114 protein-coding genes and 1 pseudogene (2 of these 115 running past the window's edge) are annotated in these 112,452 nt (G+C 67.9%); 54 read left to right on the top strand and 61 right to left on the bottom strand.

What is annotated here, in order from left to right; genetic code table 11:
* On the bottom strand, positions 1-135 hold the 5' portion of the coding sequence (gene xseA, locus IBX18_RS27595) for an exodeoxyribonuclease VII large subunit (protein WP_194836389.1). Its footprint begins 1,206 nt before the window's first position; only the first 135 of its 1,341 coding nucleotides appear in the window; its start codon is at positions 133-135; the stop codon falls past the left edge of the window.
* A 76-nt stretch (positions 136-211) separates the two neighbouring features.
* A complete protein-coding gene (locus tag IBX18_RS27590; protein WP_194836388.1) occupies positions 212-889 on the bottom strand; it encodes a lipid droplet-associated protein in 678 nt (225 codons plus the stop codon).
* Between the two features lie 163 nt (positions 890-1,052).
* Between IBX18_RS27590 and IBX18_RS27585 the strand changes: the two genes are divergently transcribed.
* Positions 1,053-2,063, top strand: coding sequence for a 4-hydroxy-3-methylbut-2-enyl diphosphate reductase (locus IBX18_RS27585; protein WP_194836387.1), 1,011 nt, complete (start codon positions 1,053-1,055; stop codon positions 2,061-2,063).
* Between the two features lie 133 nt (positions 2,064-2,196).
* On the opposite strand, the gene IBX18_RS27580 is transcribed toward IBX18_RS27585, so the two are convergent.
* Complete coding sequence (locus IBX18_RS27580) at positions 2,197-2,883, bottom strand: hypothetical protein (RefSeq protein ID WP_194836386.1); 687 nt, start codon at positions 2,881-2,883, stop codon at positions 2,197-2,199.
* A gap of 453 nt (positions 2,884-3,336) precedes the next feature.
* Here IBX18_RS27580 and IBX18_RS27575 point away from each other — a divergent pair, with 453 nt between their 5' ends.
* On the top strand, positions 3,337-4,284 hold the full coding sequence (locus IBX18_RS27575; protein ID WP_194836385.1) for an aminoglycoside phosphotransferase family protein: 948 nt from the start codon (positions 3,337-3,339) through the stop codon (positions 4,282-4,284).
* 10 nt (positions 4,285-4,294) lie between these two features.
* On the opposite strand, the gene IBX18_RS27570 is transcribed toward IBX18_RS27575, so the two are convergent.
* Positions 4,295-5,173: a DUF6542 domain-containing protein gene (locus tag IBX18_RS27570; protein ID WP_194836384.1), complete on the bottom strand. Its 879-nt coding sequence runs from the start codon at positions 5,171-5,173 to the stop codon at positions 4,295-4,297.
* Between the two features lie 57 nt (positions 5,174-5,230).
* On the bottom strand, positions 5,231-6,388 hold the full coding sequence (locus IBX18_RS27565; protein ID WP_135233203.1) for a DNA recombination protein RmuC: 1,158 nt from the start codon (positions 6,386-6,388) through the stop codon (positions 5,231-5,233).
* A gap of 392 nt (positions 6,389-6,780) precedes the next feature.
* On the opposite strand from IBX18_RS27565, the gene IBX18_RS27560 reads away from it, so the two are divergent.
* A complete protein-coding gene (locus IBX18_RS27560) occupies positions 6,781-7,959 on the top strand; it encodes an exonuclease SbcCD subunit D (protein ID WP_194836383.1) in 1,179 nt (392 codons plus the stop codon).
* An 88-nt stretch (positions 7,960-8,047) separates the two neighbouring features.
* Positions 8,048-11,443 carry an AAA family ATPase gene (locus tag IBX18_RS27555; protein ID WP_194836382.1) on the top strand — a complete coding sequence of 1,132 codons (3,396 nt, stop codon included), beginning with the start codon at positions 8,048-8,050 and terminating at the stop codon, positions 11,441-11,443.
* A 20-nt stretch (positions 11,444-11,463) separates the two neighbouring features.
* Here IBX18_RS27555 and IBX18_RS27550 read toward each other — a convergent pair whose 3' ends face one another.
* From IBX18_RS27550 to IBX18_RS27535, 4 genes are all read right to left on the bottom strand, one after another.
* A complete protein-coding gene (locus tag IBX18_RS27550; protein ID WP_194836381.1) occupies positions 11,464-12,036 on the bottom strand; it encodes a methylated-DNA--[protein]-cysteine S-methyltransferase in 573 nt (190 codons plus the stop codon).
* Positions 12,033-13,646, bottom strand: a complete 1,614-nt coding sequence (locus IBX18_RS27545) for a DNA-3-methyladenine glycosylase 2 family protein (protein WP_373889235.1) — start codon at positions 13,644-13,646, stop codon at positions 12,033-12,035. Before IBX18_RS27545 ends, IBX18_RS27550 begins: the two co-directional genes overlap by 4 nt.
* Positions 13,647-13,816: 170 nt before the next feature.
* Positions 13,817-13,996 (bottom strand): YbdD/YjiX family protein, encoded by a 180-nt coding sequence (locus IBX18_RS27540; protein ID WP_194836379.1) that lies wholly within the window; start codon positions 13,994-13,996, stop codon positions 13,817-13,819.
* An 80-nt stretch (positions 13,997-14,076) separates the two neighbouring features.
* Positions 14,077-16,371, bottom strand: a complete 2,295-nt coding sequence (locus IBX18_RS27535; protein WP_194836378.1) for a carbon starvation CstA family protein — start codon at positions 16,369-16,371, stop codon at positions 14,077-14,079.
* A 370-nt stretch (positions 16,372-16,741) separates the two neighbouring features.
* Between IBX18_RS27535 and IBX18_RS27530 the strand changes: the two genes are divergently transcribed.
* The 3 genes from IBX18_RS27530 to IBX18_RS27520 all read left to right on the top strand — a co-directional run bounded on the left by IBX18_RS27530 (position 16,742) and on the right by IBX18_RS27520 (position 19,814).
* On the top strand, positions 16,742-18,025 hold the full coding sequence (locus IBX18_RS27530; protein WP_306796445.1) for a sugar ABC transporter substrate-binding protein: 1,284 nt from the start codon (positions 16,742-16,744) through the stop codon (positions 18,023-18,025).
* Positions 18,026-18,093: 68 nt separating this feature from the next.
* Positions 18,094-18,969 (top strand): carbohydrate ABC transporter permease, encoded by an 876-nt coding sequence (locus tag IBX18_RS27525; RefSeq protein WP_194836522.1) that lies wholly within the window; start codon positions 18,094-18,096, stop codon positions 18,967-18,969.
* Between the two features lie 32 nt (positions 18,970-19,001).
* Entirely contained in the window at positions 19,002-19,814 is an 813-nt protein-coding gene (locus IBX18_RS27520; RefSeq protein ID WP_194836521.1) for a carbohydrate ABC transporter permease, read from the top strand.
* A 96-nt stretch (positions 19,815-19,910) separates the two neighbouring features.
* Here the strand turns inward: IBX18_RS27520 and IBX18_RS27515 are convergent, their stop codons facing one another.
* Both IBX18_RS27515 and IBX18_RS27510 read right to left on the bottom strand, forming a co-directional pair.
* Positions 19,911-20,333, bottom strand: a complete 423-nt coding sequence (locus IBX18_RS27515; RefSeq protein ID WP_194836376.1) for a VOC family protein — start codon at positions 20,331-20,333, stop codon at positions 19,911-19,913.
* Positions 20,334-20,337: 4 nt separating this feature from the next.
* Positions 20,338-21,180: a helix-turn-helix domain-containing protein gene (locus tag IBX18_RS27510; protein WP_194836375.1), complete on the bottom strand. Its 843-nt coding sequence runs from the start codon at positions 21,178-21,180 to the stop codon at positions 20,338-20,340.
* A 162-nt stretch (positions 21,181-21,342) separates the two neighbouring features.
* Between IBX18_RS27510 and IBX18_RS27505 the strand changes: the two genes are divergently transcribed.
* Positions 21,343-22,266 carry a zinc-binding dehydrogenase gene (locus IBX18_RS27505; protein WP_194836374.1) on the top strand — a complete coding sequence of 308 codons (924 nt, stop codon included), beginning with the start codon at positions 21,343-21,345 and terminating at the stop codon, positions 22,264-22,266.
* Between the two features lie 151 nt (positions 22,267-22,417).
* On the top strand, positions 22,418-23,497 hold the full coding sequence (gene ychF / locus IBX18_RS27500) for a redox-regulated ATPase YchF (protein WP_194836373.1): 1,080 nt from the start codon (positions 22,418-22,420) through the stop codon (positions 23,495-23,497).
* A 102-nt stretch (positions 23,498-23,599) separates the two neighbouring features.
* Here the strand turns inward: ychF and IBX18_RS27495 are convergent, their stop codons facing one another.
* A complete protein-coding gene (locus IBX18_RS27495; protein WP_194836372.1) occupies positions 23,600-24,421 on the bottom strand; it encodes a hypothetical protein in 822 nt (273 codons plus the stop codon).
* Positions 24,414-25,397: a type IV toxin-antitoxin system AbiEi family antitoxin gene (locus IBX18_RS27490; RefSeq protein WP_194836371.1), complete on the bottom strand. Its 984-nt coding sequence runs from the start codon at positions 25,395-25,397 to the stop codon at positions 24,414-24,416. The genes IBX18_RS27495 and IBX18_RS27490 overlap by 8 nt, the downstream gene beginning before the upstream one ends.
* 331 nt (positions 25,398-25,728) lie before the next feature.
* On the opposite strand from IBX18_RS27490, the gene IBX18_RS27485 reads away from it, so the two are divergent.
* Positions 25,729-26,169: a hypothetical protein gene (locus tag IBX18_RS27485; protein ID WP_194836370.1), complete on the top strand. Its 441-nt coding sequence runs from the start codon at positions 25,729-25,731 to the stop codon at positions 26,167-26,169.
* 45 nt (positions 26,170-26,214) lie between these two features.
* Here the strand turns inward: IBX18_RS27485 and IBX18_RS27480 are convergent, their stop codons facing one another.
* Both IBX18_RS27480 and IBX18_RS27475 read right to left on the bottom strand, forming a co-directional pair.
* A complete protein-coding gene (locus IBX18_RS27480; RefSeq protein ID WP_194836369.1) occupies positions 26,215-26,598 on the bottom strand; it encodes a VOC family protein in 384 nt (127 codons plus the stop codon).
* Between the two features lie 40 nt (positions 26,599-26,638).
* Positions 26,639-27,037, bottom strand: a complete 399-nt coding sequence (locus IBX18_RS27475; RefSeq protein WP_194836368.1) for a VOC family protein — start codon at positions 27,035-27,037, stop codon at positions 26,639-26,641.
* A 231-nt stretch (positions 27,038-27,268) separates the two neighbouring features.
* Between IBX18_RS27475 and IBX18_RS27470 the strand changes: the two genes are divergently transcribed.
* The gene (locus IBX18_RS27470) at positions 27,269-27,850 is read left to right on the top strand and encodes a TetR/AcrR family transcriptional regulator (RefSeq protein WP_194836367.1); all 582 of its coding nucleotides are present in this window, start codon (positions 27,269-27,271) and stop codon (positions 27,848-27,850) included.
* Between the two features lie 109 nt (positions 27,851-27,959).
* Positions 27,960-28,535: an NADPH-dependent FMN reductase gene (locus tag IBX18_RS27465; RefSeq protein WP_194836366.1), complete on the top strand. Its 576-nt coding sequence runs from the start codon at positions 27,960-27,962 to the stop codon at positions 28,533-28,535.
* Here IBX18_RS27465 and IBX18_RS27460 read toward each other — a convergent pair whose 3' ends face one another.
* From IBX18_RS27460 to IBX18_RS27440, 5 genes are all read right to left on the bottom strand, one after another.
* Positions 28,536-29,282, bottom strand: coding sequence for a hypothetical protein (locus tag IBX18_RS27460; protein ID WP_194836365.1), 747 nt, complete (start codon positions 29,280-29,282; stop codon positions 28,536-28,538). It abuts the gene before it with no gap.
* A complete protein-coding gene (locus IBX18_RS27455) occupies positions 29,279-29,590 on the bottom strand; it encodes a type II toxin-antitoxin system prevent-host-death family antitoxin (protein ID WP_194836364.1) in 312 nt (103 codons plus the stop codon). Before IBX18_RS27455 ends, IBX18_RS27460 begins: the two co-directional genes overlap by 4 nt.
* Positions 29,591-29,640: 50 nt before the next feature.
* Complete coding sequence (locus tag IBX18_RS43190; RefSeq protein WP_194836363.1) at positions 29,641-31,500, bottom strand: lipase family protein; 1,860 nt, start codon at positions 31,498-31,500, stop codon at positions 29,641-29,643.
* Positions 31,501-31,681: 181 nt separating this feature from the next.
* Positions 31,682-31,936 carry a hypothetical protein gene (locus IBX18_RS27445; protein ID WP_194836362.1) on the bottom strand — a complete coding sequence of 85 codons (255 nt, stop codon included), beginning with the start codon at positions 31,934-31,936 and terminating at the stop codon, positions 31,682-31,684.
* A 144-nt stretch (positions 31,937-32,080) separates the two neighbouring features.
* Positions 32,081-32,983, bottom strand: coding sequence for a DMT family transporter (locus IBX18_RS27440; protein ID WP_194836361.1), 903 nt, complete (start codon positions 32,981-32,983; stop codon positions 32,081-32,083).
* 64 nt (positions 32,984-33,047) lie between these two features.
* On the opposite strand from IBX18_RS27440, the gene IBX18_RS27435 reads away from it, so the two are divergent.
* On the top strand, positions 33,048-33,878 hold the full coding sequence (locus IBX18_RS27435; RefSeq protein ID WP_306796444.1) for an AraC family transcriptional regulator: 831 nt from the start codon (positions 33,048-33,050) through the stop codon (positions 33,876-33,878).
* Between the two features lie 47 nt (positions 33,879-33,925).
* On the opposite strand, the gene IBX18_RS27430 is transcribed toward IBX18_RS27435, so the two are convergent.
* On the bottom strand, positions 33,926-34,408 hold the full coding sequence (locus IBX18_RS27430; protein ID WP_135233185.1) for a MarR family winged helix-turn-helix transcriptional regulator: 483 nt from the start codon (positions 34,406-34,408) through the stop codon (positions 33,926-33,928).
* 75 nt (positions 34,409-34,483) lie between these two features.
* On the opposite strand from IBX18_RS27430, the gene IBX18_RS27425 reads away from it, so the two are divergent.
* On the top strand, positions 34,484-35,941 hold the full coding sequence (locus IBX18_RS27425) for an MFS transporter (protein ID WP_194836360.1): 1,458 nt from the start codon (positions 34,484-34,486) through the stop codon (positions 35,939-35,941).
* Between the two features lie 65 nt (positions 35,942-36,006).
* Here the strand turns inward: IBX18_RS27425 and IBX18_RS27420 are convergent, their stop codons facing one another.
* A complete protein-coding gene (locus tag IBX18_RS27420; protein WP_194836359.1) occupies positions 36,007-36,981 on the bottom strand; it encodes a YafY family protein in 975 nt (324 codons plus the stop codon).
* Between the two features lie 92 nt (positions 36,982-37,073).
* Between IBX18_RS27420 and IBX18_RS27415 the strand changes: the two genes are divergently transcribed.
* Positions 37,074-37,721, top strand: coding sequence for a TIGR03086 family metal-binding protein (locus IBX18_RS27415; RefSeq protein WP_194836358.1), 648 nt, complete (start codon positions 37,074-37,076; stop codon positions 37,719-37,721).
* Between the two features lie 114 nt (positions 37,722-37,835).
* On the opposite strand, the gene IBX18_RS27410 is transcribed toward IBX18_RS27415, so the two are convergent.
* The 6 genes from IBX18_RS27410 to IBX18_RS27385 all read right to left on the bottom strand — a co-directional run bounded on the left by IBX18_RS27410 (position 37,836) and on the right by IBX18_RS27385 (position 42,180).
* Entirely contained in the window at positions 37,836-38,810 is a 975-nt protein-coding gene (locus IBX18_RS27410; protein ID WP_194836357.1) for a glycine betaine ABC transporter substrate-binding protein, read from the bottom strand.
* On the bottom strand, positions 38,807-39,589 hold the full coding sequence (locus IBX18_RS27405; RefSeq protein ID WP_194836356.1) for an ABC transporter permease: 783 nt from the start codon (positions 39,587-39,589) through the stop codon (positions 38,807-38,809). Before IBX18_RS27405 ends, IBX18_RS27410 begins: the two co-directional genes overlap by 4 nt.
* A complete protein-coding gene (locus IBX18_RS27400; RefSeq protein WP_194836355.1) occupies positions 39,586-40,785 on the bottom strand; it encodes an ABC transporter ATP-binding protein in 1,200 nt (399 codons plus the stop codon). The genes IBX18_RS27405 and IBX18_RS27400 overlap by 4 nt, the downstream gene beginning before the upstream one ends.
* Positions 40,778-41,428, bottom strand: coding sequence for an ABC transporter permease (locus tag IBX18_RS27395; RefSeq protein ID WP_147137337.1), 651 nt, complete (start codon positions 41,426-41,428; stop codon positions 40,778-40,780). The genes IBX18_RS27400 and IBX18_RS27395 overlap by 8 nt, the downstream gene beginning before the upstream one ends.
* Positions 41,429-41,533: 105 nt before the next feature.
* Positions 41,534-41,926 carry a type II toxin-antitoxin system VapC family toxin gene (locus tag IBX18_RS27390; protein WP_194836354.1) on the bottom strand — a complete coding sequence of 131 codons (393 nt, stop codon included), beginning with the start codon at positions 41,924-41,926 and terminating at the stop codon, positions 41,534-41,536.
* Positions 41,923-42,180, bottom strand: a complete 258-nt coding sequence (locus IBX18_RS27385) for a type II toxin-antitoxin system VapB family antitoxin (RefSeq protein ID WP_167768843.1) — start codon at positions 42,178-42,180, stop codon at positions 41,923-41,925. Before IBX18_RS27385 ends, IBX18_RS27390 begins: the two co-directional genes overlap by 4 nt.
* Positions 42,181-42,340: 160 nt before the next feature.
* Here IBX18_RS27385 and IBX18_RS27380 point away from each other — a divergent pair, with 160 nt between their 5' ends.
* The 3 genes from IBX18_RS27380 (at position 42,341) to IBX18_RS27370 (ending at position 45,429) form a co-directional block, all read left to right on the top strand.
* On the top strand, positions 42,341-42,994 hold the full coding sequence (locus IBX18_RS27380; protein ID WP_194836353.1) for a CHAP domain-containing protein: 654 nt from the start codon (positions 42,341-42,343) through the stop codon (positions 42,992-42,994).
* A 211-nt stretch (positions 42,995-43,205) separates the two neighbouring features.
* Entirely contained in the window at positions 43,206-44,429 is a 1,224-nt protein-coding gene (locus IBX18_RS27375; protein WP_306796443.1) for a hypothetical protein, read from the top strand.
* A gap of 289 nt (positions 44,430-44,718) precedes the next feature.
* Positions 44,719-45,429, top strand: a complete 711-nt coding sequence (locus tag IBX18_RS27370; protein WP_194836352.1) for a DUF1906 domain-containing protein — start codon at positions 44,719-44,721, stop codon at positions 45,427-45,429.
* A gap of 10 nt (positions 45,430-45,439) precedes the next feature.
* Here the strand turns inward: IBX18_RS27370 and IBX18_RS27365 are convergent, their stop codons facing one another.
* Positions 45,440-45,799 carry a hypothetical protein gene (locus tag IBX18_RS27365; RefSeq protein WP_194836351.1) on the bottom strand — a complete coding sequence of 120 codons (360 nt, stop codon included), beginning with the start codon at positions 45,797-45,799 and terminating at the stop codon, positions 45,440-45,442.
* Positions 45,800-45,917: 118 nt separating this feature from the next.
* A complete protein-coding gene (locus IBX18_RS27360; RefSeq protein WP_107659136.1) occupies positions 45,918-46,703 on the bottom strand; it encodes a hypothetical protein in 786 nt (261 codons plus the stop codon).
* Between the two features lie 340 nt (positions 46,704-47,043).
* Between IBX18_RS27360 and IBX18_RS27355 the strand changes: the two genes are divergently transcribed.
* Positions 47,044-48,270, top strand: coding sequence for a mannosyltransferase (locus tag IBX18_RS27355; RefSeq protein ID WP_228541802.1), 1,227 nt, complete (start codon positions 47,044-47,046; stop codon positions 48,268-48,270).
* A 5-nt stretch (positions 48,271-48,275) separates the two neighbouring features.
* On the opposite strand, the gene IBX18_RS27350 is transcribed toward IBX18_RS27355, so the two are convergent.
* Together IBX18_RS27350 and IBX18_RS27345 are read right to left on the bottom strand one after the other, a co-directional pair.
* Positions 48,276-48,572, bottom strand: a complete 297-nt coding sequence (locus IBX18_RS27350) for a 4a-hydroxytetrahydrobiopterin dehydratase (RefSeq protein WP_194836349.1) — start codon at positions 48,570-48,572, stop codon at positions 48,276-48,278.
* Positions 48,573-48,668: 96 nt separating this feature from the next.
* On the bottom strand, positions 48,669-48,845 hold the full coding sequence (locus IBX18_RS27345; protein ID WP_167768842.1) for a hypothetical protein: 177 nt from the start codon (positions 48,843-48,845) through the stop codon (positions 48,669-48,671).
* Positions 48,846-48,998: 153 nt separating this feature from the next.
* Here IBX18_RS27345 and typA point away from each other — a divergent pair, with 153 nt between their 5' ends.
* The 6 genes from typA to IBX18_RS27315 all read left to right on the top strand — a co-directional run bounded on the left by typA (position 48,999) and on the right by IBX18_RS27315 (position 55,846).
* Positions 48,999-50,897: a translational GTPase TypA gene (gene typA / locus IBX18_RS27340; RefSeq protein ID WP_194836348.1), complete on the top strand. Its 1,899-nt coding sequence runs from the start codon at positions 48,999-49,001 to the stop codon at positions 50,895-50,897.
* Between the two features lie 11 nt (positions 50,898-50,908).
* Positions 50,909-52,696, top strand: coding sequence for an ABC transporter family substrate-binding protein (locus IBX18_RS27335; RefSeq protein ID WP_306796442.1), 1,788 nt, complete (start codon positions 50,909-50,911; stop codon positions 52,694-52,696).
* Positions 52,693-53,568, top strand: a complete 876-nt coding sequence (mshB, locus tag IBX18_RS27330; protein WP_194836519.1) for an N-acetyl-1-D-myo-inositol-2-amino-2-deoxy-alpha-D-glucopyranoside deacetylase — start codon at positions 52,693-52,695, stop codon at positions 53,566-53,568. Before IBX18_RS27335 ends, mshB begins: the two co-directional genes overlap by 4 nt.
* A gap of 179 nt (positions 53,569-53,747) precedes the next feature.
* Positions 53,748-55,217, top strand: coding sequence for an amino acid permease (locus IBX18_RS27325; protein ID WP_147137464.1), 1,470 nt, complete (start codon positions 53,748-53,750; stop codon positions 55,215-55,217).
* A gap of 45 nt (positions 55,218-55,262) precedes the next feature.
* A complete protein-coding gene (locus IBX18_RS27320; RefSeq protein ID WP_167768841.1) occupies positions 55,263-55,421 on the top strand; it encodes a hypothetical protein in 159 nt (52 codons plus the stop codon).
* A gap of 26 nt (positions 55,422-55,447) precedes the next feature.
* Positions 55,448-55,846 carry a hypothetical protein gene (locus tag IBX18_RS27315; protein WP_306796441.1) on the top strand — a complete coding sequence of 133 codons (399 nt, stop codon included), beginning with the start codon at positions 55,448-55,450 and terminating at the stop codon, positions 55,844-55,846.
* Here IBX18_RS27315 and IBX18_RS27310 read toward each other — a convergent pair.
* Both IBX18_RS27310 and IBX18_RS27305 read right to left on the bottom strand, forming a co-directional pair.
* Positions 55,843-57,351 carry a PH domain-containing protein gene (locus tag IBX18_RS27310; protein ID WP_194836518.1) on the bottom strand — a complete coding sequence of 503 codons (1,509 nt, stop codon included), beginning with the start codon at positions 57,349-57,351 and terminating at the stop codon, positions 55,843-55,845. The genes IBX18_RS27315 and IBX18_RS27310 overlap by 4 nt on opposite strands.
* A 59-nt stretch (positions 57,352-57,410) precedes the next feature.
* Complete coding sequence (locus IBX18_RS27305; RefSeq protein ID WP_194836346.1) at positions 57,411-57,908, bottom strand: PH domain-containing protein; 498 nt, start codon at positions 57,906-57,908, stop codon at positions 57,411-57,413.
* 350 nt (positions 57,909-58,258) lie between these two features.
* Between IBX18_RS27305 and IBX18_RS27300 the strand changes: the two genes are divergently transcribed.
* The 5 genes from IBX18_RS27300 (at position 58,259) to IBX18_RS27280 (ending at position 65,113) form a co-directional block, all read left to right on the top strand.
* Positions 58,259-60,847, top strand: a complete 2,589-nt coding sequence (locus tag IBX18_RS27300; RefSeq protein WP_194836345.1) for a bifunctional FO biosynthesis protein CofGH — start codon at positions 58,259-58,261, stop codon at positions 60,845-60,847.
* Positions 60,848-60,997: 150 nt separating this feature from the next.
* Positions 60,998-61,321, top strand: coding sequence for a ferredoxin (gene fdxA / locus IBX18_RS27295; protein ID WP_107659126.1), 324 nt, complete (start codon positions 60,998-61,000; stop codon positions 61,319-61,321).
* A 7-nt stretch (positions 61,322-61,328) separates the two neighbouring features.
* Positions 61,329-62,438, top strand: a complete 1,110-nt coding sequence (gene dapC / locus IBX18_RS27290; RefSeq protein ID WP_194836344.1) for a succinyldiaminopimelate transaminase — start codon at positions 61,329-61,331, stop codon at positions 62,436-62,438.
* Positions 62,439-62,516: 78 nt separating this feature from the next.
* The gene (pruA, locus tag IBX18_RS27285) at positions 62,517-64,151 is read left to right on the top strand and encodes an L-glutamate gamma-semialdehyde dehydrogenase (RefSeq protein ID WP_194836343.1); all 1,635 of its coding nucleotides are present in this window, start codon (positions 62,517-62,519) and stop codon (positions 64,149-64,151) included.
* A gap of 5 nt (positions 64,152-64,156) precedes the next feature.
* Positions 64,157-65,113: a proline dehydrogenase family protein gene (locus tag IBX18_RS27280; RefSeq protein WP_194836517.1), complete on the top strand. Its 957-nt coding sequence runs from the start codon at positions 64,157-64,159 to the stop codon at positions 65,111-65,113.
* A 13-nt stretch (positions 65,114-65,126) separates the two neighbouring features.
* Here IBX18_RS27280 and IBX18_RS27275 read toward each other — a convergent pair whose 3' ends face one another.
* Positions 65,127-65,996, bottom strand: a complete 870-nt coding sequence (locus IBX18_RS27275) for an oxygenase MpaB family protein (protein WP_194836342.1) — start codon at positions 65,994-65,996, stop codon at positions 65,127-65,129.
* 156 nt (positions 65,997-66,152) lie between these two features.
* On the opposite strand from IBX18_RS27275, the gene IBX18_RS27270 reads away from it, so the two are divergent.
* Complete coding sequence (locus IBX18_RS27270) at positions 66,153-66,785, top strand: TetR/AcrR family transcriptional regulator (protein WP_194836341.1); 633 nt, start codon at positions 66,153-66,155, stop codon at positions 66,783-66,785.
* A 40-nt stretch (positions 66,786-66,825) separates the two neighbouring features.
* Here IBX18_RS27270 and IBX18_RS27265 read toward each other — a convergent pair whose 3' ends face one another.
* On the bottom strand, positions 66,826-67,536 hold the full coding sequence (locus IBX18_RS27265; RefSeq protein WP_194836340.1) for a hypothetical protein: 711 nt from the start codon (positions 67,534-67,536) through the stop codon (positions 66,826-66,828).
* A 117-nt stretch (positions 67,537-67,653) separates the two neighbouring features.
* Complete coding sequence (locus tag IBX18_RS27260; RefSeq protein ID WP_194836339.1) at positions 67,654-68,508, bottom strand: oxygenase MpaB family protein; 855 nt, start codon at positions 68,506-68,508, stop codon at positions 67,654-67,656.
* A 145-nt stretch (positions 68,509-68,653) separates the two neighbouring features.
* Between IBX18_RS27260 and IBX18_RS27255 the strand changes: the two genes are divergently transcribed.
* Complete coding sequence (locus tag IBX18_RS27255; RefSeq protein WP_194836338.1) at positions 68,654-70,081, top strand: acyl-CoA synthetase; 1,428 nt, start codon at positions 68,654-68,656, stop codon at positions 70,079-70,081.
* 14 nt (positions 70,082-70,095) lie between these two features.
* On the opposite strand, the gene dapD is transcribed toward IBX18_RS27255, so the two are convergent.
* Positions 70,096-71,043, bottom strand: a complete 948-nt coding sequence (dapD, locus tag IBX18_RS27250) for a 2,3,4,5-tetrahydropyridine-2,6-dicarboxylate N-succinyltransferase (RefSeq protein WP_194836337.1) — start codon at positions 71,041-71,043, stop codon at positions 70,096-70,098.
* Between the two features lie 135 nt (positions 71,044-71,178).
* Between dapD and dapE the strand changes: the two genes are divergently transcribed.
* The 9 genes from dapE (at position 71,179) to IBX18_RS27205 (ending at position 81,542) form a co-directional block, all read left to right on the top strand.
* Positions 71,179-72,285 carry a succinyl-diaminopimelate desuccinylase gene (dapE, locus tag IBX18_RS27245; RefSeq protein ID WP_147137393.1) on the top strand — a complete coding sequence of 369 codons (1,107 nt, stop codon included), beginning with the start codon at positions 71,179-71,181 and terminating at the stop codon, positions 72,283-72,285.
* A 247-nt stretch (positions 72,286-72,532) separates the two neighbouring features.
* Positions 72,533-73,342, top strand: coding sequence for a TIGR00730 family Rossman fold protein (locus IBX18_RS27240; RefSeq protein ID WP_194836336.1), 810 nt, complete (start codon positions 72,533-72,535; stop codon positions 73,340-73,342).
* Entirely contained in the window at positions 73,336-73,905 is a 570-nt protein-coding gene (locus IBX18_RS27235) for a TIGR00730 family Rossman fold protein (RefSeq protein ID WP_194836335.1), read from the top strand. Before IBX18_RS27240 ends, IBX18_RS27235 begins: the two co-directional genes overlap by 7 nt.
* 15 nt (positions 73,906-73,920) lie before the next feature.
* The gene (locus tag IBX18_RS27230; RefSeq protein WP_306796440.1) at positions 73,921-75,678 is read left to right on the top strand and encodes a long-chain-acyl-CoA synthetase; all 1,758 of its coding nucleotides are present in this window, start codon (positions 73,921-73,923) and stop codon (positions 75,676-75,678) included.
* A gap of 50 nt (positions 75,679-75,728) precedes the next feature.
* On the top strand, positions 75,729-76,613 hold the full coding sequence (gene folP / locus IBX18_RS27225; RefSeq protein ID WP_194836334.1) for a dihydropteroate synthase: 885 nt from the start codon (positions 75,729-75,731) through the stop codon (positions 76,611-76,613).
* Positions 76,610-77,548, top strand: coding sequence for a glucosyl-3-phosphoglycerate synthase (locus IBX18_RS27220; protein WP_186818664.1), 939 nt, complete (start codon positions 76,610-76,612; stop codon positions 77,546-77,548). The genes folP and IBX18_RS27220 overlap by 4 nt, the downstream gene beginning before the upstream one ends.
* Before the next feature lie 213 nt (positions 77,549-77,761).
* A complete protein-coding gene (locus IBX18_RS27215; RefSeq protein WP_370465380.1) occupies positions 77,762-78,295 on the top strand; it encodes a (2Fe-2S)-binding protein in 534 nt (177 codons plus the stop codon).
* Positions 78,292-79,302: a xanthine dehydrogenase family protein subunit M gene (locus IBX18_RS27210; protein WP_194836333.1), complete on the top strand. Its 1,011-nt coding sequence runs from the start codon at positions 78,292-78,294 to the stop codon at positions 79,300-79,302. Before IBX18_RS27215 ends, IBX18_RS27210 begins: the two co-directional genes overlap by 4 nt.
* Positions 79,299-81,542 (top strand): xanthine dehydrogenase family protein molybdopterin-binding subunit, encoded by a 2,244-nt coding sequence (locus tag IBX18_RS27205; RefSeq protein ID WP_194836332.1) that lies wholly within the window; start codon positions 79,299-79,301, stop codon positions 81,540-81,542. The genes IBX18_RS27210 and IBX18_RS27205 overlap by 4 nt, the downstream gene beginning before the upstream one ends.
* A gap of 175 nt (positions 81,543-81,717) precedes the next feature.
* On the opposite strand, the gene IBX18_RS27200 is transcribed toward IBX18_RS27205, so the two are convergent.
* From IBX18_RS27200 to sigE, 8 genes are all read right to left on the bottom strand, one after another.
* Positions 81,718-82,794, bottom strand: coding sequence for an XdhC family protein (locus IBX18_RS27200; RefSeq protein ID WP_194836331.1), 1,077 nt, complete (start codon positions 82,792-82,794; stop codon positions 81,718-81,720).
* Between the two features lie 90 nt (positions 82,795-82,884).
* Complete coding sequence (locus IBX18_RS27195; protein ID WP_194836330.1) at positions 82,885-83,106, bottom strand: hypothetical protein; 222 nt, start codon at positions 83,104-83,106, stop codon at positions 82,885-82,887.
* 22 nt (positions 83,107-83,128) lie between these two features.
* Positions 83,129-83,701 carry a hypothetical protein gene (locus IBX18_RS27190; RefSeq protein ID WP_194836329.1) on the bottom strand — a complete coding sequence of 191 codons (573 nt, stop codon included), beginning with the start codon at positions 83,699-83,701 and terminating at the stop codon, positions 83,129-83,131.
* A 148-nt stretch (positions 83,702-83,849) separates the two neighbouring features.
* A complete protein-coding gene (locus tag IBX18_RS27185) occupies positions 83,850-84,707 on the bottom strand; it encodes a hypothetical protein (protein WP_135233149.1) in 858 nt (285 codons plus the stop codon).
* A gap of 142 nt (positions 84,708-84,849) precedes the next feature.
* Positions 84,850-85,266, bottom strand: a complete 417-nt coding sequence (gene tatB, locus IBX18_RS27180; RefSeq protein ID WP_107659109.1) for a Sec-independent protein translocase protein TatB — start codon at positions 85,264-85,266, stop codon at positions 84,850-84,852.
* A gap of 33 nt (positions 85,267-85,299) precedes the next feature.
* Positions 85,300-86,832 (bottom strand): S1C family serine protease, encoded by a 1,533-nt coding sequence (locus tag IBX18_RS27175; RefSeq protein ID WP_194836328.1) that lies wholly within the window; start codon positions 86,830-86,832, stop codon positions 85,300-85,302.
* Positions 86,833-86,842: 10 nt separating this feature from the next.
* Positions 86,843-87,232, bottom strand: coding sequence for a zf-HC2 domain-containing protein (locus IBX18_RS27170; RefSeq protein WP_194836327.1), 390 nt, complete (start codon positions 87,230-87,232; stop codon positions 86,843-86,845).
* A gap of 63 nt (positions 87,233-87,295) precedes the next feature.
* Positions 87,296-87,952 carry an RNA polymerase sigma factor SigE gene (sigE, locus tag IBX18_RS27165; RefSeq protein WP_135233145.1) on the bottom strand — a complete coding sequence of 219 codons (657 nt, stop codon included), beginning with the start codon at positions 87,950-87,952 and terminating at the stop codon, positions 87,296-87,298.
* 296 nt (positions 87,953-88,248) lie between these two features.
* Between sigE and IBX18_RS27160 the strand changes: the two genes are divergently transcribed.
* The 3 genes from IBX18_RS27160 (at position 88,249) to IBX18_RS27150 (ending at position 89,818) form a co-directional block, all read left to right on the top strand.
* A complete protein-coding gene (locus tag IBX18_RS27160) occupies positions 88,249-88,881 on the top strand; it encodes an O-methyltransferase (protein WP_373889234.1) in 633 nt (210 codons plus the stop codon).
* 107 nt (positions 88,882-88,988) lie between these two features.
* Positions 88,989-89,216, top strand: a complete 228-nt coding sequence (locus IBX18_RS27155) for a hypothetical protein (RefSeq protein ID WP_194836326.1) — start codon at positions 88,989-88,991, stop codon at positions 89,214-89,216.
* A gap of 383 nt (positions 89,217-89,599) precedes the next feature.
* Complete coding sequence (locus IBX18_RS27150) at positions 89,600-89,818, top strand: hypothetical protein (protein WP_194836530.1); 219 nt, start codon at positions 89,600-89,602, stop codon at positions 89,816-89,818.
* Here IBX18_RS27150 and IBX18_RS27145 read toward each other — a convergent pair.
* Genes IBX18_RS27145 through glgC form a run of 3 tightly spaced genes read right to left on the bottom strand, consistent with a single transcriptional unit; the run spans position 89,796 to position 92,740 of the window.
* Positions 89,796-90,971, bottom strand: coding sequence for a DUF6545 domain-containing protein (locus tag IBX18_RS27145; RefSeq protein WP_194836325.1), 1,176 nt, complete (start codon positions 90,969-90,971; stop codon positions 89,796-89,798). The two genes, IBX18_RS27150 and IBX18_RS27145, sit on opposite strands and share 23 nt — an antisense overlap.
* A 9-nt stretch (positions 90,972-90,980) precedes the next feature.
* Entirely contained in the window at positions 90,981-91,481 is a 501-nt protein-coding gene (locus tag IBX18_RS27140) for a hypothetical protein (protein WP_194836324.1), read from the bottom strand.
* Positions 91,482-91,525: 44 nt separating this feature from the next.
* On the bottom strand, positions 91,526-92,740 hold the full coding sequence (gene glgC / locus IBX18_RS27135) for a glucose-1-phosphate adenylyltransferase (RefSeq protein WP_107659100.1): 1,215 nt from the start codon (positions 92,738-92,740) through the stop codon (positions 91,526-91,528).
* Between the two features lie 138 nt (positions 92,741-92,878).
* On the opposite strand from glgC, the gene glgA reads away from it, so the two are divergent.
* Positions 92,879-94,036, top strand: a complete 1,158-nt coding sequence (gene glgA, locus IBX18_RS27130) for a glycogen synthase (protein WP_194836514.1) — start codon at positions 92,879-92,881, stop codon at positions 94,034-94,036.
* Between the two features lie 206 nt (positions 94,037-94,242).
* On the opposite strand, the gene IBX18_RS27125 is transcribed toward glgA, so the two are convergent.
* The 9 genes from IBX18_RS27125 to IBX18_RS27085 all read right to left on the bottom strand — a co-directional run bounded on the left by IBX18_RS27125 (position 94,243) and on the right by IBX18_RS27085 (position 102,009).
* On the bottom strand, positions 94,243-95,094 hold the full coding sequence (locus IBX18_RS27125) for a putative RNA methyltransferase (protein WP_306796439.1): 852 nt from the start codon (positions 95,092-95,094) through the stop codon (positions 94,243-94,245).
* On the bottom strand, positions 95,081-95,248 hold the full coding sequence (locus IBX18_RS27120) for a DUF3117 domain-containing protein (protein ID WP_011211259.1): 168 nt from the start codon (positions 95,246-95,248) through the stop codon (positions 95,081-95,083). The genes IBX18_RS27125 and IBX18_RS27120 overlap by 14 nt, the downstream gene beginning before the upstream one ends.
* Positions 95,249-95,389: 141 nt before the next feature.
* Entirely contained in the window at positions 95,390-96,001 is a 612-nt protein-coding gene (locus tag IBX18_RS27115; protein ID WP_194836322.1) for a DNA-3-methyladenine glycosylase I, read from the bottom strand.
* A complete protein-coding gene (locus tag IBX18_RS27110; protein WP_194836321.1) occupies positions 95,998-96,318 on the bottom strand; it encodes a DivIVA domain-containing protein in 321 nt (106 codons plus the stop codon). The genes IBX18_RS27115 and IBX18_RS27110 overlap by 4 nt, the downstream gene beginning before the upstream one ends.
* 189 nt (positions 96,319-96,507) lie before the next feature.
* Complete coding sequence (locus IBX18_RS27105) at positions 96,508-97,644, bottom strand: Mrp/NBP35 family ATP-binding protein (RefSeq protein WP_194836320.1); 1,137 nt, start codon at positions 97,642-97,644, stop codon at positions 96,508-96,510.
* A 19-nt stretch (positions 97,645-97,663) separates the two neighbouring features.
* A complete protein-coding gene (locus IBX18_RS27100; protein WP_194836319.1) occupies positions 97,664-98,527 on the bottom strand; it encodes a lytic murein transglycosylase in 864 nt (287 codons plus the stop codon).
* A gap of 112 nt (positions 98,528-98,639) precedes the next feature.
* Positions 98,640-99,818 (bottom strand): lytic murein transglycosylase, encoded by a 1,179-nt coding sequence (locus tag IBX18_RS27095; protein WP_306796438.1) that lies wholly within the window; start codon positions 99,816-99,818, stop codon positions 98,640-98,642.
* 351 nt (positions 99,819-100,169) lie between these two features.
* Positions 100,170-100,730 (bottom strand): DUF1003 domain-containing protein, encoded by a 561-nt coding sequence (locus IBX18_RS27090; RefSeq protein WP_194836317.1) that lies wholly within the window; start codon positions 100,728-100,730, stop codon positions 100,170-100,172.
* Positions 100,723-102,009 (bottom strand): magnesium transporter MgtE N-terminal domain-containing protein, encoded by a 1,287-nt coding sequence (locus IBX18_RS27085; RefSeq protein WP_147140679.1) that lies wholly within the window; start codon positions 102,007-102,009, stop codon positions 100,723-100,725. Before IBX18_RS27085 ends, IBX18_RS27090 begins: the two co-directional genes overlap by 8 nt.
* 57 nt (positions 102,010-102,066) lie before the next feature.
* Here IBX18_RS27085 and IBX18_RS27080 point away from each other — a divergent pair, with 57 nt between their 5' ends.
* Genes IBX18_RS27080 through IBX18_RS27070 form a run of 3 tightly spaced genes read left to right on the top strand, consistent with a single transcriptional unit; the run spans position 102,067 to position 104,118 of the window.
* Complete coding sequence (locus IBX18_RS27080; RefSeq protein ID WP_306796437.1) at positions 102,067-103,029, top strand: CoA ester lyase; 963 nt, start codon at positions 102,067-102,069, stop codon at positions 103,027-103,029.
* Positions 103,030-103,041: 12 nt separating this feature from the next.
* Positions 103,042-103,533, top strand: coding sequence for a general stress protein (locus tag IBX18_RS27075; RefSeq protein ID WP_107659091.1), 492 nt, complete (start codon positions 103,042-103,044; stop codon positions 103,531-103,533).
* A gap of 3 nt (positions 103,534-103,536) precedes the next feature.
* Complete coding sequence (locus IBX18_RS27070) at positions 103,537-104,118, top strand: suppressor of fused domain protein (protein ID WP_194836316.1); 582 nt, start codon at positions 103,537-103,539, stop codon at positions 104,116-104,118.
* Positions 104,119-104,125: 7 nt separating this feature from the next.
* On the opposite strand, the gene IBX18_RS27065 is transcribed toward IBX18_RS27070, so the two are convergent.
* Positions 104,126-105,184: a magnesium and cobalt transport protein CorA gene (locus tag IBX18_RS27065; protein ID WP_194836315.1), complete on the bottom strand. Its 1,059-nt coding sequence runs from the start codon at positions 105,182-105,184 to the stop codon at positions 104,126-104,128.
* 146 nt (positions 105,185-105,330) lie between these two features.
* Here IBX18_RS27065 and IBX18_RS27060 point away from each other — a divergent pair, with 146 nt between their 5' ends.
* The 4 genes and pseudogenes from IBX18_RS27060 to IBX18_RS27045 all read left to right on the top strand — a co-directional run bounded on the left by IBX18_RS27060 (position 105,331) and on the right by IBX18_RS27045 (position 110,123).
* Positions 105,331-106,185 (top strand): PHP domain-containing protein, encoded by an 855-nt coding sequence (locus IBX18_RS27060; RefSeq protein ID WP_194836314.1) that lies wholly within the window; start codon positions 105,331-105,333, stop codon positions 106,183-106,185.
* 50 nt (positions 106,186-106,235) lie between these two features.
* Positions 106,236-106,448 (top strand): hypothetical protein, encoded by a 213-nt coding sequence (locus tag IBX18_RS27055; RefSeq protein WP_228541798.1) that lies wholly within the window; start codon positions 106,236-106,238, stop codon positions 106,446-106,448.
* Between the two features lie 107 nt (positions 106,449-106,555).
* Positions 106,556-108,064: pseudogene (locus IBX18_RS27050) on the top strand (FAD-binding protein); the annotation flags it as partial.
* Between the two features lie 862 nt (positions 108,065-108,926).
* Positions 108,927-110,123, top strand: a complete 1,197-nt coding sequence (locus IBX18_RS27045; RefSeq protein ID WP_373889233.1) for an NADP-dependent malic enzyme — start codon at positions 108,927-108,929, stop codon at positions 110,121-110,123.
* Positions 110,124-110,127: 4 nt separating this feature from the next.
* On the opposite strand, the gene IBX18_RS27040 is transcribed toward IBX18_RS27045, so the two are convergent.
* On the bottom strand, positions 110,128-110,349 hold the full coding sequence (locus IBX18_RS27040; protein ID WP_194836312.1) for a hypothetical protein: 222 nt from the start codon (positions 110,347-110,349) through the stop codon (positions 110,128-110,130).
* Between the two features lie 41 nt (positions 110,350-110,390).
* On the bottom strand, positions 110,391-111,278 hold the full coding sequence (locus IBX18_RS27035) for a glycine betaine ABC transporter substrate-binding protein (RefSeq protein ID WP_194836311.1): 888 nt from the start codon (positions 111,276-111,278) through the stop codon (positions 110,391-110,393).
* A 196-nt stretch (positions 111,279-111,474) separates the two neighbouring features.
* Between IBX18_RS27035 and IBX18_RS27030 the strand changes: the two genes are divergently transcribed.
* Positions 111,475-112,407, top strand: coding sequence for an ABC transporter substrate-binding protein (locus tag IBX18_RS27030; RefSeq protein ID WP_194836511.1), 933 nt, complete (start codon positions 111,475-111,477; stop codon positions 112,405-112,407).
* A gap of 10 nt (positions 112,408-112,417) precedes the next feature.
* On the top strand, positions 112,418-112,452 hold the beginning of the coding sequence (locus IBX18_RS27025; RefSeq protein ID WP_194836310.1) for an ABC transporter ATP-binding protein. The gene runs 1,129 nt beyond the window's last position; 35 of the gene's 1,164 nt are visible here — the first part of the coding sequence; it begins with the start codon at positions 112,418-112,420; the stop codon falls past the right edge of the window.

Below are 112,452 nucleotides of genomic sequence, written 5' to 3'. Positions count from 1 at the left end.
CTGCGCGACCTTGATCGCGACGGAGCGCACCGGGTACGGCTGCTCGGCGGAGTTGGCGGGCGCGGCGGAACTCGCGGGCGCGGCGGGGGCCGGTGCGGGCGGTTGGCCGGTGCGCTCCGGTTGACCGGGGGTCACCCGGCCAACCGTCGACGAAGGTGTGCGTGGCACCCGAGGCCGGGCGGCCCGAGGAGGCTTCCGCGCATGGTTTCGGTCACTGCGCCTGCACGGTGGCGATCCGATTCGTCAGCATGGTCACGAACGGCGCCCGGTTGCGGGTCTGCTGCTCGTAATCCAGCAGCGCGGTGAGGTCTTCGACGGTCAGCATGCGCAGGCGGGCACGCAGCTGAGCCAGGGTCATGCCGCCGTAGTCGTAGCGGGTGGCTACCTCCGGCACGCTGATCTCCGGCGCGGGGTCGGCCGCGGGGACGATCTCGAGTTTTGTTTCCGTTACCGGCTCAGCGGTTTCCGGCTCGTCGGCGCTCGATACCGAGGTGCTGTGGCCGTTGCCCTCGGCGGCGCGGGCGGCGGCTTCGGCGGGCAGTGTCTCGCGAGCCGGGTAGGTGGCAGGCTCGGGCTCGTCGGTGGCGTACAGGTCGAAGCGGCTGGTGCGCGTCGTGCTGCCGCTGTGGGCCGGCTCCGGGTCGAGGTCCTCGTCGAAGGTGGCCCACTCCGGCTGTTCCTCCGGAGAATTGGCCAGTCGATCGAAGACCGCGTCGCCCTTGAGCGCGAGGCTCGTCACGAACTGCTGGACGTGCATCGTCGTCTGCAGCAGCTGGCTGATGGCGGTGATCGGTAAATTCATTGCGGCCGTGGGTAGCCGACGAGTTTCCTCAACGGCGTAAACGGCGGCCCCGGCGGCTACCCGGGCCAGGAACGGTGGTCGAAACATGGTCCTAGCCTGCCCGAAATGGTGTGCTATGCAAAGGTCGGGGCTCACGAGAGTGATTCTGGCGTATGTCACGGCGCGTACGGACCGCGCCTCGCCGCACGGTAGCGACTTCGGCGTACTGCCCGGACGGCGGATAGTCGGTCGGCGCACGTAAGCTGTCGGCATGTCCTCGGCCATACCCTTGAACGTCGGAATCACCCGCTCAGCGGGTGCCGGAACCGTCGATCCCGTCGGCGGCAAGCGGGTGCTGCTCGCCGAGCCGCGGGGGTACTGCGCCGGCGTGGACCGAGCGGTGGAAACCGTCGAGAAGACGCTCGAGAAGCACGGTGCGCCGATCTACGTGCGCAAGGAGATCGTGCACAACCGCCACGTCGTAGAAACGCTGCGTGAGCAGGGCGTCATCTTCGTCGACGAGACCGACGAGGTGCCCGAGAACTCGGTGGTCGTGTTCTCCGCACACGGTGTCTCGCCCGCGGTGCACACCTCGGCCGCCGCCCGCAACCTGCACACCATCGACGCGACCTGCCCGCTGGTGACGAAGGTGCACCAGGAGGCCAAGCGGTTCGCCCGCGACGACTACGACATCCTGCTGATCGGCCACGAGGGCCACGAGGAAGTCGAGGGCACGGCGGGCGAGGCGCCCGACCACGTGCAGCTGGTGGACGGCCCCGGCTCGGTGGACAAGGTCACCGTTCGCGACGAGTCGAAGGTGATTTGGCTCTCACAGACCACGCTGAGCGTCGACGAGACGATGGAGACGGTGCAGCGGCTGCGCGAGCGCTTCCCCGCCCTGCAGGATCCGCCCAGCGACGACATCTGCTACGCCACCCAGAACCGTCAGGTCGCGGTGAAGGCGATGGCGCCGGAATGCGATCTGGTGATCGTCGTCGGCTCGCGCAACTCCTCGAACTCGGTGCGCCTGGTCGAGGTCGCGCTCAATGCCGGTGCCAAAGCTTCGTACCTGGTCGACTACGCCCGCGAGGTGGACCCCGCGTGGCTCACCGACGTCCGCACCGTCGGCATCACCTCGGGCGCTTCGGTGCCGGAGATCCTGGTCCGCGGTGTGCTGGACATGCTGGAAGAGCACGGCTACGCCGATGTTCAGCCGGTGACCACGGCGAACGAGACCTTGGTCTTCTCGCTGCCGCGCGAGCTGCGCACCACTCGGCGCTGAGCTGCGCCTAGCCGTCGGCGTTGAGCTGCGCCGAACCATCTGGTGTTGAGCTGGGTGTGGATCGCGTTTGTGGGTGACCAGGCCAACCGGGCCGCCCACCGAAACACAGTGGGCGGCTTGGTCGTCGATGCACTCAGCAGGAGAAGTACGGCTTCAACCGTGCCGGGACTCCCTCGCTCTCGGCCTGCGCCCAGCACTTGTCGTGGGGGAAGACCAGATACGTGCTCCAGCGGTCCGGGACGCTGTACACGATTCGCTGGGTATCGCCGGGCGAATCCCAGGAGATGACCGCCCAATTCCCGTCGCATTCACGCACCGATGGCATCCCCGTAGGGATTCCACCTTGCTTGGCCAGGTCGCGTGCGATGGTTTCGGCCGAGCATGGATCGGGCGCGGAGTCGTAGAAACGCAATTCCGCGTTGGCTACCTGGCCTTCTCGCGCGATGGAGAGGCTCGGCCATTCCCCGGTTGCCGGGGAGGTTCCGGGCGGAGCGGTCATGCCGACGATGTAGCAGCCGACCGGCGCGGTGAAGACCGCTTCACCGGCATAGTCCGTAGTGCTTTCCCGGACGGATGCCTCCCGGGCGTGCTGCGGAATTCCCGGAATGGTGGGATCGCAGGGCACCATCTGGCGGATATAGACCGGCACGCGGGGTACGCGGTTGCCGGACGTTGTGACGGTGGTGATGATGATGGTGCCGTTGCCCTGCGGCGGCGGATTGTTCGCCGGCGGCGCTGCGGCCAAGGTCCCCTCGCCCGGTGGCGTACTTGTCGCCGCGGAATTGGCCTTGGGCGGACCGGTCGTGCCGGGAGCGGCCATGCTGGGGATGGTCTTGCCGGGGACATTCGGGCCAGGGACGGTGGTGCCGGCGACCGTAGAGCTGGGAGGATTTGCCGCGGTTGTCGGCTCCGAATCACCCCCGCCGCCACAGGCGGCGACAGTAACCGCTGCCGCAACGAGGACAATCGCTCGCTGAATTAACTTGCGCACGTGCATAACCCCTAACCGTCGGGTCGGTTTCGCCCCGACGCACCCTCATCGCCGCCGGACTTCGCGGAGTTACACAGGTGTCGTTGTTCGGAGAACAGTTCAGTGCTGACGAGCGGATTCCGCTGCGGCTGAACGGGACTGCGGATCGTCGGCGTGTCTCGAAATCCTCGGCAGTACGGTTCTGTCAGCCGTACCCGTCTTCAGCACGGGGGCAAGCCGCTCCGGGCGCGCGGCACGATAAATATGTCGCGCCGCGGCCGCCCGGCCTGACACCATCGCCGCATGCCAGCAGCCATGACATCCGACCAGCTCGCCGCCCGCACCACCCGAGCGGTTGCCGCGGCGGTCGACGCGGGCCGTGACCTCGGGCTGACCGTGACCGACCCGAAGGTCCTGCACGACGCGTTCTCCGTGGTCGTGCACCTCGCCCCGTCACCCGTGGTGGTCCGGGTACCCACCGTCCTGCTCTCGGCCGACCTCGACCCGCAAACGACACGCCAGCGCTCGGAGCTCGAAGTGGTGGCGTGGCTCGCGGAACAGGGCATCCCGGTGATTCCGCCGAGCCCGCTCGTGCCACGGGAACCCGTGCGGCGCAACGGTTTCTCGATGACGTTCTGGCAGTTCGTCGAGGTGGACGCGAGCGTCGAGCCCGACTACGTGCACCACTGCGGCCTGATCGCGGACCTGCACGCCGCGCTGCGCGGTTACCCGGGCGAGCTGCCGTTCCTGTCCTCGGCGGAACCGGCGGTGGTCACGGAGAGCCTGGCCGCCCTCGCGCAGAGTCCCGACCTCATCGACGCCGCAGATCTCGATCGTGCGCAGCGGGAATGGGAGATCCTGGAGCCGATCATCCGGTCGCGTGCGGCGTTCGAGGCGGAGTTCCCCGGCGTCGACCTCCAGCCGATCCACGGGGACGCGCCCGCGGTCAATGTCGTGCATACCTCGGACGGGTTGTTGTATGCCGACTTCGAGCTGACCACGCTCGGCCCGGTCGAATGGGATCTGGCGTTTCTCGGCCCCGAATGCGAGGCCGCGTACAACGCCGCGGCGGAGCGCCGCGGCCTGCGTCCGCTGGACGAACGCCTGATGCGTTTCATCAACGCCGTAGGCATGGCCAGAACGCTGGCCTGCCTCGCGGTGGTGCCGCAGCTGCCCATGCTCTCGGAGGCTTTGACACCGTCCATCGAGTACTGGCGGTCGATGCCGTTCGCAGGCGGACTGAGTAACTGAGCGCCTGCGGCTACAGGTTCTCGGGCCTGCGGCGGTCGGTGCGGCTCGAATCCCGTTCGCGGTAGCGGACGTTGGGCTGGGGGTGCGGCGGCGGCAGATCGCCCCGGCGGCGCGGCGGATTGCCGCGCGGCGGTTCGTTGTCCGTGCGCGGTGGCGCCGCGGCGGGGCGGGCGCCGGTGCGCGGGGCGGGGCGCCCCTCGCGGGGCCGGGCGGGCGCGGCGACCCGCGGCGGCGCGTCGGCCACGGAGGGTGCGGGCCGACGGGACGGCCGCGGGGTCTTCTCCTCGAGGTCATGCTCTAGGTCGTCCGCTTCGTCCTTGGGGCGGCGGGTGCGGCGGCGGGCCGACTCGGCCAGGCCCGCGGCGCCGGTCCGGCCGGAGCGCGGGCGCTTGGTGGCGGTCCGGCCCCAGCTTTCGCCGCGCCGCGATTCCGTCGCGCGCTCGCCGGGCTCGCCGCGGCGCTGCATCATGATGCGCGCCCCGCCGATCAGCAGTACCAGGGCGGTGGCGAGGAACATCGTGGGGAAGCGCTCCACCAGCGGGACCGCCAGCTTCAGCAGGATTTCGGTGATCGAGCTCATCGCGACGCCGGTCAGCTGCTTGTAGGCGAGCGGGACGGCGACGAACAACAGCAACGGCGGCAGCACCATGGTGGTGAACAGGCCGCGATAGCGGACCGTCAGCACGGCTGCCAGACAACCGACGATGTACAGCGCGGCGAAGGTACCGGTCAGATCGGTACTGTCGCCGTTCGCATCGATCAAGAAACCCAGAAACGTGCAGGCAACCGCGATCAGGACCGCCGCACCCACCGGGAGACCCGGAACGGTCGGCAGTATCGAGCGTTGCGGCGCGGGCACCCGGGTTCGCACACGTTGGGAAGCAGCCACATTGTGAACACTAACCGGCGCCGCGCCGGAGGGCGTTATGGCACGGCGGTTATCCGGCTAATCAGCGGCGTCGGCGAAGCCCACCGCGCGTGGCCAGGAATCCACCCGCTGGATTGCCGGCACCTCCTCTTCCGCAATTTCCAGGTCGTGCAGTTTGCGTGCGGTGACCATGACCCGCGATTCCACCGATGCCACGGTGTAGTTGAAAGCGTCCACGGCCTTACCGAGTTGCGCGCCGAGCCGGTCCAGATGCCGACCGGTCATGCCGAGCCGGGCGTACAACTCCTTGCCCAATTGCTGAACGGTTGCCATATCCCGGGACAGTGCTTCTTGCCGCCAGCTGAACGCGACCGTGCGCAGCAAGGCGATCAAAGTGGTCGGCGTCGCGAGGATCACGTTCCGGCCGAACGCGTACTCCAGCAAGCCGGAGTCGGTGGTCAACGCGGCGTCCAGGAACGGATCGCCGGGCACGAACAGCACGACGAACTCCGGCGCCGGATCGAAAGCGGCCCAGTACGCCTTGTCGGCCAGCTGGTCGATATGTCCGCGTAGGTGTTTCGCGTGCCTGGTGAGATGCTCGGCCCTGATGTCCGGATCATCGACCGTGCTGGCGTCGAGATAGGCACTGAACGGGACCTTGGCGTCGACCACGATGTGCCTGCCGCCCGCCAGGTTCACCACCAGGTCGGGCCGGACGTTGCCGGTCCGGTCGCCCGCGCCGTTGCCGCGGGCCGCGCGGGTCACCTGGGTGTCGAAGTCGACGTGCCTGGTCATGCCGGCGAGTTCGACCACGCGCTCCAATTGGATCTCGCCCCATCGCCCGCGCACCTGCGGCGCCCGCAGCGCGGCGACCAGCTGGCTGGTCTGGCTGGTCAGTTGCAGCGAGGTGCGCTGCATGCCCGCCACCTGCTCCCGCAGACCCGAATACGCGTTGATCCGATGGTGCTCGACCTGCTGGATGTGCTGGTTCAGCGCGCCGACCGCTTCGCGCAGCGGGTCGACCATGGCACCGATCGCGTGCGAATGCCTGCGCGCCGCATCCTCGTTCGCCGCGGTGAGCGACTGCCGCAGCAGCCGCTCGTTGTCGGTGGCCGCGGCCAGTCTTGCCTCCGCCGCAGTTGCCCGATGCCCGGCGCGCGCGGCATGGCCGAGCCAGCCGAGCCCGACTCCAGCGGCGAATACCAGCATCAGTGCGACAAGCATCGGTGCGGTCATAACGCCGATAGTGCCGCACGCCACCGACAAGTGCCGCCGGTTGGCAATTACGCAGCGCCGTGTCGGCAAACGAGGTGGTCAAGCCGTACATACGGCGCGCTCGGTCATGACGCGGCAAACGAATTCGTGACCTACCTCGCTTCGCGGCTGCTGGTCGTGCGCTGCCCGCGACACGCCGCCGCGTGGAATGACCACGAAAACCGTGCTCCCGGTGGAACTCTGAGTCGGCCGCCAGGGTGACCCGGATCGGTTCCAGCAGGTCTGCGTGCACAGCGGGATAGCCACGGAGTGCCGGAAGAATCACCGCTGACACGCCGGAGAAACGGGCGGCTATCCGACACGGCGGCCACGGCAATTGAATTGTGTCGGTGCGGTGGCCTACGGTTTCGCGGATGCGGATGCTGCACACCTCGGACTGGCACATCGGGCGCACGTTCCACGGGGTCGATCTGCTTGCCGACCAGGCACGTTCACTGGCCGCGATCGCGGAGCTGGTGGCCGAGGAGTCGGTCGAGGTGGTGGTGCTGCCCGGCGACGTGTACGACCGGTCCATTCCGAGTGCCGACGCGATCGCGGTGTGCAACCGCGGATTCGAGGCCATCCGTGCGGCGGGTGCCCGGATCGTCGCCACCTCGGGCAACCATGATTCGCCCGCGCGGCTCGGCGCGGGTGCCAGCTTCGCCGCGGCGGGCGGGCTGTATCTGCGCACCACCGTCGCCGATGCCGACCGCCCGGTACTGCTCGACGACGAGCACGGTCCCGTCGCGTTCTACGGCATTCCGTACCTGGAGCCCGACATCACCCGCGCGGAACTCGATGTGCCGCAGGCGCGTTCGCACGCGGAGATCCTCGACGCGGCCATGCGCCGGATCCGCGCGGATATCGCGCAGCGCGACGGCACGCGCACGGTGGTGCTCGCGCACGCCTTCGTCGTCGGTGGCGAGGCGACCGGATCGGAGCGCTCCATCTCGGTCGGCGGCGTGGAGACGGTGCCCATGTCCGCCTTCGACGGCATCGACTATGTCGCGCTCGGCCACCTGCATTCCCCGCAGACGCTGTCGGAGTCCGTGCGCTATTGCGGCTCCCCGCTGCCGTATTCGTTTGCGGAGAGCTCACATTGCAAGGCGGTGTGGATCATCGAGCTCGATGCCGCCGGGTTGCACTCGGTCGAACGGCGCGACCTGCCCCTGGTCCGCGGCCTGAGCAAACTCACCGGAACGCTCGACGAGTTGCTCACCGACACGAACCACGCGGCCGCCGAGGAGCACTACGTCTCCGCGGTGCTCACCGACTCCACCCGCCCGGTCGACGCGATGCGCAAGCTGCGCGAACGCTTCCCGCACGCGGTGCACGTCGAGTGGGTGCGTCCCGAAGGCAACCCGGAATTGCGCTACCGTGAGCGGGTGCACGGCCGCCGCGACACCGAAGTAGCGCAGAGCTTCCTCACCGACGTCCGCGGCGAGCCGAGCGCCGGCGAAATGGCCTGGCTGGAACGGGCGCTCGCGGCCGCCGTCGCGGAGCCGGATCGGGCGCTGACGGCCGCCGACTCGGCAGCGGAACTCTCGGCGTGAGGGCGCGGCTCGCCGCTCGCCCCGCGCTACCGAGCGGTCCGCGCACGGGTCGCCCCAGCACGCTGGCCGACCGCGGTGGTGCCACCGAATGAGGCTGCACCGGCTGGAGATGACCGCGTTCGGCCCGTTCGCCGAGACCACGGTCGTCGACTTCGACGCGCTCGGGGCCGACGGACTCTTCCTGCTGCACGGGCAGACCGGCGCGGGGAAGACCACCGTGCTCGACGCGATCGCCTTCGCGCTCTACGGCCGGGTCCCCGGCGCCCGCGGCGAAAGCAAACGCCTGCACTCCGACCATGCACCGGATCAGACACCGCCGCAGGTGATCCTGGAGGCCACCCTCGGTGGCCGGCGAGTGCGGCTGACCCGTATCCCCGAGTTCGAACGCCCGAAGCTGCGTGGCACCGGCATGCGCACCGACCCCGCCAAGGCGACGCTGGCCTGGTTGGACGGGCGCGGCGAGAACCTTTCCCGGATACCGGATATCGGCGACGAGATCATCCGGCTGCTCGGTATGAGTGCCGACCAGTTCTTCCAGGTGGTGCTGCTGCCACAGGGTGATTTCGCGCGATTCCTGCGGGCGGACAACGAAGATCGCGAGAAGCTGCTCGAAAAGCTCTTCGACACCGAGCGATTCGGCAGCGCCGAACAGTGGCTCGCGGACAAGCGCCGTGCCTCCGCCGCCGACCTGGATGCGCGCAAGCAAGGTATCGATCGGTTGATCGCGCAGCTCGGCGTCGCGGGTGGCACGAGCGCGGCCGAGACGCTCGGCCCGCTGGAGGCCGTCGGCTGGTCGCAGGACCTGCTTGCCACGGCGCGCACCGATCTGACCACCGCGGCCGCGGCAGCCGAACGCTGCCAACTGGAGTCGGCGCGGGTGCGGGGGCTCGCCGAAGAGCAGCGCCGCCTGCACGAGCTACGGCGTCGAATGTCCATCGCCCGTAAGCAACTCGACGACTACGCCGCTGCGGCGGATCAGCGCGCCGCCCTGCAAGCCGAACTCGAACTGGCCCGGCGTGCCGAGCCGGTCGCCGCGGCCATCGACGAGGCACGCGACGCCGTCATGGCGATGCGCCGCCGAGCGGCCGAGGCGCTCAGCGCCAGTGGGCAATTGGCAGCACGGCTGCTCGAACCCGGTGCCGCCGATCTCGGTGGCGCGGAACTGGTCGAGTACGCGAGTGTGGGCGCGAGTGTGGGCGCCGATCGGTCGACCCGCGCGAATCACCATGGCGCCGGGGCGGATCGGGTAGGGGAGGCCGAGTCTGCGATCGCCCCCGGCCAGGCCGTCATCAAGGACGACGCCGACATCGATGGCGCGATTCGCCGGTGGAGCGGGCAGATCGGCGCACTGGACGAGGTGCGCATCGACGTGACGACGGCCGATCGGCTCACGAGGGAGCTGGCGGGGCTGCGCGACGAAGATGCGGCCCTCAATACCCAGGTGACCAAACTGACCAGGCTGCGCGAGCAGCTCCCCGGCTCCCTCGCCACCCTCGAGGCGCGCCTGCGCGAGGCGACCACTGCGGCCGCGACACTGCCGACCTTGACCGCCGAATGCGAGCGGCTACAGACGGCCGCCGCCGCTGCGGTCGAACTCGCTTCTCGCAAAACAGCTCTGGATCACGCACGGGTCGAGTTCGAGTCGGCCCGTGCCGCGCACAACGACGCCAAGGAGCGCGTCCTCGACCTGCGCGAACGCAGGCTGGCAGGCATGGCGGCCGAATTGGCGGCCGGGCTGACCGACGGTCTGCCCTGCACGGTGTGTGGCTCCGCCGATCACCCAGCGCCCGCTCGCCCCACCGCGGGCGCCGTAGCCAAGGAGGCCGAGGAGGCCGCGGTCGCGGCCGAACGTGCCGCCGAGGACGCCCGGGATCGAGTCTTCGCCCGGATCACCGTCTTGGAGCGGGAGATCGAGGCGCTCACTGCCCGTGGCGGCGACGTCGACCGCGTGGAACTCGCTGCCGCTCTGCGCGCGGCCACCGACCGCTACGAGGACACCGCCGAGCTGGCTGCCCTCGCCGACGGCCTGACCGCGGAACTCGCCCGCTTGCGCACCGACGAGTCCCGCCTGCACGACGAACTCCGCGAATCCGATTCGCGCCGCAGCACCGTCGCCGCGAACGTCGTCACCGTGACAACCCGTCTCACCGAACTCAACGACCGCCTCCGCGCCGCCGCGGGCGCGGACGAAACCATCGACCGCCGCTACGCCCGCCTCACCACCCTCGTCGCCGACGCCACCGCCCTGCGTGAGGCACGCGCCGACGCCGCCGCAGCCCGCGAGCAGGTTGCGGTGATCGCCGACCGTGTCGAAAACTTGTCCCGTGCAGCCGGTTTCGTACCCGAGCAGGAGACTGCGGCTCAACCCGCCTGCGCTGCTGGGGCCGGCGCTGCCGGGGACAACGTAGTTGGGGCAGGCGGTGCAGCCGCAGACGCTGTAGTGGGCGGCGGTGCTGGGGCCGGCGGTGCCGGTAACAACGTAGCTGGGGTAGGGGGTGCAGCCGCTGCTGAGGCTGACGTCGCAGGGGGTACCGCTGTGGGCGCCGACGATGATGCGCATAGTGCCGTTGTTGGCCAGGGTGTTTCGGCTGCGGCCCAACGAGATGAGGTAGCGCGTCTGACCGCGTACGCGCGAGTGGTCAACGCGGCCAGCCGGACTCCGCAACGGCAGTCCGGCATCGAAGCGGAACTGACCGCCGCCGACCGTGCCCGAGCGCACGCGGAAGCCGTTCTCGCGGAACCGGAAATCCGAGCGGCAGCATCGATCGAACCCGGCGACCTGACCGAGCTCGAAGCCGCCGTCGCGGCCGCACAGACCCAGTTGAACGCCGCCGTCGCCGGGCACGCCGAGGCGAGCAGGCGAGTCGCCCTGCTCGAAGATCTAGGCGGACAGCTGTGGGCGGCGGTGGATCGGATCGCGCCGCTACAGCGCACGCACGACGAGCTGGCCGGACTGGCCGAGGTGGTGGCCGGTCGCGGCGAGAACAATCGCCGGATGTCGCTGCGCTCTTACGTTCTCGCCGCCCGGCTGGAAGAAGTGGCGCAGGCCGGTTCGCTGCGCCTGCGCCGAATGTCGGGTGGCCGTTACGAATTCGTGCACACCGACAAGGCAGGCCCGCGCGGCCGACGCGGCGGTCTCGGCCTGGACATCCGGGACGACTACACCGGCGCCATCCGCCCCGCCAAAACCCTCTCCGGCGGCGAAACCTTCATGGCGTCATTGTCTTTGGCGCTCGGCCTCGCCGACACCGTCGCCGCCGAATCCGGCGGCCTGGTGCTGGACACCCTCTTCATCGACGAGGGCTTCGGCGGACTCGACGCCGACACCCTGGACGCGGTGATGGGCGTCCTCGACGAACTCCGCGCGGGCGGCCGCGTGGTCGGCGTGGTCAGCCATGTCGACGAGATGCGCCAGCGCATCCCCAGCCGCCTGCATGTACGCCGCGGCCGCAACGGATCCCGGCTCGAGGCAACCGTCGCCTGACCGCGCTCTCGTGGCGCGCCTCAGGTCGTGGCGAACAGCGCAGACTCCGACTCACCCTCGTGATCGAGCAGCCAGCGCTTGATCGGCAGCCCCCAACGGAACCCGCCGAGCGCACCGCCGATGCGGAAGATGCGGTGGCACGGGATGAACAAGGCGGCCGCGTTGCGCGCGCAGGCGTTGGCCGCGGCACGGGTGGCGTCGGGGCGACCGGAGATGGCGGCGTATTCGGTGTAGGTGATGGGTGCGCCGGCCGGAACCTTGCGCAGGACTTCCCAAGCGTGCAGCAGGAATTCGCCGGAGTGCTGGCGGACCGGGACGCTGTCGATCGCGGTGAGATCGCCCGCGTGATAGTCGGTGATGATTCGGGTGAGCTCGCCGAGCGAATCGCGTCGGCGCAGTTCGGCCGGGCGCAAGGTCGGGTGGATCAGGCTGCACAGGTTCTCCGCGTCGGCGGTCCACCCGGCGGCCAGCACGATGCCGTCGGTGTCGACGAGGGCGGTGAACGGCCCGATGGGCGTGTCCGTGGTCGCGAAATCCGCAGTGCTGGTACCGATGTGGCGCGGGGTGGAGCGAACAACGGTGGGGGCGTTCATGCTTCGGCACTCGCTTTCGAGGAGGTGGACTTGGCGGCCTTGGATCGGTCGGCGCGATCGGTCAGCGCCGCCTTCCACAGGTGCATGGAGAGGTAGGACCGCCACGGCGCCCAGCGCGCGGTGTCGGTGAGGTCGATGCCGAGCACCGCGGCACCCTGGCGGACCACCAGGTCGGTGTTCAGCAGTACGTCCGGGTCGGCGAGCAGGCGCATGGTCACGTAGTCGGCGGTCCACGGTCCCACCCCGTCCAGTGCGAGCAGGTCGCGGCGTAGATCCGCGGAGGTACGGCCCTGATGCAACGCCAGGTCGCCACTGGCCAGTGCCTCGGCCGCCCCGATGATCGAGCGGATGCGCCGGGTGGGCCCGGTGAGTACCTCGGCGCCGCGCTCGGCGATCACCGCCGGCGTGGGGAACAGCAGCGGGATCGGGCCTTCGACGCGCTCGCCGAGTGCCTCGACCAGCCGTGCCGTGTGCGTGGCCGCCGCCGACACCGAGATCTGCTGCCCGATCATGGTGCGCAGCAACAGTTCCGGCCCGTCGAGGCAACCCGGTACCCGGATGCCGGGGGAGAAGACCGGCCGACGCACAGCGACCGAGTCGAGCGCGGTATCGGCGTCCGGTGGTGAGCCCGCGCCCGCGTCCGGCAACCGAGTGGTGTCCGAGTCGGCCAGTTCCGGCGCCGAAACCCGCTGTCCCGGAGCGACACCCAGCGCCTCGTCGATGCCGATCGGGTCGGCGTCGAGGTCGAGCAGGTGCCGCAGCCGGGCGACCGTCGGCGCCAGGTCGCGCATGTCGTGCAGGGCCAACTCGGCGCGCACGTGGTCGCGCTGGAAGCTGAGCCGCGTCGTCGCATGGCCGTGCGGAGTACGCAGGTTCCGGGTGTAGACGCGGTTCTCCCACAGCTCCATGCCCGGTGCCACATGCGACGACAGAAACCACTCCAGCCAGGCCTTATCCAGTGGCTCACGGTAGGGCAGCCGGAGGCTGAGCGTCCCGTTGACGGCGGGCACGGGGCGACCGTTCGAGCCCGACTTCACCCGGTGCGCCTCGGCCCGCATGGTGGTCGGACTGACCGCGAACACCTCGCGGACCGTGTCGTTGAACTGGCGGATACTGGCGAACCCGGCCGCGAACGCGATGTCCGACATGGGCATTGCCGTCGTCTGGATCAGCAGCCGCGCGGTATGCGCCCGGTGCGCGCGGGCCAGCGCCAGCGGGCCCGCACCGAGCTCGGTGGTCAAGACCCGGGTCAGCTGCCGCTGCGAATAGCCGAGCGTGGCGGCCAGCGCGGGCACGCCGCCGCGTTCGATCACGCCGTCGCCGATGAGGCGCATGGCGCGCGCGGCGAGGTCTGCGCGGGTGTTCCAGAGCGGGGAGCCGGGGGCAGCGTCCGGCAGGCAACGGCGGCAGGCTCGGTAGCCCGCCTGTTGTGCGGCCGCCGCGGTCGGTAGGAACGATACGTTTGCCCGTTTCGGGGTAATCGCCGGACACGAAGGGCGGCAATAGATTCCGGTGGTCCGCACCGCGGTGAAGAACTGCCCGTCGAAGCGGGAGTCCTTGGTCGATACCGCGCGATAGCACAGGTCGAAATCAAATGCCGTGATCGTCACGCCAACCACAATGTCAGCTGAGCACAGCCTCCGCTAGCGGGAATCTGCCATCACCCCTCCGGTGGGCCTGATCGGCCCCCGAACGCGGGCGGGCCGAGCCGCGCGTACGCGGCTCGGCCCGTCGGTCGGCGGGGCAGAGCGGCACCCTCATCGCACCGCCCTGCCGTGCCTCAACAGCAGCGGTTCGTCGGATTGTTGTCCGCGTCCGCGTGCCGTGTCCGCCAGTACTCGCGTTCCGTCGGCACCTCGCAACCGGGATGGTTGCGGGCCAGATGGTCCACATACCGCCGGTAGTCCTGGCCGCCGAGAATCGAGTCGAAATACCAGACAACCCTGCGAAGCGCTGTCACGCAAGCGTTTCCAGCGTCGCGCAGGCGCCGCGGCACGGTCGATCGAGTCGACCGGCCGTCCCGCGCGGCGTCCTGCACCGTCAATGCGTCGCTTTCGTGTGCGCGGCGCCGGGTGCGCGGACCTGTCCTGATTCGATCAGGGCGTCCCATTCCCGTTGCACCTCCTTCTCGGCAGGGGTCGCGAAGAAGGCCTTCGGCGCGAAGATCTTCGACGGTTCGTCCTCGGACTCGCTGCTCGGCCCGCCGCCCGCGCGCCAGGCCCGCACACAGACCAGCACACCGACGATGGCCACGACCAGCACCAGCACCGCGAAGATGATCGACAGGGTGCCCTGGATGAAGGTGTTGCGTACCACCTTCTCCATGTCTTCGACCGTCTTGGCGGGGGCCAAGATCTTCCCGGCGTCCAGCGCGTTGCTGTAGTTGCTGTGCTGCTTCCAGTAGCCGATCTTCGGGTCGGCGGAGAAGATCTTCTGCCAGGACGCGGTCATCGTCACCGTCAGATCCCAGAACAGCGGCACCGCGGGGATCCAGGCCCACTTGATCAGGCCCTTCTTGATCACGATGGTGAGCACCACGGTCAGCGCGATCGCGGCGAGCAGCTGGTTGGAGATGCCGAACAGCGGATACAGCGTGTAGATGCCGCCGAGCGGATCGGTGACACCCATCAGCAGCACCGAACCCCACGCGGCGACCACGATCGCCGAGCAGAGCCACGCACCCGGCCGCCAGGACGGATCCTTGAACTTGCGGGCAGGCCCACCGAAGTTGCCGAGCGAGTCCGACAGCATGAACCGCGCGACCCGGGTGCCCGCGTCGATCGTGGTGAGGATGAACAGCGCCTCGAACATGATCGCGAAGTGATACCAGAACGCCTTGAGCCCGGTGCCGCCGAGGAATCGGTGCAGCACCTCGGACATGCCGACGGCGAGCGTGGGCGCGCCACCGGTGCGCGAGACGATACTGGTCTCGCCGACGTCGGAGGCCGCCTTGTTCAGGTCGGCCGCGGTGATCGGATCTCCCGCCAGCCCAAGGCTATTGGTGTAGGCCGCCGCCTTCTCCGCGGTGCCGCCGGTGAGGCCCGCGCTCGCGTTCATCGCGAAGTACAGGTGCTGGTCGATGATGCTCGCGGTGATGATCGCCATCACCGCGACGAACGACTCCATCAGCATGCCGCCGTAGCCGATCATCCTGGCGTGCGACTGCTTCTCCAGCAGCTTCGGCGTGGTGCCGGAGGAGACCAGCGAGTGGAATCCGGACAGCGCGCCGCAGGCGATGGTGATGAACAGGAATGGGAACAGGCTGCCCGCGAAGGACGGGCCGTTTCCGGAGAACGCGAACTCCGAGACGGCAGGCGCCTTCAACACGGGCATGGTGACCAGGACGCCGACCGCCAGCAGGACGATGGTGCCGATCTTCATGAAGGTCGACAGGTAGTCGCGCGGGGCGAGCAGCAGCCACACCGGCAGCACCGATGCGATGAAGCCGTAGAGGATCAGGCCCCACGCGATGGTGGTACCCGACAGCGTGAACCAGTCCTGGCCCCAGCCGGATCCGGCGACCCAGTTGCCGGAGATGATGGCCAGCATCAGCAGCACGAACCCGATGAGGGAGACCTCGCCGACCGCGCCGGGGCGCAGGAAGCGCAGGTACACGCCCATGAACAGGGCGATCGGGATGGTCATCGCGATGGAGAACACGCCCCACGGGCTGCCGCCGTGCAGCACCCCGTCCGGGCCCGGTGTCGCGGCCAGCGCGTTCACCACGACGATGCCGAGCACCGCGAGCAGGATCATCATGATCACCAGCACGGCGATGATCGCGGCCACGCCGCCGACCGCGCCGAGCTCGTCGCGGGCCATTTGCCCGAGACTGCGTCCCCGGCGGCGGGTCGAGGCCCACAGCACCAGGTAGTCCTGCACCGCGCCGGCGAACACGACGCCGATCACGATCCAGATCGTGCCGGGCAGGTAGCCCATCTGGGCGGCGAGGACGGGGCCGACGAGCGGGCCCGCGCCGGCGATGGCGGCGAAGTGGTGCCCGAACAGCACCCGCCGGTCCATCGGCATGTAGTCCTTGCCGTTTTCCAGGATCTCGGCCGGAGTGGCCTGGTCGTCGCGTGGTTTGACGATCTTGTATTCGATGAGCCTGGAATAGAACTGGTAGGCGAGCACGTAGGTGCTCACCGCCGCGACCACGATCCAGACCGCGTTGACGGACTCGCCGCGGGCGATGGCGATGATGGCCCAGGCGATCGCGCCGATTATCGCGATTCCGGCGAAAATTCCCTTTTTAACAGGCGTGATAGGCGAACGGTCCACGACACCCACGGGAGGTAGGTCGGGATCTGTCCGGAGGTATTCGATGGTCGCCATGCGAACTACTCTCCCGTGATATCGAGCTGGACTTGCTGAAACGTTCACAACGTAGCTGAACTGAAGCGGCTATGAGCCGGACTTAGTGAAGTCTGAACATTGCGACGCGGATCGAGCCGCCGCGACGACTCGTGCTGTGGGTTTCTACGAGCCGGGCTCGATCCGGGTACGCGGCGGGTACGGGTGGCCCGCGGGGGCGTCAGCTGCCCGTCGGCCGATGTTCACGATCTCCGGGTGTTCGCGCGTGCGCGTGGGCGTGTTCCCTCGCACGGCGATGTTGCCATCCGTATGCTGCCATGCTGGCTCCGGCATTCGCCGATCGGTCCGTTCTCTGCCGAGGTTCACGTATCCACCGCCGTGGAGGAGCAACGTGTCACCGGTTCGTCGTCGCACATTTCTCGGCTCGGCGCTGGCCGCACCGCTGCTGGCCGCGACCGGCTGTGGGTCCGCCGACGACGCGCTGACCTTCTTCTTCCAAGCCAGGCCGGAAGAGGCGCGGGTGCGGCTGGCGATCATCCAGGAATTCCAGAAGCGGCACCCGGACATCAGGATTCGCACCATCATGTCCGGGCCGGACCCGCAGCAGCAGCTGCTCACCTACTGTGCGGGCGGTAAATGCCCCGACGTCGTGATGGCGTGGGAACTGCTCTACGCCGGGCTCGCCGAGCGTGGTGTGCTGCTCGATCTGCGGACACTGCTGGACCGGGAGCCCGAGTATGCCGAAAGGTTGCGCGCGGACAGCTATCCGGCGCTGTACGACACGTTCACCTACGCCGGTGGGCAGTACGCCTTACCCGAGCAGTGGTCCGGGGTGTTCCTCTATTACAACCGGGAGCTGTTCGACGCGGCCGGGCTGACGCCGCCCACGCGCTGGCGGGGCGCGTGGTCGTTCGACGAGTTCCTCGACGCCGCGCGCACACTCACGCGACACCGGCAGTGGGGTTTCGCGGATGCCTGGGTGCCGTACTACTCGGCGGCCTGCTTCGGCATGAACAACGGTGCGGAGTGGTTCACGCCGTCGGTGGCGCCGACCAGAGCGAACCTCGGGGATCCTCGGTTCGCCGCGGGGTTCCAGTTCTACGCCGACCTCGCGGTGCGGCATCGGGTGGCGCCGAAAGTGGCTGACCAGCTGTCGGTTTCGGCACCGGATCTGTTCCGCTCCGGTCGGGCGGCGATGGTGCTCGGCGGGCATTGGCTGTATTCCGAATTCGCAGGGCAGGAGGGGCTTTCGATCGATGTGACCGTGCTGCCGGTCGGGCCGCAGGGCGGGCCGGGTGCGATCACCGATGTCGGCAGCACCGGGTTGGCCATCGCGGCGGGCAGTCCGCGCATCGAACAGGCTTGGGAGTTCGTCAAATTCGCGACCGGGCCGGTGGGGCAGGCCATCATCGCCGCCTCCGGATTGTTCGTGCCGGTGCTGAAGTCGGCGATGAACTCGCCGGGTTTCGCGGCCGCGCATCGGGAGATCCGCAACCTCGCCGTCTTCACCGAGGGGCCGGACAACTCCCGCCCGTTGCCGGTGACGCCCGCCTGGGGCAAGGTCTCCGCGCTCTTGGAGCGTGGTAGCAACCGTGTCCTGCGCGGTGCCGCCACCGCCGACTCTCTCGATGGCCGGTTCACCGCCGACCTCGATGCTCTGCTGGACGCTCCGTGAGTGGCACATGGTTGCGGCGAATCGCGAGAAGGGCTCACCATGGTGTGCCACTCACCCCGCGCGGGACGCTGGCGCGCAAGCGCGAGCGGGCGGGGTGGGCTTTCGTGGCGCCGAACGTGGGGGCGGTGGCGGTGTTCCTGCTGTTTCCGCTGGGGTTTTCGCTGTATCTGAGTTTTCATTCGTGGGACCTGTTCCGGCCGATGCGGTTCGTCGGGGTGGCGAACTATCAGCGGTTGTTCGGGGCGGATCCGTTGTTCTTGATCGCCTTGCGCAACAGTGCGGTGTTCACCGTGCTCACACTGGTGCCGACGGTGCTGTTCGGGTTGGCGATCGCGGCGGCGTTGAACCGGAAGTTGGCCGGTATCGGGATGTTTCGGACGATGGCCTTTCTGCCGCTGGTCGCGTCGACGGTGGCGATGGCGGTGGTGTGGCGGTTCATCTTCACCGAGGACGGGGTGCTGAATATCGGGCTCGGGTGGGTCGGGTTGGGGCCGGTGCCGTGGTTGACCGATCCGGATCTGGCGCTGGTTTCGCTGAGTGTGGTCACCGTGTGGAAGGGCGTGCCGTTCGCGACGGTCATTCTGCTGGCCGCGCTGCAAGGGGTGCCGGAGCCGCTGTACGAGGCGGCGAAGATCGATGGAGCTGGTGCGCTGCGGCGGTTTTCGGCGATCACGCTGCCGTTGATTCGTGGGCCGCTGTCGTTCGTCTTCGTGATCACCGTGATCAACTCGGTGCAGGCGTTCGATCAGGTGTACGCGCTCACCGGTAGTAACGGTGGGCCGGAAACGGGGACGTATCTGCTGGGGATCATGCTGTTCCAGAATGCCTTCGGGTTCTATGAGGTGGGGTACGCGTCGGCATTGGCGTGGGTGATCTTCGCGATTTTGCTGGTACTTACCTTGGCGCAGTTGCGGTTTGCCCGGCGGGGCGCGGTGGACCTGTGAGGGGCACCGGGGACCCGAGGGTCCTGCGGCGGATGGTTCGTGGTGCGGGCATCTACGCGGTGTTGATCGGCATCGCGTGGTGTGCGTTGGCGCCGGTGCTGTGGGCGTTGTCCGGGTCGTTGAAGCGGGATGGGGAGATCGTCGAGCCGATGCTGCTGCCGGCGGACCCGCAGTGGTCCAACTACCGGACGGTGTTCGAGTTGCTGCCGCTCGGGCGGATGCTGGTCAATACCGCGGTGTATGCGGTGTGTGTCACCGCGGGCCAGGTGTTCTTCTGCTCGCTGGCCGGATATGCATTCGCGCGCTTGCGGTTTCGCGGCCGCGAGGTGCTGTTCGTCGCCTACCTCGGCACGCTCATGGTGCCGTTGACCGTCACGGTGATCCCGCAATTTCTGGTGATGCGTGCGTTCGGCTGGGTGGATACGCCGTGGGCGATGATCGTGCCCGGGCTGTTCGGCAGCGCCTTCGGTACCTATCTGATGCGGCAGTTCTTCGCCACGCTGCCAATCGAATTGGAGGAAGCCGCGATCCTCGACGGCTGCTCCACCTGGCAGGTCTACTGGCGAGTGCTGTTGCCGCACACCCGTCCTGCCCTGATGGTGCTCGGGGTGCTCACCTGGATCACCGTCTGGAACGACTTCCTGTGGCCGCTGGTCATGATTCAGCGCAATGAGATTGCCACCGCCACACTTGGATTGGTGCGGCTGCAAGGGCAGTATCACACGCAGTGGCCGATCCTCATGGCCGCCTCGATGGTCATTCTGTTGCCGCTGCTGGTGGTGTACGGGATCGGGCAACGCGCGTTCATTCGCGGCATGGCCATGTCCGGGCTCGGTGGTCGATGAAATTGCCTATGGCCCAGCGGTATTGAATGCCGCCGGACCATGGGCCCCCAGGTGAACTTACGCTGTGCTCCCGGCTGTCCGCCGCTGTGTTCCGGGCTATTCGCCCCAGTAGGTGCCGAAGCTCCAGAGGTTGCCCTCGGGGTCGCGGACGGTGAAGCCGCGCGAACCATAGTCTTCGTCGCGCAGGCCGCGCAGCACCTCGGCCCCGGCGGCGGTGGCGCGCTCGAACAGCGCGTCCGGGTCCTCGCAGACGACGTAGGTCGAGTCGTTGCCCGGCACGCGCTTGCCGAACTCGCTCTCGTCCTTGCACGCGGAGCCGAACATCACGCCACCGCCGAGCGGCCAGCGCAGTTCGGCGTGCTCGACGATCGACGGGTCGTCGTCCCTGGTGTACATCGCGGTCTGCACGAAGCCGAAGGCTTCGACGAGGAAGGTGGACATGGCCCGGGCGTCGCGGAAGGTCAAGGTGGGCCACACGGCGGTGCGGGTGGTGGTTTCGGTAGATGCTGGATTTGTCATGCGCTCAGCGTCGTCCGGCGGACCGGTCGGTGTCTTGGACGGATGGAATCTCCTCGCGCAACCAGTTCGTCGGACTGGTGCCGGCCAGCTCGGCGAAGTCGCGATTCAGGTGGGCCTGGTCGTAGTAACCGCAGCTGGCCGCCACCTGCGCGATGGTGATGTAGGACGGGGTGCGCTCGAGCATCCGCCGCGCCCGTTCGAAGCGGGTGATGCGGGCCGCGAGTTTCGGGCTCAAGCCGAACTCGTCGTTGAATCGGCGCGCGAGATGCTGTCTGCTCCAACCGATCTCCTCGGCCAGCGCGCCGACGGTCAGTACCCCGCCGGACCCGACGACCGACCGCCACGCCCACGCCAGCTCGGGTGCGACCACGCGATCGGGGTAGGCGAGGCGGGTCAGGATCCGATCGACGGTGGCGAAACGCTCCGGCCAGCCGAGCGGTTCCTGCAACCGTTCCCACAGCTCACGACCCACCGGACCGACCACGTCGGCGCATTCCACCGAGGTATCCCAGAGTGCGGCGGCGGGCATACCGAACAGCGCGCGGCTGCCGAGCGGGGTCAGCGCGATCGAGACACCCTCCTGGTAGCCCTCGTGCGCGATGAGCGCCGAGCTCGCCTGCAACCCACTCACCGAACAGAGGTAGTCCTGCGGTGACTGGCTCGGATCCGTCTGCGCGACTACGTCGATGGACGCGCCGATGCTGACGATGAACGTCATATGCGCCGACGGCAGGCCGCGATGCAGCCCCGCCCCGTACCCCACCATGCGGTAGCCCATGTAGTGATCGATGAACGGCGCGAGCATGGGCGCCGGTCGCGCCGTCACCATCTCGGTGCTCGGCTCCATGCAGGTCACGGTACGCCGCGCGGGAGGTTGTGCAAGGTGGGTCGGACGACTCCGGGGGTGGGTTGCCGGCCCGTGAGATGGAGCACTCGGTGCCGAAATCGAGTAGGAGCGCACAGCGAGGCCTGGTTAACGTTGCGTCTTCTCACGAGCTTGGAGGTGTACATGCGGCGGGTCCAGTACGAGCACAGCGGTGGTCCTGAGGTGCTCGAGGTCGTGTCGGCCGAGGTGCCGACGCCGGGGCCCGGCGAACTGCTGGTCCGGGTCGAGGCGATCGGGGTGACCCTGCCGGTGGTGCGGAAGGTGCGCGAACAGCGCGAGCCGATCGCGCTGGGTGGTGAGGTCGCGGGTGAGGTGGTCGCCGTCGGTGACGGCGTCACCGGGTACGCGCCCGGGTATCGGGTGACCGGGCTGGTGTTCGGGCACGGATACGCCGATTACGCGCTGCTCGCGGTGGCGATGGCGACGCCGATTCCCGACGGGGCATCCGCCGTCGACGCGGTCGCCCTGGTGCGCAGTGGTTTGGTCGCGCTCGGGGCGCTCGAAGCGGCGAGCCCCAAGGAAGGGGAGTCGGCGCTCGTCACGGCGGCGGCCAGTGGTGTCGGGCATCTCGCGGTGCAGCTCGCGCGGGTACGCGGAGCGGCGCGGGTGGTCGGTGCGGTGTCGGATCGGGCCAAGGCGGAGTTCGTGCTCGGGCTCGGTGCGGACGAGGTGATCGAGTACGGACAGGAGTCGTGGGGTGAGCCGGTCGACTACGCGCTGGATGCGGTCGGGGGTGAACTGCTCGGGCCTGCCGTCGCGGCGGTCGCACCCGGCGGGCGTCTGGTCGCCTACAGCTCCGGCGGCGGCACGATCGAGGCATACGACCTGTTGGTCGGTGCCAAGTCGGTGATCGGGTTCCAGATTGCTCGGATCGCGAAGGGGCAGCCGGATCTGTTCGACCATTGGCGGCAGGAGCTGTGGCAGTACGTCGCGTCGGGGCAGCTTCGGCCCGCGGTGCACGCGGAATTCGCGCTCGACGAGGCGGCTGAGGCGCACCGGGTGATCGAGGCGCGCGCCAACCTCGGCAAGGTTGTCCTCATCCCCTGAACCCGGCGCGTCGGGTCGGTCTCACCGGGCAGCTACACCACGCCTGTGAAAGGTGTGGATGGTCGGTGAGAGCGGTCGAGCGCCGCGGGGGTTTCTGCTGAGGACGGGCGCGGGGTGGGGGATCGGGGCTGCGGCGTAGACTCTCGTCCTCGTGAGTCTCACTCTTGGAATCGTCGGTCTGCCCAACGTCGGAAAGTCGACGCTTTTCAATGCGCTGACCAAGAACGACGTGCTGGCCGCGAACTACCCGTTCGCGACCATCGAGCCGAACGTCGGCGTGGTCCCGCTGCCCGACCCGCGGCTGAACACCCTGGCCGAGATCTTCGGTTCCGAGCGCATCGTGCCCGCCGTCGTGTCGTTCGTCGACATCGCGGGCATCGTGAAGGGCGCCTCCGAGGGTGCCGGTCTCGGCAACAAGTTCCTCGCCAACATCCGCGAGGCCGACGCCATCTGCCAGGTGGTACGCGTGTTCGCCGACGACGACGTGGTGCACGTGGACGGCCGGGTCGATCCCGCCGCCGACATCGAGGTGATCGAGACCGAGCTCATCCTCGCCGACCTGCAGACCCTGGAGAAGGCGGTCGTGCGGTTGGAGAAGGAAGCCAAGATCAAGAAGGACCGCAAGCCGGTCGCCGAGGCCGCCAAAGCCGCGCAGGAACTCCTGAACAACGGCACCACCCTGTTCGCCGCAGGCAACAAGGTGGATACCGAACTGCTCAAAGAACTTTCGCTGCTCACCACCAAGCCCTTCCTCTACGTCTTCAACGCCGACGAGTCCGTGCTCACCGACGAAGCGAAGGTGGCCGAGCTCAAAGCCTCTGTCGCACCGGCGGATGCGGTCTTCCTCGACGCCAAGGTCGAGGCCGAACTCCTCGAACTCGATGACGAATCCGCCCTCGAACTCCTCGAATCCATCGGCCAGAACGAACCCGGCCTGCACGCCCTAGCCCGGGCCGGCTTCCACACCCTCGGCCTGCAGACCTACCTCACCGCAGGCCCGAAAGAGTCCCGCGCCTGGACAATCCACCAGGGCGACACCGCCCCCAAAGCCGCAGGCGTCATCCACACCGACTTCGAACGCGGTTTCATCAAAGCCGAAGTAGTTGCCTTCACCGACCTCGTCGAAGCCGGATCCATGGCTGCCGCCAAGTCGGCCGGTAAGGTCCGGATGGAAGGCAAGGACTACGTCATGCACGACGGCGACGTAGTCGAATTCCGCTTCAACGTGTAGCTGCGGCTGTTCGATATCCTGCGGTGTTCAATCCAGTTGAACACTGTCGTGGATTGAACGTACGCCGGACACTGCATCGGCCGTACTACCTCCCCGATGTCTTCACGCTGCCAGGAATGTGGTCAAGGCTGCTATCGCTCGGTGTGCCGCAGCACGGTCGGGATTGGTCTTCGACCGTTGCCGAGCGAAGTATTGAGCGAGCAGCTCGAGATCTGTACTAGCCCATGCCGTTGCGAGCTCAGCTACTCGGACAGAGCCAAGTACGCCAGCTATCTCCTCACCGAGCAGATAGAGCGAGGCCACATCAGTGTCTACTTCAGCCTTGATCAGCAAATCTGTACGTGGCCCGAAGAGCAAGGCTCGAACATCATCGTCCTGCTGATACCAGGCAGCTGCGGCCGCGATGTCGCCCGAGTCCTTGTACTCGCCATTGACGGATCGGTCGCACCACGCCTTCAACTTCAGCGCGGTGTAACCCGCCGGCGCTGGAATTCGTACGCGATGACCGCTCCGTAGCCGTAACTCGATCGAGTGGGCAAAGACTTCCTGGAAGCCGAAGACATCGAGGGTCTTCGTTCTGCCAGGTAAGGGGGTGGTGCCAGCCGGATCTTCGATGTCGCCGAACGGCACGACGTCGACTGCGATTCCAGCGACCGCATAACGGACATCGGTGGTGCCGGACCGGGGTAGTGCCGAGACGATCCGTTGATACTCCGGGTGTCCTTTGACTGCAATAGCAATATCTACGTCATTCGTAGACCGCAGGACGTCGGTACGACCGAATCCCGTATGCAGTAAGTCGCGGGAATGTGCACCGATGACCATAATTGATGCGTCGTTTGCGGCGGTACCTGAGACCAGTGCAGTCACCACACGGTCTATCAGATCTAACGACGGCGCGTCGATGCGTCGTGGGTCAAACAAGTTGTTCTCGTCGCAGAGTCCTCGCGACCTCGGCTTGTCGTGGCTCCTTGACGGCAAGGAGATCCGCATATATCAGCAGCGGCGGAGCTGACGATCTGGCGAAGACATCTCGTCTCTCGGACGGTACTGCCCAGGGTGGTTCGTTCCAGAACTGGTGCCGGATCTCGATATTTGGGTCGGTGGACTGCTGCCAGCCGTGACTGACTGCATCCATGAGATCGAATTTCTTAGTGTAGATCGTGAGCGTCTGTGGTTTCCGGATGAGCTCCACCGCTGACTCGCCACTCACGAGAGCTCCAAGCCTCGTAGACCAATTCTCGATATCGCCCTTAAAGGAATTACGCCGGATTTTCGGCAGGAGCGTTCCTCGGAATGCCGCGGTCCAGAGATCGAGTAGCTCCTCGCGTCGGTGCAGCCTTTTCCCCACCAGATAGTCGGACTCCTTCATGATCTCGAGCGTCGATTGTGTGATCCCCACCGACGTTCCGGCAGCCTCGGCAATCCTGCGAACCGGCATGTCTGCGAAATCTGGCCACGCCAGCAACACAAAGAGAACTTGCATTCGCCTAGCACTGAATAGGTTGGCATCCGCAGGCCGGTGACTCTGCTCCATGTTCGGGTTCCGACGGCCGCGAACGTCTACGAGCACCGGGCCGAAGTTCAGATTGGTATTTCCTGCATAGTCGATGTAGTCGATGTGTGCAGCTCGGAGTGCTTCAGCAGTGCGACTGTTGATGTGGGGGCTGGTCACCAGCAGCCGTTGGGCGCTGTCTTGCTGGTCCAGTCGTGATAGCCCGGAGAGAGTCGCGTGCGACAGCCAGGCCATCCGATATGTCATGTCGAAGTTGCGGCGGCTTACGCTGACGATCGCGGTTTGGTCCGCCGTCCAGTGCAACACGGAGAACTCGATCGAGAACTCCGACAAAGCCCGGGCCACGGAGTGTTCGATGTCACAGTGTAGCGTTCGGTCGGCCATGATGTTCAGTTTAATTGAACATCATGAAATATTGAACACTGCCACGCCGGTTGTCCGCCGGGTTGGGTGATGGTGAACGGGCCGATGAGACCCCTCGCTGTATGGTCAACGCTTACTGCGATGCGGACGGATGATGTACACACGTTGTTCGGCTCGTGACTCGGTCAGGGTCGGCCTCGACGTTTCGGTGTTCGTTGCCGTCGAGAGACGAGTCGCGTTCAGTCATAGCGTTCTCCACGGTTCATGGGTAGTCGTGGATGGTTCACGGGTGGCTCGCCCTACGACGAAGGGGCCTGTATGCCTGGGACTCGAAGCTGTTTGCGGAGGCGGTATGAACGACCAAGCAAGGGTCGCTGTGGTTATCGCGTTGATCGAGCTTGTGCGTAGTGCCGATGTTCGCGATCGGGCTGATGCTGGCCATGGGCTGGCTGCATTTGCTGAAATGCCTGAGGCGCGAGCGGTGTTGGCTTCGCTTGTATTGGATGCCGATGATACGTTCGTTACCGTTGTGACGGCGGAAGCCCTGCTGCGCCGGAAAGATGTTGTGGGACTTGGGGTGGTCGCTGCCTCGTTCGCCGGCGCGGATGGCACGCAGTCCGAATGGATCGGGACGGCGTTGAACGATGTGTACGGCGTGTTTGCCGACGAACGAGACGCTGCGGTACGGATCTGCTCGACGTTGTCCCGCGACCCGGATGCCCAAATCAGGCGTGGGGCAATCGATCTGATCACCCTGCTGAACCGGATCGATCCGATTCTTCGTCCCGTATAACGGTGGTTGCTTAGGCGATGCAGGGTCGGCGAGGGTAGAGCGAGTTCACCACTCGCGTTCTTGGGATACGCCGATGATGTAGCCGTCGGGGTCTTGGAAGTAGAACAGTTTCATGCCGTGTTCGGTGTGTTCTTTGATGACGTTGACGAGGGGGCGGATTTTGGTGGTGTAAGCCTCGTGGTCTTTGACGGAGAGGTAGAACATGCCGAAGGCTCCGGTGGGGAAGTTTTGGAGTTGGGGGAGCCATTGGCGGAGGTTGTCTGCGTTGTAGACCATGAAGGCGAAGTTGCCTTGCCAGGTGAGCATGCGGATGTCGTCTTCGGGGTTGTCACTGCCGGGGGCGGCTTCGAAGCCGAGGCTTTCGTAGAAGGTGACGGACGCGGTGGTGTCTGCGACGCCTAAGCAGGAGGCTACTCCGGTGGCTTTCATGGGGAACTCCTTCTGTCGGTTGGGGTTTCGTGTAGTCGTGTCAGGCGCCGGTCCATGGCTGGCTGATGCAGAAAGGTTGACCGGGGGGGTCGAGTAGGACGGTCCAGTTTTCGCCGCCGGGCTGGTGGTCGGGTTTGGTTGCGCCTAGGGCGAGGAGTCGTTGCTCGGCTGTTGCGACGTCGGGGAAGATGAGGTCTAGGTGGAAGGGGAGTTCGTCGGCGGGCCAGTTCGGGGCGGTGAACTTTGCGCCGGTGTAGAAGACGTAGGTGGTGGTGCCGTCGGTAATCATGAAGGCAGTGGGGACGCCGTTTTCGTCGGGGAATTCTTGGGTGAGTTGCCAGCCCAGTGCCGCTGCGTAGAACTCGGCGAGGGCTCGGCCGTCGTCGGCCCAGAACGCGTAGGAGGAGACCGTGCCCGTGGGTGGGGCGGTGTTCTTCATGGCTGTTCACCATCGCTTTCCGTGCGTCGCTGAGTTGTGCGGAAGGGCTGGTTGCGAACGGCGGCATCATCAGGGTGCTCGTGCCGCTGGGCGAATGTCGAGCAAATCGCATTGAGTACATTTGTACCTTAAGAGGCGGCAGTGCGACAGTGGGTTGTGACGCGTCTCGCATTGGGTACATATGTACCCTGAGAGGCATCTACCCGCGGAAACAGCTCTGATGGAGGCGCAGTGGCCGACGAACCAGCCGTCGAGGCCAAACCTGTCCGGCGGCGGCGGTTCGATCCGAACCGCCGTCGCCGCATTGCGGAAGCCGCGATCCAAGTCATCGGCGAACGCGGTGTTGAGGGTCTCACGCACCGGGCCGTCGCCGAGGCGGCGGATGTTCCGATCGCGGGCACCACGTACCACTACAGGGACAAGGAAGACCTGCTCCAAGCGGCGCTGGAAATCTGCGTGGCCGACTATGCCGCGATCATGGCGGCCATCCCGTCGAGCCATCCCGGCCTGACGATCGCCGATGTCATCGACCAGACGGCGGACGCGCTCGTTGGATGCTTCACCACCGAACGCACCATTACGACTGTTCAGCTCGAGCTATACGTCGCGGCTATTCGACGCCCCTCGCTGCGGCCGATCGCCGACCGCTTCGTCGGAGCGACTCGAACGATGTATGCCCATTACACCGATCAGCTCACCGCCACCCTGCTTGCCGATACGGCGCAGGGAATTACGTTGCGCGGCATGGCAAGTGCGGTGCCGCCAACTCGAGACCAGATCCGCGACTTGCTCCTGCGCTGCCTGCCTCGGTAGTCAGCTGAAACCCCGGGTGAGGGAGGGCGCCGATGCGCCGACTTGACCTGAACCATTGTTGAAGTTCGATGCTTGCAGTCGTCACCTGCACACGTCGAAAGGAATTGTCATGACGGAGAATCCGGTTCAGCTCGCAGTGATCGTGGGAAGCACCCGGCCGGGGCGCTTCGGTCCCACGGTCGCCAACTGGTTCGTCGAACATGCCGAACCACGTGCCGACATCGCGATCGATCTCATCGATTTGGCGGAAGACGAACTGCCCCAACCTGCGTCAGACACCACAGCCGCTCGCGTGTCGCAGCCTGTCGGTGCCCGACTGGCTGCCGCCGACGGGTTCGTCATCGTGACGCCCGAGTACAACCACAGCTACCCGGCACCCCTCAAGAGCGCGATCGATGATCACTACACCCAGTGGCAGGCCAAGCCGATCGGATTCGTCTGCTACGGAGGCGTTTCCGGTGGCCTGCGTGCCGTCGAACACCTCCGCCACGTGTTCGCCGAACTCCATGCCGTCACCGTCCGCGACACCGTGAGTTTCCACGGCGCCGCCCAAGTCTTCGACACGACAGGCAAACCCACGGACCCGAAGCCGGCGGCCGCGGCTGCCGATCAACTCCTCGACCAGCTCGTCTGGTGGGGAGCTGCCCTCCGTTCGGCCCGCACCGAACGCCCCTACGTGGCCTGATCAGCGTGTGGCGCGGTGCGGGCCCGGGTGATCCTTGCGGCGGATGCAGGCGACACCGGCGCGGGGAAGCACTGCGCCACAGCGTGGTTCACCGCGCTCGCCGACGATCCGGCTCAGGTCGCCGGCATCCACGCCGGCGCGGGCGCGCGCCAAGGCAGCGCGAAGAGCGGATTCGGGATCGGGCCCGTCCGGACCCCACCCTTGCGACATTGCCGCATTGATCTCGTCTCTCGACATCACCCGGGCGATGGTCTCGTCGAGCAATCCGGCGGCGACGACGGTGCGGATGAGGCCCTCCGGTGCTGATTCAGGCCGGTAGTCCCAGCCGTCCAGGCCGATATCTTCGGCAAGCACGTCGAGCAGAACGAGCGCTTGCCACAGTTCGGTGACTTCATCGAGAGTCAGCTGTCCGCACTGGATCAGCGCATTCGCCATGTCATAGGCGGCGTCTGCCCTGCGTGGACCCGCGCAGAGCACCTCGATGACGCCGACGCCATCGACAATCCTGCTGGCGAATACGACGCGGTGCTGTTTGCCGAGTACGTCGAGGGTGTTCCAGCCGGCCAATCGATCGCCGGTGCCGCGGTTGCTCAAAGGGTGGGAGCCTGCTGGATTACCGCACAGCGTAAGCAGATCGACCAGGACGGATTCGCACTCGGCGGATGGCAGATCCTCGAGATATTCGACGAACGCGTCGGAGAACTCGAACTCCGCCTGACCGCCGGGGAACGATTCGCCTTTCCTCACCGATTCGCGACACGCTCGGCCGCGAGGGCCCGCACCCTGGACTCGTCGACGCCGAGCCGGACGCACACCTCTGCGAGGTTGAACTTCCGGCTCCGCTTCGATGCGAGGTCGGCTGCGGCATCAAGGATTGCGAGTTGAGCCTCGCGAATCTTGCGCATGTCCTCGTCGATCCGGTCGGCCGAATCGACAACGGCCACTGGTCGGCCGTGGCTGGTCAGCACAATGCGCTGTTCTTCGCTCGCTGCGACCAACCCGGACACGCCTTTGCGAGAAGCGGTGGTGATGGGCACTCGAACGGACGACGTCATACTGCAAAACTACCTAGAAATAGGTAGAAATGCAATGCGCTGTAGGTCTGCTAGTGCCCGGTGCTGGTGAAGGTGGGGGGTAGGGGTTGGCCGCAGTTGTTGGGGGTGGGGGTGTTGGTGAGGTGGTCGGCGAACCATTGGATGACGCGGGGGGCGACGGCTTTTTCGTTGGCGCTGTCGTGGCCGACGCCGGGGTTCCACTGGGTGGTCACGGGGGTGCCTGCGGTGCAGTAGCGGTTTACGAGGGCGGCGGTGAATTTCGGGGGGACGAGGGTGTCGTCGAGGCCTTGGGCCAGGTAGACGGGGATGCCGGGGGGCATGTCGGGGGCGCGGTTCTCCTCGAAGGCGCGGCGCCAGGCGGGGTCGGCGAGTGGGTCGCCGTTGAAGTAGTCGCCCATGCCGGGGACGACGGTGAGGCGGGCGAACAGTGCCGCGAAAGGTGTTGCGGCGCAACCGGCTGCCGCCATTTCTTGGTTGCGCGCGGCGGCCTGCGGGGTGAGGAGTGCGTTGGGGTCGAGGTGGGGGTAGGCCTTGGCGTACTGGGTGGTGAGGAAGGGGGTGACGGCCCAGCCATTGAGAAGTTGGGGTGGACTTTCGCGGAGGATGCCTGCGATATCGGAGGCGGGAGCGGTGGCGGCGTCGGCGACGAGGTGGAGTTCGGGGGCGTAGGTGGGTGCTTGGGCGGCCGCGGCCAGGGAGATGAGGCCGCCCTGCGAGACGCCGTAGATCAGCATGTCGGTGCCCGCGTGCGCGTCGGGGAGGTTGCGGGCGGCGCGGGCGGCGTTCACGGTGTCGCGGCCCTGGTCGGTGGCGACGAGATAGTGCTCGCCGTCGCCGGTGCCCGCGGCGCCGGCGTAGTCGCTGGCGGCGACCACCCAGCCGCGGCCGAGCGCGTCGTTCAGCCAGGGCATCGACGAGGCGATCTGCGATTGTCTGCTCGGTGCGCATTCGGCGCCGAGGCTGACGGTGCCGTGCGCGAAGTTCAGGATGGGGCGATCGGTGCCGTCGGTGAGTGGTGTCCAGACCATGCCGGAGGACACCGTCGGGGTGCCGTTCCGGTCCTGCGACCAATAGAGGATGCGCTGGCCGTGTCCGTTCACGCCGGGTAGCGACATCGGGGCCGAACGGATCACGGTGCCCGGCGGGCCGGGTGAAATGCCTTGCGGCACTTGATAGAACGCGTCCAGTCGAGTTTGCTCCGCGTCCTGTCGGGCAGCTTGAGTGACGACCGTTCCGTACCAGCCGACCGCCACCGCGAGCACGATCAGCTGCACGCTCACCGCGGCCGGCCGCCACCAGCGCAGTGTGCTCGCGCGGGGCAGTGGAGCAGTCAGTCGGACACCGCGGACCACCATCGCCGCGCCGGTGATCAACAGCGTGATGATGGTCCACGCGGTGAAATCCAAGCCGGTACGAAACGGGAGCGTCGCGAGGATGACGCCGGCGAGCACCTGCCAGCCCGCAAACGCCGCGGAGGCGACGAGCACATCATCGCGGCGCGCACCGGCCGCCAGCCCGCAGACGCCGAGCCCGATCCAGCACGCCCCAACCCAGATCAACGAGGTCGACACGGACATGGTCAGCGCGGCGATACCGAGCGCACCGAACCCGATGGCGACCAGCGCCTCGACGCCCAGCAATCGTTCAGCGCGCGCGTATCTGGCGGACTCATAGTCCGGCACCTGATTGTCGGCCCGCGCCCACCAGCACCGCACGGCCGCTGACCCGCCGAGCGCCAGCATCGCGACCGCGACCACAACCCGTCCCTCGATGAGCGAGACACCGAAGGGCGAGTACAGCAGTACACCCGCCACGATCACAGCCAGCCCAGGCAGCCACCACGCGATCCCGCGTACCTCCCAGGTCCGGGCTTTGCCGGTCACCACTCCGTCTCGCTGACGCTCGCTCACGGCTGCGCCTCGCTGACGCTCGGCTCCGCCGTGCGCGAGGGCGCACTGTGCCTGTGGTTCACTCGCTGACGCTCGCTCACACCGCGGCCTCCGTCCTTCGGTTACGCGGCAAAAAGCTGGATGCCGACAACTCTACGGACGGCTGAGGAACGGTCGATGTGATCTTCGTCGGCCCGTGGCATCAGCGGTCTCGCCACCGCCGTCGCGCCCATTTTCGCGCCGCCGGGCTGACGGCGAGAACCGGGAGGAACAGTACGAATCCGACCAATGCGACCGGAATCAGCAGGTAGATGAACAATTCGCCGAGGACTTGGACGATGGTGGGTATCGCGAAGGGGACGGCCAGCGCGGCTAGCCCGATCGCTACCGGGTAGGCCCCACCGGAGGCTGCGCCGATCGCCGCGATGGCGAATCCGGCCGCGAGGACGAGCCCCAACAGGGCGACGAGGTAGTTGTCCCACCATGCGTGTTGTTTCGTGTGAATCGAAGCGCCTCCCGAGACGTCGGGTCCGACCCAGCCGCCGAGCCTAGCGCGGTGTCGCCGCGGGGATCGGCAAAGGCACGGAACACATTGTGCTGGTCAGGAACTCAGCGCGACAGGCTGGACGGGCGGTGGTGTCGCTTCGCGCGGCGTTTCCTTGCGTGTGTTCAGCCACGCGCCGACGAACAGCAGCGCCGCCCCGACCCCCTGCACCGGCGCGATCGTTTCACCGAGAACGACCCAGGCGCAAGCCAATCCGAACGCGGGCACCAGGAACATGGCGGTCGCGGCGGTGGCCGGCCCGACCTGCCCGACGGCGCGGTAATAGAGGACATACGCCAGCGCCGTCGGCAACACCCCGAGATACGCCTGGTTGAGCCAGAATTCGAGACCGAGCTCGGACCACGCGACGTCCGGCAGCGTCGGTGCGGCGAGCAGTCCGAGCGCCACCGTGCCCGCTGCGGACGCATAAACGGTGACGGTCGGGGCGGCGAGCCGAGTCAGAATCGGCGCACCGAGCATGGTGTAGCAGGCCCAACAGGCGGCGGCGGCCAGGAAGGCGAGATCGCCGAGCAGCCGGTGCCCGCCGGATGACGGGATGCCGACGAAGAAGACGACACCGCCGGTCACCGCGGCGGCAAGACCGAGTGCTCGTGCACCGGACGGGCGCGTACGCGAGCGCACAGCCAGGACGAGAACGGTGATGACCGGCGCGGTCATCGGCACGATCACGCTGCCATCGGCTGCGGGCGCGAGAGAAAGCCCGAGGAAGAACAGAACGTTGTAGCCGAAGACGCCGATCAGGCCGAGCCCGGCGACGCGGGTCGCCTCGCTTGAGGGCAGCCGAGGCAGCCGCAGCACGATCACGAGCACCACGGTGCCCACCAAGAACCGCAGGAACCCGGCGACCTCGTGCGGCACGTCGTGCACCGCCAGCTTCGAGGAGGCGAACGCGCTGCCCCACAACGCCATGACCAGCACAAGCAAGAGTCGAATACGCACGCTTGCGATCCTGGTTCCGAGACCGGTGCGCGGTATTGAACGCTGGTGCGGCGACAATGGTTCGGTGGCCGAGCAGGAGTGGGTGACGTACCGGCGGATGGCGCACCGCCCGGTCGAGGTGATGCACGCGCACTTCGAGCGGCACGTCTACCACTTGCACAGCCATGAGACGTATTCGTTCGGGCTCACCGAGTTCGGCGCGCAGAGCTTCGATTGCCGCGGTGCGTCGCGGGTGAGCGCGGCGGGCATGGTGATGGCGTTCAACCCGGACGAGCCGCACGACGGTCACAGCACCACTGAGCTCGGTTTCACCTACTCGATCGTGCACATCGGCACCGAGCTGATCACCGACCTGCTGTCCGATCAGACCGGGCGCCCCACCGGCCTACCGCTTTTCGCCGACCCTGTCCTGCCCGACCCGTTGTTGTCATCCGCGCTACATCGCCTGTGCGCCAGCCTGATCCACCCTGCCACCGAGCTGGCCGCGGACGAAGCGCTGGCCGCGTCGGTCGCCGCCATGGTGCGCCGCGGTGCCCGCCGCCCCCTGGTGAACTCGTCGGCCACTCTGCACGGCGGCGCGAGCGCCGACATCGCCCGCCGCGTCCGCGCCATCCTCGACGACCGCTACCTCGACCCACTCTCCATGGACGACCTCGCCGAAGCCAGCGGCTGCAGCCGTTTCGCCCTCTACCGCGCCTTCCGCACCAACTACGGCCTGTCCCCGAGCGATTACCAACGCCTGCTCCGCCTCCGCGCCGCCCGCCGCCTGATCGCCGCAGGCCACCCCGTCGCTCGAGCCGCCACCGAATCCGGCTTCGCCGACCAAGCCCACCTCACCCGCTGGTTCCGCCGCTGCTACGGCATCACCCCCGGCATCTACGCCACCGCCGCTTGAATCGCGAAACCGATTCGCGCCCTGGCGTTCCCACGTAACCGGATCGACTACCGGACCTCGGGTGGCCGCGGCCACGGGTTGTCTTCGATGTGTTCGACGGACTGATTGAACCGGGCGATCAGCCTGCTCAACTGGTCGACGTCGGTGTCGTCCCAGTCGGCGACGACCGTACCGATGCCTTCGCGGCTCTGCCGCCGGTCGGCGGCGAGTACCTCGAGGCCTTTACTGCTGGCTTGGATTTTGCGGGCGATGCCACCGTCGGGGTCGGGGACGCGGTCGACCAGGCCTTGCTTGAGCATGGCGGCGACCTGGCGGTTGATGGTGGAGATGTCGAGTTGGAAGGCTTCGGACAGCTCGCGCAGGCTCAGGGCGGTGTCGAATTCCAGCCTGGTGAGGATGAGGAAGGCCGAGCGGTCGAGCTGGAAGCCGGGGCGGCGGAGTAGCGACGCGGGGAAGTGCCGGGCGAGCAGGGTCAGCTCGAAGACCAGGCGGGTGAGGGCCGCGTTGTCGGCGGGACCGGATTCGGACATGGGGCTCACTATGTCGTGTTCGTCACGACGATATCAAATTGTGCACGATACACATCGTGTGTAGCGTGCACATTCGTGACTGTTGCTGCCGACGCGTCTTCGACCGCCTCCGATACCGATGACCGACGGCGTCCGGCGCCTGCCGTCCTCATCGCGACCCTCGGTATGGTCGGTGTCGTCGTCTCGCTGATGCAGACGCTGGTCATCCCGATCATTCCGACGTTGCCCGACCTGCTGAACACTTCGGCGTCCAACGCCTCCTGGGTGGTCACCGCGACCCTGCTCGCCGGTGCGGTGGCGACGCCGATCAGCGGTCGCCTCGGCGACATGTTCGGCAAGCGACGGGTGCTGTTCGCCAACCTGCTCTCGCTGGTCGCCGGTTCGGTGGTCTGCGCGACCTTCTCCGCACTGGTTCCCGAGATCGTCGGGCGCTCGCTGCAGGGTGCCGCGGTCGGCGCGATCCCGCTGGGCATCAGCATCATGCGCGACGAACTGCCCGCCGAGAAGGTGGGTTCGGCGATGGCGATCATGAGCGCGACGCTCGGCGTCGGCGGTGCCCTCGGCCTGCCGCTGGCCGCGGTGATCGCGCAGAACGCGGACTGGCACATGCTCTTCTGGACCGCGGCGGGCCTCGGCCTGGTCTGTGCCGTGCTGGTTTTCGTGTTCGTGCCGGAGTCGCCGGTGCGTACCCCGTCCCGGTTCGATTTCGGTGGCGCACTGGGCCTTTCGATCGCACTGCTGGCGTTGCTGATTCCGATCACCAAGGGTGCGGACTGGGGCTGGGGCAGCCCGACGACGCTGATCCTGTTCGCGGTGTCGCTGGTGGTGTTCCTCGGCTGGGGCTGGTACGAGCTGCGCCAGGGTGCGCCGCTGGTCGACCTGCGGGTCTCGGCGCGGCCGCGGGTGCTGTTCACCAACGTGGCCTCGATCGCGGTCGGCTTCGCGCTGTACGGCATGTCGCTGACCTTCCCGCAGCTGCTGATGGCCCCTGAGCAGACCGGCTACGGCTTCGGTCTGAGCATGGTCAACGCCGGATTGGCGCTGGCGCCAACCGGTTTCGTGATGATCCTGCTCTCGCCGGTGTCGGCGAAGCTGTCCGCCGCCCGTGGTCCGAAGATCACGCTGGCGCTCGGCTCCGCGGTGATCGCGGCGGGCTACCTGTGCGCCGTGGTGCTGATGAACAGCGTCTGGGAGATCATGCTGGCGTCGATGATCGTCGCCGCGGGCGTCGGCCTCGCCTACGCCGCGATGCCTGCGCTGATCATGGGTGCGGTGCCGATCACCGAGACCGCGGCGGCCAACGGACTCAACTCGCTCATGCGCTCCGTGGGTACGTCCACCTCGTCGGCGGTGATGAGCGTCGTGCTCGCGCACATGACCATGCAGCTCGGCGTGCACGTGTTCCCGTCCCGCGACGGATTCCACACCACCTTCCTCATCGCCACCGCGGCTGCCGTGGTCGCGATCGTGCTGACCACGCTGATCCCGATGCGCAAGGCGCCGGATGCGGCGGCGACGGTGGGCCACGCCTGACCCGAACAGAATTGGGGTCGGCCCGAGTTCGCTCGGGTCGGCTCGTCTGTTTCAGGGGCCCGTGATCAGTCGTCCAGACTTACGGCCTCGGTGTAGCGGCGCGCCAACGTGCGGATGTGCGCGACCAACTCGGGCGGACCTTCGACGCGGAAGTCCATCATCAGCATGCTGAGGTAGATGGCGATGGTTTCCAGTGCGTCGGCACCGGTCACCAGCACGCAGGTGTCGGCGTCGACGGCTTCCACGACACCGACGGCGGGATTGATTCGGGCAATGACTGTTTCGGCAGGGGCCAGGACGGTGACCCGCGCGTGCACCTTCCATGCCGTGCTCGCGATGTGCCGCATGACGAAGGCGACCAGGTCGTCGTCGGGCAGCGTGCGGGCGGCGAAGCGGCGGCTGCCCGGGCGCGCCTGCTGGATCCTGGCGACGGGAACCGCAGTCCAGGAATGGGTTTCGAGATGGTAGGCGACCAGGTACCAGCGGCGCTGCCAATTGATGAGTCGATAAGGTTCGACTTCCTCCTGGTGCACCGGGTCGATCTGCTCGATCGAAACCGTTGCCCCGTCACGGATAGCACCGGCCAGCGTGGTCAGGACCGCAGCCGGGACCGGGGCATCCGGTTCCCTGGAGCCGGTGGTGGCCGGGCCGATAGCGGTGGCCTCGCGCAGCGCGGTCACCTTGCGCTGCAAGCGTTTCGGCAGGATCTGGTCCAGTTTGGCGAGGGCGCGGGTGACGTTGTCGCTGATATCCGCGATCCCGGTGGCGCCGTCCTCGGCCAGTCCGACGGCGACCGCGACGGCCACCGCCTCGTCGTCGTCCAGCAGGAGCGGCGGCATGGTGGACCCGCGACCGAGCCGGTAACCGCCGATCGCACCACGTTGCGCCTGCACGGGATAGCCGAGTTCGCGCAGGCGCTGGATGTCGTTGCGCAGCGTGCGATCGGTGATGTCCAGCCGCTCGGCCAGTTCCCGGCCGGTGTGGGCGCGGTCTTGTAAAAGCGCCAGCAAACGCAGCACGCGCACTGTGGTCGGCGTCACATCAAGCCTCCGGAAATTTAGGAACGATATCAGCCTAATGGACTCATAAGCTCATGTCAGAAGCAAGGAACACCCACTCGAAAGGCTCCGACATGAACGCCACCAGCACCGCCATCGCCACCCTGACCCCCGTCTGGCGCGACGTGATCGCCGAGTCCTACCGCGCCCTGGCAACCGTGGTCGCCGGCGTCCGCGACGACCAGTGGCAGCTGCCGACCCCGTGCTCGGAGTGGAATGTGACGCAGGTGGTGCAGCACGCCGCGGGCGATCAGCTCGCCTACGCCGCGGCCCTCGGCATCGGCGGTGGCCCGTCCGAGAACCCCTTCGAGCCGTCCGGCCACATCGACGGCGCACCGGCCGCGCTGGTCGCCGACGCGATCGCGCAGACCGCCGCCGCCTGGGCCACCGTCACCGACGGCACCGAATCCGTGCCGACACCGCTGCCGCACGGCGCCCTCGCCACGCCGGTCGCCGCCGTGATGGGCGCACTGGACGCCGCGGTGCACGCCTGGGACATCGCGATCGCCACCGGCCAGCCGTCGCCGCTGACCGACGAACTGGCCGGCTACCTGCTCACCGCCGCGCGCACCGGGCACCCCGCACCCGGCAGTGGCGAGGAGGCGGAAATCGTTGAGCCGCTGCGTCAGTGGGGCGCCTACGCCGCGATCGTCGACGGTAAGTCCGAGGACACCGCGGTCGAGGAACTGCTGCGCTACCTCGGTCGTGACCCGCAGGCCTGAGGCACCCGTCAACGCTAGAAACGCACACCCTTTGATCTCCCGCACATCGAATCGCATGCGATTTCAGGTGCGGGAAATCAAAGGGTGTGCGGCCGTTGGTAGGACGTGCCGATGTCACCGAGCGGTGACGAACCCCTGCGCGACCATCCAGTCGCGGGCCACCTCGGCCGGCTCCCGGCCTTCCACATCGACCTGACGATTCAGCTCGGTGATCTCCTCGTTGGTGAGGCGCTCGGAGATCGGCTCCAGAACAGTGGCGACCTGGGGGTGCGCATCGGCGAAGGACTTCCGCATCACCAGTGCCGCATTGTATTTCGGGAAGAAACCTTGATCATCTTGCAACAGCACGAGATTCAGCGCGGGGATGCGGCCGTCGGTCGCGGCGACCGAGCCGAACCGGCACTGTTTGGCATCGGCGGTGGCCTGATACACCACGGCGTCCTGCACGATCTGCTTACGAACCTTGCCCGCGTCGATGTTGTATTTACGAGCCAGGCCGGGGAACCCGTCTTGGCGCACATTGAATTCGGTGCCGACACAGGTGGCCGCGGCCGCAGGGTCTTTCGCGATCAACGCGGCGTAGTCCGACAGTGTCCGGACGCCGGTCTCCTCGGCGGTACGCGAGCTGGTCACCAGCGCATAGGTGTTGTTCATCGGCGCCATCGCGGTCCACACCATGCCGTGCGCGGCGAGGTCGGCCTCGCGTACCGCCTCGAACTGGCCGACCTCGTCCGGGATCGGCGTCTCCTTGCCGAGGTAATTGATCCAGCCGGTGCCGGTGTAGTCGTAGGCGACATCGATCTGACCGTGCAGCTGGGCATCGCGAAGACTGTTGGAGCCCTGGATGTTCGTCAGGTCGCGCACCTCGGCACCCGCCGCCGACATGGCGAATTCGATGAGGTAGCCGAGGATGTTCTGCTCGGTGAAGTCCTTGGACCCCACGATGATTCGGGCGCCTTCGAGTTCGGGCACCGGACCGATGCTGCCCGGCCCGACCCGAAGGGGCACTGCGCCACCGGATTCCAGTCCGCAGCCCGCGACCAGCAGCAGCCCGGCCGTCACCGCCAGGCCACGCCACCACCGGTTCACTTCAGCCCCCTCGGTCCGAGGAACTGCTCGGCGAGCGCGCCGAGCCAATCGACCAGCAGGGCGAGCGCGACCGCGAGGACAGCGCCGACCACCAGCGTGACGTTGTCGCGCAGCTTGTAGCCGGTGTCGATGAGGATGCCGAGACCACCGGCGCTGACCAGGAAGGACAGGGTCGCGGTGCCGACCGCCAGCACCAGCGAGGTGCGCAGGCCGGCCAGGATGTAGGGCACCGCGAGCGGGAACTCGATGCGGCGCAACACCGTTACCGCCGACATGCCCTGTCCGCGCCCGGCGTCGGTGAGGGTCTGATCGACCTGCTGATAGCCGAGGATGGTGTTGCGCAGCACCGGAAGCAACGAATAGAACGCGATCGGCGCGACACCGATCCAGAAGCCGGTGGTGCGGGTGGCGAGATAGCACAGCACGATGAGCCCGACGGCCGGTGCGGCCGCGCCGATATTGGCGATACCGACGAAAACCGGTGCCAGACGGCGGTAACCGGGCCGGGTGAGCAGGGTGCCGAGCGGTACGGCGACCACGACGACGATCAAGACGACGGTCGCCGAGATCACCACGTGCTGCCAGGTGACGGTCATGATGTTGCGGGCATTGAGACTGGCCTGCTGGGTGGTGGTCAGGTCCCGGGCGAAGGCCCACACCAGCACGCCCGCGGTGAGCAGCAGCACGACCACCGGTTGGATGAGCAGCCGGATGCGTTCGGCCCGGCGCTGGGCGGCGGGCGCGGACGTCGCGGGTGGTGTGCCCGTGGCCGCCGTCACGGCGCCGCCCCCGGTGCGGGGCGGCCGGAGCCGTGCTCGGCGCGCATCGCCGACAGGTGCGCGACCAGCGTGTCGATGGTGATCAGCCCGACGTACTCGCCGCGCTTGCCGGTGACCACCGCGTTCGCCGTCTGATCGGCGAGCAAGGCCTCCAGCGCGTCCTGCAGGGTCGACCGCAGCGACAGCGGCTCGCCGATCGGGGATCCGGTGTCGCGCAACGAGTTCGCGTGCGCCAGGTGCTCGGATGATACCCACCGCAGCGGTCGGCGGTGCTTGTCGAGCACCAGCGCCCACGGCCAGTCCTGCCCGGCCAGCGCGGTCCGCAACGCCTCGACCGGCTCGTCCTCCGTGGCGGTCGGGCATTGCCCCAGTTCGACGTCGCTCACCCGGGTGAGGGTGAGCTGTTTGAGTGACGCGTCCGCGCCGACGAAGCCGGCGACCGTCTCGTCCGCGGGGTCGGCGAGAATCGCCGCCGGAGTGTCGTACTGCAGGATCCGGGACTGGTTGCCCAGCACCGCGATTCGGTCACCGAGCTTGACCGCCTCGGTGAAATCGTGGGTGACGAAGACGATGGTCTTGCCCAATTCGCCTTGCAGCCGCAGCAATTCGTCTTGCAGCAGGCCGCGGGTGATCGGATCGACCGCGCCGAACGGCTCGTCCATCAGCAGCACCGGCGGGTCGGCGGCGAGCGCGCGGGCGACGCCGACGCGTTGCTGCTGGCCGCCCGACAGCTGCCGGGGGTAACGGTCGCGATAGGTGTCGGGGTCCAGGCCCACCAGATCCAGCATCTCGTCGGTGCGGGCGGCGATCTTCTTGCGGTCCCAGCCGATCAGGCCGGGCACCGTCGCGACATTCTTGGCGACCGTCATGTGCGGGAACAAGCCGGCCTGCTGGATCGAGTAGCCGATGCCGCGGCGCAACTGGTCGGGGTTCATCGACGCGGCATCGCGCCCGCCGATGGTGATGGTGCCGGAGGTGGGCTCGATCAGCCGGTTGATCATCCGCATGGTGGTGGTCTTGCCGCAGCCGGAAGGCCCGACGAGCACGACGATTTCGCCCGCCGGGATGGTCATCGACACCTGGTCGACGGCCGGATCGCGCTGGCCGGGATAGTGTTTGGTGACGCTGTCGAGGACGATCTCCTCGCCGGACACCGCCGATTCGATGGCGCCGGAACGGGTTTCGGTGTCAGTCACGGATTCCCCTCGAGGTGGTGAGACGCCCGATCAGGACGTAGATCCCGTCCAGTACGAGCGCGAGGACAACGATCAGCACCGTGCCGACCAGGGCCTGTGGCACCGCGTTCGGGCTACCGAGGCGGGCGAGGCCGGAGAAGATCAGGTTGCCGAGTCCCGGGCCCTTGGCGTACGCGGCGATGGCCAGAATGCCCATGATCAACTGGGTGCTGACCCGCATGCCCGCCAAGACGGCGGGCCAAGCGAGGGGGAGTTCGATGGCAGTCAGTATTCGCAGCCGGTTCATGCCGACGCCGCGGGCCGCGTCGGTGACCGCGGGATCCACCGAGGACAGGCCGATGATGGTGTTGCGCAGGATCGGCAGGAGGGCATAGAGCACCAGCGCGGTGATCGTCGGGGCGACACCGAGGCCGAGTATCGGGATCAGCAGGCCGAGCAGTGCGAACGACGGCACGGTGAGGATGGCGCTTGCCACGGCAGTCGCGATCGAGGAGCCGAGCGGGCTGCGGTGCACCAGGATGCCGATCAGCACCGCGACGATCGTCGCGAGCAGCACCGACTGCACCACCGCCGACACATGCAGATAGGAGTCGATGAGCAGCTGATGCCGCCGGTGTACTACGAAGGTCCACAGCGTGTCCAGGGTCGTACCTCCCCGTCGCCCGGTGTCCTGGGAGGGTAGCGCGGATTCGGTTCGCCCGGACGGTATTCCGGACGGCGGCGCGCCGCCCGGAATCTAGCTCCGTGGTCAGACCGCGGATCGGATATCGGTATGGCCGAAGTCGTTGCCCTTGTACAGCAGCGGCTTCTTGGTGACGGTGGCGAGTGCGTAGGCGAAGCAGTCGCCGAGGTTGAGTTGTGCTTTGTGTCCGCTGCCCTTGCCGAAATCGCGATACGCGGCACGTGCGATAGCGGCCTGCTCCAGCGAGACGGGAGCGAGATCGATGTCGCCGTCGTTGATCAACTCCGCGAACCGGCGCGCGATGATCGGGTCCGTACTGCGATCTACTTTGATCGCCACTTCGAAGTGGTTGACCACCGACATCGACCGGCTCTCCGCCGAATCGAGTGCATCGATGAAGCTGCCTCGTTCGGGTTCCCGGTTGATGATGGCGAGCAGAGCCGATGCGTCGACGATCATGCGGGCAGCCCCTGATCGTCGTAGAGATCATCGGTGGTCAGCAAGGTGCGGGTCTCCGGTGTCATCCTGGCGTCGATATCCGCCACGATCTCCCAGAGTCGTGCCTTGCGGGTCTGTCGTGCCGCTTCGCGCTCGGCATCCAGTTCTTTCAACATGCGTTTCAGTGCCTCCTCGACAACGCTGGTTTGGGACATCCCCGTCCGCTCCGCTGCCTCACGCACCAAGGCGTGCACCTTCTCATTCTTTATGTTCAAGCCCATTGGATTCTACCTTCCAGGACCAGGATGGTAGACACTCTACCCTGGTACCTGCGTTCAGAGAAATGATTATTCGAGCGGGAACCGTGCGCCCCCCTCGTTCGTCCAACTCAGCAAGGACCAACGACGGTCACGAGCACGATGAACCGGGGGACAGATGGCGGAGCGACAGGTCAGCACCTCGCATCGGGTACGTTCCCGCAGCGCAGGCGCCAGGCACGGCCGCCCGGACCGGCACACCGGTCCGTGGCTCGCGGTGGCGCTGGTGGTCATCGCGCTCGTGGTGGCGGGGGCATTGGGAGTGCGCTGGTGGCAGGACCATTCGAACCCGGCCGCGATCGTCGGGCAGCGCGGCACCGAGTTCCCGGTGATCGACCGATCGACGCTGGACCAGACACAAACTCAGGTCATCGCGGTGACGGAGCGGGAGTTTCGTGACCCGGGCGCGGGCACCAAGTACGCCGAAGGGGTGACCGAACCGTGGTGCGCGGACTTCGTGAGCTGGGTGATGCGCGAAGCGGGTGCACCGCTGGCGAACCCGAATTCGGGCTCGTGGCGGATCCCCGGGGTGTACACCCTGCAGGAGTACTACGCGAGCGCCGGAAGGTTCGCGCCCATCGGCTACCAACCGCGCACCGGTGACGTGCTGCTCTACGACAGCACCAGTCCGTTCGGTCAGCACACCAACATCGTGCTGAAGTCCGACGCGGGCACCGTGACAACCATCGGCGGCAACGAGTTCGGTGAGATCAGCATTCACACGTTCCGGTTGGCCGATGCGGGGGGAATTGTCGGATTCGGGCGATTGTGAGAACCGTTGTCGGCCAACGGCGGTCGGTGCGGGGTGCGCGAGTCGGGCGAGCCGCGGTGCTAGCCCTACGATAGAAGTGGCGGCGCCCGGCAGCGCCGTCGCCGATCCCCGCCCTGCCTCCCCCTCATCGGCAGGACGGGGATCTCGGGTTCAGACTCGTGCAAGTTCCGGGCAATGTCGGTCGCGTAGCGTGTCGAGTGTCCATCGAGAGGTGAGGGTTCCGGAACATCTGATGCAGCCGACCGACGAAACGAGCAGCGATCCCGCCTGGATCGACTATGCCGACTTCGGCGCGCACTTCGTCACCGCCGCGGTGACGAAGGACCGGATCGAGGCCGCGGTGGCCGGGATGACCGGCCGCGGCATGACGATCGGCCCGTTCTCGCTGGGTCCGGCCGGCCTGGCGGGCTTCGTCGCCGAGGGCAAGGTCGGTAAGCCGGAGGTGGTGCACAGCGGTCCGCATGTCACCTTCCAGGTCACCGTTCCGGTGTCGTTGGCGCTGAAGGTGATGCTCGGCGGCAAGAAATTGCGGCTGGAAGCACGCGTCGAGATCGACCTGACCCTGCACGCGCGCACCGCCGACCCGCTGCTGATCGTCATCGACATCCCGCCGGTCACCCCGCCGGATGTCAGCTTCGTGCTGCGCGCCCAGGCGGTCGACGCGGCCGGAGAAGTGCTGCTCGACCCGATCGCGGGACTGGTGCAACGCGAGGTCGCCGCCCGGGTGAACGGCATGCTCGCCGACCCGCAGGCACGGCGCAGCCGAGTCTTCGACGTCGAGGCCATCGTGAGCGGCACCCCTTCGACGCACCGCGAACAGGCCGAGTTCGACTGGATCGGCTACGACGAATTCGGGCATCGGTTCTTCTCGCACATCGTCACCCGGGATCGGGTGTTCGACGTGGTGGAGCGGATGGCGGGACGGCCGATCGAGGTCGGCCCGCTCAAGACGGGGCCGGGTAAATCGGCGACGGTCACCGTGCGCGGCAATGTCCGGGTGCCACAGCTGGCCGACAAGGCGGACACACCACGCGCTTTCGACCTGACGCTGCCGGTCAGCCTCGACATCACCGTGGACGTGCTGAAGGCCAATCGCTATCGCGCCGATGTCGAGGTGCCGCTGGTGTTGACCGCGCGCGCCGCCGACCCGCTGCTCATCGTCATCGACGTGCCGCCGCCGGATCCGGACGATATCCGGCTGGAGTTCAAGGCACACGGTGTCCGCGCGGCGACGCTCGGCGCCCTCGCGGGGATCAAGAAGCAGGTGATCGCCCAGGTCGCCGGCGTAGTGCGGAAAGAACTCGCGGACAGCTCGGGCCGGACCATAGACGTCGCCGCTCGTATCGGGTCGTCGGCTCCCCGGAGTACTTCTGGCGCGTCCGCCGATTCAGAGACCGACTCCGCAGACTCGGCAGAGGCGTCCAGCCGGACCTAGCCACCGGTACCGCTCGCCGGTGATAGTTCGCGTCTCGTGCCAGGAGTAACCGATTCTTGCGAAGCTAAGTCTTCGCGAAATCCAGCGTGCCGGATTCCGTAACCCGTGCCCGAAGCAGGTCGACCCATGTGACCAATGTGAATGGGTGTGTCCCGTGGGTCTGGCGGTTCCCAAGTGAATATGGTGAAATAAGTACACGTTCGAGGCTCCCGGCGCGTACGCAATGTTTGGGGAAGGTGCGCCGGGCACGCTGCCAGCCATAGTCGGGGTTGCGCGAAGGAGTCCTGCGATGCGTTCCATTTCGGTGTCCCGGCGTGAGCTATTCGGGTACGCCGCGGCTGCGGCCGCGCTCGGCATGACCGCCGCGGCGACACCCGCCACCGCCGCCGATGCCTACGGCACCCTCATCGACTACTCGGGCGGCGTGCCGTCAGCGGAGTCGATCAGGGACGCCGGGCATCTCGGCGTGATCCGGTACGTCTCCGACCGGCGTCCCGGTGCGGAGTGGATGGCGGGCAAGCCGCTGCGCGCCGACGAGGTGGACCAGCTGCACGACGCCGGCCTGTACATCGTGTCCTGCTACCAATTCGGCAAGGGGCCCACCGCCGACTGGCGCGGCGGACTGGAGGCGGGCAAGAAGCACGCCCAGCGCGGGCTCGACTTGCACCGTGCCGCAGGCGGTCCCGACAACGTGCCGATCTACGCCTCCATCGACGACAATCCGACCGCGGTCGACTTCGCCACCATGATCGCGCCCTATCTGCTCGGCTGGGAGTCGGTGCTCGGCAAGGAGAACACCGGCATGTACGCCAACGCCCCCACCATCGAACTGGCCCACGTCGCGGGCCTGGGTTCCTGGTACTGGCAACACAATTGGGGCTCCAAGGGCGTCTTGCACCCCGCAGCGCACCTGCACCAGTTCGAGATCGACAAGCGCTCACTGGACGGCATCGGCATCGATCTGAACAACATTCTCGCCGCCGACTTCGGCCAGTGGTAGCCCGCCGGACCTAAGTCTGGCAGTGGCTCAGCGGTGCTTCGCGCAGATCGGGTTCCTCGTCGGGCACCACCCGCAACGTCGGGCGCGTGTCCGGTGCCTCGTGATCGCCGAGCCAGGAGAACAGCGACCACCGGGACAAACCGGAGAACGCCGAACCCAGGCTGGTGAACGAGAACGAGGAGATAGCCGACCCGAACGAGCCGATGGAGCCGATCGACAGCACCGAGCCGACGCTGCCGATCGAAAGGATCGAGTAGGCCGAGCCGATGGACAGGATGGAGCCCTCGGATCGGATGGACAGTATCGATCGATGCGAGCGCCTGCTCCGGATGGAGTGGCCGGGCCGTATCGAATGTTCGATCGTCGCCATAGTTAGCGGTCTACCACAATCGCCACCCGCGCACGCGTCATCGCGGCGATTCGGCAGCGGGATGTCGTACAGACGACAAAGGCGGCGACCACAATGGGTCGCCGCCTTCATCGGAAAATCATGCGACGGTGAAGAATCCGAGCGTCGGCAGGAAAGAGCAGGTGCGCGGGTCGGCGTCGTCGGCCTTGGTGGTCAGCGAGCCGGACACCACCGCGACGACCCGGCCGGAACCGGTGTCGGCGATCGCGGACAGCGTGGCCGGGCCACCGGGGTTGATCTTGGCCTCGTCGGTCAGCGGCTGGAAACCGGTCTGCCGGGTGTCCAGGTTCATCCACTGCACCGTCATCGGCGGGTTCTGTTCCGCGGTCGGCGCCTTGGTGCCGAGCGCGGTGAACACGAACCCGGCCTGACCGGCCTTCGGTCCGGGCGGCGGCAGCTGGGCCGGGCCGGACACCGCGAGCGCGGTACCGATCGAGTCGGCGGTCGGGCCGATGCAGCCCTTGCCGATGGTCGGGTACAGGAACTGGGCGATGACCGGACCGTCCTGCGGCAGTTCGGGGCCACCGCCACCGCTGCCGTCCAGGAAGGTGATGATCCGTTCCAGGGTGGACTTGATCTGCGGCGGCAGGCCCAGCGTCGCGAGCAGCCTGCGGGCTTGATCGAGGATGGCGGACTGCGGACCAGCCGCGATATCGGCGGGGCCGGCGATCGAACCGATGATGGCGGGGGCCAGGGCGGCGAGGGCGTCGATCGGGACGCCTTCCGGAACCATCGGCACGGTGTTCGGGGACGCCGCAGGCGCGGGCGCGGGCGCCGCGACTGCTGTCGTCGGCGCGGCAAGCGTGGCGCTCGCCGCGATGGCGAGCGCGGACAATGCAATCCGCGATCCTCGGGTGCGAAGCACTGGTCTAGCCGTCCTTACCTCGGGTACATCTGGGGCCGATGCTGAAAAGCCATCGTTTCGGGGGTCACTCTAGGGACATCGCGGCTATGTGTACAGCTGCAGCGCCCTACTGATGGTGCGGACGATCAGTGTTATCAGACGTTAGCGTGCCCCAGGTGTTACTGGTGTTAAAGGTGATGCAAATGTTATCAGTGATTCCCATGGAGCCACTGATGCCAGGGTGCGACGACCGGGATCGACGCTGCGGTTAATCTAGTCGCAGCCGTCCATCCTTGTCGCCGAACACTCGCATCGCCGGGTGCCGGGCCGACGTACCGCACCCGAGTCGAAAGCCTGCGATTTGAACCGTCAACTCCGATGGGCTGTCTCGGCACTCGGTCTGTCCGTGCTGGCCAGGCTGCTCTGGATGTTCTTGAACAAGAACGGGATCAACGTCGTCGACCTCCACGTGTACGTGGACGGCTCGGCGTCGCTGCTGACCGACCGGCTCTACGACTTCACCTACGCGGAGAAGACCCCGGACTTCCCGCTGCCGTTCACCTATCCACCGTTCGCGGCGCTGGTGTTCTTCCCGCTGCACTATTTGCCCTTCACGGTCGTCGCCGTCGGCTGGTTGCTGGCCACCGTCGCCGCGCTCTACGCCGTCGTGCGGATCGCGCTGGAATTGATCCTCGGCGCGGAGCGGGTGCGCGAGCCGGGCTGGCAGGCGGCTGCCGTCGGCTGGACCGCGCTGGGCCTGTGGATGGAGCCGGTGCGGACCACGATCGACTACGGCCAGGTCAACGTCTTCCTGGTGCTCGGCGCGATGGTCGCGGTGCGCAGTTCCCGGTGGTGGCTGTCCGGCGGGCTGATCGGCGTCATCGCCGGGATCAAGCTGACGCCGGCGATCAGCGGGCTGTACTTCGTCGCGCAGCGGCGCTGGCTCACCGTGGTGTGGTCGGCGGCGGTGTTCGGCGCGACGGTCGGGATCAGCTTCCTGATCGCCCCGCATATGGCAGACCATTACTTCGGCAAGCTGATCGGTAAGGCCGACCGGATCGGTCCCGTCGGCTCGGTGTGGAACCAGTCGCTGCGCGGCGCGCTGAGCCGGATCCTGGGGTACGACGTGGAATCCGGCCCGTGGTGGCTGGCGGGGGTCGTGGTCGTCGCGGTGCTGGCCCTGCTGGCCTGGCGGGCGCTCGCGTTCGACGACCGGATGGGCACGCTGATCGTGGTGCAGATGTTCGGGCTGCTCGTCTCGCCGATCTCCTGGTCGCACCACTGGGTCTGGCTGCTGCCGACGGTGTTGTGGCTGCTCTACGGTCCGCTGCGGCAGGCGCCCGGCGCCAAGATCATGGCGGGCTACTGGCTGGTGACCACGTTGATCGGGGTGCCGTGGGTGCTCTCGTTCGCCCAGGACTCGATCTGGACCATCCCGCGACCGGCCGTGCTCGCCTGGCTCGGCACGGTGAACGTGCTCGGGGCGCTGGTGTTCTTCGTCTGGGTGATCAAGGTCGGCCGTCGCCCGCAATCGGACCCGCCGGAGACGGCGCGCGTGCTCGCCGTGGGCCGCACGCGCGCCGCCTAGGGGTATCAGCCGAGCTTCGCGGCGAACTGGTCGATCTTGCGGGCCAGCTCGACGTCCAGCGCGGTGAGGCCGCCGGAATCATGCGTGGACAACGCGAACGCGACCTTGCGCCAGCGAATATCGATATCGGGATGGTGGTTGGCCGCCTCGGCCGCTTCGGCGACCTCGCGGACCAGCTCGATGCCGGCGAGGAAGGTCGGCGCCTGGACGGTGCGGGTCAGGACATCGCCGTCCCTGGTCCAGCCCGGGAGTTCGGTCAGGGCCTCGGCGAGTTCGGTTTCGGTCAGCAACGGAGCACTCATAACCCGGTTCTACTCCTGTGCCGGGAGTGATGTCCGTCATTGCCGGATCAATCGAGCGCAGCGGGTCGCGCGGGCCGCTGCGGCGGCGCGAAAAGGTCAGGCGGCGCGCGCCTGCTTGAGCGCTTTCTTGAGGTCTTTGCCGCAGATGCCTGCGGCTTCGCACTTCTTCATACGCATAATGACCACAGGGCATTTCAGGCAGCGCGTCTTTTTTCGACAGCACTTTTTCTTCGGTTTCAAGCGTGAAACCTGCTTAGCCTTGACCTTGCCCATGTCGGTTAGCATACCCTTAGTACGGTGCCTGAAGCGTTGGGGTGACCCGAACGCAGGTAGGGTGTATATGGCCGCAATGCCCGGTGAGTTTCGATTCTCCACCTGTTTGCAGGGGTCGGCCGGTACCAACACCTAACAGCAGGAGGATTCAGCGTGTCGTCTGCGCGCGATTTTCGCAACGTCGCCATCGTGGCCCACGTCGACCACGGTAAGACGACGCTGGTCGACGCCATGCTCCGCCAATCCGGCGCCTTCGCCGAACGGGCCGAGCTCGTCGATCGGGTGATGGACTCCGGTGACCTGGAGCGCGAGAAGGGCATCACCATTCTCGCCAAGAACACCGCGGTGCATAAGCACCACGTGGACGGTTCCGTCACCGTCATCAACGTGATCGACACACCGGGCCACGCCGACTTCGGTGGTGAGGTCGAACGCGGCCTGTCCATGGTCGACGGTGTCGTGCTGCTGGTCGACGCCTCCGAGGGTCCGCTGCCGCAGACCCGGTTCGTGCTGCGTAAGGCACTTGCCGCGTCGTTGCCGGTGATCCTGGTGGTCAACAAGACCGACCGTCCCGACGCCCGGATCGAGGAGGTCGTAGAGGAGAGCCACGACCTGCTGCTCGACCTGGCCTCCGATCTGGACGACTCCGCCGCCGAGGCCGCCGAGCTCGCGCTCGACCTGCCGGTGCTCTACGCCTCCGGCCGTGAGGGCAAGGCGTCGAAGGAGCGTCCGGAGAACGGGCACGCGCCCGACGCCGAGAACCTCGACGCACTGTTCGAGGTGCTGCTCAACAACATCCCGGCGCCCAAGGGTGATCCGGCCGCGCCGCTGCAGGCGCACGTCACCAACCTGGACGCCTCGGCGTTCCTCGGCCGCCTAGCGCTGGTCCGCATCTACCAGGGTGAGCTGCGCAAGGGCCAGAATGTCGCGTGGATGCACGCCGACGGCGTCAAGCAGGTGAAGATCACCGAGCTGCTGCAGACGATCGGTGTCGAGCGGCAGCCCGGCGAGGTCGCCGTGGCCGGTGACATCGTCGCCATCGCGGGCATCCCGGAGATCATGATCGGCGACACCCTCGCCGACGTCGACAACCCGGTCGCGCTGCCGCGCATCACCGTCGACGAGCCCGCCATCTCGGTGACCATCGGCACCAACACCTCGCCGCTGGTCGGCCGGGTGCAGGGCCACAAGCTCACCGCCCGCATGGTGAAGTCACGCCTGGACCAGGAACTGGTCGGCAACGTCTCGCTGCGCGTGCTCGACATCGGCCGCCCGGACGCCTGGGAGGTGCAGGGCCGTGGTGAGCTCGCGCTGGCCATCCTGGTCGAGCAGATGCGCCGCGAGGGCTTCGAGCTGACCGTCGGCAAGCCGCAGGTGGTCACCAAGCAGGTCGACGGCAAGGTGCACGAGCCCTACGAAGAGCTCACCATCGACTGCCCCGACGAGTACCTCGGTGCGGTCACCCAGCTGCTGGCCGCCCGCAAGGGCAAAATGGTGCAGATGGCCAACCACAGCGCGGGCTGGGTGCGGATGGAGTTCATCGTCCCGTCGCGCGGCCTGATCGGCTTCCGCACCGACTTCCTCACCGAGACCCGCGGCACCGGCATCGCCAACGCCGTGTCGCACGGCTACGCGCCGTGGGCAGGCGAGATCCGGGCCAGGCACACCGGTGCGCTGGTGTCGGACCGGGCCGGCTCGGTGACCCCGTTCGCGATGATCCAGCTCGCCGACCGCGGCCAGTTCTTCGTCGAGCCGGGTGCGGACACCTACGAGGGCATGGTCGTGGGCATCAACCCGCGCGCCGAGGACCTCGACATCAACGTGACCCGCGAGAAGAAGCTGACCAACATGCGCAGCTCGACCGCGGACGTGTTCGAGACGATGGCCAAGCCGCTGCACCTCGATCTCGAAGCGGCGATGGAGTTCTGCGCCGACGACGAGTGTGTCGAGGTCACCCCGGAGGTGGTCCGCGTGCGCAAGGTCATCCTCGGTGCGACCGAGCGTGGTCGCGAGAACTCGCGCCGGAAGGCTCGGGACCGGGCCGCGCTGTAAATCGCGGTAGAGTGCGCAGCGTGAGCTCGGGGGCTGTATCTGGTCGCGCCACGTGGCGCGCACTGCTGGTCATCGTGACGGCGTCGTTGACGGTGTTCGCCGGTTGCACGGCGAACCCGCCACCGCCGATCGAGAGCACCGACAGCCCGAAGACCACGCCCGCCAAACCGGGCAAGACGACGGTGGTCGCCGCGATCGACACCATCGGCATCGGCTTCAATCCGCACCTGCGTTCGGATCAGTCGCCGGCCACCGCGGCGTTGAGCTCGATGGTGCTGCCCAGCCCCTTCCGTCCGGTGCCGAACCCGGTGGCGCCCAACGTCACCGACTGGGTGCCGGACACCTCGCTGATCAGCACGGCCGATGTCACCGCGCAGGAGCCGTTCACCATCACCTACACGCTGCGCAACGAGGCGAACTGGTCCGACGGTGCGCCGATCGCCGCCGAGGACTTCCAGTTCCTGTGGCAGCAGATGATCTCGCAACCCGGTGTGGTCGACACGGCGGGCTACCGGTTGATCACCGACATCGGTTCCGCGGGCGGCGGCAAGACGGTGACGGTGACGATGCGCGAGCCGTACCCGGCGTGGCGGCAGCTGTTCGCCAATCTGCTGCCGTCGCATCTGATGAAGGATTCGCCGGGCGGATTCCAGGACGGCTGGGTGCAGAGCATCCGGGTGTCGGGCGCGCAGTTCGCGATCAAGAACATCGACCGCGGCCGCGAGGAGATCCTGCTCGAGCGCAACGCCCGCTTCTGGGGTACCCCGGCCGCGCCGGACGAGATCCTGTTGCGGCGCGGCGGAACTCCCGCGCAACTGGCGGAGTCGCTGCGCACCAACGACGCGCAGATGACGCTGGTGCACGGCGGGGTCGCGACGCAGGCGCAGCTGGCCGCCATCCCGTCGGTGCGCACCGCGATCATGCCGCAGTCGCGGGTGCTGCAGCTCGCGCTCAACGGCCGGACCGGTCCGGTGAGCGATATCCGGGTCCGCCGCGCGGTGCTCGCACTGCTCGATCCCGCGCTGCTGGCCACGGTCGGCGCGCAGACCGGCGGCTGGGTGGAACCGGCTCGCGCGCAAATACTTTCACCGTCCGACCCCGGCTACGCGCCGACCGCGCCGCCGCGGCCACCGGCCGAGGAGGCCTTCGCGTTGCTCGCGGACGCGGGCTACGGCCGTGCGCCGGAGCCGCCGCCGGTGAATTCGCCGACCTCGCCCGCGCCGACCCCGCGGCCGGTCGCGAAAAACGGTAAGTCGCTGACGATGCGGATCGGTGCGGTGGAGGGCGACCTCACCGCGCTCGCGGTCGCGAACACCGCCGCCGACCAATTGCGCAGTGCCGGAATCGATGCCACGGTGCGCAGCGTGGCCGCCGATCAGCTGTACGGCCGCGAGCTCGTCGAAGGAACGGTCGACGCGATAGTCGGCTGGGAGCGTGCGGGTTCCGATCCGGCCACCGTGCTCGCCTCCCGATATGGTTGCCCGCCACCGGATCCCGCCACGGGCACCGCGGGAACCGCACAGCAGAGCGCGGATCCGGCGCGGCGAGCGCCCGCCAACCTGTCCGGCGTGTGCGACCCGGCGCTGCAGTTCCCGATCGACGAAGCGTTGCGCGGCATCGAAACCGGCCGCGTGATCGCCGAGGCCGAGCCCAAGCTGTGGGAGCTGGCCACGGTGCTGCCGATCGTGCAGGACAACCTGGTCGCCGCGGCGGGCCCCCGGGTCGACGGTGCGTCGCTCAGCGGCAGCATCCAGGTCGGTATCTTCGGTGACGCCGGACAGTGGCGAAAGATCCAATGACCGGCGGTCTGCTGCTGGTGCACGCGCACCCGGACGACGAATCCATCACCACCGGCGGCACCATCGCGCACTACCGCCGCCGCGGCGTGCCGGTGACCGTGCTGACCTGCACCCTCGGTGAAGAGGGCGAGGTGATCGGGGACGAGTGGGCGCAGCTCACCGCCGACCGTGCCGATCAGCTCGGCGGCTATCGCATCCTCGAACTGACCAGGGCCTTGCAGGCTTTGGATGCCGCGCCGCCGCGCTTCCTCGGCGGGGCGGGACACTGGCGCGATTCCGGGATGGCGGGCACCCCGGCGGCGGAGAAGCCGCGCGTCTTCGTGAAATCCGGCGACGAGGCGGTGCAGGCGCTGACCGAGGTGATCCTGGAGCTGCGGCCGCAGGTGGTGATCACCTACGACCCGAACGGCGGCTACGGCCACCCCGACCACATGCGCGCCCACCAGATCACCACGGCCGCGATACCTGCCGCGGCCGAACGCGGTTGGGACACACCGAAGTTCTACTGGACCGTCACCGACGCCGACATGCTGCGCCAGCACACGGCCGCGCTGGCCAAGCGCACCGTGGACGGGCTCCCCGGCAGGCTGCCGCCGGGTTGGCGGCTGCCCGGCGAGGGTGAGCTCGCGAGCGTGTCGAGCCGCACCGTGACGACCACCCTCGACGTGTCCGACGCGCTGGCCGCCAAACGCGCCGCGCTGCGTGCCCACGCGACCCAGGTGACGGTCGCGCCGTCCGGTCGCGAATTCGCGCTGTCCAATAATGTTGCTCAGCCGGTACTGCCGGAGGAGTGCTTCGTCCTTGTCCGAGGTCGATGGGGTCCGGTCGGAGCGGATGGCCGCGAACATGATCTGTTAGCTGGACTTGAATAACGAACTTCTGTCGATTGTCCGGCTAGCCTTCCGCAGTTCCTGCCATATCACGGCATAATCACCGAATGCCTCCTGAACTGCGAATATTCGTAGCTTGAGGGTTGCTGTCACCTCGAAAACTTTCGCCGGGTACCGTTCCCGTGATCTCGAATTCATCGATGTGGAGGGCGAAGCGGTTCATGACGGCGGTCGGCGACAAGGCGCACCTCAGCATCGAGGACGAGGGGTATCACAAGAGTCTCAAGCCGCGGCAGCTGCAGATGATCGCCATCGGTGGCGCCATCGGCACCGGGCTGTTCCTCGGCGCGGGCGGCAGGCTCGCCAACGCGGGACCTGGCCTGTTCCTCGTCTACGGCGTCTGCGGATTCTTCGCGTTCCTCATCCTGCGTGCGCTCGGTGAACTGGTGCTGCACCGGCCCTCGTCCGGGTCGTTCGTCTCCTACGCGCGTGAGTTCTTCGGCGAGAAGGCCGCGTTCGTGGCCGGCTGGATGTACTTCCTCAACTGGTCGATGACCGGCATCGCCGACACCACCGCCATCGCCCAGTACTTCCACTACTGGTCCGGATTCAGCAGCGTCCCGCAGTGGCTGCTCGCGCTCATCGCGCTGGTCGTGGTGCTCAGCATCAACCTCATCTCAGTGAAGTGGTTCGGCGAGATGGAGTTCTGGGCCGCGCTGGTCAAGGTGTTCGCGCTGAGCGCGTTCCTGATCGTCGGCACCATCTTCCTGATCGGCCGCTTCACCGTGCAGGGGCACCCGACCGGGCCGAGCGTGATCGCCGAGAGCGGCGGCCTGTTCCCGACCGGCGTGCTGCCGCTGGTCGTCGTGGTCTCCGGCGTCGTGTTCGCCTACGCCGCGGTCGAATTGGTCGGCACGGCGGCGGGCGAGACGGAGAACCCGGCCAAGATCATGCCGCGCGCGATCAACTCGGTGATCGCCCGCATCGCCATCTTCTACGTCGGCTCGCTGGTCCTGCTCGGCCTGCTGCTGCCCTACACCGCGTACACGGCCAAGGAAAGCCCGTTCGTCACCTTCTTCACCATGCTCGGCGTGCCCGGCATCGGCAGCGTGATGAACCTGGTGGTGCTCACCGCCGCGTTCTCCAGCCTCAACGCCGGGCTGTACTCGACCGGGCGCATCCTGCGGTCCATGTCGATGAACGGCAGCGCGCCGAAGTTCACCGGCGTGATGGGGCGCAACGGCGTGCCCTACGGCGGCATCCTGCTGACCAGCCTGATCGCGCTCGTCGGCATCGCGCTCAACGGCGTGGTGCCGGATCGGGCCTTCGAGATCGTGCTGAACATGGCCTCGCTCGGCATCGTCGCCTCCTGGGCCACCATCGTGCTGTGCCAGTTGCAGCTGTGGCGGTGGTGCCAGCAGGGCAAGGCGGAGCGGCCGTCGTTCCGGATGTTCGGCGCGCCCTATACGGGCCTGCTGACGCTGGTGTTCCTGTTCTTCGTGGTGGTGCTGACCGGTTTCGACTATCCGGTCGGCACCTGGACCGTCGCCTCGCTGGCGCTGATCATCCCGATGCTGATCGTCGGCTGGCTGGTCGCGCGCAAGCGGGTGCTGTCCATCGCCGAGGAGCGCGCGGGCTACACCGGCGAGTTCCCGGTGGTCGCCAACATCCCGATGGATGGGGACAAGTGATCATGCGGGTCCCGCCCGTGGCAACGCCGGAATAGACTCGTTCGCATGTACAACTGGTCGGTCCAGGACGCGATCGTCGCGTTCGTGGACAGCATGAAGCCGAACTGGCAGGCGCAACACGACCTGTACCTGAGGGTGCTGTACGGGTTCGTCGATATGCAGAGCCACCTGCTGACCCTCCTCGGCTTCCCACCGGTGCCGTGAGGGCGGCCGTCGACGGTCAGGTGCCCGTGACATACCGGGAGATACCCACCGCCGCGCTGCCCTGGCTGGCGCCGCTCACCTTGGCGGTGCTGGTGCTCGACGCATTCATCACGCTGGCGCTGGAGGTGCTGTACCTGCCGTTCTACTTCGGCAGCACCGCGTTCCCGCTGTCGGGTGTGCTGGCCGGTGCGGTGAATATCGCGCTGGTGCTCGGCGTCCGCGCCGTCTCGCCACGGACCGCCGCGATGTTCTTACCCTTGGCCGCTTGGACTTTCGGGTTCCTGATCTGCGCGAGCACCGGTCCCGGCGGGGACATCATGCTCGCCAGCGACTGGCGCACCGTGCTGTTGCTGTTCTGCGGTTTGGTGCCGCCGCTGGTGTTCATCTACGTCCGGGTCAACTCCGGGTTGTTCAGCAAGCGTTAGCGACTGCCCAGCTGGCCGGGGGTCACCGCATCGATGAGGGCCCAGGCTTCGTCGAGCGGGATATCGACCACGTGATACCGCTTCTTGCCCGCGGCGGCGGCCGCGACCAGGGTGGCGACGCCTGCCCGGCGCTGGAAGAAGGTCTGCCGGACGGTCCAGCCGATCACGCCAGGGGCCTCCAGGCAGTCGCGGTCGCGGTCCAGTGAGCCGGAACGCGTGATCAGCCAGGTCGGGCTGGTGGGGGTCGCCGGGAGCACGGTGTGGCCGAGGCCGCGATAGCGGTCCTCCGCCAGCGCGAGCGCGACCGGAACCAGTAGCACGGGGACCAGCCACCACCACGGCGAAAAGTCCGCGCCCGCAACGGAAAAGGCGAACATGACGAGCGCCGCCACGGCGATCGGGGTCAGCGTGCGGGTATGGCGCCTGCGGCGGGCGACCGGCCCGTGCGCGAGCAGCGGCGCGCTACCGGGGCTCGGGCCCCCGGCGGGCCGGGCAATGGTCTTGTCCTGGAACTCGTTCGGTGCGAGCAGGTGGCTGAGGGTGTGCTCGATGGCGGTGCGCGGCGCCTGGGGGAGGATCTTCTGGCGCGGGTTCTCCCCGACCATGATCGCCTCCAGCTCGGCGGCGCCGGCCAGGCGCAGCAGCAGCGGCTCGTTCACCGTCGCGCCGCGGAAGCGGGCCAGATCCAGGGTGATCTGGCGGGTGGTGAACAGGCCGTGCCGCAGGTGCAGCGTCCGGCCGTCGTCGGTGACCCGCAGGCCGAAATACGTTGTCAGATAACGGGCACAGGCGGCGAGGCTGACCACCAGCACGATCGCCGCGATGAGCGCGATGGTGCCGAGGGCGATGATCACCGCGCCGCCGTTCTCCACCCGCTGCACGGCGTCGGAACGGAACAGCACCTGGCCGACGCCGTACTGGAAGGCCAGACCGACGATCGGCGCGACGATCGCGAAACCCGTCAACGACAGTGGCGCGTACCGCACCCAGCTCGGATTCCAATGGGCGATCTCGCGCCGGGACCGTGCCTCCGGGGCTTTCGCCAGAGTGACACCGGCCGGGTCGACGGTCGGAGCAGGTTGTCCGGCAACGCTTTGCGGCGTTCCGGTGTGCGCGAGCAGCGCGGTACGCAGGTCGGGCACCAATCGTGCGTCCAGCGCGTCCAACTTGAACTTCTCGCCCGACTCCGCCTGCTGCCCGGTGCCGATGGCCAGCACCGCGAGCCCGAGCATGCGGTGCAGCAGGTCCGCCTCGATGTCCACCGACCGGATCCGGGACCGCGGCACCGCCAGCTTCTTGCGCTGGATCAACCCGGTGCGCAGCTCGACATGGGTCGGCCCGACCCGATAGGTGGTGGTGAACCAGCGGGTCAGCGCGAACCCGACGATCAGGATCAACGGGAAGATGCTCCATACGTGGTTGCCGCTGCTGGTGCCGAGGATTACCGAGCCGATCAGCACCGGAATGAACTTGATCACCTCGGTGACCGGGTGCACCAACAACATTCGCTTGTCCAGCCGCGACCACGGTTGATCCGTCTCCGGCGCGAGCGCCTCCACCGAATTCACGTGGCGTCTCCGCGATGCTGCGCGGCGATCCGGGTCAGCCGGGTCACCGTCTCCTCGGCCACCGGCAGGTCGAGGGCGGAGATCTGCACCGCGCCCGCGGACGAGGCGGTCGTCACCGTGACCGTGGCCAGCCCGAGCAGCCGCTCCAAGGGTCCGCGTTCGGTGTCCACCGTCTGCACCCGCGAGATCGGCGCGACCCGGCTCTCCTGCGACAGCCAGCCGACCCTGGTGTAGACCGCCTCCTCGGTGACCTCCCAGCGATGCACCGCGTACCGCCACCACGGCACCACGGCGATGTTCAGCACCGCGAGCACCAGCGTCACCAGGAACACCGTCAGCTGCCACCCTCGATGCCCGGAGTCGAGGATCGCCCAGACGAGCTGCGCCGCGAACGGAACCACCCAGACCAGAGCACCCTGCACGGTCCACAGGAGTTTGGCCTTGGGGCTGGGACGCCAGGCCGGATCGGCCATGATCGTGCGCGGCTGCGACATGCTTGCCATGGTTCCATGAACTTCGGCCGCCGGGGCTGCCGATCGTGTGCGGCGCGGCGGACCTGGCAGCCGCACCACGCCGGTCGCCGCGGGATTTCGCGGTCGACGATGGAATAGGCCTGCGCTTCGCGCAGTTGTCAACGCTCACACGGTCCCTCGTTCGCAGAGGGCGCGTGGTGAGCGCAGCGTCCCGGCCCGGTGAGTCCCGGTCGCTACGCTCAGTCATTACCTCGGAAGGAGACAGGTCCGGATGGTTAGCGCATGATCGAGGACGTGACTGAGCGCAGCGAAGGAACCATAGACACAGCACTGCCGGTCACGGCGGAGCCGAGCGTCAGCGAGGCGCAGTCGTGACTGAACTGCCGAACCCGAGCATTCCTGCCGCACCGCCTTCGCCATCGGCTATGCGGAGGGCGCTGCGGCGAGCCCGTGACGGCGTCACGTTGAACGTGGACGAGGCCGCGGTGCTGCTGCATGCGACCGGCGACGATCTGAAGGATCTGAGTCACAGCGCGGCCAGAGTCCGCGACGCGGGGCTGGAGTCGGCGGGGCGGCCGAAGACGATCAGCTACTCGCGCAATGTCTTCATCCCGCTGACCCGATTGTGTCGCGACAAGTGCCACTACTGCACCTTCGTCACGGTGCCCGGCAAGCTGCGCGCCGAGGGCACGGGCATGTTCCTGGAGCCGGACGAGGTGCTCGACATCGCCCGCCGCGGCGCGGCCCTCGGCTGCAAGGAAGCACTCTTCACGCTCGGCGATCGCCCCGAGGACCGCTGGCCCGAGGCCGCGCAGTGGCTCGACGAGCGCGGCTACGACTCCACCCTGGACTACCTGCGCGCCGTCTCCATCATGGTGCTGGAGGAGACCGGCCTGCTGCCGCATTTGAATCCGGGTGTGATGTCGTGGGAGGAGATCTCCAGGCTCAAGCCGGTCGCGCAGTCGATGGGCATGATGCTGGAGACCACCGCAACCCGGCTGTTCACCGAGAAGGGCAACTGCCACTACGGCAGCCCGGACAAGGATCCGGCGGTCCGGCTGCGCGCCATCACCGACGCGGGCAGGCTGTCGGTGCCCTACACCACCGGCCTGCTGGTCGGCATCGGCGAGACGCTGACCGAGCGCGCCGAGTCGATCATGGCGATTCGTAAGCAGCACAAGGCTTTCGGGCACATCCAGGAAGTGATCATCCAGAACTTCCGGGCCAAGGACGACACCGCCATGCGCGATGTCCCCGACGCGGGCATCGAGGAGTTCCTGGCCACCATCGCGGTGACCAGGCTGCTGCTCGGCCCGGACGTGCCGGTGCAGGCGCCGCCGAATCTGGTGTCGCACGAGGACTGCCAGGCGCTGATCGACGCGGGCATCGATGACTGGGGTGGCGTGTCGCCGGTGACGGTGGACCACGTGAATCCGGAGCGGCCGTGGCCGAATCTGGACACCCTGCGCGAGATCACCGAGGCGGCCGGCTACCAGCTGGTCGAGCGGACCTCCGCGCATCCGAAGTACGTGCGGGCGGGAAGTCCATGGATCGATCCGCGGATCGGCGTGCATGTCGCCGCGCTCAGTGATCCGGCGACCGGCCTGGCGAACCCGGACGCGATGCCGGTCGGCCTGCCCTGGCAGGAGCCGGACCAGTCCTGGGAATCCGCAGGACGAGTCGACCTGAACACCGCCATCGACACCGAGGGCCGCAACACCGAGAGCCGCAGCGACTCCGCGATCGGCCAGGACGTGGTCGGCGCCTTCGGCGATTGGGACACCATCCGCGAACAGGCCCGCGATCTCGCGATCGTCGCGCCGGAACGGCTCGACTCCGAGGTGCTCGCCGCGTTGCGTGCGGCCGAGAAGGACCCGGCCGGGCTCAGCGACGCCGAGTATCTGGCGTTGGCCACGGCCGACGGCGCGAACCTGGAGGCCGTCGCCGCGCTGGCCGATCAGTTGCGCCGCGACACCGTCGGCGACGACGTCACCTACGTGGTGAACCGGAACATCAACTTCACCAACATCTGCTACACCGGCTGCCGGTTCTGCGCGTTCGCCCAGCGCAAGGGCGACGCCGACGCGTTCACGCTGAGCATGGACGAGGTCGCCGACCGGGCCTGGGAGGCGCACGTCGACGGCGCCACCGAGGTCTGCATGCAGGGCGGCATCGACCCCGACCTGCCGGTCACCGGCTACGCCGACATCGTGCGGGCGGTGAAGCAGCGGGTGCCGTCCATGCACGTGCACGCGTTCAGCCCGATGGAGATCGTCAACGGCGCTTCGCGCGGCGGGCAGAGCATTCGGGACTGGCTGGTCGCGCTGAAGGAGGCCGGCCTGGACACCATTCCGGGCACCGCCGCCGAGATCCTGGACGACGAGGTGCGCTGGGTGCTCACCAAGGGCAAACTGCCGACCTCCGCCTGGATCGAGGTGATCACCACCGCGCATCAGATCGGCCTGCGCTCCAGCTCGACCATGATGTACGGCCACGTGGACAACCCGAAGCACTGGGTCGGGCACCTACGCGTGCTGCGCGGAATCCAGGACGAGACAGGCGGTTTCACCGAATTCGTGCTGCTGCCGTTCGTGCATCAGAGCGCGCCGCTGTACCTGGCGGGCGCCGCACGACCGGGGCCGACCAACCGGGACAACCGGGCCGCGCACGCGCTGTCGCGGATCATGCTGCACGGCCGGATCGACAACATCCAGACCAGCTGGGTGAAGCTCGGCACCACCGGCACCAGGGTGATGCTCACCAGCGGCGCCAACGACGTCGGCGGCACGCTGATGGAGGAGACCATCTCCCGGATGGCGGGCTCGCAGCACGGCTCGGCGAAGACCGTCGCGGAACTGGTGGACATCGCCGCGGGCATCGGCCGGCCGGCCCGCGAACGGACCACCACGTATGGCGTTCCGCAGCACAAGTTTTCGGCACTGCCGCTCTCGGTCGGCTAGCCGCGTAGGCTTTCGGTGGCGCTGCACGAGAAGTGGCGTGCGGAACATCTGAAGTTAGGCAAGGCTGACCCGGAGTAGCGTGGGGTGTCCGGATAGGGTTTCGCTGGGCGGACTATCCCCGCAAGGTGAGGACAGACTAGGAGAACGGCAGTGCCGTACATCATCGCTGAACCGTGCGTTGACGTGAAGGACAAGGCATGCATCGAGGAATGCCCCGTGGACTGTATCTACGAGGGTGGTCGCATGCTGTACATCCATCCCGACGAGTGCGTGGACTGTGGTGCATGTGAACCGGTGTGCCCGGTGGAGGCCATCTTCTACGAAGACGACACCCCGGACCAGTGGAGCGGCTACGTGAACGCCAACGTCGACTTCTTCAACGAGCTGGGCTCGCCCGGCGGCGCGACCAAGGTCGGCCAGGTCGACCACGACCCGCCGTTCATCAAGGAACTGCCCCCCATGGCGAGCGAGTAGCTCTGCCGTGTCCGTTCGTGGCCGGGTCAGCAGTCTGCTTCCCGATTTTCCCTGGGACACCATCGCTTCGGTGAAGGCGAAGGCGGCGACCCATCCGGGCGGGATCGTCGACCTGTCGGTCGGCACCCCGGTGGACCCGGTCGATCCGATCATCCGCGCGGCTTTGAGTGCGGCGGCCGCGGTGCCGGGCTATCCGGCCACCCACGGCACGCCGGAGCTGCGCGCGGCCGCGGTCGACGCGCTCAAGCGGCGCTACGGGATCACCGGCCTCGACCCGGCGGCGGTGCTGCCTGCGATCGGCACCAAGGAACTGATCGCCGGACTGCCCCGGCTGCTGGGCCTGGGTGCGGACGACCTGGTCGCCATCCCGGAGGTCGCCTACCCGACCTACGAGGTCGGCGCGCTGCTCGCGGGCACCCAGATCGCGCGCGCCGACGGGCTGACTCAGCTCGGTCCGCGCACGCCTGCCTTGCTGTTCGTGAATTCGCCCTCGAACCCGACCGGGCGCGTGCTGGGGGTCGACCACCTGCGCAAGGTCGTCGAGTTCGCCAGGGAGCGTGACGTGATCGTCGCCTCCGACGAGTGCTACCTCGGCCTCACCTGGGAGGGTCGGGCGGTCTCCATCCTCGATCCCGAGGTGTCCGACGGCGAGCATACGAACCTCCTTGCCGTGCATTCGCTTTCGAAGACCTCCAACCTGGCCAGCTACCGGGCCGGTTTCGTCGCGGGCGATCCCGCGCTGATCGCCGAACTGCTCGAGGTGCGCAAGCACGCGGGCATGATGGTGCCGTTCCCCATCCAAGCCGCGATGACCGCCGCCCTCGGCGACGACGCGCACGAGTCGCAGCAGCGTGAGCGATACCGGGCGCGGCGTGAAATCCTGCGAAAGGCCTTGCTGGCCGCCGGTTTCCGGATCGACCATTCGGAGGCGGGACTGTACCTCTGGTCCACCCGCGGCGAACCGTGCCGGACCACCCTGGAGTGGCTCGCCGAGCGCGGCATCCTCGCCGCCCCCGGCGACTTCTACGGGCCGACCGGCGCCGAACACGTGCGGATCGCGCTGACCGCCACCGACGAGCGCATCGCCGCCGCCGCCGAACGACTGACCGCAGGCTGACCAGCGGCCCCCGACGACACGCCGAATCACCGACGTCCGGGCCGAAGCCTCGGCAACGCCGGAGCGCTAGCCTGGGGTATGGACGCTGTCACGGTTGTTCCTACCCCCAGTAACGAGCCGGTGCATTCCTACGCGCCGGGCAGTCCCGAGCGGGAACTGCTGGTCGCCAAGCTCGCTGAGATCGCCGCGGAATCTGTCGAGGTGCCGCTGGTGATCGGCGGTAAACACCGGCCGGGGATCGGCGAGCGGCACGATATCGTCGCGCCGCATCGGCACAGTCACGTGCTGGGAACCTATACCGATACCACGCATTCCGAAGCACAGGGCGCGATCGACGCCGCGATGGCCGCGGCCCCCGGCTGGCGCACCCTGCCGTTCGACGAGCGCGCCGCTGTTTTTCTGCGGGCCGCCGATCTGCTGGCTGGGCCGTGGCGGGAAACGCTGGCCGCGGCGACCATGCTCGGGCAGTCGAAGTCGGCGCAGCAGGCCGAGATCGACGCGCCGTGCGAGCTGGTCGACTTCTGGCGGTTCAATGTGGCGTTCGCGCGGCAGCTGATGACGCAGCAGCCGGAGTCGAGCGCCGGGGTGTGGAACCGGCTCGACTATCGGCCGCTGGAGGGTTTCGTCTACGCGATCACGCCGTTCAACTTCACCGCGATCGCCGGAAACCTGCCGACCGCGCCCGCCCTGATGGGCAATACCGTGGTGTGGAAGCCGTCGCCGACGCAGACGCTGTCCGCGTTCTACACGATGCGACTGCTCGAAGCGGCCGGCCTGCCGCCGGGTGTGATCAATATGGTGACCGGTGACGGCATCGACCTGTCCGAGGTGGCGCTGGCCGATCCGCGCCTCGCCGGGATCCATTTCACCGGGTCCACCAAGACCTTCCAGTACCTGTGGCAGCAGGTCGGCGCGAATATCGGCCGGTATCACGGCTATCCGCGGTTGGTCGGGGAGACCGGCGGCAAGGACTTCATCGTCGCGCACCCGTCGGCCGACCCGGAGGCGTTGCGGGCCGCGTTGATCCGTGGCGCTTTCGAGTATCAGGGGCAGAAGTGCTCGGCCGCCTCCCGCGCCTATATCGCCCGATCGGTGTGGCGCAAGATGGGCGACGATTTCCTGCACCTCACCGACGGACTGACCTACGGCGACGTGGCCGATCTGTCCAATTTCGGTGGCGCACTGATCGATCGGCGCGCCTTCGACAAGAACGCGGCCGCCATCCGGCGCGCCAGGGACGCGGGCGTTACCATCCCCGTCGGTGGCGGTTGCGACGACAGCGAAGGGTATTTCGTCCGGCCGACGGTGCTGCTCGCGGACGACCCGCACGACGAGTCCTTCGGCACCGAGTATTTCGGGCCGATCCTGTCGGTGCACGTCTACGACGACGCCGAACCCGGCTCCTACGCATCCATTCTGGCCGAGGTCGACACGGCAGCGCCGTACGCGCTCACCGGTGCGATCTTCGCGCAGGACCGGCAGGCGATCGAACAGGCGAGTGCCGCACTGCGATTCGCGGCGGGCAACTTCTACGTCAACGACAAGCCGACCGGAGCGGTGGTCGGTCAGCAGCCGTTCGGCGGCGCCCGGGCCTCCGGTACCGACGACAAGGCGGGCTCGCCGCTGAACCTGCTGCGCTGGGTGGCGCCGCGCACGCTCAAGGAAACCTTCGCTCCACCAAGCGAATACACCTACCCGCACATGCAGGCGTGATCGACGTGAATCCGCTGCGCCCCCTCATCCTCGCCGCGGCGGAGTCGCCGCGGTTGAAGCGGGCGCTCACCGGCATTCCGGTCACCGCCGATATCGTGCGGCGGTTCGTGGCGGGGGAGACGCGCATCGACCTGATCGGGGTGGCGCGGACACTGTTGAACAGCGGGCGGATGGTGAGTGTGGACTTCCTCGGGGAGAACACCACCGACCGGAACCAGGCCGACGCCACAGTGGCCGAATATCTGTCGCTGATCAATGATTTGGCCGCGCTGGACCGGCCTGTCCTGCCGGGGATCGCGGTGCCGCCGGTAGAGGTGTCGGTAAAGCTGTCCGCGCTGGGCCAGGCCTTGCCGGTGGACGGTCCGGCGATCGCCACGGAGAACCTGCGCATCTTGTGCACCAAGGCCGCGCAGGCCGATGTGTGGGTGACCGTCGACGCCGAAGACCACACCACCACCGCGGCCACGCTGGCTACCGTGCGGGAGCTGCGGGGCGAGTTCCCCTGGCTCGGTGCGGTTTTGCAGGCCTACCTGCACCGGACCGAGTCGGACTGCCGCGAGTTGTCCGGGTCTGGATCGCGAATCCGGTTGTGCAAGGGTGCTTATCGGGAACCGCCCGAGGTCGCCTTCCAGCGCGCCGGCGAGGTGACCGACTCGTATCTGCGCTGCCTCGACGTGCTCATGCGCGGCGAGGGTTATCCGATGGTTGCCTCGCACGACCCGGTGCCGATCGCCGCCGCCGCGGACCTCGCGGCGGAAAGCGGCCGAGGCGCAGATCGTTTCGAGTACCAGATGCTGTACGGCATCCGCGCTCCCGAGCAACTGCGGTTGGCTGCCGCGGGCAGCGCGGTGCGGGTCTATGTGCCCTACGGCAGCCAGTGGTACGGCTACCTGACCAGGCGGCTGGCCGAGCGGCCCGCCAACCTCGCGTTTTTCCTGCGCGCTCTCGTCAGCAAGTCCTGAAAGCCGAAAGTTCTTACACCAGTGGCTTGCCCAGTCGCATCCGCCTGCGCAGGTCGAACAGGTAGATATTCAACGGAAACAGCCGCGCCTGCTTCGGCAGCCGGTTGTGTACGACGGAGATCCCTCGCAGCAACCGATCGAAGCGAGCTTGGTCGCGTTCGGACCAGGTCATCCGCATCTCGTCGCGCACATGCTGCGGCAGCAGCCCGGCCACGATGAACCGCTGCAGCTTGGCGAAGGTGAATCGGACTGGGCGCGGCATCATTTCGAGGTCGATGAGGCCGTCGAAGTAGTCGCGCAGGGCGGGCTCGATGCGGTGCTGCGCCAGGGTCTGCTCCCACCACGGGAAGAACTCGGCGCGGCTGGCGGGCCACATCTCCGGCCGCATCTGCAGCGTGGTGCCGAGTCGCGCGCAGTACTGGTAGAGCGCCTCGGCGGCCGCCGGATCCAGCGGTCCGTGCATGCGGGTGTAGAGGTCGTCGATGCCCCAGTAGATCGTGCCCGCTACCCACAACTGCAGTTTCGGGTCGAAGGCGTTGTACTTGACCGGGCTCTGCGGGCCGGAGCGGATGGGGCGGTGCGAGCGGTTGACCGCCTCGCGGTAGGCCGCGCGTTCCTCGTCCGAGCCCATCATCGCGACGGCGATGTAGGTCAGTGTGGTGCGCAACCGCTTGACCGGGTGCAGGGTGACCTTGCCGCTGTCCACGGTGCTCTCCAGCACGCCGCGGCCGACCGGGCGCAGGCTCAGCTGCATGATCACGTTGGCGGTGCCGCCGAGGAAGGCCGCGAGGCCGTCCATGTACTGCTCGACGCTGGTCGGCGTGAGGGGCTCGGCGAGCTGCGGAACCGGGTCGTGCGCGGGGGTGCGCAGCGGTGCGGTCATCGTTGACCTCATCTTTCGGTGGCCGAACGCGCCGCAGGCGGGCGAACGGATGAGAAGGTTCTTAACTCACCTTCTCATTGCCTCGTCGGCTGTGTCAATGATGCGCTGCAATGGTTCTTGTGTCATCGTTTCGGCGATCCGGATAGGCTGGCAGACATGGCGAGGCTGAGCAGACTGCTGCCGATGGTGCGGAGCGCCGGTCCGGAAGACCGCAATCAAGCCCGCGTGCTCGACGCCGCGATGCTGGCCTTTCTGGACTTCGGCATCAAGCGCACGAGCATGGTCGAGGTGGCCCGGCGCTGCGGTCTCTCGCTGGCCACGCTGTATCGCCGCTTCGCCAGCAAGTCCGATCTGATCGAGGCGGTCGGGTTGCGGCAGACGCGCGAGTTCGTCGAGGAGGTCGACGCCGCCCTGCAACGGCAGGTCGACCGCGACGCCGACGCGCAGGAGCAGATCATCGAGCTGTTCGCCGCGTTCATCAGCGGCCTGCGGAACAACCGGCTCGTGCACCGGCTGCTGGCGACCGAACCCGAGCTGGTGCTGCCGTATCTCACCACCAAGGGCGCGCCGGTCCTCGAACTCGGCCGGGACTACGTGGCCGAGTTCATCGCCCGGTTGCAGCAGGAGGGCAAGCTGCCCGCCTACGACCCGGAGCCGCTGGCGGAGATGATCGCGCGCACCGCGTTGTCGCTGGCGCTGACGCCGCAGACCGTGATCCCGCTGCACGACGACGCAGCGATCCGGCAGTTCGCGCGCGACCACGTGGTGGTGTCGTTCCGGGTGCCCTGAAACCCCTTCTGCCGCATAGCGATCGGTCGGGTCGGCGGAGCTACTCGGCGACGAGCATGCCGACCGTGGCCATCGGAAACGCGGCCATCAGGTCGAGGGTCTGTTCGGCGGCGGTGCCGTGGGTGTGCGCGACCACAACGAAGCCGGTGCCGTACGAGGCGGAGGCGACGTCGGGCGGGCCGATATCCGACCAGCCCCACTTGGTGCCGCGCACGAACGGCCAGCGGGCGGTGCCCCAATCCTGTTCGGTCCCGTCGGTGGCCGTGGCGCCCGCTGCGGCCATCCATTCGAAGATCGGCGATCCCGGGTCGGTGCGCAGTTTCATGATCAGGAAGTCGGCCACGTCCGCGGTGCTCGTGGCGGCCAGGCCCCACTCGCCGAAGGACTGCGTATCGGACAGCTCGTATTCGGCCGCAATCGCCTCGATCGCCTGCGGATACTTGGCCTCGATCGCGCTCGCGGCTCCGTCGTCGGAGTAGCGGATCATCTGCTCGGCGAGTTCGCGGTCGTGCTCCGCGCCGTCGCCGTGGCGTAGGGCGTAGTCGGCCAGGTAGAGCTTGACCAGCGACAGTGCCGCGCGGGACTCGTGCTCGTTCGGGGTGCTCCAGTCGCTGCCGCCTGCCACGGTGCGGAACGAGAGGGCGGTGCGCGGCGGCACCAGGTCGGGCTCGAACGGTTTCGCACCGGCGGTGGGTGGGTGAAAAGCGAAACAGAGTGCAATGGCGAGCACCGCGATGGTCCCACGGTTCACGAGTCCTCCTAGCCGCGTCCCCTTTGTGCCGAATGCCCGTCTTTATCGAGATAACACTGCTCGACGCTGAAATAGCGGCAGGACATGCGTGGGTTCGGCGGATTTGTGCCGGAAGGGCTACACCAGGCGCAGACCGAGCTTGCGGCGGAGGCGGAAGTCGAGCAGGTAGGCGTTGACCGGGAACAATCGGGCCGGGCGGGGAAGCAACGTCTCCGCGGTGCCGAGGCTGCGCAGGATGTGCGCGAGGGCGCGGTCCTCGCGCGCGGACCAGGTGAAACCCATCTGGTCGCGGAGATGTTCGGGGAGAAGACCGGTGACGAAGAAGCGGTGGATCCGCGCGAACGGCAGCCGCAGCGGTAGCGGCAGCATCTTCAGATCGACCAGATCGTGGAAATACTCGCGGATCGGCGGATCGATCGTGGTCATGGCCAGATGCCGATCCCAGTAGGCGGCAAAGGCTTTCCGGTCGGCGGGCCACATGTCCGGGCGCACCTGCAAGGTGGTGCCGAGGCGGGCGCTGTGCCGATAGAAGGCGTCGGCGGTCGCCTCGTCCATCGGCCCGTGCAGCCGCGTATAGGTGTCCTGCGCACCCCAGTACAAGCAGGCGGCCACCCACAGTTGCAGGTCGGGATCGAAGGCGTTGTAGCGCACCGGGCTCGACGCGGTCGAATGCACCGGGCGGTGGGAGCGGTTGACGGCGTCGCGGTAGTCGGCTCGCTCGGCGTCCGTGCCCAGCATGGCGACGGCGAGATAGGTGATGGTGGTGCGCAGCCGCTTGACCGGGTGCAGCATGACGTTTCCGCTGTCGACGGTGCTCTCCAGGACGCCGTAGCCGACCGGCCGGGTGCTGAGCTGCATGATGACGTTCGCGGCCCCACCGAGCAGGCCGGCGATGCCGTCGATGAACTGCGTGAGGTCGAGCTCGTCCGGCGGTGCGGTGTCGTGCGTCGGTGCGCGAAGTGGCCTGGTCATCGTTGACCCCTGTCTCATTGAGAAGGCTATGCAGCAACTGTCTCACCGCCTCATCTGCTGTGTCAACCGTCACATCGACGGTTATTTGCAGGGGATCGGCCGAGGTTCCGGGAGCGCGGCGAGGTGCGGGAAGTAGTTTGGGCGCATGTCGTTCGGTCCGCCCTTGCTGCTCAGTTCCCTGCACCCGCTCGCCGTCGCCAGCGGTGCGGATATCCCGGATGCCGTCACCATCGACGGGGTGACGCTGTCGCGCAGCGATCTGCTCGGCGCCGCGACCTCGGTCGCCGAACGCGTGGCCAGGGCCGATCGGGTCGCGGTGCTCGCCGAGCCGACGGTGACCACGGTGCTCGCGGTGGTCGGCTGCCTGATCGCCGGCGTGACCGTGGTTCCGGTGCCGCCGGATTCGGGCACTGCGGAACTCGCGCACATCCTGGCCGACTCGGGAGCGCAGGCCTGGCTCGGAAAGGCCCCTGCGGGTAGCGAGTTGCCGGTCGTGCCGGTGCGGGTGCACGCCAGGTCGTGGCATACCTACCCCGAACCAGACGCCGCGACAACAGCTTTCGTGCTCTACACGTCCGGGACGACCGGCCTGCCGAAAGGTGTTGTGCTCAGCCGCGGCGCCATCGCGGCCGGGTTGGACGCGCTCGCCGACGCGTGGGCCTGGACCGCGAACGATGTACTGGTACACGGGCTTCCGCTGTTCCACGTGCACGGACTGATCCTCGGGGTGCTCGGCCCGCTGCGGGTCGGTAGCCCGCTCGTGCACACCGGCAGGCCGACCCCGCAGGCGTATGCCGCCGCGCCGGGCACGCTGTACTTCGGGGTGCCGACGGTGTGGTCGCGGATCGTCGAAGACCCTGAAGCCGCAAAGCAATTGGCCGCTGCCCGGCTACTCGTCTCCGGCAGCGCACCGTTGCCGGTTCCGGTGTTCGAGCGGTTGCGCGAACTCACCGGACACGCGCCGATCGAGCGGTACGGCATGAGCGAAACCATGATCACGCTGTCCACCCGCGCCGATGGTGAGCGCCGTCCCGGTTGGGTCGGTACCCCGGTGCAGGGTGTACGGACCCGGCTGCGCGACGAGTCCGGCGCCGACGTCGCGCACGACGGCGAAAGTATCGGCGGGCTCCAGGTTTCCGGCCCGATGCTCTTCGACGGATACCTCAACCGGCCCGACGCCACCGCCGACAGCTGGACCGAGGACGGCTGGTTCAAGACCGGCGATGTCGCGGCGATCGATCCGGACGGCTTCCACCGCATCGTCGGCCGGGAATCGGTGGACCTCATCAAGTCCGGTGGTTACCGCATCGGTGCCGGCGAAGTGGAGACCGTGCTGCTCGGCCACTCCGAGGTCGCCGAGGCCGCGGTCGTCGGCATCCCCGACCCCGACCTCGGCCAACGCATCGTCGCCTTCGTCGTACTACGCGGCAGCGCACCGGATTCGATCGAGCAAGACCTGATCGCCCATGTCGCGGAACAACTCTCGGTCCACAAACGCCCCCGGGAGATCCGCGTGGTCGACTCCCTGCCCCGCAACGCCATGGGCAAGGTGCAGAAGAAGCGCCTCACCTGACCTGCGCGGCGAATTCAGTCGTTGGCGTGCAGGGCGGCGTTGAGTTCGATGCCGGTTCCCTTGCGGGGCACCACCTCTACCGCGCCGGAGACGGAGTTGCGGCGGAACAGCAGGTTGTTCTGGCCGCTGAATTCGGCGGCCTTGACGAGGGTGCCGTCCGGGGTGCTGACCTTGGTGCCTGCGGTCAGGTAGAGGCCTGCCTCCACCACGCAGTCGTCGCCGAGCGGGATGCCGAGGCCGGAGTTGGCGCCGAGCAGGGAGCGCTCGCCGATGGAGATGACGGTGGTGCCGCCGCCGGAGAGGGTGCCCATGGTGGAGGAGCCGCCGCCGATGTCGGAGCCGTCGCCGACCACGACGCCCGCCGAGATCCGCCCCTCGACCATCGAGTTGCCGAGGGTGCCTGCGTTGAAGTTCACGAAGCCCTCGTGCATGACCGTGGTGCCGGAGGCGAGGTGCGCGCCGAGGCGGACCCGGTCGGCGTCGCCGATGCGCACACCGGAGGGCAGGACGTAGTCGACCATGCGCGGGAACTTGTCGACGCTGTACACGGTCACTGGACCGCGGGCGCGCAGCTTGGCGCGGGTGGTCTCGAAACCTTCCACCGCCGCCGGGCCGTGATTGGTCCACACCACGTTGCTCAGCAGCCCGAACTGACCGTCCAGGCTCACCCCGTGCGGCCGGACCAGCCGGTGCGAGAGCAGGTGCAGCCGCAGGTAGACGTCGTGCGCGTCGACCGGCGCGGCGGACAGGTCGGCGATCGTCGTGCGCACCGCGACCACATCGACGCCGCGCGCCTCGTCGAAACCGAGCAGCGCCGCGTACTCCGCGGGTGCGTCGTCCAGCCGCTTGGTCCCCGTCTCGGCGAACTCGCCGAGTTCCGGACTCGGGTACCAGGTGTCCAGGACGGTCCCGTCCGCGGTCACATTGGCAATACCGACTGCAGCTGCTCCCTGAGTACTCACGTCCACAGAGGTTACCGACCCATCGTCACCAGCGGTGACCCCGCTCCCGCCCATGTGCCGCACTCCACTGCGCGCGACAGACGACAAGGACGCGCGGCGGTGCCGTCGCGGGTGCGGCGGTCGTAGGGTGGATAGGTGACCATTGACCTGCGGGCCGACCCGATTACGCTGACCGCCGCTCTCGTCGATATCCCGAGTGTTTCGCGGGACGAGGCGGTGATCACCGACCTCGTCGAGCAGGCGCTGCGGGAGCAGACCAGTGGGTTCGAGGTGCTGCGGCACGGCAACGTGGTGCTGGCGCGCACGCATCGGGGGCTGCCGACGCGGGTCGTGCTGGCCGGGCATCTCGACACCGTGCCGATCGCCGACAACGTGCCCGGGCACTTCACGGTGAACGCGGCGGGGGAGCGGGTGCTGTACGGGTGCGGATCGGTCGATATGAAGTCCGGCGACGCGGTGTTCCTGCACCTGGCCGCGACGGTCGCCGAACCGGTGCACGACCTGACGCTGATCTTCTACGACTGCGAGGAGATCGCCTCGGAGTTCAACGGGCTCGGGCATATCGAGCGTGACCTGCCGGAGTGGCTCGCTGGCGACCTCGCCGTGCTCGGCGAACCGTCCGGCGGCTGGATCGAGGCGGGTTGCCAAGGGACGCTGCGGGTTCGGCTTTCCACCGCCGGGATCCGCGCGCATTCGGCGCGAGCCTGGCTGGGCGACAACGCGATTCACCGCCTGGCGCCGATCTTGCAGCGGCTGGCCGACTATCGGGCCCGCGAGGTCGACATCGACGGGTGCGTCTACCGCGAGGGCTTGTCCGCGGTGCGTGTGTTCGGCGGGGTCGCCGGCAACGTGGTGCCCGACGCCGCCGAGGTGGACGTGAACTTCCGCTTCGCCCCGGATCGCACGGTCGCCCAGGCCATCGAGCACGTCCGCGAGGTCTTCACCGGGCTCGAGCTGACCTTCGAGGTCACCGACGCCGCACCCGGCGCGCTGCCCGGCCTGACCGCCCCGGCCGCCAAGGACCTGATCGCCTCGGTGAACAGCCACGGCGGCGGCGGAGTGCGCGCCAAATACGGCTGGACCGACGTCTCCCGGTTCGCCGCCCGCGGCATCCCCGCCGTGAACTTCGGCCCCGGCGACCCCAACCTCGCCCACAAACGCGACGAACACGTGCCCGTCGACCAGATCACCGCCGTCACCGCCATGTTGCGGACCTACCTCACCGGCGGTCGAACGGACTGATCGGCCGTGGCCATTGCGCCGCTGACCTGAGCCACGCGTCGGGCACCCGGGCCCGTGACAACGCGGTCCAGTAGTCAGCCGCGGACACCGGCACCGCTCGCAGTCGGCTCGCAGGCAGCGCGGATCGCGAAACCTTGCCGGCCCGCAGGTTGCGGGTCTGTCTCGCGGGCGGGGCTGGTTACTGAACGTGGGACGACTTCTCGGCTCCCGGCAGTTGCGTTGCTCCCCGCCCGGTAGCGTGATCGGCATGTCCACTGACGCCGCTGACCGCGAGGTTGCCAACAAGCCGAAGTCGACAGCCAAGTTCCGCGGGCCAGTCATGTTCCGCCGCGACCGCAAGGACGGTATCGGCACTGCCGACCGGAATTTGCTGGATCGGCGCGGCGACACCGATTGGGTGCACACCGACCCGTGGCGCGTGCTGCGCATCCAAGCCGAGTTCGTCGAGGGGTTCGGCGCGCTCGCCGAGGTGCCGCGCGCGGTCACCGTCTTCGGCTCGGCGCGTACCGGACCCGATCACCCGGAGTACCAGGCGGGGCGGGCGATCGGCGCCGCACTGGCCAAGGCGGGCTTCGCGGTGATCACCGGCGGCGGGCCGGGCGCGATGGAGGCGGCCAACCGGGGTGCGTGCGAGGCGGGCGGTTACTCGATCGGTCTCGGCATCGAGCTGCCGTTCGAGCAGAGCCTCAACGACTGGGTCGATCTGGGCATCAACTTCCGCTACTTCTTCGTCCGCAAGACGATGTTCGTCAAGTACTCCGAGGCGTTCATCTGCCTGCCCGGCGGCTTCGGCACCCTGGACGAGCTGTTCGAGGCGCTCACCCTGGTGCAGACCCGCAAGATCACCCGCTTCCCGATCATCCTGTTCGGCAGCAGGTACTGGTCCGGCCTGGTCGATTGGCTGCGCGACTCGCTCGGCGGTTCCGGCAAGATCTCGCCCGGTGATCTCGACCTGATCCACGTGACCGACAGCGTCGAAGACGTCGTGCAGATCATCCTCGCCAACGCGGAGGTGAACGGCGCGGAGGATGCGCTGGGCACGGAGGATCAGTGGTGACCGAGCCAGTGCAGCCGTACGCGATCTGTGTCTACTGCTCCGCGAGCACCGTGGATCCCGTCTACCTCGCGCTGGCCGCCCAGGTCGGCGCCGAGATCGCCCGGCGCGGTTGGCAATTGGTGTCCGGCGGCGGCAATGTCTCGATGATGGGCGAGGTGGCGATCGCGGCACGGGCGGGCGGCGCGAACACCGTCGGCGTCATCCCGAAACACCTGGTGCACCGGGAGGTCGCCGATGTCGACGCCGACGAGCTGATCGTCACCGATACCATGCGCCAGCGCAAGCAGACCATGGAGGACCGCGCCGACGCCTTCCTTACGCTGCCCGGCGGCATCGGCACGCTCGAGGAGTTCTTCGAAACCTGGACCGGAGGCTATCTGGGACAGCACAATAAACCCGTGGTGTTGTTGGACCCGAATGGCTTCTACCGAGGCCTTTTTCAGTGGCTCGACGAACTGCACGACCGTAAATTCGTCCCCCAGCCCGCCATGGACCGCATCACCGTGGTCACCGATCTACCGTCGGCCTTCGCGGCGCTGGAGGCGCGAGCGCGACCTTCCTGATGAGGAGCATGGCAAGTGAGTGACCGTGTGAGCCTGCTGGACCTGGCCAGACACCTACCCGCGATGGCGCTCGACGCACCGGGCATGCTGCGCAACGCGACGGGCATGCTGGTGAAGCCGGACGACAAATCCTCTGTCGGGCTGTACTTTCAGCGCACCGCACATCGTCACCCGGACCGCCCGTTCCTGCGTTTCGAGGGCACCACCTACACCTACGGCGCGGCCAATGCCGCGGCGAACCGCTACGCGTCCGTGCTCGCCGAGCACGGTGTCGGGCGCGGCGACGTGGTCGGTGTGCTGATGACCAACCGGCCCGAAACCTTGTTCGTGGTGCTGGCTTCGGTGAAACTCGGCGCCACGGTCGGCCTGCTCAACCACAATCAGCGCGACCACGTACTCGCGCACAGCTTCGGGCTGCTGAACAGCGTGCTCAATGTGATCGGCGAGGAATGCAAGGAGGCGCTGGATTCGCTGTCCGAGCCGCTCGCGAATACGTTGTCCGCCAACGACTTGCAGGTCGCCGCCGAGTCGGCGGCGGCCACCGATCCGCCGGTGTGCGCCGAGATCACCGCCAAGGAGCGGGCTTTCCTGATCTTCACCTCGGGCACCACCGGTCTGCCGAAGGCCAGCGTGATGACGCACCTGCGCTGGACCAAGAGCATGGCGGGCCTCGGCGGCCTCGGAATTCGCCTGCACGGCAACGACACTCTGTACTCCTGCCTGCCGCTCTATCACAACAACGCGCTGACCGTCGCGCTGTCGGCGGTGGTGTGCGCCGGCGGTACCTTGGCGCTCGGCAGGCAGTTCTCGGTGTCGCGGTTCTGGGACGAGGTGATCCGCGAGGAGGCCACGGCCTTCATCTACATCGGTGAGCTGTGCCGGTATCTGCTGAACCAGCCCGCCAAGCCGACCGATCGGCAGCACCGGATCCGGCTCGCGGTCGGCAACGGGCTGCGCCCGGAACTGTGGGACGAGTTCAAGCAGCGGTTCGGCATCAACCGGATCGTCGAGTTCTACAGCGCCAGCGAGGCGAATGTCGCCTTCATCAACGCGTTCAGCGTGGACCGCACCGCGGGCTTCGGACCGCTGCCGTACGCGGTGGTCCAGTACGACGAAGAGACCGGAAAAGCCAAGCGCGACAACAATGGTCGGCTGCACAAGGTCGGCACCGGCCACGTCGGGCTGCTGCTGTCCAAGGTGACCGACCGCTCGCCGTTCGACGGCTACACCGACAAGGAAGCCTCCGAGGCCAAGCTGCTGCGCGACGGTTTCCAGCCGGGCGACGTCTGGTTCGACACCGGCGATCTGGTCCGCGACCAGGGCTGGCATCACATCGCGTTCGTGGACCGCCTCGGCGACACCTTCCGCTGGAAGGGCGAGAACGTCGCGACCACCGAGGTGGAGGGCGCGCTGACCCGATCCGACGCGATCGCCGAGGCGGTCGTCTACGGCGTAGATGTGCCGGGCACCGACGGTAAGGCGGGCATGGCCGCGGTGACGCTGAGCCCGGACGCGGAGTTCGACGGCAAGGCGATCGCCGAGCTGGCCTACCGGCAGCTACCCGGCTACGCCGTCCCGCTGTTCATCCGCGTGGTCGACGAGCTGGAGCAGACCTCCACCTTCAAGAGCCGCAAGGTCGAACTGCGCAAGCAGGGCTACGCCGCAGCCGGCGACGGCACCCTGTACGTCCTGGCGGGCCGCTCCGACGGCTACGTCCCCGCCTACGACGACTACGCCGAGGATGTAGCCGCGGGCCGCGCCCCGAAGAACTGACAACCCTGCTGGCGCGGTACCGCTCGCACACCGGTCGGTACAGTCGGAGGATGTTCAGCACCACCGCGGAGCCGCTTCCCTCGCTGTGCGGCAAGCCGGTGGCGACCGATCGGGCGCTGGTGATGGCGATCGTGAATCGCACGCCCGATTCGTTCTATGACAAAGGCGCCACCTTCACCGACGCGGCGGCCATGGACGCCGTGGCCCGCGCGGTGGACGAAGGTGCGGATCTGGTCGATATCGGCGGCGTGAAGGCGGGCCCCGGCTCGCTGGTCGACGCGGTCGAGGAAGCGCGGCGGGTGATCCCGTTCGTCGCGGCCATTCGCGCGAAATACCCCGAGCTATTGATCAGCATCGACACCTGGCGGGCCGAGGTGGCGCTGGCCGCGGTCCAGGCGGGTGCCGACCTGATCAACGACACCTGGTCCGGCGCCGACCCGGATCTGGTGCGGGTGGCTGCCGAGCAGGGCGTCGGAATCGTGTGCAGCCATACCGGTGGTGCGGTGCCGCGCACCCGTCCGCATCGGGTTCGCTACGCCGATATCGTGGCCGAAGTCACCGACACCGTGGTGCGGGCGGCCGAAAACGCGGCGGCCGCCGGTGTGCGCAAGGATTCGATTCTGATCGATCCGACCCATGATTTCGGCAAGAACACTTACCACGGGCTCGAGTTGTTGCGCGGAGTGGACGTTCTTGTAAATACCGGGTGGCCAGTCCTGATGGCACTCAGCAACAAGGATTTCATCGGGGAGACTCTAGGTGTCGATCTTTCCGAACGGCTGGAGGGCACATTGGCAGCAACAGCATGGTCGGCCGCCGCAGGCGCCAGAGTCTTCCGCGTCCACGAAGTCGCCGCGACCCGGCGGGTGGTGGACATGATCGCCGCGATCCAAGGCATCCGGCCCCCAGCACGCACCCTGCGAGGTTTGGTATGAAATTCCACCACCGCGAGCCCCACTGGGCGACGACGAATACCTGGGACACCCCCGACTGGACGGTCGACGAACTCGTCGCCGCCAAGGCAGGCCGCACCGTATCGGTGGTGCTGCCCGCCCTGAACGAGGAAGACACCGTCGCCGACGTGGTGGCCAGCATCATGCCGCTGCTCGGCACCCTGGTCGACGAGCTGGTCGTGCTCGATTCCGGCTCGACCGATGCCACCGCCGAGCGGGCCGCCGCCGCGGGCGCCGAGGTGATCACCCGGGAGCAGGCGGTACCCGAACTGGACCCGGTACCCGGCAAGGGCGAGGTGCTGTGGCGTTCGCTGGCGGTCACCAGTGGTGATCTGATCGCCTTCGTCGACTCCGACCTGATCGACCCCGATCCCGCCTTCGTGCCGAAACTGCTCGGCCCGCTGCTCACCGTCGACGACATGCACCTGGTCAAGGCCTACTACCGCAGGCCGCTGCGGCAGGGCGGCGCGGTGGACGCGCACGGCGGCGGCCGGGTCACCGAGCTCGTAGCCCGCCCGCTGCTCGCCGCGTTGCGCCCCGAACTCTCGCAGGTGTTGCAGCCGCTCGGCGGCGAATACGCGGGCAGTCGTGAGCTGCTCACCGCGGTGCCGTTCGCGCCGGGCTACGGCGTGGAGATCGGCTTGCTGCTCGATACCTACGACCAGCTCGGCCTGTCCGCGATCGGGCAGGTGAACCTGGGGGTGCGCACGCACCGCAACCGCCCGCTGGCCGATCTCGGCGTGATGAGCAGGCAGATCCTGGGCACCGTGCTCGGCCGCAGCGGCGTGCAGGACTCCGGCGCCGCGCTCACCCAGTTCCCGCTGATCGGCGACGCCTTCACCGCGCACAGCACCGAGGTGTCGCTGGCCGATCGGCCGCCGATGAATACGCTGCGCCCCGCGTGGGTAGCGGCCTGAGCACAGCCTGATCAGTGAACCCGGGTGCCGTCGGCGCTCGGGTTCACTGCTTTTCGCCCAATCACCTGCGCTGACAACGGATGCGATCGGCGCATTCACGATTTTGCCCAGCGCGTTAGCTGATCGGACGCTAGGGTGGGGATGGTCTTACGTTCGCTTTCTGTACTTCACGGTGTTGCGTCCATCGCACGCTCATGAGCAGGAGATACGTCGATGACTATTGGTGAGCTACCCAAGCAGGACACCCGGCAACCAGAGTTTGCCGGTCCCGATTACACGCTGGCGACATTGCGGGTGAACGGTCACGTTTTCCCGGTGGCATTGGAGCCGAGAGTCAGTTTGCTCGACGCTTTGCGTGAATACCTCCGGCTCACCGGCACCAAGAAGGGGTGCGACCAGGGTGCATGCGGAGCGTGCACGGTATGGGTCGACGGTAAGCGCGAATTGTCGTGCCTCACCTTGGCATTGAGCGTGGAGGGGCGCGAGGTCACCACGATCGAGGGCGTCGCGGAGGGGGAGGAACTGCACCCGGTGCAGCGCGCGTTCATCAGCTGCGACGGTTTCCAATGCGGGTACTGCACGCCGGGACAGATCATGTCGGCGATCAAATGCATCGAAGAGGGCCACACCGGCAGCGACGCGGAGATCGCCGAATGGATGAGCGGCAATATCTGCCGCTGCGCCGCCTATCAGAACATCAGGGACGCGATAAAGAGCGCAGAGGCCGAGCTGGGGGAGACCCGATGAAGCCCATCGCCTTCGCCCGCGCCGAGACGGTCGACCAGGCGCTCGCCGCGGTGACCGCCCGCCCGAACACCGTATTCCTCGCCGGCGGCACCACTTTGGTGGACATGCTGCGGATCGGCGCGATGGAACCGGACAACGTCGTCGACATCAACCGGTTGCCGCTCACCGACCTGGAGCACCGCCCCGACGGTGGCCTGCGCATCGGCGCGATGGTCCGGATGAGTGAGGTCGCCGCCGATCCCGGTGTGGTAGAACGCTTTCCGTTCCTGTCCATCGCGCTGGCGAAGGGCGCGTCCGCGCAGATCCGCAACATGGCCTCGATGGGCGGCAATCTGATGCAGCGGGTGCGCTGCCCGCAGTTCCGCGATATCGCCTACGCCTGCAACAAACGCGACCCGGGGAGCGGGTGCGGCGCGCAGGAGGGGCTGCACCGCGGCAATGCCGTATTGGGCACCAGCGAGCACTGTTTCGCCATGCACCCCTCCGATATGGCCATCCCGCTGACCGCCCTCGACGCTGTCGTCCAGGTGCAGGGACCACGCGGCACCCGCGCCATCGCCTTCGACGACTTCTTCCTCTTACCCGGCGACACACCGCATCTCGAACATCCGATCACCGCCGACGAGCTGATCGTCCGAATCGACGTGCCGCCCTTGCCTTTCGCGCGGAACTCGCACTATCTGAAGGTGCGCGACCGCGAATCCTATGAGTTCGCCGCCGCTTCCGCGGCCGTGGCGCTCGAGCTGACCGACGGTGTGGTGCGCGATGTCCGCATCGGCCTCGGCGGCGTGGCGACCAAGCCGTGGCGCGCCAAGATGGCCGAGGCGCTGCTCATCGGCAAGCCCGCCACCAAGGAGAACTTCGCGGCCGCCGCGGCCACCGAGCTCGCGGCCGCCGACAGCAGCCACGAGATGAACCGGTTCAAAATCGAACTGGCACAGCGCACCATGGTGCGCACGCTGGAGACCGTCACCGCGCAGATCTCGCAGCGGGGAGGCCGGAAATGAGTGCACCCACCGCCCCGAAGCTCGTCGGCCAGGGCCTCGACCGGATCGACGGACACGCCAAGGTCACCGGCGCCGCGAGGTATACCGCCGAGATCCCGATGCCGAACGCCGCCTACGGCGTTATCGTCGGGGCCGAGATCGGCAGCGGCACAGTGACATCCATCGATGTCAGCCACGCGTTGCGTGCCGGCGCGGTGGCGGTGCTCACCCACGAGAACCTGCCGCGGGTCCCGTCGGTGCCGCTGATGCCGTCGCTGTTCGGCCAGCCCTCGCCCGGGCAGACCTTCTTTCCCATGCAGGACACCACGATCCACTACTTCGGCCAGCCGATCGCCGTCGTGGTCGCGGACACTTTCGAGGTCGCCCAGCAGGCCGCCCGGCTGGTCGAGGCCACCTACGATGCGAAACCCGCACTGGTGCAGTTGGACGATGGACGCGCCGAGCAATACCTGCCCGACAGCATCTTCGCCGGCTTTGTCCCCGCGTCCCAGTCGCGCGGTGACTTCGCGAGCGCGAGCGCGGCCGCCGCGCACACCGTCGACGCGACCTTCCGCTTCGCCGCCAACCACCACAATCCGATCGAATGCTCGGTCACCGCCGCGATGTGGAACGGGGATTCGGTCACCGTCTACGACGCTACCCAGGGCATCGTGGCCAGCCAGCTGACCATCGCGGCTCACCTCGGCATCTCGCCGAGCAAGGTGCGGGTTGTCGCCGATTACGTCGGCGGCGGGTTCGGCGCCAAAGCCCTGATGTGGCCGCACGTCACGCTCGCCCCGCTGATCGCGCGCGAGCTGGGCAGGCCGATCCGGGTGATCCTGAACCGCGAGCAGATGTTCTACGGCACCGGATTACGGGAAGAGCAGGAGCAGCGCGTCACCCTGGTCTGTGACGCCGACGGCCGATTCACCGGGCTGCGGCACCACAAGCTCTCCGTCACTTCGCATTTCGACGACTGGGCCGAGCCGTCGCTGGAGGTGGCGAGCAAGGCGTACGGAATCCCGCACTGGGAGGGGCAGTATCGGCTGATCAAGGGCAATACGATGACGCCGACCTTCATGCGCGGGCCGGGCGAGGCGTCCGGCATGATCGCGCTGGAATGTGCCATCGACGAACTCGCCGAACAGCTCGGTGTCGACCCGGTGGAACTGCGGCTGCGCAACCACGCCGCCGTCGACCCGGAGAGCGGAAACCCGTGGAGCTCGGACGGTTACCTCGACTGCCTGCGGCTGGCCGCCGAACGCTTCGGCTGGGACGGCCGTGACCAGACCCCCGGGTCACGCACCGACGGCAACTGGCTGATCGGCTGGGGCGTCGGCACCGCGGGCTACCCGGTGTACGAACCGGGCCAACCGCAACGCGCCCACGCCCGATTGCGTTCGGACGGCTCACTGGTCGTGCAGACCGGCACCCAGGAGTTCGGCACCGGTGTCGCGACCGTCATGTCCCAGGTCGCCTGCGACGCGATGGGCATGCCGTTCGACCGCATCCGCTTCGAGATCGGCAACACCGACTACCCGAATATCGCGGCCACCGTCGGCTCGATCGGCGCCAGCGCGGTCAGCGCCGCGGTGCACACCACCTGCACCCAGCTGCTCGCCCAGCTCATCGAGATCGCGGTCGCCGACATCGACTCGCCGCTGCGCGGCCGGACGCCCGATGAGATCGAAGGCGTCGCGGGCGTGCTGCGGCTGATCGACGACCCCTCGGTGTGCGATGCCTACGCCGAAGTGCTGGAGCGCAACCATCTTTCGGATATCGAGACCACCGGCAGCTGGCGGCCCGACACCACCCCGTCGGGCTACGCGAAGATGAGCTTCGGCGCCCAGTTCGCGGAGGTCGCGGTGGATCCGGAACTCGGCCTCGTCCGGGTCCGCCGGATGGTCGGCGCCTTCGCGCCCGGCCGGGTGCTCAACGTGAAGCTGGCGCGCAGCCAGGTGCTGGGCGGCATGAACTGGGGCCTGTCCCAAGCCCTGATGGAGGCGAGCCTGCCCGACCCCAGGGACGGTCGCTGGGCCAATGCGTCACTGCTGGAATACCTGCTACCGGTCAACGCCGACGCCCCCGAGGTCGACATCTCCTTCGTGCCGGTCGACGACACGGTGGTGAACCCGTTGGGCGTCAAAGGCATCGGCGAACTCGGCATGATCGGTGCCGCCGCCGCCATCGTCAACGCCGTGCACCACGCCACCGGCCGCACCATCCGCGACATACCGCTGCGCATCGAACACCTGCTCTGAGCCGAACCCCCTCTCGGGATCCGCACCGCCTCCGACGTCCACAAGCAGTGCAGGTCCCGAGAAAGGGTGCAACTTGGGCGCTGCACTCTTTGTTGGGTCCGCACCGTCTCGGGCGGCCCGCAAGCGGTGCAGGCCCTGAGAAGGGGTGCGCCCTTTGCTGACTGCGGGGTGCGGGTCAGCGGTGGATGGGGCCGTCGGTGCGGTCCAAGGGGCGGGCTGAGGCGTTGCCGCGGTCGGCGAGGATCTGGGCGGCGATGGAGATGGCGGTCTCGTCCGGGGTGCGGGCGTTGAGGTCGAGGCCGAGTGGGCTTTTCAGCCGGGCGAGGCTGCTTTCGGTGACGCCGGCCGCACGTAATCGATCGGTGCGTTCGGCGTGCGTGCGGCGGGAACCGAGGGCCCCGACGAACGCGATGTCGTCGATACTCAACGCCGCCACGATGGTCGGCACGTCGAACTTGGTGTCGTGGGTGAGTACACAGACCACGGTGCGCCCGTCGATGCGCCCCGCCTCGTGCTCGGTGCGCAGGTACCGGTGCGGCCAGTCCACTACGACCTCGTGCGCGGACGGGAAACGTGCCGGGGTGGCGAACGTTTCGCGGGCATCGACGACGGTGACCCGGTAGCCGAGTTGGCGCCCGGTACGGCTGAGGGCGCGCACGAAATCATTGGCCCCGGCCAGGATCATCCGCGCGGGTGTGGCGAAGACCTGCACGAAAACTCGCGGGCGTGGTGAGGCGTCGGCCTCACATTCGTCGGCACCCACCACGCCGCTGTGGCCCGCGGCAAGCAGCGCGAGCACGTCGCGATCGACGCCGTGCCACGGCTCGGTCGAGCCGGTGTGCGACAACTTCCATTCCGCCGTCGCGTCCAGCCGGGTGGCCAGCGCGACGGGGCTGCCGTCGGTGATCCGCCGGTGCAACTCCGACAGCATCGGGAGGTGTTCCGGTCCCACCTGTTCGACGAAGACCTCGATCTCGCCGCCACAGGTCAATCCGACCGCGAGACCGTCGCCGTCGGCATAGCCGAACCGGTCGGTCACCGCTTGGCCGGTGGCCAGCACCTGACGCGCCGTCTCGACGACCGCGGCCTCCACACAACCGCCCGACAGTGAACCGACGATCTCACCGGAGCCGGTGACGATCATCGCGGCCCCCGTTTCGCGCGGCCCGGGGCCGGTCGTATCCACCACCCGAGCCAGGGCCACCGGCCCCTGCCCGGCGAGGGCTATCAACTGCTCGAGCATTGCGCGCATCAGCACGGATCCTCTCTCGAGCCGGCACGCCGGAGTAGACCGGCTACCTCGAGCCTAGCTACTCGAAAGCTATTCGTCCGTGCGCGCGGCTCAGGACTCCCGTTGCTGCGCGCTCGCGTGCTCCATCTCGGGCGCGACCAGGCGTTCGGCCGTCTCGTCGGGCGCCGGAGCGTCCTCCTCGGCGAGTCGCCGTTGCAGCGCGGCGACGGTGAGGTGTTCCGGCGACTTGGCCGGTCGGCGCAGCATGGTGACGATCAGGATGAGCAGGCCGAGCGCCAAGAGGGCGCCGCCGGCGATGGCGAGCGGATTCATCACTGCCTCCTCGGGACACGCATCATTCGGCCGTTTCGCGGAGTGCGAGGCCGGGTGGGACCGTGCCGGTGTGGAAGTAGCCCGCGAAGATCTCGGCCGCGTCCTCGGCGGTGAAGACCTCGTCCGGGTAGATCCACGGAGCGGGCATGCTCTCCGGAACCTGCACGCAGATGCCGGGCTCGCCGTCGCGGCTGCCCGCACGGCCGACGACACACCGGCGCGCCGCGCCGTCGACGAGGGTGTGCAACTCCAGGATCAGCGCGTCGGCCGAGCCGGTGCAGCGCAGGTAGTTCTGGCCGGGTGCGGAGCTGATCGCGGGGGTGATGTCGGCGGGGCGCATCGGCGCGGGCAGGCGGGTCAGCTGGACCGAGAAGCGGTGGTGGCCGTCCAGTCTGCGCAGCGGGCGCAGGAAGTTGTCGATGCTCTCACCGGTGCCGATGAACAATTTCAGCCGGTCGCTGTAGGTGACCCGATGGGTCGTGACGATCGGATCGGCCGCGTCGACGGTGGCGGTCGGTGCCTGCTCGACCGGCTGCCGTCGCGCCGTCCGGACCGTGGGCGCGGAGCTGGCCGCCATCGAACGTTCAACACTCATCAGAGCTCACCTATCACGCATAGTTATCTTCTAGCTATTCAAGCATCGCACCGCGATTCGCCTAAGGGAAGACCCGAGTGACCTGTGACACAATTCGGTCACGGTTGTCATCGGCTGCGCTCTGCGCCGGCTCGACTGCCAGCGGAAATCAGCGACGGATACCCGGTGCGGGCAAACGGGTTTCGGGGTCGTGGCGGTAGACCGGCGTGAGTAGCTCGGCTTCCAGCGGTTCGCCGGTCGCCCGGTCGAACCGGCAGGCGACCAGCACTGAGAACAGGTGGGTGCTCGCTCGTTCGTGCAGGGTGGCCAGCCGGGTGGCGAGCAAACGGATGGCACCGAGCGAGCCCGGTGGGTGCATGCCGTCGATCATGAGCACGCTGCCACGGCCGTCCGGACGTGGCAGTCGTGCCAGGTAGGCGATGTCATGGGGGTCGGGTCCACCGGGTCGATACACCCGCCGCGCGGCCCGGTCCTCGATGCCGCGCCTGGCGTCGCCCGCCCTGGCCACCGCGCGCCGCAGCCGCGGATCGGCCGCGATCAGCTGCCGCACGCTGGGCGAGAGCTCCGGCCCGCCGAGCACGATGAGACCGTCCCGGTTCAGGTCGACCGGTCTACCGGGTAGGAAGTGTTCGATCGATGCGGTGAAACCCAGCTCGCGTAGTAGCTCGACGAGCCGATGCGGCGCCGCGGGATCCGGGGCGCCGATCACTCGGCCCGCCCGTACCTCCGGCACCAGCACCGTGAGCGTCCCGTGCCCGAAGAACAAGCCCTCCGGTGCGGGACCCTGGGTACTCACCTGATGGATTCGAGCGCGGGAAAGCCCGGCTGCCGCACCGATTCTGGCGAATGTCCAGCCTTCGGCGTGGAGCTCCCTGATCACCGCACGGCGGATCCTGGTGAGCTCGTTGATGGTCTGCTGGGCCGCAGCCACACCATCGGTGGCCGCCTTCAATCGCTCGACCTTGTCTTCGATCGCGAAAACGCGCGCCACGTCATCGGCCGACATGTGGGAAGTCTAGACAGCTGGACAGGCCAAAGTGTCTAGTTCGGTTGACACTGCGGCCTTCTCGTGACGCGTTCGTGCCGACTTTTATCGGAGAATGACAGTCCGGCAACGTTGCCCGGGGCAGTCCGCACGGCCGGTGAACTCAGGTGGCGTCGGTGTCGATCGGGGGACGTTCGTTGCGCTCCAACGGCTTTTCCAGCTTGGGCATCGGATAGTCCGGCATGCCGCTGTTCGTGCCGTAGATGTCCTTCTTGTCCGGCAGTGCGTCCTCCATATTGCGGAAGATCGAATCGTCGCCATTGAGAAGGTGTTTGGTCACCATCGAGCGCGGGCTCATGCCGCGCAACTCGTTCAGGTCGGCCAGCGGCTTGCGCAAGTCCTCGAACTCCGGGCCGAGCTCGTCCTTGAGCTGCGAGGTCGCGCCGCTGGCGTAGTCGCGCACCTGACGCAGACTGCGCGTGGTCCAGCGAACCGCGCCGGGCAGTCGCTCCGGTCCGAGGATCACGAGGGCGGCGACGAGCAAGATCATCATCTCGCTCCAGCCGATGCTGCTGAACACCTAACCAGGCTACCCGGCCATTCGACCAGCGGCTCAGTCGGATTCCAGGGTGGCCGTCACGTCCACCCGCCTGCCATCGCGAATCAACTGCACGTTCACCGTGTCGCCGATCTTGTGCATCTGCACCGCGACGACGAGCTCGTCGCGCGACGTCACCTCGCGATCACCGACCTTGACGATGACATCGCCCTCGACGATGCCGGCCTTGGCAGCGGGGCTGCCCGGCGAGACATCGGCGACCCTGGCTCCGGAGATGACCTCGTTGGCCACGTTCTTCGTCTGCGCGCTGACGCCGAGCTGCGCGTGATGGATGGCGCCGTCGCGGATCAGCGTCTGCGCCACGCTGGTCACCCGGTCGACCGGGATGGCGAAGCCGAGGCCGACCGACCCGCCGGATTCGCTGCGGATCGCGGTATTGATGCCGATCAGCCTGCCCTCCATGTCGACGAGCGCGCCACCGGAGTTGCCGGGGTTGATCGAGGCGTCGGTCTGCACCGCGTCGATCACCGCCTTGGTGTCGCTGCCCTCGCCCTCCAGGTTCACCGGGCGGTGCAGTGCGCTGACGATGCCAGAGGTGACCGTCTTGCTCAGCCCGAGCGGCGAACCGATGGCCAGCACCTCGTCGCCGACCTGGACGTCGTCGGATTTGCCGAGTTTGGCGACGGTGAGGTTCTTGACGTCGACCTTGAGCACGGCGAGGTCGGTCTTCGGGTCGCGCCCGACGATGTTCGCGGGCACCTTGGTGCCGTCGGAGAACTGGACCTGGATGGTGGCCCGGTTGGACTTGTCCTGGGCGGCCATCGAGACCACGTGATTGTTCGTGGCGAGGTAGCCCTGGCCGTCGAGCACCACGCCGGAGCCGGTCGCGCCGTTGTCGCCGACGGTGACCCGGATGGACACCACCGACGGCAGCACCGCGTTCGCGACGTTGGCGATCTGGCTGTGCGGCTGGTCGCCGCCGTCTTCGGTCTGCTTCAGCGTCACCGGGCGCGAGGTGAGGCTGGAGGCTTGTTCGGCCGTCAGCCTGCCGACCAGGCCGCCGAGCACGCCGACGGCGAGCGCGACGAGCGCGAGCAGCGCGAGCGCCTTGGGGGCGACGCGCGAGCCGAAGAGGACCTCGCGGGCACTGAGGCGGTGGGCCTGCGGCAGCGGTTCGGCCTTGGGGGTCGGCACCGCGGGGGCACCGAGCCGGGCTGCCGAACTCGGGTCACGCCACGGATCGACCGGACCGGCCACCGGGGTACTGGTGTCGGCGGCGTCGGGATCGCGCTGCAGGAGTTCGGTGGAACCCTCGGGGCGACCGAACGCCTCGGCGAGCACGGCGTCCGGCGGGCGGTTCTGGGCGTCCTGGCCCGCCAGCGGCCCGGCACCGCGGGGCAGCGGCTCGGCACCGCGGGGCAGCGGCTCGGCGAACGAGCCGGACAGGCCCGCCGGCCTGCGGAAGGCGCGGGCGGTGTGCTTGTCGACATGGGGTCGGTAGACCGGGCGCGGCCCGAGGACGGGCGCGTCCGGCGGCCGCAGGTTCCCCCTGTTGGCGCCTATGGTTCCCTCGCTACGCTCAGTCACTCGGGAAACTCTACTTGCGCCACCACGTAGTCCACCGAGTCGCGGCGAACGAATCGGTCAGAAAGCCGAAAACCGCCTCGTTGCGCGGAGTCCCGTTGGTACTCGCGGTCTGGCTGGACGCGCCGCCGGGCAGATCGGCGAGCGGAATCCGGGTCAGGCTGTCGTGCAGGCCGTGCGGAATCGCGATCGGGCCGGACTGGCGCAGCGCGATGCGCGCCTGCTGCTGTGCGTCGACCTCGGCCGCGCACTCCGGGCATTGAGAAAGATGCTGGGCGGCACGCAGATAGGCGTTCATCCGCAACTCGCCGTCCACATAGGCCGCGATCGCTTCGCTGGCCAGATGCTCGGTGGGACGGAATCGAGGCGGACGACGACCGGGCGTGCTGGAGTCGCCACTCATTCGGTGCTCACCCTTCCAACCGACATCATCCGATCCGTAGGGTGATGCCGGCTTTCGTCCAGCTCACCCGAGGCTTGCTTCAGCAGCGAACCGCTGCTCACTTCCATTATGCGCAAGGTAGTCGCGCAGTGCCTGTCGCCCGCGATGAATCCGGCTGCGCACGGTGCCGAGCTTCACGCCGAGCGTAGCGCCGATCTCCTCGTAGGAGAGTCCTTCGATGTCACACAGCACGACCGCGGCCCGGAATTCCGGGGCCAGCGAATCCAGCGCCCGCTGCAGATCCGGGTCGAGGCGGGCATCGTGATAGGCCTGCTCCGGGTCGGGACCCTCGGACGGGACCCGGTCGTAGTCCTCGGGCAGCGCCTCCATCCGGATGCGGTTGCGGCGCCGGACCATGTCCAGGAACAGATTCGTGGTGATGCGGTGCAACCAGCCTTCGAAGGTGCCGGGCTGGTAGTTGGACAGCGAGCGGAACACGCGGATGAAGGTCTCCTGGGTGAGATCCTCGGCATCCTGTGCGTCGCCGGAGAGACGGTAGGCCAGGCGGTAGACCCGGTCGGCATGTTCACGGACCAGGTCGTCCCAGGACGGCATGGCCGCCCGGTCACCGGTGGCATCGAAAGCAGCGGTACCGGTGAGATCGACGGCCTCTTCGGCGTCGGACTCGATCGGGAGGATCTGCTCGGGAAGGGTGGCGTGCTCACGCGCCGCATCGACCATGTGGATGGGGCTACCTCCTACTAGGGACCGTAAACTCGGAACTCGGCTCGGTTCCGAAATCTCTTTCGGAGGTGGAACCGTTACGTTCGGATACAACCGACAACCTGTATGCCGTTGTTCCCGCGTCCCGTGTCGAAGGTCGACTGGTCTTGCGTTGCCCCTACTCTTTCCTGTCCTGATATGGCCTGGATATGGAGATGCTGAGGGACACCTGAGAAAACTGGCGGCGAGATTGCCCGGCGGGGCAGGAGTTCGGAACGCGCGGATACCAGCTGCCCAGCATTAACCTCATACCCGTGGCATCGAATTTGGAGCGAAATCTCGCCTACGTGGAGGAATCCGTCGTGGAAGACGAGATCCTCGTCAGCGCGCGCGAACGGGCCACCGAGCTCGGTGCGGTGCCGGTACCGCCGTCGGTGGGGGCATTGCTGAGCATGTATGCGCAGCTGCTCGACGCCAAAGCGGTGGTCGAAGTGGGCACCGGCGCGGGGATCAGCGGGCTGTGGCTGCTCGACGGCATGCGCGAGGACGGCACGCTGACCACCATTGATTCCGAGCCGGAGCATCAGCGCGCTGCCAAGGAGGCTTTTCGCGCGGCCGAAATTGTGCCCGCTCGCACCCGGCTGATCAACGGCCGCGCACTCGATGTGCTGCCCCGCCTCGCCGACGGCGCCTACGACCTGGTGTTCATCGACGCCGCGCCGCTCGAGCACCCGCAATACGTCACCCAGGCGGTGCGGCTGCTGCGTGCGGGCGGGGCGATTCTCCTGCACAACGCGTTGCTCGGCGGCCGGGTACCCGATGCGGCGCAGCGCGATCCGGCGACCCAGGCGGTGCGTGCGGCCACCCGCGCGATCGCCGAGGATCCGGAACTCACCAGTGTGCTGATCCCGGTCGGCGACGGTTTGCTCTGCGCCTCACGCGGTTAGCCGCGGCACCATTCGACGCCCATAGTGGATATCCGTGCGTGACATGGGATTCCTTCGCCTCGCTCCGGGTACCCGATGAGCAGCCAATGGTGGCGGAGGTATAGCAAATGCGTGGATACGAACTGTTCGAAATCGGTCACGTCGGCCATGTCGTCGTAGAACATCGATCGAGTTGGTTGCGGCCCACGCTGTTCTTCTTCGCCTTGGTCATTGTCGCCGCGATCGTGGTGATGCTGGTGGTGAGTAACACCGATTTCGAAACCGGCCCCGCGAAACTCACCCCGACGCCGGGCCCCTGCGAACCGTTCTGCACGGCGCCGCCCGCGCCCCGGTAGGTAATCCACCGCACACACGCACACCGGTAGGTGATGCGTGTTTCGTGCTGCCCGCAGCACCGGCGAATTCACTTGCCGCACTGGGCATTGCGCGGCCCGATCGGTGACAGATCATGGAATGCGAAGGCTCGCAACGGATGTACGATGGCCGGTTGCCCTTCGGGAGGTCGCGCTCGGCACGGGAGACCGGTACCGGACGCGCACGGAGGTCAACCGGATCGCCGGTGACCGACCCCGGAGGGGTGGGCCGGTCGCCGGCGCTGTCCTCGGCCGAGTCGCCGAATACAGCAACAGCGCGGCGATTCGAGGCGCATGCTGCTCAGAGCACATTTGTACCGGAGAGGTAGTGCCCGCTCGACGCCTGCGGAAGAGGTGCGACCCGAGTGATCTACTACATCTTGAACAACAACAGTGACGGCGGGCGTCCGCCGATCCACTGGGGCGGGGCGATGATCGCGTTCGCCCTGGTCCTGGTCGGCGCGGTGCTGGTGGTCTACCTGGTCAGCACCGCCGACTTCGGGCAGCCTGCGACCTCGACGGTGCCGCGCACGCCGGGCCCCTGCGCGCCGTTCTGCCCGGCTACGCCCGTGCCGCCGCGCTGATCGCCGGGTCGGCCACCAGTGCGTGCGCACGGGACCACTGCGCGGCGATCGCGGCGAGTTGTGCGGCCTCCTCCACCAGATTGTCGCCGGCGCAGTGGTGCATCGAGCCTGCGCCTGTCGGCACATCGCCACGGGCCTTGGCGGCGCAGGCGCGCACGAGCCGCACCGCGAGGTCCAATGCCTCCTGTTCCGGGGTGGTGCGGGCGGACGAGGTGATCGCGGCCCGGAGCTCCGGCGGCGTGGGCGTGGCGTACCTGGCCAGGATGAGCACACTGTCGCGGATCTCGATGACGGTGCGGTGCAGGAAATAGCGGCTGCGGTGCGCGGCTATCGGCGTCGAGGTGCGGTGCACGATCTCGGGGCAGGCCTTCGTCAGATCGAACCACAATGGCAACAACCGTTTCCGGCGCCGCGACCAGGCATCGAGCCCGATCGCGTCGATGAGCCAGGCCGCCACCGGTACCCCGCCGATCACCAGGAACGGCAACGCCTGGAAGAACACCGCGTTGTTGTCGATGACGAGTTGCGCACGCGTCAGCCAGTTCTCGTGCCCCAGCGCACGCAGGCCGGTGCTGACGAAGGTCAGGCTGAACATCAGGAAGACGGTGCAGCCCGCACCCAGGACCGTGGCGTGCAGGGCGCGTTCGCGGCGAGCGTGCTGGGTGCGCATCTCGGCGATGCACACCCGGCCGAAGTAGAAGACCATCCAGTAGGACAGCGGCGCCAACGCCAGCCAGAAGCCGAACTGGCCCCAGCCCGGCTGCTCGTACATGGTGAACGGGCTCGGCCCCTGTGCGGGCCCGCTGCAGAGCATGCCCACTGCACAGGACGCGCCGGCGAGCCCGTAGACGAGGGCGGCCGACTGCACCCGACCCAGCATGGCGGCCGCGACCAGCAGGCTCGCCGCGGTGCTGAACATGAAACCGATGGCGCCGAACTGGTAGATCAGTCCAATGCTCAACCGTCCGCCGGTGAGTGCGCTCAGCTCGCTGCGCAGCGTCGGCTCGTGCGTCGTGAGGATCCCGGTCACCGTCACGAGCAGCATGTTGAATCGGCGTTCCACCAGCGTGGTGCGGAAGCGGACCAGGCGGACGGTCAGCAACAGCCACGCGGCCACCGTGATCGGCAGTGTCACGGCGATCGGCAGCGTCAACGCGTATCCCTAGCGTCGGAAGATCGCCCGGCCCAGCACGGAACCCGAACGGGGAGCATCGGTTTCGGACATCACCAGGGAGGCGAACAGTTCGGCCTGGCTTTCGAGAACGTCATCGTAGTCGGTCCGCGCCAGCACGCGGAGCACAACGTCGGTGTCCACTTCGGTGAACAACTGCTGCAGCGTGCGCAGGCGCGACGAGGGGGACACGTAGCCCGCGTGATCGAGCAGCAGGTGCGCGATCTCGTGCAGCACAATGTGATCGGTGTGGTAGCCGGAGCTCGCCGCGTCATAGGCGACGACGAAACTGTCCGGTCGTTCGATGACCACCCCGCACGGAAATCCCTTGGCCGTCAGGTCCGGTTGCCCGAACAGCGTGATCGGCTTGCCGAGCAACGTCGCGACACTATCGACGAAGGTTTCCAGGTGCCAGGGGCGCGGCACCTCGAGCGACGCGGTCAGCGTGCGGACCTGTTCCAGCGCGGGGTCGGACGGCGCGCGCCTGAACATGACACCATCTTCCGGGCCGAAAGCCCTTGCTGTCCAATGTTTCGCTACACCCAGACACCCTTGCCGACGGTGACGACGCCACCGTTGCTGATGGCGAAGCGCTCGCGGTCGCGCTCCAGATCGACGCCGATGATCTCGCCCTCGCCGACCACCACGTTCTTGTCCAGGATGGCCCGGCGCACCACCGCGCCCCGGCCGATGCGCACACCCGGCATGAGCACGCTGCCCTCGACGGTCGCCCCGTCGTCGATCACCACATTGGAGCTGAGCACCGAATTGCGCACCGTGGCGGCCGACAGGATGCTGCCGGCGCCGACGATGGACTCCTGCGCCAGGCCGCCCTGCGCGAACTTGGCGGGCGGCAGATTCTCGGCGGCGCCGCGAATCGGCCAGTGCCGGTTGTAGAGGTTGAACACCGGGTGCACCGAGACCAGGTCCATGTGCGCGTCGTAGAAGGCGTCGATGGTGCCGACGTCGCGCCAGTAGCCGCGGTCGCGTTCGGTCGCGCCGGGCACGTCGTTGTCGGCGAAGTCGTAGACGCCTGCCTGCCCCGAGGCGACCAGCGACGGGATGATGTCGCCACCCATGTCGTGATCGGAGTCGGAGTTGTCCGCGTCGGCCTTGATCGAATCCACCAGCACCTTGGTGGTGAAGACATAATTGCCCATTGACGCAAAAGTGACATTGGGATCATCGGGCGTGCCCGGTGGATGCGCGGGCTTCTCCAGGAACTGGGTGATCAGGCCGGACTCGTCGGAGTCGATGCAGCCGAACGCGCTGGCCTCGCTGCGCGGCACCCGGATACCCGCCACCGTGACGCCCGCGCCGGACTCGATGTGATGGTTGACCATCTGTTCCGGATCCATCCGGTACACGTGGTCGGCGCCGAAAACCACGATGTAGTCGGGATCTTCGTCGTAGATCAGGTTCAGCGACTGCATGATCGCGTCGGCGCTGCCGGTGTACCAGCGCGGGCCGAGGCGCTGCTGCGCGGGCACCGGGGTGATGTATTCACCCCCGAAACCGGACAGGCGCCAGGTCTGCGAAATATGCCGGTCCAGCGAGTGCGACTTGTACTGGGTGAGCACGCACAATCGCAGAAAACCCGCGTTGACCAGGTTGCTGAGGACGAAATCGATCAGTCGATAGGCGCCGCCGAACGGCACCGCTGGTTTGGCACGGTCCGCCGTGAGTGGAAAGAGTCGCTTGCCCTCGCCACCGGCGAGCACGATCCCGAGTACGTGCGGCTGGCTCCTCACACCTGCCAAACTACCGGGTAACCGGCGCGCGAGTGGCCCCAGCGGTGGTGAACGTCTACTTTGAAGCGGGTGAGTTTCGGCACGGACACCGGTCGCTCGACGGCGGATTCCGGCGCGCACGACCGGCTTCGGGTCGCGATGCTGACCCGTGAGTACCCACCCGAGGTCTACGGCGGTGCGGGGGTGCACGTCACGCAGTTGACCGCCCAGCTGCGCAGGTTGTGTGAGGTCACCGTGCATTGCATGGGTGTCGCGCGCAGCGATGCCGTGGTGCACCAACCCGATCCCCAGCTCTACGCCGCCAACGCGGCGGTGCAGATGATGTCCGCGCAGCTGCGCATGGCCGACGCCGCGGGGCAGGTGGACGTCGTGCACTCGCATACCTGGTACACGGGCCTGGCCGGGCATCTTGCGGCCACCCTCTATGGCATCCCGCACGTGCTCACCGCGCATTCGCTGGAGCCACGACGGCCGTGGAAGGCCGAACAGCTCGGCGGCGGCTACCGGCTCTCCTCGTGGTCGGAACGCAACGCGGTCGAGCACGCGGACGCGATCATCGCGGTGAGCGACGGGATGCGCCACGACGTGCTCGACGCCTACCCGGCCGTCGACCCGGACCGGGTGCACGTCGTGCGCAACGGCATCGACGCGGGCGTGTGGTACCCGGGTCCGGTGGCGGCGGGCGCGCGGCCGGTGCTCACGGTGCTGGGCGTGCGGACCGACCGGCCGATCGTCGCGTTCGTCGGACGGATCACCCGGCAGAAAGGAGTCGGGCATCTGCTCGCCGCGGCTCGCGACTTCGACCCGGACATCCAACTGGTGCTGTGCGCGGGTGCGCCCGACACCAAGGAGCTGGAGGCGGAGACGGCCGCCGCGGTCGAGGAGCTCCAGCGCAACCGGGGCAATGTGTTCTGGGTGCGCGAGATGCTGCCCACCGAGCAGATCCGGCAGATCCTGGCCGCCGCGACGGTGTTCGTGTGCCCGTCGGTGTACGAGCCGCTCGGCATCGTGAACCTGGAGGCGATGGCGTGCGCGACCGCGGTGGTCGCCTCGGATGTGGGTGGCATCCCCGAGGTGGTCAGCGACGGCAGCACCGGACGGCTGGTGCATTACGACCCGAGTGCGCCGGAAGCGTACGAGCAGGCGTTGGCCGCGGCGATCAACGAGGTGGCCGGTGATCCGGTGCTGGCCGCGGAGTTCGGGGCGGCGGGGCGGGCGCGGGCCATCGCCGAATTCGATTGGTCGCGGATCGCGGCGCAGACCGTCGAGGTGTACGACCAGGTCCGCAAGCTCTGATCCGAGGAGAGTGCACCGGTTGAACGTGGCCGGTGGCTGGACCACCTGGCGCGGCCGGTGCGTCGATGGCGGCAGCGGGCCAGGTCGGGGACGACTGAAGCGGGCTAGGTCGGGAAACGACTGCGCCGGGCCAGGTCGGAGACGACGGCAGCGGGCTAGGTCGGGGAACGACTGCGCCGGGCCAGGTCGGGGACGACTGCCGTGGGTCAGGTCGGGAGATACGTGGCGACCACGACCGAGGCCGTGACCTCGACGGCATCTGGGAGGGTGGCGATGCGCGGATCCTCGGTCGTCGCATGATGGGCTGACGGTCCCATACCGACGACGTTCGCCACGTCGGTCCGGGTGAGCTTCATCGGATACTCGACCAGCACGCGTTCGGCCGCCGTGAAATGCCCGGACATGGCCGCGTCGAGCCTGCGGTCCTTGTCCGGATCGATCGTCACCATGCCGAGCGGGCCGATCAATTCGCGTAGGTGCCGGTCGGTGGGGGAGGCGACGACGAATCGGCCGTCCGCATCGAGCACGCGGGCGACCTCGGCCGGATTGCGCGGGGCGAACACCGACAGCACGGCACGCAGCGTGCCGTCGCGGACGGGCAGCCCACGCCAAGCGTCGGCGAGGACCGACGCCGCCCGCGGATGGGCGCGGGCACAGCGCCGGGCGGCCGGTTTGGCCACGTCCAACGCGATCCCGGTGGCCGAGGATGCGGCGTCGAGCGCACCGGCCAGGTAATAGCCGGTGCCCGCGCCCACCTCCAGCACTGTGCCGGACGCATGCGCGTCCGGTCCGACCGCCTGTGCTGTCGCGGCGGCGATCGGTGCGAAATGTCCCTTACCTTGAAAGGCGGCACGCGCGTCCAACATGGCCGCGGTGTCGCCGGTCATCTTCGTCGACGCGCCGGTCAGCAGGCTGACATAGCCCTGCTTGGCGATGTCGAAGCTGTGCCCGTGCGCACACCGCAATGCCCGATCACGCGGCTCGAGTCCGAGCGCGCATTCCGGGCAGGACAGCAGGCCGGCCACAGCTGCCAGCGCTGAAGTATCAGCTGGTGACACTCTTCAGTTCGTCGCCGAGCGCCGCGGCCTCGTCCGGCGTGAGTTCGACGACCAAACGCCCGCCACCCTCGAGTGGAACCCGCATGACGATTCCACGCCCTTCCTTGGTTGCCTCGAGGGGACCGTCCCCGGTACGGGGCTTCATGGCCGCCATCCTCTGCTCCCTCCAGATCTGCGCGATATGCTGCGCACTTTCTTGGAACTCCAGTTGTCACCAACCAGCGAGCTCGCCGGCATTTGGCGAGCTACACCTGTCCCATTCTTCCCTATCGCGGATGTGGACGGATACCTGAGTTCAAAAAGTGACCGGTCGGACTGTGTCGGACACGTCACTACCGACCCAGCAATCGGCCAGGTGATCGTCTACCATCCCCGTCGCCTGCATCAGTGCGTAGGCCGTGGTCGGTCCGACGAAACGGAACCCGCGCTTCTTCAATTCTTTTGCCAGAGCTACGGATTCGGGTGTGCTGGCGGGTACCTCGGCACCGGTTTTCGGCCGCGGTCGGGGGTCGGGCGCGAAGGACCAGAGCAATGTGTCCAGTCCGATATCGAGGTCGCGGGCAACCCGGGCGTTGCCGATCGCCGCCTCGATTTTCAGGCGGTTGCGGACGATGCCCGTGTCGGCGAGCAGCCGCGCCACATCGGCCTCGCCGAAGTCGGCGACCCGCGCGATCGAGAATCCGGCAAACGCTGCCCGGAAGGCGGGCCGCTTGCGCAGGATGGTGATCCAGGACAGCCCCGACTGGAACGCCTCGAGGCACAGCCGCTCGAAGAGCGCGTCGTCGCCGTGCAGCGGCTTGCCCCACTCGAAGTCGTGGTAATCGCGGTACAGCTGGGTCTCCAGCGGCCAGGCGCAGCGGATGCGCCCGTCGTCCTCGGCGCGGCGCAGCGGGTCGGGCGAGCTCATTTCGATTCCGGGGTGACCGGGGTCTGCCAGCGCGCGGCCTGCGCCTCGGTGAGCTGGTGCTGTAGCTCGTCGATCCGCGCGGCGAGCCGGGCCAGCGCCCAGTCGACCTCGGAGGCCTTGTAACCGCGCACCACCTGTTGGAACCGCAGCGCCCGCACATCGGCACCGGAGACCCCTTCGGCGGGCAAGACCGTCGCCGTCGTCCCCTCCGGCAGCGGCCCCAACTCCTCGGCCCGCCCGAAGACCGCACTGGCGAGCAGGAACAGCACCGCGGCGACGAGACCGACGATCAGCACGTACAACAGCAACGTGAGCATGAGACGAGCTTATTGGCTGGGTCCGACACCGGGCACGCCGTGTCCAGGCGGAAATCGGACGTCGAGGTCACCAGCACAGCTGATTTCGTACGCAGGTAGGCAACTCACTGGGCACGGGCTGCCATCCACTAGGCCGCCGATGCGACTGCCACGGCACCGATGTCCGGCCCGAATGCACGCAGCGACGGGCTATCCGTGACGCGTGGTGTCGATGTTGAGGGACATGCCCGCCAGGCCGCGGCGACGGACTGCCAGTTTGTCGGCGATGTCGAGCAGCGCCTTGGCAGCGGGGGAGTCGGGGCTGCTCAGGACGATCGGCGAGCCTTCGTCGCCCGCCTCGCGGACGGCCTGCTCGATCGGGACCTGGCCGAGCAGCGGCACGTCGGCGCCGACGGCGCGGGTGAGGCGGTCGGCGACCACCTGTCCGCCGCCGGAACCGTAGAGCTCCATCCGGCTGCCGTCGGGCAGGTCGAGCCAGGACATGTTCTCCACCACGCCGGCGATGCGCTGCCTGGTCTGCAAGGCGATGGCGCCCGCGCGCTCGGCCACCTCGGCGGCGGCGATCTGCGGGGTGGTGACGACGAGGATCTCGGCGCCGGGGATCAGCTGCGCGATCGAGATGGCGATGTCGCCGGTGCCGGGCGGCAGGTCGAGCAGCAGCACGTCCAGATCGCCCCAGAACACGTCGGCGAGGAACTGTTGCAGCGCCCGGTGCAGCATCGGGCCGCGCCACACCACCGGCGTATTGCCCTGGGTGAACTGCGCGATGGAGATCATCTTCACGCCGTGCGCCTGCGGCGGCATGATCATCTTCTCGACCTGGGTCGGCCGGGCGTCGGTGCCGAGCATGCGCGGGATGGAGTGACCGTAGATGTCGGCGTCCAGGATGCCGACCGAGAGCCCGCGCGCGGCCATGGCGGCGGCGAGATTGACGGTGACGCTGGATTTTCCGACGCCGCCCTTGCCGGACGCGACCGCGTACACGCGGGTCAGCGAGCCGGGCTGGGCGAACGGGATGACCGGGTCGGCGGAGTCGCCGCGCAGCTGCTTGCGCAGGTTGGTGCGCTGCTCGTCGTTCATCACGTCGAGGTCGACGGTGACCGCGCCGACACCGGCGACGTCGGCCACGGCCTTGGTGACCCGCTGGATGATCTCGGTCCGCAGAGGGCAGCCCGCCGTGGTCAGGTAGACCTCGATGTGGACATTGCTGTCCGGACTGATCGCAATGCTCTTCACCATGCCCAGTTCGGTGATCGGCTTGCGGATCTCCGGATCGTCGACCTTCGCGAGCGCGCCGCGCACATCCGATTCCGTAACTACTGGCATGGCAGGAATTTTAGGCGTGTCAAATTCTGGGCAGGTCCCCGGCCCGTGGTGCGACACCACTGCTGTACGAGGTTTCCCAGGCCATGACGTTCGCGACGTACGCCATCGAGTTGTTGTAGCGCAGGATCGCCTTGGACTGCTGGGCGAAGTCGCGCATGTTCAAACCGCCGTCGCAGAGGTACTTTCCGGCGGTCAGTGCCGCGTCGAAGAGGTTCTGCGGATCGGCGATGCCGTCGCCGTTGCCGTCGGCGGCGTAGCGCTTCCAGGTCTGCGGCAGGAACTGCATCGGGCCGATGGCGCGGTCGTAACTGCCGAGGCCGTCCAGCTCGCCGCCGTCGGAGTCGCGAATGATGTTGTTGCCCGCCAGGCTTCCGTCCAGCACCGGACCGTAGACCGGGGTGATCGGGTTGCCGTCGGCGTCGGCCTTGCCGTAGGCGTGCGTGGATTCGACGCGACCGATTCCGGCGAGCATCGACCACGGCATGTTGCAGGTGGGGTTGTCCGCGGCGAGGATGCGCTCCGCGTTCTCGTAGGCCGCGATCGCGATGCCCGGGACGCCCATCGGGCCTGCGGGCAAGGCCGCGAGCTGCCGATTATCTGCCAGCGCAACGGATTTCACCACCGGTGGCCCGCTCGGCTTCGCCATCTTGTTGACGATGAACTCGGTCTCGGCGGCCGGGTCCATCAAGGTCTGCGGCTTCGCGCCGACCGCAATCTGATCATCCCCCGGGAGATGCTGCTCCACCGCTGCCGCGGCCTGACTCGCGTTACCCACATCGGACGCGGCAGTGACTGCCACGAGTCCAGCGGGAACCAATCCGGAAAGTGCGAGAACCGAGCTGCGCTTGACGGTGACAGCCGGTTTTTTACGGTGACGCCCCACTGTGCGGTGACCCTCCAACGGCTCTCGTGAGCCCTTCGTGATCTGACGAAGAGGAGACTACCGCATTCGAGACCCTTTTGTTACTGCTTCGTGACCTGCTTCGAGTTTGGCGTCAGCCCTGTGGGGCAGGCGGCAGCGGGATTACGATGCCGAAGGGCAGCGTGATGCCCGGCGGCGGAGTCGGGGTCGCCGCAGCCGTGGGGGGTGCGGGCTCGACCGTTACCGTCGGCGGCGCGTCCGGCGTCGGCGCCGCCCGCTGCTCGGGCGCGGGCGCCTGCTGCGGTTGTGGCGCCTGTGCTTGCTGCTGAGCCTCGGGCGGTGTGCACACCGGCACCACGGGCGGCTGCTCGGGGTGCGCGGGATCCTGTGGAGCGGCCGCTCCGGCCCCGAAGGTCTGTCCGGGTGCGTCAGGCGCGATCGCGGGCTCAGCGGGCTCACCAGGGCGCGGCATGGGCGCCGGAATCACGGCAGGCTCACAGGGATTGAGCGGCTTCGGCGGCGGCGGGCAGAAGATGCCACACGGGATCGGCGGCAGACCGGGGATGGTGATCATCACCTCGGTCGGCGTCGGCGTGGTCGTGCTGGTCTGCGGCGCCGCGGGAGTGGTCGTGGCCGGCGCGGCGTTCGTGTAGGTCGCCGCGGTCATGTTCGGGCCCTGGGCCGGGATGCTGCTGCCGGGCGGGATCAGGTCGGGGGAGATGGTCACCTGGGTCGGCGCGCCACCGGTGCGGTAGGCCGCGGCCCAGCTGAGCACGTTGGCCGCGTAGGCGGTGGAGTTGTTGTAGCGCAGCACCGCGCGTAGTTCCTGGGCTTGGTCGCGCAGGTTCAGCCCGCCCGAGCACAGGTACTTGCCCGCGGCGAGCGCGGAGTCGAAGACGTTGTTCGGGTCGGCGGCACCGTCGCCGTTACCGTCGGCGGCGTACTGGCTCCAGGTGCCGGGCAGGAACTGCATCGGCCCCATCGCGCGCACGTAGCCGCCGCTGGCGGCCTTGATGATCTCGTTGCCCGGCAGCGTGCCGTCCAGCGCGGGGCCGTAGATCGGGGTGACCGTGGTGCCCGCGGCGTCGGTGCGCCCGCCGCCCGCGTGGCCGGACTCGATCCGGCCGATGCCCGCGAGCAGGCTCCAGGACAGTCCGCAGCCGGGGGTGGAGGATTCGAGCGCGAGCTCGGCGTTGCGATAAGCGGCGAGCACGACCTCGGGGATCCCCAGTGCGCCGCCGATCATCGGGAGCGAGATCTCCTGCAACGGCACCCGTCCGGCAAACGGCGCCGAGCCGTCGGACGGGGTCATTGCCCGTAGTTTGCGGGGCGCCTCCTGGGTCACCGGGAGGAGGCCGACTGTCTTAGACAGTCCTGTTTCACTTGCCTTGCCCGTACTGCTCGCCGGATTGGCGGACGACGCGAGCAGAGCCTCGGGTGCCTGCGGTGCGCCGGTGGAAGTGGTGGGGTCGGAGGTCGAGCCTGTGGCTACCAGACCAGCTACGACCAGGGCCGAGACGGTTATCGGAGCAGATATACGCATTCAGCCACACCAATCCTCTACGTCGTTTGAGCGGCTGTCCGGGACATCCCCTTCCCGAACCCGCTCGGGACAACGCTGTCCAGGTTACCCACCAGTCAGGTAGTTGTTCGGTATTTCCCGTCAATCATCAGCTACAGCCGGTGAAACCGGGGTGGACGTCTGCTTTCGGCCGGAGTTTTTCTTGCGCTGCGGGTTGTCGTCACGCGCACCCTCGATTCGATCGAGTATCTCCTTCATCTCCTCCAATTCCCTGCGCAAATAGTCGCGAGTCGCCACTTCGCCGACCGCGATCCGCAACGCTGCGAGTTCGCGGGCGAGGAATTCGGTGTCCGCCTTGGTCTGGGCGGCCCGCATCCGATCCTCCTCCAGGGAGACCCGGTCGCGGTTGTCCTGCCGGTTCTGCGCGAGCAGGATCAATGGCGCGGCATAGGCGGCCTGGGTGGAGAACGCCAGATTCAACAGAATGAACGGATACGGGTCCCAGCGCAAGGCGATGACGAAGACATTCAACAGGATCCAGATAATCACGATGATCGTCTGAATGGCCAGGTAGCGGCCGGTGCCGAGGAAGCGGGCGACCCGCTCGCTGCTGCGCGCGAGCGCCTCGGCATCCCACTCGATCCGGAACCGGGACTCGACCGGCGTCTCCAGCCGCTGCCGAGCGCTGCCTTTGTCAGTCATGCCGGACTATCCCTTCGTGCAGCTCTTCCTGATCCCGCCAGTCGTCGGGCAGCAGATGGTCGAGCACGTCGTCGACGCTCACCGCGCCGAGCAGGTGGTTCTCCTCGTCCACCACCGGTCCGCAGACCAGGTTGTAGGTCGCGAAGTAGCGCGTGACCGCGGCAAGTGGGACATCAGGGCGCAGCGGGGCCAGTTCGGCGTCGAGAATGCCGCCGACCAGATGGGCCGGTGGTTCGCGCAGCAACTGCTGGATGTGCACCGAGCCGAGGTAGCGGCCGGTGGGTGTCGCGGTCGGCGGCCGGACCACGAACACCATGGACGCCAGCGCGGGCGTCAGATCCGGATTGCGTACCCGCGCCAGCGCCTCGGCGACCGTGGTGGACGGGGTCAGGATCACCGGCTTCGGCGTCATCAGGCCGCCCGCGCTGTACGGCGAGTGCTCGAGCAACCGGCGCACCGGTTCGGATTCCTCCGGGTCCATCAGCGCGAGCAGCGATTCGGCCTCGCTGACCGGCAACTCGCCCAGCAGGTCGGCGGCGTCGTCGGGATCCATCGCCTCGAGTACGTCGGCCGCGCGGCGCACTTCCAAGTGGCCGAGCAGATCGACCTGCTCGTCGTCGGGTAGCTCCTGCACGACATCGGCGAGCCGCTCGTCGTCGAGCGCGATGGCGACTTCGATGCGCCGCTTCTCCGGCAGTTCGCGCAGCAGATGCGCGACATCGGCGGGGCGCAGGCCCTCGAACTGCTCCAGCAGCTGGGTGACCTCCTGCCCCGGCCGATCGATCTCGGTCGGCGTCAGCCCGGAGACGTGGATCCAATCCACCACGTGCACGGTCCGGCGGCGCCCGATCCTGCGATGCCCGCGCACCGCCACCCTGGTCACCCGCCAGTCCCTGGTACGGGTCTGCTCCATGCCGAGATCGACCACGACCACATCCACCCCGGCGAGGTCGGGCAGATCCGGATCCTCCACGCGCACCGCGGAATCCACGATCTGCGCGAGTGCGAGCATTTCGCCGGGGCGCTGGGTGAACCGGCGCAGGCTCACCGTCCCGGTGTTCAGCGTCACCACCCCCGGTTCGATCGCGGTGACCCGCAGGATCGGCACGAAAATGCGCCGACGGGTGGGCAATTCGACGACGAGACCGTGGATCCTGGGCTGTTGCCGGTCGTACCGGATGGCCACGACGACATCGCGGACCCGGCCGATAGACTCGCCGTCCGGTCCCAACACCACCAGGCCGGCCAGCCTGGCGACGTACACCCTGGTAGCTGCCATGCTTGCCAGGCTAGAGGTTCGCGGGCGGGGGCAAGTACCTCGCCACGATCGACGGGAGTGATCTTGAAGCCGCGCCGTTCGGTGCTCGCCTGTCCGGGCAGCAACAAGAAGATGATCGAAAAGGCCAAGGGCCTGCCCGTCGACGAGGTGTTTCTCGATCTGGAGGACGCCGTCGCGCCGGCCGCCAAGGCCGAGGCGCGGGCGAATATCGTGGCGGCGCTGAACGACTCCGACTGGGGCAACCAGTTGCGCGTGGTCCGCGTCAACGACTGGACCACCCAGTGGACCTACGCGGATGTGATCACCATTGTCGAGGGCGCGGGCACGGCCCTGGATGCCATTCTGCTGCCGAAGGTCACCGACGCCGGCCAGGTGCGCGCCCTGGATCTGCTGCTGACCCAATTGGAGAAGGCGACCGGGCTCGAGGTCGGCCGGATCGGCATCGAACCGCAGATCGAAAATGCGCTGGGGCTCCGCAATATCGACGAGATCGCCACCGCGAGCCCGCGGGTGCAGGCGCTGGTCTTCGGGCCTGCGGACTTCATGGCGAGCATCAACATGCGCACCCTGGTGGTCGGCGAGCAGCCGGAGGGCTACGACACCGGTGATGCCTATCACCACATCCTGATGACGATCCTGCTCGCCGCCCGCGCGCACGGTCTGCAGGCGATCGACGGCCCGTACCTGCAGATTCGGGACGTGGACGGCTTCCGGCGGGCCGCCGCGCGCACCGCGGCGCTCGGCTTCGACGGCAAGTGGGTGCTGCATCCCGGGCAGATCGAGGCGGCCAACGAGATCTTCAGCCCGCGCCAGTCCGACTACGATCGCGCCGAGCTGATCCTGGACGCGTACGCCTTTCACACCTCGGCCGAGGGTGGCGCCCGCGGCGCGGTGATGCTCGGTGACGAAATGATCGATGAGGCAAGTGCGAAAATGGCTCAGGTGATCGCGGAAAAGGGCCGGGCCGCGTCAATGACGCGTACCACGCGTTTCACACCACCGGGAATCCGGTCGGAATAGCAGAATAGAGACATGACGAATCCCTTGGGGAACTCGAATCGCGCACGGCAAGCGCTGCCGACGCCGCCGTCCGGCTGGCCGGTCGGCTCCTATCCCACCTACGCCGAGGCCCAGAAGGCCGTCGATTACCTGGCCGACAGCCAGTTCCCGGTGCAGGACGTGACCATCGTCGGCGTCGACCTGATGCAGGTCGAGCGGGTCCTCTACCGGCTGACGTGGGGCAAGGTCATCGGTGGCGGCGTGGTGAGCGGAGCCTGGCTCGGCCTGTTCCTCGGCCTGCTGCTGAGCCTGTTCACCACCAGCGGCGCGCTCGGCCCGCTGCTGGTCGGCCTGGTCGGCGGCATCATCTTCGGCGTCATCTCCACCTCCATCCCGTACGCGGCGACCAAGGGACAGCGCGACTTCGCCTCCACCATGCAGTTGGTGGCCGGGCGCTACGACGTGCTGTGCGACCCGAAGTCCGCGGAGCAGGCGCGGGACATGCTTGCGCGGCTGGCCATCTGACGCATGGAGGTGGTGTCGACGGTCCGCACCGGTGTGCTGGACCACTTCGGTGTGCAAGCGACCGGCGTCGATTCGGCGTCGGTGACGTTCCTCGGCTTGGAACCCATCGAGATCCTGCGGATCGCCGACGACGAGCTGGTGCACTACGCGACGGTGGGCGGCTCCCGCCATCCGATGGGCGATCCCACTGCGCTGCTTGCCGATCCGGTGAAGGGGCCGCGGGCCGAGCTCGTGCTCACGTTGCGTGGCACGGCCGGGGCGAGCTCGGGTCTGGCCAAGACGCTAGGTGTGCTCGCCGCCGCGCCCGCCGTGGAAGGTGTTGTGCTGCAAGCGGATGCGCTGATGGACCTGGGCGAGCCGATGTGGCACGGCGCGCCGTTCTCCGCGGTGCTGTTGGGCGACAGCGAGATTCCCGAGGTGGTGCTGCCCGAGCCTGCCGAACCGGTGCGGTACTTCGCGGTGACGCCGGTGACCGCGACCGAGGCGGCCTGGGTGCGGGTGCGCGGGGCGCAGGCGCTGCGGGATGCGTGGGCCGAGGCGGGGATCGATGTGCGTGACCCCGAAAGAGGCGCCGCCAGTCTGTGATCCGGCGCTACAGCCAGTTGTTGCGTCGGAAGGTGGTGAACAGCCCGAAGCAGATGCCGAACGTGACCACGATCACCAGCCAAAAGCCCCACACCTCTTCCGATCCCGGAATGTGGGTGAAGTTCATGCCGTAGAGACCCGCGATCATCGTGGGCACGGCGGCGATCGCCACCCACGCCGAGATCTTGCGCATGTCGGTGTTCTGCTGCACGCCGATCTTGGCGAGCGCGGCGCTGATCAGCGCGCTCAGCGCGTCGTCGAAGTCGCTGATGCGCTCGGCGACGCCTGCGTGGTGGTCGGCCACATCGCGCATGTAGCGCCGAATCTCCTTGGGCAGCGGCACATCCGGCTTGTGCCCGAGCACCTGGAGCGGGATCGCGAGGGGATTGACGGCTCGCCGCAGCTCTACCACTTCCCGCTTGAGCTGGTAGATCGACTCGATGGCGATGCCGTTGCGCGGCGTGAAAACCTCTTCCTCCATCGCGTCGATATCGAGCTCGACCGACTGCGTCACTTCGATGTACGAATCCACCACGTGATCGGCGATCCCGTGCAAGACCGCGCCGGTGCCGAGCATCAGCTTCGACGGGTCGGCCTCCAGTTCTTTGCGCAGCGAGGCCAATTCGGAATGCTCGCCGTGCCGCACACTCACCACGAAGTCCGGCGCCGTGAACACCATGATCTCGCCGGTCTCCACGATCTCACTGATGCTGTGCAGCTCATGCTCTACGTAGGCGACCGTCCGCATCACCAGGATCAGCGTGTCGTCGTACCGCTCCAATTTCGGGCGTTGATGCGCATGGACCGCGTCTTCGGCCGCGAGCGCGTGCAGCCCGAACGTCTCGGCGATATCGGCCATCTGCCCCTCGTCCGGATCGTGCAGGCCGACCCAGACGAAACCCGCGCCGCGGTTGCGCACCTCGGCGAGCGCGTCGCGATGGGTGAACCTGCCGGGCAGCCGGTGTCCCTCGACGTAGACGCCGCAGTCCACGATGGCCCGTGCGGTCGGGACCGGGATGCGCGGCAGGGCCCGGGCCGGGCGGCCGGAACCACGAAACGACGGCATAGGTGGAATCGTTGGCACTGAACGATGCTACGTCGCCCGCCGGTGCGTCCAGGGCTTCCCGCCGCGACGGCTCGGCGGCGGTAGCGAAGCGGTCACCACGCGGGCACTCGCGCATGCCGCCGATCGAGCACTGTAAGACTGAGGGCGTGCGCATTGATCTGCATACCCATTCGACCGCGTCCGACGGCACCGACACCCCGGCGGAACTGGTTCGCAACGCGGCCGCTGCGGGCTTGGACGTGCTCGCGATCACCGACCACGACACCACGTCGGGCTGGACCGAGGCGGTCGACGCGCTGCCGCAGGGGTTGACGCTGGTCCGTGGCATGGAGATGTCGTGTACCGGCCTCGGCGAGGACGGCTGGCCGGTGCCGGTGCATCTGCTGGCTTATCTGTTCGACCCGACCGACCGCAGTTTCGCCGACGAGCGGGAGCGGTTGCGTGGCGAGCGGATCGAGCGGGTGCGCGCGATGGCCGAGCGGATGGTGGCCGACGGGTTGCCGATCGATCCGGATGCGGTGCTCGCCTCGGCCGGGCCGTCCGCGGGCCGGCCGCACTTGGCCAGGGCATTGGTGGCGGCGGGTGTGGTGCCCAGTGTCGACGCCGCCTTCGAGGAATTGCTCGCGCCGCACGGCCCCTACTACGTGGAGAAGGCCGACACGCCGCTGCGGCGCGCGGTGGAGATGATCGCCACCGCGGGCGGGGTCAGCGTGATCGCGCACGCGCGGGCCCGTAAGCGCGGCAGGCTGCTCGCCTTGGACGACATCAGGGAGCTGGCCACACTCGGCCTCGGCGGCTTGGAGCTCGACCATCCGGACCATTCGGCGCAGGACCGCGCGGTACTGGCCGGCCTGGCCGCCGAGCTCGGCCTGCTCACCACCGGCTCGTCGGACTACCACGGCACCAACAAGTCCATCCGCCTCGGTGAGTTCACCACCGACCCAGCGCAATTCGAGGTGCTGGTGGGCAAGGCGACCGGGGTGCCGGTGATCGCTTCGTGAGGCTCCTGCGTGGCCTCAGCGGGATCGTCGCCGCGGGCACCGTCGCGCTGATGCTGGTCATCGTCGGCACCGCGTTCATGGCGGGTCGCCGGGACTTCCCTGGCCCGGGCGCCGAGTCGGTGGCGTGGCATGTGGTGGTGGCCGTGATAGCCGTTGCGGCGCAGATTTATTCGGACAAGCGTCGGGGTTTCGCCGCCTTTTCCGGATCTGCGGTTGTTTTTATCGTCGCTGGATTATTGCTGTGGACGCAGTGGTGGAGTTGATCTACGGCGGTGTTATCGCATTCGGCTGACATCGAATCCGAAACGCCACCGCTAAAAATTCCGCTAATGGTTGCGGCAACGTGAATTGTGGCCGAACATTTCTCATTGTGACCGAACTCGAGACGGACGTACTGGTTCTGGGCGGAGGCCCTGCCGGAACCTGGGCCGCCGTCTCCGCCGCCGCCACCGGCGCCCGTGTCGTGCTCGCCGACAAGGCCAGATGCGGCACCAGCGGCCCGACCGCGCACGGCACCACCTCGTTGTGGAACATCCCGCCCGGACCGGCCAGGGACGAGGCGGTGCGCCGTGGGTACACACACGGCGGCGGACTCGGCGATCCGGAGTGGATGCACCGCGTGCTGGAGGAGACGCACCTGCGGGTCGAGCAGCTGGCCCGCTGGGGTTATCGATTCCCCGGCGCGGGTCCGGGCTCGTCGCTGCGGGTGTATCTGGACGGCGCCAGTTACCTGCAACGGATGCGGCGCAGCGCGCTCGACGCGGGGGTGCGTGTCCTCGACCATCATCCGGCCCTGCAACTGCTCGTCGATCGCGACGGCGGCGTCGCGGGGGCCACCGGGGTGCAGCTGCACAACCACTGCCAGACGTGGACCGTCCGTGCGGGCGCCGTGGTGGTGGCCACCGGCGGTTGTGCCTTCCTCTCCGGCGGCGCGGGCACCGACGTGGACACCGGCGACGGTCTGCTGTTCGCCGCGGAAGCCGGCGCCGAACTATCCGGCATGGAGTTCTCCAGTGCGTACGGCCTGACTCCCGTTGTGCATGCGCCGTCCTCGGCTCGCCGGCCGAAGTCGGCGTCCGAGCTCGGGTTGCATTTCGCCACCCTGTACGACGAGTCGGGGGCCATCCTCGAAGGCCACCGCGCCGCGGCCTTCGCCGCCATCGCCGACGGCCACCGGGTGTTCGCGGCACTCGACGACGTGCCCGTCGCGATGCGCGGCAGGCTGACCGAGCAGGGCCTGGTCGACCACACCGGCCGGGTACCGCTGCGCGCGGTGCTGGAGGGCACGGTGCGCGGCACGGGCGGTTTGCGGGTCGCGAACCACGACTGTGCCACCACGATCGGCGGGCTGTTCGGTGCGGGCGACGTGACCACCAGGGAGCTGATCACGGGTGCGGTCAGTGGCTTCGGCGGTCAGGGCGGTGCGTGGGCGATCGCCTCCGGGGTGTGGGCCGGTGCGGGCGCGGCGAGATACGCCCGCGCGGCCGACCTGCGCAGTCCGGTCCAGGAGGTGCCGGGGGCGGGGCTGAGTGAGGTGCCGCGGATCGATCCGCGCGCGGTGGTCGGGCTCGTGCAGGAGCACACGCTGCCGCTGCGGCGCAGCTACTGGCGCAGCGCGGGCAGCCTGGTCGACAGCATCGGCGAACTCGACTCGATGTGGCCCGGCGCCGAATTCGACCTGGGCGGCACCGGATTGGATCGGTTGCGGGCCCGCCAGGCGGCCGCGTTGCTGGCCGTGGCGCGGTGGACCAAATACAGCGCGCTGGCGCGGACCGAGAGCCGCGGCATGCATCGGCGCACCGATCATCCGGGGGCCGAGGCGGATTGGCGGGTGCGGTTGATGTCAGGGGGCCTGGACAACGTGTGGGTGCGCCCGGACGCACGTGAGATCGCGGCATTGGACGCGGGCATGGTCGGTGCCAAGGAGATTGCTGTGCCGCCCGCCCGCGAGCCGGTCGCGCGCGGCAGGCGCGAGGCGCTCGTACTCGACGCGCACGACCCCTCCATCCGGCGGGAGACCCTGGTGTTCGACGCGCGCGGACCGTCTCCTCGGCGGGAGACCCTGGTGTTCGACGCCCGCGGTCCGTCGGGGCGTCGCGAGGCGCTCGTGCTCGACGCCCGCGGACCGGCCGTCGCACACGCCCGCGAGGGCGGCGTGCTGAGCACACGGTCGGCGGCGCTCCCGGACGCGCCGGAGATCCGGCCCGCGGACGACACAGCGGCGGCGACCGACGAGCACCTCACACCGGCCGACCCGATCGCGATGTGACAACTCACCGCCCGGTCGGCGCGGTACGCGAGTTTTCGCTTACCGTCCGGTAATTCCGTCGCAGTAAGCTGGGGGCGGGCAGGCGACACGGCGAGAACCAGACCGGTTTGGCAAGTCGCAGACCGTGCTGGCAGAATATGTCGGATTCCTTTACCTAAGCCACCGCCGGGTACTGGAGTTACGGAGATCTCCGCCTCGCGACGCACCGTCGCGACCCGAGGATCACGCCGCATGTTCTGTCCGGACCCACCCGTCCGGCTCCCGCTCCGCGGATCAGTGCCGCGCCACGTCAGCGAAATCGACAACGGGTTTTTTGTGACCCGCCGTCACACGCGAAACGTACCGGTCTGCGCACTCGATGAGCGTAAAGAATCCACAGGAGCGGAGCCTGTGGAGCGACTGTAGACACTTATACCTATATACCCGGCGGTAACCGTCCCCCGGTTTGTCCGGCCCGAGCAGGAGTGAAATCGTGTCACCTGTGACTGACGCACCGAATGCCACTGCAAGTCTTTCCGAAATCACCCACGACGAGATTTTCGCGGGGCATCTCGGCGGCAAGCTCTCGGTAGAACTCAGCTCGCCGCTGGAAACCCAGCGCGACCTGTCGATCGCCTACACCCCGGGCGTCGCTCAGGTGAGCCGGGCGATCGCGCAGGACGCCGAGCTCGCCAAGCGCTACACCTGGACCGACCGGCTCGTCGTGGTGGTCAGCGACGGCACCGCGGTGCTCGGTCTCGGCGACATCGGCCCGCGCGCCTCGCTTCCGGTGATGGAGGGCAAGGCGGCGCTGTTCAAGAAGTTCGCCGACCTCAACTCGATCCCGATTGTGCTGGACACCAAGGACGTCGACGAGATCGTCGAGACGGTGATCCGGCTGCGCCCCAGCTTCGGCGCGGTGAACCTGGAGGACATCTCGGCGCCGCGCTGCTTCGAGGTGGAGAAGCGACTCATCGAGGCGCTCGACTGCCCGGTCATGCACGACGATCAGCACGGCACCGCCATCGTGGTGCTCGCCGCCCTCAACGGCGCGGCCAAGGTGCAGGGTCGCGCCATCGACGACATGAAGGTGGTGGTGTCCGGCGCGGGCGCCGCCGGTGTCGCGTGCACGAATATCCTGCTGGCCGCGGGCGTTCGGGACGTCACCGTGCTCGACTCGAAGGGCATCATCACCCGGGAGCGCACCGACCTCAACGACGTGAAGGCCGAGCTGGCCACCCGGACCAACCCGCGCGGGCTGACCGGCGGCGCGGCCGAGGCCCTCACCGGTGCCGACGTCTTCCTCGGCTTGTCCGCGGGCCTGATCGCCGAGGAGCTCATCGCCTCGATGGCGCCGGAGTCGATCGTGTTCGCCATGTCCAACCCGGACCCGGAGATCCACCCCGAGGTCGCGCGCAAGTACGCCGCGATCGTGGCCACCGGCCGCAGCGACTTCCCGAACCAGATCAACAACGTGCTCGCGTTTCCGGGCGTGTTCAAGGGCGCACTCGATGCGGGTGCCCGCCGGATCACCGAGGGCATGAAGATCGCCGCCGCCGACGCCATCCTCAGCGTCGTCGCCGCCGAGCTCGGCCCGGAGAAGATCGTGCCGAGCCCGCTGGACCCGCGGGTCGCCCCCGCGGTCGCCGAGGCCGTCGCGGCCGCCGCGCGCGCCGAAGGTGTTGCCTAGCAACTCACTCGCTGGAAGGCGCCTTGTCCCGATCGGGGCGGGGCGCCTTTCGCGTATTGCGCTGCCGACGGTTGGACAGGTGGATCCAGACGTTCATGGCGACCATCGCGCACAGCGCGAAAACCAGGGACGCCGCGAACACGGGATTGCGGTCCGTGTTGGTCGCCCACACGAACAGCAGAATCGCCACGAGCGCCACATAGCCGCCGATGAACCTGATACTCACTGGTCAGACGTTAGCGATGTCCGGTGCGGCATGTGCGGTGTTTACAACGAGTGGTCGTCGAGCCACTTGCGCGCCAGCTCCGCGGGCTTCGCGCCTTCGTCACGGATACTGCGGATCATCGCCGCGAGGTCGTCGGTGGTGAGTTCGCCCGCAACGTAATTGAGCTTCTTGATCTGCAGCTCGTCGAGCACACCTTTGCGGAACAGCGGCAGCACGTTCTCCGCGCGCAGGGCGTAGTCGGCGTCGGACAGGAGCGTCAGCCCGTCGGTCGACCCGGGTACGACGGCGGGCGACCCGGTCAACAGCCCGGCGTGAACCTGCCCGTCCAGCAGCGCCTTTCGCAGCGCCGCCGCGTCCGGGAACCGCACGGTCGTGGCGCAATCCGCCACCTGTTCCAGCGCGGGTGGCAGGGCGATCAAGTCGAGGACGGGCGCCATGCCGAGCGTGAGCGTGCCGCAGCGGGGCACCAGATCGCCGACGCTGCGCACGTTGTCGCGCGCCGCGGCCTCGCTGGTAAGGACGACCCGCGGCCGCAGATCGGTGCCGTCGGCGGCATCGGTGACCACCAGTCCCTCGGGCAGCGACTTGCTCAGCGCCTTACGCACCTGGTCGGGCGTGCGGTCGGGGGCGGTGGTGTCGAGGAAGGCCAGCAGCGCACCGTTGTGCTCACCGACCAGGTCGACCCGCCCCGCGTCGAGCGCGGCCAGATAGTCGGCGCGCCCGCCCAGCCGCGCCTCGACCGTGGTGCGCGCGCCGGCGCGAGCCAGTGCGCCCGCATAGATTTCGGCGAGCAGCCCCGACTCGATCGAGTCACCGGCGCCGACCGTGATCCGCGCGCCCTGCGCACCGTTCCCGCAGGATACGGCCAGTGCGGCGGTCGCGACGACCAGTAATCGAGCCAGCATCCGCAGCGACGCGGGCAACACCATCCGGCGACACCAACTCTCCGAGAGACCGACAGAGCTAACAGGAAGACCCTGAAGCGGGCAGTATGGACACCCAGAATGTACCGGTGGCTGTGCTGCCCCGGGACCTCGCACTGCCCGTCATGCCGGAAGGACTTCAGTGAAAACCTCGATCACCCCCGATGCCGCGCGGCACGGTCGGTCGGCGCTGCGGCTCACAATGCGCGCCGTCCGATTCATCGTCGCCGCGACGGCGTTGGCCGCCGCCATGATCCTGTCCGCCTGCGGCAACTCCGACCCGCTGGCCAGCAAGGGTGACTGCGAAGGCGACGGCCTCATCGTCGGCTCGGCGAACTTCCCGGAGTCCGAAACCGTCGCCGAGATCTACGCGGAGGTCTTGCGGGTCAACGGATTCAAGGTCGAGACCAAGCTGAACATCGGCAGCCGGGAAGCCTACGTCCCGGCGGTGCGTCAGTGCGCGATCTCGGTGATCCCCGAGTACACCGGCAACCTGCTGCAGTACCTGGACAAGAACGCCACCGCGACCAGCGCCGCCGACGTCGACGGCGCGCTCGCCAAGGCCCTCGGTTCGGAGCTGGCCATCGGAACCCCGGCCCCCGGTGAGGATTCCGACGCGGTGGTGGTCACCAAGGCCACCGCGGAACGCTGGAACCTGCAGTCCATCGCCGATCTGGCCGCCCACTCCGCCGAGGTGAAATTCGGTGCGCCCGCGGAATTCCAGGAGCGCCCGGGCGGCCTGCCCGGCCTGAAGAAGAACTACAACCTCGACATCGCCCCGAACAACTTCGTGCCGATCGCCGACGGCGGCGGGCCCGCCACCGTGCGCGCGCTGGTCGAGGGCCAGGTGACCGCGGCCGATATCTTCACCACCTCGCCCGCCATCCCGCAGAACAACCTTGTGGTGCTTGCGGATCCGAAGCACAACTTCGCCGCGCAGAACGTGGTCCCGCTGTTCAATGCGGCCAAGAAGTCGGATAAGGCGCTGGCCGCCCTCAACGCGGCCTCGGCGAAGCTGACCACTGCGGAACTGATCAAACTGAACGAGGCCGTCTCCGGTAGCAGCAAGACCGAGCCCAAGGCCGCGGCTGCGGCGTGGGTGGCCGCGCAGGGGCTGAAGACCCCCACCGGGTAGGAGAAAAGCGTTGTCCGATATCGAATTCCGCGGTATCAGCAAGAC

This window comes from Nocardia sp. XZ_19_369 (assembly GCF_015355715.1).
GTDB lineage: Bacteria > Actinomycetota > Actinomycetes > Mycobacteriales > Mycobacteriaceae > Nocardia.
The sequence above is the reverse complement of the archived record's forward strand: the minus strand, read 5'-3'. Positions and strand labels throughout refer to the sequence as shown.

Excerpts from the sequence above, each read along its gene's own strand:
- IBX18_RS27590 (WP_194836388.1), bottom strand. The coding sequence starts at position 889 with ATGTTTCGACCACCGTTCCTGGCCCGGGTAGCCGCCGGGGCCGCCGTT.
- IBX18_RS27585 (WP_194836387.1), top strand. The coding sequence starts at position 1,053 with ATGTCCTCGGCCATACCCTTGAACGTCGGAATCACCCGCTCAGCGGGT.
- IBX18_RS27580 (WP_194836386.1), bottom strand. The coding sequence starts at position 2,883 with ATGGCCGCTCCCGGCACGACCGGTCCGCCCAAGGCCAATTCCGCGGCG.
- IBX18_RS27575 (WP_194836385.1), top strand. The coding sequence starts at position 3,337 with ATGCCAGCAGCCATGACATCCGACCAGCTCGCCGCCCGCACCACCCGA.
- IBX18_RS27565 (WP_135233203.1), bottom strand. The coding sequence starts at position 6,388 with ATGACCGCACCGATGCTTGTCGCACTGATGCTGGTATTCGCCGCTGGA.
- IBX18_RS27560 (WP_194836383.1), top strand. The coding sequence starts at position 6,781 with ATGCGGATGCTGCACACCTCGGACTGGCACATCGGGCGCACGTTCCAC.
- IBX18_RS27555 (WP_194836382.1), top strand. The coding sequence starts at position 8,048 with ATGAGGCTGCACCGGCTGGAGATGACCGCGTTCGGCCCGTTCGCCGAG.
- IBX18_RS27550 (WP_194836381.1), bottom strand. The coding sequence starts at position 12,036 with ATGAACGCCCCCACCGTTGTTCGCTCCACCCCGCGCCACATCGGTACC.
- IBX18_RS27535 (WP_194836378.1), bottom strand. The coding sequence starts at position 16,371 with ATGGCGACCATCGAATACCTCCGGACAGATCCCGACCTACCTCCCGTG.
- IBX18_RS27520 (WP_194836521.1), top strand. The coding sequence starts at position 19,002 with ATGGTTCGTGGTGCGGGCATCTACGCGGTGTTGATCGGCATCGCGTGG.
- IBX18_RS27515 (WP_194836376.1), bottom strand. The coding sequence starts at position 20,333 with ATGACAAATCCAGCATCTACCGAAACCACCACCCGCACCGCCGTGTGG.
- IBX18_RS27510 (WP_194836375.1), bottom strand. The coding sequence starts at position 21,180 with ATGGAGCCGAGCACCGAGATGGTGACGGCGCGACCGGCGCCCATGCTC.
- IBX18_RS27505 (WP_194836374.1), top strand. The coding sequence starts at position 21,343 with ATGCGGCGGGTCCAGTACGAGCACAGCGGTGGTCCTGAGGTGCTCGAG.
- IBX18_RS27490 (WP_194836371.1), bottom strand. The coding sequence starts at position 25,397 with ATGGCCGACCGAACGCTACACTGTGACATCGAACACTCCGTGGCCCGG.
- IBX18_RS27485 (WP_194836370.1), top strand. The coding sequence starts at position 25,729 with ATGAACGACCAAGCAAGGGTCGCTGTGGTTATCGCGTTGATCGAGCTT.
- IBX18_RS27480 (WP_194836369.1), bottom strand. The coding sequence starts at position 26,598 with ATGAAAGCCACCGGAGTAGCCTCCTGCTTAGGCGTCGCAGACACCACC.
- IBX18_RS27475 (WP_194836368.1), bottom strand. The coding sequence starts at position 27,037 with ATGAAGAACACCGCCCCACCCACGGGCACGGTCTCCTCCTACGCGTTC.
- IBX18_RS27465 (WP_194836366.1), top strand. The coding sequence starts at position 27,960 with ATGACGGAGAATCCGGTTCAGCTCGCAGTGATCGTGGGAAGCACCCGG.
- IBX18_RS27455 (WP_194836364.1), bottom strand. The coding sequence starts at position 29,590 with ATGACGTCGTCCGTTCGAGTGCCCATCACCACCGCTTCTCGCAAAGGC.
- IBX18_RS27430 (WP_135233185.1), bottom strand. The coding sequence starts at position 34,408 with ATGTCCGAATCCGGTCCCGCCGACAACGCGGCCCTCACCCGCCTGGTC.
- IBX18_RS27415 (WP_194836358.1), top strand. The coding sequence starts at position 37,074 with ATGAACGCCACCAGCACCGCCATCGCCACCCTGACCCCCGTCTGGCGC.
- IBX18_RS27390 (WP_194836354.1), bottom strand. The coding sequence starts at position 41,926 with ATGATCGTCGACGCATCGGCTCTGCTCGCCATCATCAACCGGGAACCC.
- IBX18_RS27380 (WP_194836353.1), top strand. The coding sequence starts at position 42,341 with ATGGCGGAGCGACAGGTCAGCACCTCGCATCGGGTACGTTCCCGCAGC.
- IBX18_RS27370 (WP_194836352.1), top strand. The coding sequence starts at position 44,719 with ATGCGTTCCATTTCGGTGTCCCGGCGTGAGCTATTCGGGTACGCCGCG.
- IBX18_RS27365 (WP_194836351.1), bottom strand. The coding sequence starts at position 45,799 with ATGGCGACGATCGAACATTCGATACGGCCCGGCCACTCCATCCGGAGC.
- IBX18_RS27350 (WP_194836349.1), bottom strand. The coding sequence starts at position 48,572 with ATGAGTGCTCCGTTGCTGACCGAAACCGAACTCGCCGAGGCCCTGACC.
- IBX18_RS27345 (WP_167768842.1), bottom strand. The coding sequence starts at position 48,845 with ATGGGCAAGGTCAAGGCTAAGCAGGTTTCACGCTTGAAACCGAAGAAA.
- mshB (WP_194836519.1), top strand. The coding sequence starts at position 52,693 with ATGACCGGCGGTCTGCTGCTGGTGCACGCGCACCCGGACGACGAATCC.
- IBX18_RS27325 (WP_147137464.1), top strand. The coding sequence starts at position 53,748 with ATGACGGCGGTCGGCGACAAGGCGCACCTCAGCATCGAGGACGAGGGG.
- IBX18_RS27320 (WP_167768841.1), top strand. The coding sequence starts at position 55,263 with ATGTACAACTGGTCGGTCCAGGACGCGATCGTCGCGTTCGTGGACAGC.
- IBX18_RS27310 (WP_194836518.1), bottom strand. The coding sequence starts at position 57,351 with ATGTTGTTGGTGCACCCGGTCACCGAGGTGATCAAGTTCATTCCGGTG.
- IBX18_RS27305 (WP_194836346.1), bottom strand. The coding sequence starts at position 57,908 with ATGTCGCAGCCGCGCACGATCATGGCCGATCCGGCCTGGCGTCCCAGC.
- pruA (WP_194836343.1), top strand. The coding sequence starts at position 62,517 with ATGGACGCTGTCACGGTTGTTCCTACCCCCAGTAACGAGCCGGTGCAT.
- IBX18_RS27275 (WP_194836342.1), bottom strand. The coding sequence starts at position 65,996 with ATGACCGCACCGCTGCGCACCCCCGCGCACGACCCGGTTCCGCAGCTC.
- IBX18_RS27270 (WP_194836341.1), top strand. The coding sequence starts at position 66,153 with ATGGCGAGGCTGAGCAGACTGCTGCCGATGGTGCGGAGCGCCGGTCCG.
- IBX18_RS27260 (WP_194836339.1), bottom strand. The coding sequence starts at position 68,508 with ATGACCAGGCCACTTCGCGCACCGACGCACGACACCGCACCGCCGGAC.
- IBX18_RS27255 (WP_194836338.1), top strand. The coding sequence starts at position 68,654 with ATGTCGTTCGGTCCGCCCTTGCTGCTCAGTTCCCTGCACCCGCTCGCC.
- IBX18_RS27240 (WP_194836336.1), top strand. The coding sequence starts at position 72,533 with ATGTCCACTGACGCCGCTGACCGCGAGGTTGCCAACAAGCCGAAGTCG.
- folP (WP_194836334.1), top strand. The coding sequence starts at position 75,729 with ATGTTCAGCACCACCGCGGAGCCGCTTCCCTCGCTGTGCGGCAAGCCG.
- IBX18_RS27220 (WP_186818664.1), top strand. The coding sequence starts at position 76,610 with ATGAAATTCCACCACCGCGAGCCCCACTGGGCGACGACGAATACCTGG.
- IBX18_RS27215 (WP_370465380.1), top strand. The coding sequence starts at position 77,762 with ATGACTATTGGTGAGCTACCCAAGCAGGACACCCGGCAACCAGAGTTT.
- IBX18_RS27210 (WP_194836333.1), top strand. The coding sequence starts at position 78,292 with ATGAAGCCCATCGCCTTCGCCCGCGCCGAGACGGTCGACCAGGCGCTC.
- IBX18_RS27205 (WP_194836332.1), top strand. The coding sequence starts at position 79,299 with ATGAGTGCACCCACCGCCCCGAAGCTCGTCGGCCAGGGCCTCGACCGG.
- IBX18_RS27200 (WP_194836331.1), bottom strand. The coding sequence starts at position 82,794 with ATGCGCGCAATGCTCGAGCAGTTGATAGCCCTCGCCGGGCAGGGGCCG.
- IBX18_RS27195 (WP_194836330.1), bottom strand. The coding sequence starts at position 83,106 with ATGAATCCGCTCGCCATCGCCGGCGGCGCCCTCTTGGCGCTCGGCCTG.
- IBX18_RS27190 (WP_194836329.1), bottom strand. The coding sequence starts at position 83,701 with ATGAGTGTTGAACGTTCGATGGCGGCCAGCTCCGCGCCCACGGTCCGG.
- IBX18_RS27185 (WP_135233149.1), bottom strand. The coding sequence starts at position 84,707 with ATGTCGGCCGATGACGTGGCGCGCGTTTTCGCGATCGAAGACAAGGTC.
- IBX18_RS27170 (WP_194836327.1), bottom strand. The coding sequence starts at position 87,232 with ATGAGTGGCGACTCCAGCACGCCCGGTCGTCGTCCGCCTCGATTCCGT.
- sigE (WP_135233145.1), bottom strand. The coding sequence starts at position 87,952 with ATGGTCGATGCGGCGCGTGAGCACGCCACCCTTCCCGAGCAGATCCTC.
- IBX18_RS27155 (WP_194836326.1), top strand. The coding sequence starts at position 88,989 with ATGCGTGGATACGAACTGTTCGAAATCGGTCACGTCGGCCATGTCGTC.
- IBX18_RS27140 (WP_194836324.1), bottom strand. The coding sequence starts at position 91,481 with ATGTTCAGGCGCGCGCCGTCCGACCCCGCGCTGGAACAGGTCCGCACG.
- glgA (WP_194836514.1), top strand. The coding sequence starts at position 92,879 with ATGCTGACCCGTGAGTACCCACCCGAGGTCTACGGCGGTGCGGGGGTG.
- IBX18_RS27120 (WP_011211259.1), bottom strand. The coding sequence starts at position 95,248 with ATGGCGGCCATGAAGCCCCGTACCGGGGACGGTCCCCTCGAGGCAACC.
- IBX18_RS27115 (WP_194836322.1), bottom strand. The coding sequence starts at position 96,001 with ATGAGCTCGCCCGACCCGCTGCGCCGCGCCGAGGACGACGGGCGCATC.
- IBX18_RS27110 (WP_194836321.1), bottom strand. The coding sequence starts at position 96,318 with ATGCTCACGTTGCTGTTGTACGTGCTGATCGTCGGTCTCGTCGCCGCG.
- IBX18_RS27105 (WP_194836320.1), bottom strand. The coding sequence starts at position 97,644 with ATGCCAGTAGTTACGGAATCGGATGTGCGCGGCGCGCTCGCGAAGGTC.
- IBX18_RS27095 (WP_306796438.1), bottom strand. The coding sequence starts at position 99,818 with ATGACCCCGTCCGACGGCTCGGCGCCGTTTGCCGGACGGGTGCCGTTG.
- IBX18_RS27090 (WP_194836317.1), bottom strand. The coding sequence starts at position 100,730 with ATGACTGACAAAGGCAGCGCTCGGCAGCGGCTGGAGACGCCGGTCGAG.
- IBX18_RS27085 (WP_147140679.1), bottom strand. The coding sequence starts at position 102,009 with ATGGCAGCTACCAGGGTGTACGTCGCCAGGCTGGCCGGCCTGGTGGTG.
- IBX18_RS27075 (WP_107659091.1), top strand. The coding sequence starts at position 103,042 with ATGACGAATCCCTTGGGGAACTCGAATCGCGCACGGCAAGCGCTGCCG.
- IBX18_RS27070 (WP_194836316.1), top strand. The coding sequence starts at position 103,537 with ATGGAGGTGGTGTCGACGGTCCGCACCGGTGTGCTGGACCACTTCGGT.
- IBX18_RS27065 (WP_194836315.1), bottom strand. The coding sequence starts at position 105,184 with ATGCCGTCGTTTCGTGGTTCCGGCCGCCCGGCCCGGGCCCTGCCGCGC.
- IBX18_RS27055 (WP_228541798.1), top strand. The coding sequence starts at position 106,236 with ATGCTGGTCATCGTCGGCACCGCGTTCATGGCGGGTCGCCGGGACTTC.
- IBX18_RS27035 (WP_194836311.1), bottom strand. The coding sequence starts at position 111,278 with ATGGTGTTGCCCGCGTCGCTGCGGATGCTGGCTCGATTACTGGTCGTC.
- IBX18_RS27030 (WP_194836511.1), top strand. The coding sequence starts at position 111,475 with ATGCGCGCCGTCCGATTCATCGTCGCCGCGACGGCGTTGGCCGCCGCC.